This is a genomic window from Polyangium mundeleinium (assembly GCF_028369105.1).
Classification (GTDB): domain Bacteria; phylum Myxococcota_A; class Polyangia; order Polyangiales; family Polyangiaceae; genus Polyangium; species Polyangium mundeleinium.
This window is the reverse complement of record NZ_JAQNDO010000001.1, coordinates 6,290,172-6,405,514: the sequence shown is the minus strand read 5'-3', so window position 1 is coordinate 6,405,514 and position 115,343 is coordinate 6,290,172. Positions and strand designations below refer to the sequence as shown.

The following is a 115,343-nucleotide window of genomic DNA, read 5'->3' as shown; positions in this document are numbered from 1 at the left end:
TCGGGCCGCGACAAAGTGCCCTCGATGTACACCTTGTCCCCCGCACGCAGCCGCGCCTCGAAGGTGCAGAGATGCTCGGTGTGCTCGACGCAGACATCCATCTTGCCGCGAAACTTCACGTCCGGCGGCGGCTCGACCCGGACACGCTCGCCATCGGCACGCCGCACGAAAAAGGGACGCGCCACGACCTCCTCGCCCGCCGTCTCCCAGTTCATGTAGTGCACGCGCCGGACATCCCGCACGTCCTCCCGCGGCGAGTAGAAGATCGTCTTGGGCGCCCCCGTCTGCGTGATCTTCACGTCGAGCGGGATCGGCTCGTCGGGCGCGAGCTCGACCTCGCCGCCGATGCTGGCGGCTCCTCGCCGAAGGGGGCCGCGGCCCGCGAGGATCTCCTCGATGCGCCGCACGGGCCTCCGCGCGAGGATCCATGCGACGAGGAGCACGAGGCAAAGCACGAGCGCGAGCGCCCCGACGCCGAGCGTCGACAAGGGCAGAGCGAGAAGGCCATCCACGATGCCAGGCTACACGAGCGGCAAGCCCGTGGGGCGTGGATCGAGGTCACTTTCGCAAGGCGATCCACGACCCGCGCAGCCCGCCGATCGACACCTCGAACGTGCCCGGCTCCACGACCCGCTCTCTCTGTCGATCGAGCACCGCGAGCGACGCGAACGGGATCCGAAACTGCACGACCCGGCGCTCCCCCGGGGCGAGGTGCACCCGCTGAAAGCCGCGCAGCGCGCGCACCGGCCGGGTCACGCTGGCGACGACGTCGCGCACGAACAGCAGCACCACCTCGTCGGCCGCGCGCGCGCCCGCGTTGCGCACGACGACGGAGATCAGGACGTCCTCCCCTCGCCTCGTTCGCTCGGGCACCCGGAGGTCCGCATACACGAACCGGGTGAAGCTCAGCCCGTGGCCGAATCCGTACAGCGGCTCGAAGCTCTCGTCCACGTAAGGGCTCTCGGCCGAGCGCGGGTGATCGTAATGGACGGGCAGCTGCCCCACGCTCCGCGGAATCGAGATCGGCAGCCGTCCGCTCGGGCTCACGTCGCCGAAGAGCACCTCCGCGACGGCCTGGCCTCCGACGAGGCCCGGCTCGAAGGCTTCGAGCACGGCGGGGACGTTCGCGGCAATCCAGGGGATCGCCAGGGGTCGCCCGTTGACGAGCACCACGACCGTCGGCGTGCCCGTCTCGACGATCGCGCGGACGAGATCCATCTGCCGCCCCACGAGCGTGAGATCCGCGCGATCGGCGCCCTCGCCGCCGGTGCGCTCGCGCCGCCGCCGATCCAAGGCGCCGCGGTCGTCGTACCGTGTCTCGTTCTCCCCCAGCACCACGATGGCCACGTCGGCGTCGCGGGCCTCTTCCGCCGTGCGCTGGATCGTTTCGTTCGTCTCCTCGAACACCCGGCCCGGATCCACGAAGTGCACCACCGTCGCCGGGGAGACCGCCGCGCGAATGCCTTCCAGCACGGTGATCACGTTCTCCGCGGGCTGAGGCGCGGTCCAGTCGCCGAGCAAGGCCGTGTTGTCGGCATTGGGCCCCGTCACGAGGATCTTCTTCAGGTTCTTGCGCAAGGGCAGGAGATCCTGCTCGTTCCGCAGGAGCACGATCGATTTCCGCGCCGCTTCCAGGGCCACCTTTCGATGCCCCGGCGACGCGAGGACGGAGGCGGCGCGCGCCGCGTCGACGTACCGATGCTCGAACAAGCCGAGCGCGCGCTTGACGCGCAGAATCCGCCCCGCGGCCTCGTCGATCCTCCAGGCGCCGACCGCGCCCTCGCGCACGAGCTCGACGAGCGGCTTCGAAAATCCCTCGCCGTGCATGTGCATGTCCACGCCTGCGAGCACCGCCTGCCGGATCGCGTCCTTCTGCGACTCCGCCACGTGGTGCGTGGTGTGGAGCATCTCGATGCCCTCCCAGTCGCTCACGACGAACCCCCGAAACCCCCATTCGCGCCGGAGGACGTTCGTGAGCAGCTCCTCGGAGACATGGCTCGGCACCCCATTGACGTCGTTGTACGCGGCCATCACGGAGAGCGCCCCCGCGTCCACGCCGGCCTGGAAGGGCGGGAGAAACGTCGTGCGCAAGGCGCGCTCCGAGACGTCGATGGGCCCCATGTTCCGGCCGCCGAGGGGCAAGCCGGGCCCGAGGAAATGCTTGAGGCAAGCGAGGACCCGGAGATGCGCCTGATCCGGGCCTTGCAAGCCGCGGACGAGGGCGCTGCCCAGCGACGCGACGACGAACGGATCCTCGCCGAACGTCTCCGCCGTCCGGCCCCACCGCGGATCCCGCGCCAGGTCGAGGACCGGGGAAAACGCCCAATGCATGCCCGTCACCCGCATCTCGTGCGCCGTGACCTCGCCGCTACGCTCCACGAGGTCGACGTCGAACGTCGCGGCCATGCCGATCGGCGTCGGGAAAATCGTCGCGCCGCGCACGGGGGCAAGTCCATGCACCGCGTCGATGCCGAAAATCAGCGGAATCCCGAGCCGCGCGCGTGCCGCCTTCTCCTGGAGCGCGTTCGCCTCGCCGGCATCCGTGACGAACAGGAACGAGCCCACGAGCCCCTGCGCGAGCAGCGTGTCGACCTTTCCGGCGAGATCGGGGGAATCGAGGCTCTGCGCGTAGATCGGCGCGATGTACTGGTTCATCTGGCCGATCTTTTCTTCGAGCGTCATGCGATCGAGCAGCGCGCGTGTTTTCCGCTCCTCGACGGAGCCCGACGGGAACACCCCGTTCTGCGCGCCGTCGCCGCACCCGAGCAGGGAGGCGAGGAGCACGAGCCCGATTCCCCCGAACTTCCGCCGCTGCATGTCGCCCCCCTTGCCCGTTCTCCGGCGCCGGGCCTCGATACTCCACCACGCATGGTCATGGCTCGCGCCCGGTCGGACGTAAATGCCTCGCGCCGGAGGGGCCTCACGAGCGCATTGACGAAACTTCGTGGATCGTCGACCTTCCTTCTTTGCCCATGGCCAATCCCTTTGGTCCGACGCCCCCGGCGCGCGCCCTCGCCCCTTCCCTCCTGGTCTCGCTCTTCGCGTGCAGCGGCCCGCCCCTCCCTGCCCCGGTGGAGCGTGCCGCGCCCAAGCCCGAACCCAAAGCCGAAGCGCCAAACGCCGCGCCCAAAGGCGCGAGCCTCCTCGACGACGACGAGCTCCCTGCCCTCCCCCGCGACCTGTCCGCGGGCGTGATCTCCGCGTTCGCGGGCCGATTCGAGCCCGTGGCGCTGCCGCCCAAAACCCCCACGATCGTCGACGCGGCCGGGCGTGACGAGCGCGACGTGTGGATGCTCGCGGGCGACGGCCGCGTCTTTCGATGGGACGGCGCGCGCCTCGCCGATCGGGGCGCGCCCCGATGTTTCACCGATAGCTGCTGCGGCACGCTCGTCGACTGCGCGAAGCAACCCGCGATGTGCACCAAGCAGGCGGTCGAGCGCTGCCAGCCCTTCGGCCCGAGCTGCGCGCTCCCGGTCACGTGGTCCTCGATCCGGGTCACGCCTGCCGACGTGATCGTCCGCGCCCTCATCGAGACCGGCGGCATGCGCGCGAGCATGGTGGAGTCGCGGCTCGGCAAGAACGGGCGCTGGTCGTGCGAGCAAGGGTCCGAGGACCTCGTGTACCCCGGCTCGGCCGGGCGAGGCGACGGCCCGGGCGCCCGCGAGCTCACCGTCGACGGCGCCTCGCTTCGCCTCGAAGGCCCCGCCGTGCTCGTCAATCGGTACGGCGGGACCCTGCTCCTCGTCGACGGCCGCCGCTTGCCCCTGCCCGAGGACGTGCACCAAGGGTATTCGGCCGGCGCGGAGATCGCGGCGCGTTCGCCCGGGGATCTCTGGCTCTGGACGTACGACGGCATCGTGTGGCGGGGCAATGGCCTTGCCTGGGCGCCGTGGCCCTCGGGGCTCACGTCCATGAACGAGCTCTGGCTCGACCCGAACGACGCGGTGTGGGCCCTCGGCGCGGTCGAAGAGAACCACGAGGAGCTCCTCCGCTGGGACCTCGGCAAGGGCGGCGGGCAGCGCTTCGAGACGCCCGGCGCCACGTCCGTGCGGGGCGACGGACGCGATTTTTGGTTATGGGGCCCGAAGGCGCTCTACCACTGGGATGGCGCCGCGCTCCGCCGCGCCGCGCCGCCGCTCGCCATCCAGAACGTGTGGCGTGGCCCCTCGGGCGAGCTCTGGGCCGTGGGCTCCGACCAATCGGTCGTGCTGAAAAAAGCCAAGGACAGCGACGAAGAGGACGTGTACGCGGGCGCCGTGTTCCGCGTGTCGGGAGGGAAAAACCTGTGAGACGCGTGCTCGTCCCCCTTCTCCTCGCGAGCGCGTGCAGCGCCGCGCCGCCGCCTCCCCCGCCTGCGCCCGCGCCGGTGCCCGCGCCCGTGGCCGCCCCCGTGGCCGCCCCACGCTTGCCGTGGATCGAGCTCACGGGCACCGATCGAAAAACGGTGCTCCTCGGGTACGGCCCCGACGGCGGCAAGCTGTACGAGGTGCCGCTCGACGAGGTCACCGCGGTGCTGGGCGCGCCGGACGGCGGTGCCTTCGCCGTCGTGAGGGTGCCCGGGCCGAATTTCTCCGCCAAGGCCGTCGCCGTCCGCATCGACGCGCAAGGCCACGAGGCCTGGAGGACGCCGCTCGAAAGCAGCAGCTTCACCTGGCGCCTCTTCCTCCACGACCCCGCGGGGACGAAACCCACGGCGTCCGGGAAGGGCGCCCCTCGCCTGTTCGTGTTCGACCTCTCGCAGGCCAAGGGAAAACAGCGCCTGCGCGAGCTCGATCCGGCCGATGGAACCCCCCTGAACGAGCGCCCGCTGCCCGACCTCTCCGGGGCCGACGCGCGCGGCGGCGTCGTGGCTGTCGTGGGCGAGGACCACGTGGCCCGGATCGGAGCGGAAGGCGAGCCCGCGTGGAGCGTGCGCGTTCGCCGCTTCCCTTCGCTTTCGCCGTCGTCGGACGCGTACCGCAAGGTCGCGGTCGCGATCGACGGCACGGTGCTCACCGGCGCCTCCGACGGCTCACTCGTCGCGCTCTCCGCCGAGGGCAAACCCCTCTACCAGCTCGGCGTGCGCGGCGCCGTCGACCGCATCGACGCGCAAGCGGGCGGTGGTTTCCTCGTGCGCACGAGCGAAGGGGCCGTGGCCGTGGACCGCGGCGTCGTGCGGGAGGGCGTGAAAGCGGAGCCTCCCCCGGGCGTGCGGGTCCTCGAAAAACGGAAAGGCAAAGGGGCCGGTGACGCAGACCCGAGCGCGCCGCTGCCCTGGAAGCCAACGTTGGCCCATCGAGCGGCGCGCGAGGGCCTCGACGCCACCGAACCTTTTCACCACGTACAATCCCTCGTCGTGAGAGGGCCCCGGGACGTATGGCTGCTCGGCCGTGCCGAGAAGGGCCCGGCCAGCGAGGACGGCCGGCTCTTTCACTATGACGGCAAGGCCTGGTCCGACCTCGGCGTGCCGTCGATGTCGTTCCCCAAGGAAGTCTTCGCCGAAGGCGCGCCGGCGCGCCCGAGCAAGTTCATCGCCCTCGGCCTCTCGCGCAGCCCGGCGGGCGCGCTGCTCGTGCTCGGCGTGCGCGTGGGCGGCGCGGTGCGCCCGTGCGTGCTCGAGCGTGATGGCGCGGGCTACCGCGAGCGACGCGAGCTCCGCGCGACGTTCGCGGGGATCGAGATCGAATACGGGACGAAGTTGTTTCATGGGGCCGGCGCGGGCGGTCGCGAGGTCCTCTGCACCAGCGAACCCGAGGTCTGCGTCGAGTTCGGCCGCGGCGTCACGCCCAGGGTCGTCCCGGAGGACGCGCTCCTCGAGGCCTCCGCGCTCGCGCACGGTGAAGGCGCCGACGTCGAGCCGCCCGAGAGCCCCCTCCCGGCCTTGTCCACGTGGGCCAGCGGCCGCGACGACGTCTGGACGACGGGTTTCCTCGGCGGCGTCGCGCACTTCGACGGCGCGCGCTGGTGGCGTATCCTCGGGATCGACCCGACGGAGAAGCTCACCGTCACCGGGAGCGGCCGCGGCGACGTGTGGGTGTTCGGCGAGGCCGGCCTCTGGCACGTCACGCCCGAGCCGGGGGCCGCGGCCGATCTCGAAGGCACGGCCGCGCCCCCTCCGCCGGCCGCCGCGCCGAGCGTCGTGCTCCCCGTCGCGGGCGTCGATCCATCGTACCGCCTGGAGCGCGTGGTGCTGGACCTCGACGGCCAGCGGCCGCTCCGCACGGCCATCGGCGTCGTCGAGGGCCCGGGCGGGGTCGTCTGGCTGCACGAAGGCGCGCGGATCGTCGAATACGACGGCGCCCGCGCGCGCCTGCTCTACCAGGCGCCCAAACCCGAGCCCTTCTACTGCTGGTACGCGCCCGAGCCGGACTGCAACCTCTGCGCGCAATGCACCGAGCGCACGCCGAAGACGTTCGGCTGCCAGCACTGCCTCGCGCCGGTCGCCGCGGGCGAGGGCGCGGCGCTCGCGGCGGAGGGCTTTCTGCGGCTCCAGGGCGGCCGCGCGGCTCCCGAGCCCATGCCCCTGCCGGACCTGCTCGCCGTCGCCGCCGCGCCGTCCGGCGCGATCTGGACCGTCTCCGCGGCCGACGGCGACCTCCCGCACGCGATGACCTGGGGCCCGCGCGGCGTCCGCCTCGTGACGGGCCTCCCGCCGGCGGCCTACGCCGACGTGGCGGCCCGCGCCGCCGACGACGTATGGTTCGCCGGCGGCCTCACGACCGTCATGGTCGCGGGCCGCGTGTCGCCCGAGGGTGAGGGCACGCTCGTCCGGTTCGACGGCCGCGCCTTCACGCGCCACCGCGGGCCCGACGGGGCGCTGCTCTCCGTGGCGGCCGTCGGGCCTGGCGAGGCGTGGGCGGTGGGCCTCGGCGGCTCGGTGCTGCATGCAAAAGCGAGCACGGTGGAGGCGTTCCACCTCGGGCATGAGGGCGGCGCGCGGCACCCGGTGCTCCTGCGCGGCGTGGCGGCGACCGGGCCGAACGACGTTTGGATCGTGGGCGACGGCTCGACGCTCCTGCACTGGGACGGCAAGGCGCTGCGCCGCGTGGACACGGGCGCTGTCGGGTCAGAGGCGGCGCTCGCGGCGGTAATCGCGCCGGGGGCGAAGCCTGGATGGGTGGTGGGTCCCGGTGGGATCTTTCGGATCGTGGCGGCGCGGTAATCGCGCCGCCCTACCCTCGCCGCTCAGCCGTCCTGCGCCGGCGCCTCGACCTTCTTCTTCGCCCGCCGCTTGTAAAGCCCCGACAGCTCGAACGCGGTCGCAATCGCCGGCTCCCCGAGCTCCCGCGCCGCCACGTCTGCGGCTTCCCGCGCCGTGCGTGCGAGGCTCACGATCAGCCCATCCAGCAAGCCGAAGGCCAGGAGCTTCGAGCCGTGGGCCTGTTGTGACCAGACAGGAGGCGCGTGGTGGAGAACACGACCTTCGGGAGCGCCCTCCAGATCGTGGCGAATTCGAGCGTCGAGTCGTCGAGCGACGGGCTCTGGTCGACGGTCTCCCAGTACCGCATGGCTTCGTACAGCCGTCGTCCAAGCAGATGGACTCCGACCTTGCGTACCTCGTCGGTGGCCAGGTGAAAGACCTCCTCGTCCGGTGCCATCCAGTTGAAGGACCCGTCCGGCCCGACGACGTAGCCGTCCAGCGACACGGCCATCGAGTAGGTCACGCTGCGCATCTGGAGTTCTCCTCCGTACAGATTCGGCTCATCGTGCGTCGATCCTCTCACAACCGGTCGCGTCACGACACCGGCGGCACCGGCGAGTCCGTGATCGGAATCCCCCCTCTTTGACATCGGGGTCGGCGAGTCCGTGATCGGAGTCCCCCCTCTTTGACATCGGGGTCGGCGAGTCCGTGATCGGAGTCCCCCCTCTTTGACATCGGGGTCGGCGAGTCTGTGATCGGAGTCCCCCCTCTTTGATATCGGGGTCGGCGAGTCTGTGATCGGAGTCCCCCCTCTTCGACATCGGGGTCGGCGAGTCTGTGATCGGAGTGCTCCCTCTTCGACATCGGGGTCGGCGAGTCTGTGATCGGAGTCCCCCCTCTTCGACATCGGGGTCGGCGAGTCTGTGATCGGAGTCCCCCCTCTTCGACATCGGGGTCGGCGAGCCCGTGATCGGAGTCCAGAGGAACGGCGACAAGTGAGGGCACGCCATGGAGCAGAAAGCTTTGCACCCAAGCCCAAGACGACCGCGCCCGAGGTGGTCAAGGCCCCGAGCCCGTCGCTTCCGAAGGGAGGCGGCGCGGTTCGAGGGCGGACGGACACGCACTACGCCATCATGTTCGACGTCGACCTGAGGGCGGATGGTCGGGTCGACAAGGCCAGGGTCCGGGAGTCGATGATCGGCGAGCGGGAGATCGTTTCGTGCATGGAGGATGCGCTCCGCGGCATGTCGTTGCCTGGGGTCGTCACGCCGCTGCGAACCTCGGGGACGGTTTACGGCAGCAGCGTCGCCCCACCTCAACGTACCCCTCCTCGACGTGCTCGACGCCGACAGCGGCGAGCTCGAGGCGCTCCACGACATCTTCTTCGAGAACGACTGGCCCAAGGACGAATACCTGGAGGGCGGCGGCAACGACGCCCTCTACATCAGCGAGCTCGTCATCGACCCCGCGTACGAGGGCCGCAACATCGACCTCGCCCTCGTGGGCCGGCTCTGCGACACGCTGGCGCAAGGCTGCACCGTCGCCATCCTCCCGTATGCCTCCCAGCGCGACATCGACCACTGGACGCCGCTCGGGTTCGAGGTCAGCCCGCCCGGCGGAGCCGAGGGCTACCTGCATCTCCTGCTGGAGACCCGTACGGCGCGCGTGGACGATCCGGATCAGCCGGGGGTGTTCAAGGTGCTGCCGAACTTGCTGGAAGCCGGCCTTCGCGGGACAGGTGGCGGCAGGGCGTAGCCGGCTTATAGGGATAAGTGGTCGCTATCCCCCTTGGGATGGCCCCTTCCCGCAACCGACCACCGTCAGGCCGAGGCCTTCCGCGTCACTTACTTCTTACCAACGTTCGATTCTCGGGCAAGCTCAGCCGATACGGCCTTGAGTATGAGGTCCACAGTCTGCGCACCGGACGAGGTAAGTGTCCAAGTGAGCCCCGGCACAGCTTCGTCGGCGTACGGAATCGGCATGGCTAGCTTCCACGTGATAGTGTCGCTTCCTGGCACTGACTGCTCGACACCGGGCAGCTTGGTCTTGAAGTCTGCCGAGAGCTGAGTCAGCTTCGCGCCATCAAGCCGCTCACGCTTTCCAAAGCCGCCGAAAAGCTCCACGAGCCCCAGAGCCTCCAATTGAGCCAGCGCTTTGAGAAAACGCTCTGATGGGAAGTGGACCTCCGCCCATTTTGATGAGTCTGGCGACAGCGTGAATGATACCAGACTTCGCTCAGCCCGGGGCGCTCGCAGGAGGAATTCTATTGCATCACCAGACAACTGGGGGAGCTTGTCGGCCAGCGGGCCAACTCCCTGCGTTATCGCGACACTTTTGATTGTAGACTTCAGCGAGACGCCAGCAAGATGAATTTCGTCGGCGGTTCGGACCTTTTCGGGAATGGACGTCAATGCGGCTTGCAGAGGAGTATAAAACAGCAGAAGAAATAGGAAACCGAGAGCTGGCCACCCGCCGAAGACCACCTTGAGATATTCCAATAGTAGCGAAGCGCCAGACTTAGTGTCTGGAGCGACCTTTTTGGTGAGCGCATCTTCAATGGCGGCAACTCGTCTTGTGACATCCCGAAGGACCGCAGTCAGGTGCAGACTTTCTATGGATCCCATCGAGACCTCGTGTGATGTCTGTTTGGGGCCCGAGGGCGGCACCGGCGACGGAGCCTCTGGGATGACTTCGCGCTTTTCAGAAGTCGAAGGGACTGTGGGTGCACTCGGTGTAACCTCCACGTGTCGCTGGCCGTTGGCATCACCGGTCGGCACGGGTGAATCGGTTAAAGGAGCAGGACTGTTTTCTGCGACGGGAGGGGGGGTCGGCATGGCTCCACCATACCGGAACGCACACAAGAAGGGTAGACCCTACCCGAGCTGCCGCGCAGGAGGTTTCTCTCAAGGGAACGCTGAAGCGCTGCTAGCCGGCCCTTCCCCTCGCCATCCTCCTCCCCGCCTCCTCCAAGTCCTCCTTCAGATGATGCACATACCGCTGCGTCGTCGCCAAATTCTTATGCCCCGCCATCCTCTGCACCACATGCATCGGCACCCCAGCCCTCAGCCACGACGTAATCGCATAATGCCGGAGGCAATACACCGACCACCCCTCCAGCCCCACCCGGCCCCTCACCCTCTCGAACGCCTGCACCAGCCCCGACTGCCCCCACGGCTTCCCACGCGCCGTCATCGCCACGAGCTCCTCCCGCGCCCCCGCCTCCACCGGCGCGAGCAACCTCCCGAGCTCCGGCGTCACCGGCACCTCCCGCTGCCCCGTCTTTGGCGTATGCGTCTCCCCGAACGACCGCCCCTCCCGCACGCTCACGAACCCGCCGCCGACCGCCCCTCCCTCCCACCGGAGCCGCACATCCCGCCGCCGTAGCCCCCGCACCTCATTCGGCCGCAGCCCGGCATACGCCATCAACCCGAACGCCAACCCCTGCGACGCGCTCGCCGCCGCGAGGATCCGGTCGACCTCCTCGTCGGTCGGAATCTCCAGAATGCACTGCCCGATCGGCTTGAGCCGCGGCAACCCCTCCGGCACCCGCGCGATGTACCCGCGCTGCCCTTGCCGTAGCCCTGAAGGTTTGTCCCTTCCCCCGCGGGGTTTGCCCGCGCATCGTCAACGACACGGAATCCGCGCCGTAGACCTTGCCGCGCCACGCTCGGATGGCGTACCCTTGCGCCATGGTTCGTCTCGCACGTGCAGCGTTCGTGCTCGCAGTCAGCGCTGGCCTTGCCGCGCTCGCCGTCCCGGCCTGCGTCGTCTCCAGTATAACGGTCGGTGCCGACTGCCCCATCGACGACGACGGAAACCTCCTCATCCCGCGGGAGTGTTGCATTTGCCCGTCCCCCGAAGCGTGCCCGGCCGGGTTTCCGAAGGATGTGACCGTCCCCGACTACTGCCGACCTGATTGTCCCGAAGGCATCCCCTATGAGTGCTGCCCGTGCCCGAGCCCCGTATGGTGTTCCCGCGGCGTGCCCCCGGATCAGTGGGACTTCCCGGACTACTGCGACCAGTTCGATGGCGGAACGGACGCGGGCAGCGACGGCTCGATGTCCTCCCTCTGCACGGGCGGAACGTGCGTGACCCCGGGACCCGCGAGCTGGAAAGGGCCGATGAGCTTCTGGCAGGGATGGGACATCGAGGCCCCCTCGTGCCCGGAGGACACGCCGATCCTCGCGTTCGAGGGGTGGACCGCACCGCCACCGCCCTCGTGTGGCACGTGCAAGTGCGATGCGCCCGAGGGGACGTGCAAGCTCCCAGAGACGTGGACCGTGGACTCGCAAGCATGCCCGGGTGGTGGTGTCAAGACAAACTTCGACCCGCCGACAAACTGGGATGGGACCTGCAACGGCGACAAGTCGATCCTCGGTGACAAACTCTGCGGCGGTGTTCCGTGCGTCCGCTCGATCACGATCTCGCCCCCGGTGATCGAGGAACTGCCGTGCCAAGCGCACCACATCGGAGATCCGGAGCCCAAGGTTCCAAAGGCCCGGAATGGCGGACCGGAGATCACGCTCGGACGAGTCTGCACGAGCGAAAGCGCCCTGCCAAACTGCATCGAGGCCGAGGGGAAGGTCTGTGTCCCGAAGCCACCCAGCTTCTCCGCTTGTTTGTACCGCGAGGGGGACCACGCGTGTCCGGAGGGTTGGGGCGAGAAGACGCTCCTCTACGGGTACGTGGATGACAAACGTACCTGCGCCGAATGCGAGTGCGGCGAGCCGGGCGGCGGCACTTGCAGCGTGAAATTTCGTCTGTTCAGCGACGCCGCGTGCACGGTCGTCGAGGAGGACTCCAACATCTCCACCGGCATGACCGCTCCCTGCAAGGACCTCATGCCGGGCACGCAGCTCTCCAGCAAATCGGCCGCAATCCTGGAGTACACGAAGGGCACGTGCACGCCGAGCGGCGGAAACGCGGAAGGAGAGCTCGTGCTGCTCGAGCCCGTCACGGTTTGCTGCTCCGCTCCCGTGACTTAGAACGCGTACACGAGCGATCCACCGCCAGTCGTGAAGGAGCGCAGCGTCTCCCATAGGGAAGGAGCGATCGTGTCGAGACCCGTAGCGAACAGCGGGATCGCGACCTCGACGTCCAGGCGCACCGCGAACCGTTGCGTGAACGGGAGCTCGACCCCGCTGCGCGCCCCGATGCCGAACATGCCTCGCACGCCGTGACCGACATACCTCCTGTTCAAGGCCGTGGCCCCAACGGTCCCGCCCATGACGAACAAGCAACCGACGAACGGCGCGCGCTTCAGGCATCCCGCACCCGTCATTGTGAACGTGTGCGCCTCGACCTTGGTTGAGCTCGCAGGACGCGTATTCCAGAGCGGCATCCACCGCGCGTCGAGCTCGAGCGAGAGCTGCGGGAGCTGCACGCCCCCTGCAACCCGGAGCCCGGGTGCCCAATCCGGCATGAGACCAGAAGACACGACCCCTCCGACCGCCACGAAACCTCGCTTCTTCGGAGCCGGGGCTGCCGTGGGCGGCTTCGAGGACGGTGGACACGCCGGGCACTTCGGGCTCGGGCACGGGGCCGCCTTGGGAGATGGCGGAGGCTCCACCGGAGGCGTTGGAGCCTGCTCCTCCTTCTTCGGCGCCGCAGCGCGGATCCGCGTCGCCGCATCAAATGCCGTCCAATAAAGCACCTTGAAACAGTCGGTCCGGGGTGAGTAGTCGCGGTGATCGGTGGATACGGCGACGCCGTTCTCGTCCGTGATCGTCGTATCGACCGACTTGCCTCCATCGGGGAGTCGCCGGATCCGCACGATAAGCGCGCGCGCCCCCGTCGGATCGATCGTGCTCACGGGCACCCAGTTCGTCAGGATCGCCGTGAACTCGAACGCATCCGAGCAACCGGGGAGCGTCCGATCTGTCGTGAGCTCGACGCGATGGTGCGGCAGCTCGTCCGCCGCGAGGGCCGACGACGACCAGGCCACGCCCAAGGCCGCCGCGCCAACCGCACTCCAGAAGCGCCAGAAATCTGCGCGCGACCTCACTCCGTGGCCCCCTCGACGAAAAATGTGGAGGGGTCGGTCGATTTTTCCCGTGATGGAGGGCGACCTCTGCCCTTTGTATCCATGGGACTCGTGAACGCGAGCAGAGGGTCTGGGGCATGACACGCGTCCTCGACGACTGCTCGAACGAACTCGGTATCTCCAGAGAGGCCACGCTCCGGTATCTGGATGTTATGGCCGCGGTGGTTCGTTCGGTCGGAGTCGATTCGGCGCATGGGATGGATATCGACCATCATGCATTCCTGCTCGCCTGTCGCAAGCCCAAAGCAGAGCGACCCGATCCATACGACGAAGAAGCGTTCGGCGCATGGCTGAACGCGGTCGCGAAATACGCGGCCCTGACGAACCGCGCGTGGGCGACGATGCGGGAGCGAATGGATAACGTCACCCATCGGGCGCGCATTGTGGTGAACGAGCCTGCGGCGCGGGCGAAACGTCGCCGTCGGCGCCGGATCGGTGCCATTCCGCTGGCCCTGTTTGGCCTGGTCGCCCGCGAGGCGCGCGCGCAGGTGGGCTCGTTCTGGACACGGTTGGTCGTGTCTCTCCACCGCACCCCTGCTCGTTTCATCGGAAGCCTTGGCGATCACGGGCAGAAGGCTCCCATTGTTGCTGGAGCCCGTGGGCGAGGAAGGCGCGTATCGGTCTGAGGGTCATCTCGTGGCCGTCACGGCGCATGTCGCGGAGGAGGTGGTCGAGGCGGTCGAGGCGGCCGGTCGGCGGCGCGCGGTGCAGCTTGGCCCGAGGAGAGGTGTCCCCGCCCGAACTGAGCCCCATTCAGGAGTGAATCGCCATGCAGGCTCCCAGTGAAAAACCTCAACCTTGCTGGTCCTGCCGGAAGCGGGAGGCGACGGGTACGTACACACATGCGGGACGCACCGTCATGGTGTGCGCGACCTGCCTCGACCGGCTGGAGGTACAAGAGGCATTCGAATACAAGGGCCTCGCCATCGACAAGCTGGTGAGTCGCGACCAATACGACGAAGCGCTTGCGCGCTGGGATGCGTTCGAAGACGCCAATCGCCATCGCGATCATGATGGATGGCTGGCTCGAAGCGTCGCCCGTCAGCGCGAGTTCATCCTCTACGAAGCGGGCAGGTACGAGGAAGCGCTGCAAGCCTGCGAAGCCGTGGCGCAACTCGGCTTCGAGAACGTCACGGATCGATGGTCCAACGGCAGCTCAAAGGCGCTCAACTTGCAAGCGCTCGGAAGGCACCGGGAAGCCCTGGCGGTGTACGAGGAGGCGTTCAGCCATCAGGATCCGAGATACGCATCGGCCATTCCGTATTACTTGCCCACGCTGGTCGAGCTTTCGGACAACGTAGGACAGCCGGTCGACGAGAAGTGGCGGCGCGTCGCGGAGGCGGGGGCGGAGGACTTTGCCGTCGAGCTGCCCGTCCGGGACTCCCTCGGAGAGAGCATGCGCGCGCTCGCGGAGATGACCCAAGGGATGCCGTCGAAGAGGGAGAGGGAGTGGAAAGCAAAACAGGGCGGCGGAGCCGACAGGGACGAACCGTGAATCGAGCGCCGGGAGGCTTCGGCGCTCTCTCCGCCGACGGGCGCTCACCCGAAGACGGGCGGCGCGGGGGCGGGTGTTGACGGGACGTGATGGCAACTGCTACGGAGCCCGTGAGGTGTGATCGTGGCGGAAGCGGAAGGCGAGCAGCAGCCCTTCGAGTTGCCGGATTTCTACGTCCCCTGGCCCGCGCGCTTGAACCCCAACCTCGAGGGCGCCCGAGCCCACTCGAAGGAATGGGCGCGGAAGGTGGGGATCTTGGACCCGCCGCCCGGCGAGGCCGATCCCAACATCTGGAGCGAGGCGAAGCTCGACGCGATGGACTACGCGTTGCTCTGCGCCTACACCCACCCCGAGGCACCCGGCCCCGAGCTCGACCTCGTCACCGACTGGTACGTCTGGGTCTTCTATTTCGACGACCACTTCCTCGAGACCTACAAGCGCCCCCAGGATCAGGTGGGCGCCAAGAAATACCTCGACCGGCTCCCCTTGTTCATGCCGGTCGACCTCGCCACCACCCCGCCCGAGCCGACCAACCCCGTCGAGCGTGGCCTCGCCGACCTCTGGTATCGCACGGTCCCTTCCAAATCCGTCGCCTGGCGCCGGCGCTTCTTCGAGAGCACCAAGAACCTCCTCGACGAGTCCACGTGGGAGCTGTCCAACATCAGCGGGCAGCGCGTCGCCAACCCCATCGAATACATCGAGATGCGACGAAAGGTCGGCGGTGCCCCCTGGTCCGCCGACCTTGTCGAGCACGCCGTCTTCGTCGAGGTCCCTGACCGCATCGCCGCCTCTCGCCCGATGCGCGTGCTCAAGGACACCTTCTCCGACAGCGTCCACCTGCGTAATGACATCTTCTCTTACCAGCGGGAGATCCAGGAGGAGGGCGAGCTCTCCAACGCGATCCTCGTGATGGAGCGCTTCCTCGACGTCGATACCCAGCGCGCCGCCGATCTCGTCAACGATCTGCTCACCTCCCGCCTCCAGCAGTTCGAGAACACCGCCTGCACCGAGCTGCCCTCCCTCTTCGAAGAGCACGCCCTCGACCCGATCGAGCGCGCCCACGTCCTCACCTACATCCGAGGGCTCCAGGACTGGCAGTCCGGCGGTCACGAGTGGCACATGCGCTCCAGCCGCTACATGAACAAGGGCTCCTCGAGCAGCTTGCTCCTCCCCAAGGGCCCGACGGGCCTCGGGACCTCGGCCGCGCGCTTCGCCTTCGGGCTCAAGAGGTGGAAGAATTTCTCCCACGTCCCCTACCAGCGCGTCGGCCCGACGACGCTGCCCGATTTCTACATGCCCTTCTCCACGGGGACGAACCCCCACCTCGATGGTGCCAGGCAGCGCCTCAAGGAATGGGCGCGCCGCATGGGCTTCACCGGGCCCGTGCCCCACGTCGTCGGCCACAGCGGCTGGACCGAGCGTGAGCTCGAGGCCTTCGATATCGCCTCCTTCTCGGCGAGGTGCTCCCCGGACGCCTCGGCCGATGCTCTCGACCTGAGCGCGGGCTGGATCACCTGGGGGACGTACGGCGACGATTACTTCCCGGTGGTCTACGGAAGCACCCGCGACATGGCGGGTGCCAAGGTGTTCGTCAAACGGCTGTCTTCGTTCATGCCGATCGAGCTCGGCGCCACCCCACCCCCGACCACGTCGTTCGAGCTCGGCCTCGCGGACCTCTGGGAGCGCACGGCCGCGCCGCTCTCCGTGGACGATCGGCAAAAGCTCCGCAGGGTGATCGAGGGCACCGTGGAGAGCTGGTTATGGCAGCTCCAGAACCGGATCCAGCACCGGATCCCGGATCCGATCGATTACGTCGAGATGCGCAGGTGGACGTGCGGCGCCGAGCTCACGACGGTCTTCTGCCGGCTCGGGCAGCAGGGCGCTGCGATCCCCCCCGAGGTCCTCCGCGCCCGACCGATGCGCTCGCTGGAGAACGCGTACTCGGATTACGTCGGCCTGCTCAACGACCTCTACTCCTACCAGAGAGAGATGGAAATCGAGGGCGAGATCCACAACTTCGTGCTGGTCGTGGAGCGGTTCCTCGACTGTGGGAAGGACAAGGCCGTCCAGGTGGTGAATGACCTGATGACCGCCCGGGCGCAGCAGTTCGAGCACGTCGTCGTCACCGAGTTGCCGGCGCTCTCGGACGACCTCGGGCTCTCGGTACACGCGCGCGAGGGGCTCGAGCGGTACGTCGAACAGCTCCAGAAGATGATGAGCGGCACCCTTCACTGGTGTCGGGAGACGGGTCGCTTCAAGGAGCCCGAGCGCCGGGAGATCTCGCCGCCGGTGCACTTCGCGGGCCCTCGAGGGCTCGGCACCTCGGCGGCACGGATTATGTCATTGCTTACGAATGATCGGACCAGGTGATTCCATCAGCTCCCCTCCACGAGCCCGTCGCCGATCACCGTCGTCTCCGCGGGTAGGAAACCTGAGAGCGGATTGACTGGTTGCGGTAGGGACGGCCCTTCATCGATGTCACCACCGACTCGGGCCGCCCCCCGCGCAGATCCGAGCTGCGCTCGTGTCGCGAGAGGCTAACGCGACGAGGATCCAGCGGGCAGCAGCACGCGGAACAGGGCGCCGCCCTCGGGCGCGTCGCCAATCTCGACGCGACCGCCGAGGTCCCGAACGACGTCGGCCACGATGGGGAGCCCGAGCCCCGTGCCTCCGCTCTCGACCTTCGTCGAGTAGAAGAGCTCGAAGACCTGCGACCGCTTTTCCTCGGGGATCCCGGGCCCCGCGTCGGCGACCTCGAGCCGGAGGAGCGGCTCGCGCTCGGGCCCCGCGTCCTCGAGCGCGAGCGAGATCCGGAGCGTCCCACCGCGCGGCTGCGCCTGAATCGCGTTGATGCAGAGGTTCATCACGACCTGGAGCAGGCGATCGCGCACGGCGGCGATTGGCGGCAACCGATCGGCGACGAGGAGACGCAGCTCGATACGACGCACGCGCAGGTCCGGCGCGAGGAACGCGCTCACGTCACGCACGACGTCGGCGAGCTGCACGGGGACGACGTGATCCGTGGGGGGACGGCTCACATCGAGCATGCGCTGCACGATCCGCGTGATGCGCTCGCACTGGCCGGCGATGGTCTCGGACTGCCGGCGCACGGGCTCGGGCAGGTCGTCGTCGGCGGCCGAGAGGCGGGACCAGCCGAGGATGGTGTTGAGCGGCGAGCCGATCTCGTGCGCGAACGAGCCGGCCACCTGCCCCACGACCGCGAGGGCCTGCGCGTGTCGCATGCGCGTCGCGAGCTCGGTCCGCTCCGCCTCGGCCGCGAGCAGTTTTTCGCGCGCCTCGGCGAGCGAGCGGGTCATGTCGTTCACGGCGCGCGCGACACGATCGAGCTCGAGATGCGGGGAGGCCTCGACGCGCACGTCGAGGTCCCCCGCGGCCACGCGATCGACGGCGTGCACGAGGTTGCCCCACGCGCGCCCGAGCACACGCGAGATCCAGATCGCGACGAGCGAAACGCAGAGCGCCGCCGCGCCGCCCGTGAGCGCGAGCCGGACCAGGGTCAGGTCGATCATGCGATCGATCGGCCCGAGTTCGCGGGTCATGACGACCGCGCCCAGGCCGGGCGAGTCGCGCACGGGCTCGACCCGGACGAGCACCTCCTCGTCGCCGATCTGCAACGTTCCCTGGCTCGCGTCGCCGGTCGCAACGGCGCGCGCCGCCATGACGTCGAGGGCAAAGGGCGCGCTTTGGAGCGCGGACGAGCGCACGAAGGGCGCGCCCCGTTCGTCGTAGAAGGCGACGCCGTGCACGGTCTCCTCGGCGGCGACGCGCTCGACGAGCGCCACGGCCTCCTCCGTTCGCCCCGTCGCTGCGATGGGCAGCGAGGCCGTTCGCAGCGTCGCGATGTTGTCCGCGAGCGCACGCTCGCTGCTCTCGACGAGCGAGGCGCGGGTCGTCCGGATGGACACGACCCCCGTCACCACGAACCCGAGGATGACGGGCGTGGCGAAGACGGCGAGGAGCTTGCGGGTGAGCCGCTTGCGCGCGAGGTTCATGGCAGAGTTCGTTATGGCACGCCTCGAGCGCCGAACCGGATCGGCGCTCTGAGATCGCGAAGCGAGATTGCCTCGGGGACAGTTCGGATCTCCTGACCCGGGATCGCCAACCCCGTGGATCTTGGCTGAATTCTATAGGCAGAGGGGTCCCGCGCCGCGAGCGTGGTGCCCTTTCCGCTGCCCTTTCCTTGTGGGGGGCCCGCTCGGTGCTCGTCACGTCGATCGGACGTGGGCTCATCCGGGGGGCCAGCTCGGGGATCATCTCATGGAGCGGACGGCACTCCTCAAGCCCGAGGCTCGGGCAGAAATACAACACACAGCTAAAGCAAGCACTTGAGAAACATGGGGCTTGAGTAGCATTCGGCCCGGTTGGTCCCCCCCGATCGCGCGCCCTCGCACCTCAAGCCCGGAGGCGATGCCGCGGGCGAACCAGCGCCGGGCGAATGGTGCCCTCATAGGGAAGATGGGGCAGCTTCTCGCGTAGCCGGGCCGTTGCGATTCGACCGTCCCTGTCAGGACGCAGGCGAGAGAGAGCCAAATGCACAACGAAACGTGTGTAGGCATTCTCCCCCTCACGCCCGAGCTGTGGGTCGGCGAGGCGCGGACGAGCGGGGGGCTGAGGCTGAGGGAGGCGTGGGGGATGGCGAGGGGGTCAAGGAGGATTTGGGGGCGGGCAAGGCACACGGTGAGGAACTCTGCGCGACCGGAGCCCGGGGAAGGTATCCTGGGAGCATGCCCATCAAGGCTTCCTCTCGGCCGCTTTTCACCTGGCTACACCTCTCGGATCTGCACATCGGTCACGGGGGGCCGACGCACCGCTCGAACCAGCGGCTTGTGCTCGAGGAGCTTCGCGCGGATGCCTCGAAGCTCGGCGACCTCAGTGTACCGCGGCCGGATGCGATCCTCTTGACAGGCGACGTGGCCTTCTCAGGTGCCGCCACGCAGTACGCAGACGCGCGAGCATGGCTTCAGGAAGTCGCGGCCGCTGTGGGGCTCGGGCTGGATCGGGTGTTCGCGGTGCCGGGCAATCACGACGTTGATCGTGCGGCGGACAAGGACAGCGCCACCGGGCAGCTCGTGGAGGCCTTGCGAGATGGCACCAAGGAGCTAGACACTGCGCTGGCGACTCCGGAGGCTCAAGCGCGGCTCGAATGGCGGACGCGAGCGTACCTCGACTTCGCGTCGGGGCTCGGGAAGGTGGAGGTCGGGCCTTCCGCGTCTTTCTGGACAGCGCGGCTCGAAGGGCGCGAGGGGCTCCGAGTTCGATTGGTGGGTTTCCACACCGCGCTGCTCTCGGCGGACGACCGCGACCAAGGGAATCTGCGGCTGGGTCAAGGAGCTATCGTCGGGGCTCTGCCGCGCGCGCCGGAGGCGGGCGAGCTGGTCCTCGTCTTGACGCATCACCCGTTGGATCAGGGCTGGTTGAAGGACGAAGCGGAGGTACTGGGCTGGGTGCGGCGGAGGGCGCACGTACATCTCTGCGGGCATGTCCATGAGGCGGAGTCGAGAGCGGTCTGGGCGGGCTCGGGGGTGGGATTGCTGCACGTGGTGGCGGGGCCCGCGCACGGGGAGCGAATGCCCCAGGGAGTGCCCGCGGGGCACGGGTACAATGTGGCGTCCGTGGTGGTGGGCGCGGATGGAGCGACGCGGCTTCGAATTTGGCCGAGGCGGTGGTCGGACGCGAACAAGGATTTCCGGATGCACGTGGACCACGTGGACGAGGCGCGGGGGTATGCGGAGCACGGGATCGCGGTGGGCATCTCTGGCGCGAAGGCAGCGAGGGTAGGAGAGACGCCGCAAATGGGTTTGCCGAGGGCGCCGCGGCTCCGCCCAGGGCTCACGATGCCGTTGCGGCGGGCGCTGGAGGAGGCGTTGTTGAGTGGATTCCGGCGCGAGGACGAACTTGCGATGATGGTACGGCACGGGCTCGGCAAGAACCTAGCGGAGATGGTAGGGATGGGGCGACCGCTGCGTTTGATCGTGTTCGATCTGGTGGAGGCGGCGGAGGCGGGAGGGTTCACGCGAGAGTTAGTGCAAGCTGCATGGGAGGCGAACCAGGATAATGAAGAGCTTGGGGCGGTGGCAACGCGCATCTTATGTTAGTATCGGCGCGTGACCGTGTAGCGGCCCCGCCCCTGCTCCAGCCTCCCCCGTCGCATTGGAGCTAGGCGTCGAGCCACAAATTCGAGTTAAGTATCTGCGCCAGAGTTACTTTACGCCGAGCTTTTTCGCAACCTCGGCGAGGCGCTCGTTACCCGGTTTCTCTGCTCGGGCAGCGTGTATGAGTTCTCCCATGCGGCCCTGTGCTTCCGCGTAGTCAAGCAACTTGTGAACAACGACGTCAAGCGCCTTTTCGCTGCTTGCTACCTCCTCGAGGTTCTTGTCAAGCTCATGCCGGACCATAATCGCTAGCTGATCATACCCACGAAAAGCATCGAGCAGCGCCGCATGCAACTCCTTGCGCCGGCTCCCCGACAGTCGAAGATGGCGCAGCTCGATCGGTTTTCCCTTGTTCACAGACCTTTTCCGCCGTGCGAGTGCCGCGAGCACTACGAGCAAGAGTACAGCCCCGCCGATCGCGGAGACATGCGTCCACGGCACAGGCTCCGCGCGAGGCAGAGAAAGGAAGGATAGCTTGCGCGTGGGAAAACGCACCTGCAAGACAGGCGAAGGCGCCACCTCATTCGTCACCCGCGCGACGAGCCACGGCCCGCGGACCTTTACCCATTCAAGCAGCAGGCTCCGCGCAGGCCCCGAGGAAAACACCCAGTCGCCCTCCAGCGGGATTTCCTCATCTCCACAGCGCAGCGACCCGCTCACCGTGGAGAGCACGAGCCGCTCGACCCCCACCTGCAAAGGCGCTTCTCCGGCCTGCGCCGTGCATGGTTCTGCCTCGCGGCCGATCGGAATCGGCCCCGCAAGCTGCACAGCCTGATTGCTTCGTCGACTGATCTCGAGCGACATCTCACCCTTCCGCTCGACGCGGCACCGGGCGCTGCAATCACGCGCACGGAAGTATAAGGTTTTCCCTATAAACCAGCCCGGCTCCCCCCCCTGTGCAACGGTTACGATCGCGCCCGCACCTGCCGTAGCTTTGTACGTGACATCGAACTGCTTGCACTTTGGGTTGGGCTGGATCGGGTCCAACCCCGCGATGGAACGAGAGTCCCCGATCCAGGCATCGTCCAGCGCGCCGGTGAGATTGACCCTGTCCGTGTGCCCATCCCGAAAGACCGCCGGATCGAGAACCACCGCGCGTCCCACGCCGAAGACGTGGATCTTCCCCACCTCCCCCTCGAACGTGCAGTTCGCGCCGCTCTCCACCATCTTTGCCGCCGCGCTAGGCCATGCTGCGGGGCGGGCGGATGTCTGTCAAGAGCCCTCACCCCGCACTCCATCCTCCACGAACTCACCGATCCCCACCTCCCGCGCCATCCTCGCCGCCCGCTTGTACCTCGCGATCATCACACTCGACTTGTGCCCCGTCCGATCCTGCACCCACGCCCTGGCTCTTCCCCGTCGCCAGCGCCACCGTCACGAACGCCGCCCTCGTATCGTGCAACCTGATCTGCTGCCTCTCCTTGCGCCTCTCGAACAGCACCGCCCGCGTGATCCCTGCCGCCCGCAGGTGCTCCCGATACCGCTCTGCTACCCGCCCCCCGATCGCCTTCCCGGCCACGAACACCCGCGCATCCTCCCCGACGTCCGCCCCCTCTCGCGCCCGCAGCTCCCGCCCCGCCCGCAGCGCTTCCGCCACCCCGGGCGACAGCGCCCCATGCCCGCGGCTCGTCCGTCTTGTTCTCGTCGAGCACCACGACCCCCCGCTCAAGATCGAAATCTGACGTGAGCGCCGCCGCCTCGCTACGCCAAGATGCGCAGCCAAGAGGTACGACCGTGATGATGGCGCGGCAGCCGCGGCATCGGTATTGGCGCGGCCATTGTCCGGCGCGAACCAAGGCAGGATGCGCGAACCGCTTTGAATGTGCTTTTAGATCGCAGTTTACCAGGAGCCCCTCGGATGCGGAGACGATCTTCTGTTCCCCTCCCGCGCATCCGGCCTTGTTCTGGTCATGGGAAGATCTTCGAAGCCGACGGACTGCCCGCCCGAGTGGTCGCCGAGATCCTTGACCTCCGTCCTGAGGTCACGCTCCTGGGATTCCTTGGCATCGTCGCAGCGCTCCTCCTTGCCTCCCCACCCCGCGGGCAACGAAGGCCACGAGGCCGACGGTGTTCGCGAGGAGCCAACGTCAGGATGGAGTCGAACACGGAACCCGTCCGCTCTCACGCTCGCTCGCGGAGCTGTCGAGGCGACTCGCCTGCGTAGCGACGGAATACGCGGCGAAACGCCGCCGCGTCGGCGTACCCCACACGCTCCGCGATGTCGTCGACCGAGTCGCGGGTCGTCTCCAAGAGGTGCACCGCGCTGCGTATGCGCACCCGCTGCACGAAGGCCTGCGGGCTCGAGCCCACACTCGCCCGGACGCGCCGCGCGAGCGTCCGCGAGGAGACGCCCGCCGCCCTGGCCAGCTCCTCGAGCGAGATCTGACGACTCAGGTTCCGCACGACGAACGCCTCGAGCGCAAGAACCGCAGGATCGTTCGCGCGCAGATGGTCGAGGAGCATGTAGCGAGCTTGGGTGGGCCGCTCGTCCAGGACCAGGTAGCGGCTGACCAGATGCGGCAACGACGGCCCGACCGTCCGCGCGACGATCGCGAGGGTGAGATCGGCGTGCGCGAGCGCGGCGCCGGCCGTGATCACATCCCCTTCGTCGACCACCATGCGGTCGGCCGAAACCGAGACCTCGGGGAAGCGCCGCGCGAGCTCGGAGGCGAGCCACCATGACGTGGTCGCGGACCTCCCGTCGAGCAGTCCCGACGCCGCAAGCACGAACACGGCCGAGCACGAAGCTGCCACCACCACCCCCTTTGCGCTGGCCTTTGCCAGCAGCACGGCGGCGCGCCGGAGCTCCTCGCGACCGAGCAGATCGTCCAGGGTACGTCCGCTCGCCGAGAACATGCCCGGGACCAGGACCACGTCCTGCGGGCGTAGCGCGCGAAGATGGAGGGCGCCATCCACGGGAGCCGTGCGCCCCACCGAAGAACGAACCGGCGCGCCGTCGATCGACACCACCCGCTGCACGAGATCCCGCTTGCCGAGCCGCACCGACACACGACCTGACCGACTGAAATGTGCAGCGGTACCGAGGATGTCGAGCGCGACGCCGAGCGATCCATCGGAGAAGCCGTCGAGGAGGAGGTGGACGAACATGTGGCTATTCTGGACCGAACGTTGTCAATCGCGCCACTGGCGCAGAGCGCCCGCGATTGCGATGGTGGTGCTGCGCCGCGCGGACCGCTGAGCGCGCACCCTCCGTTGGACCGGATCGGAAATTAAGCAGTGAGGACCCCATGACACGAGAACGAGAGCCCGAAGTGAAGGTAGAAGTAGAAGCCCACGGCGCCACCTTGGTGGCCCGCATCGACGCGGGGCCGCTCCAGGTGTTCGGTGCCAATCTGGCGCGGCAGCTGGAGGCCCTGGTGGAGCGCGCGGACACCGATCCCGACGTGCGCGCCGTGGTCCTCACCAGCACGCACCCCACGCGTTTCATCAGCCACGCGGACGTGAAGTGGCTTCAGGAAGGGGGTGCGCAGTACGTGGCAAGGTTGCGATCGAACGCCGACGCCGATGCTCCGCCGCCACCGCCAGAATACGTCGGACTCGACCGATTGCATGGCCTGTTTCTTCGCATGAACGGTGCCGCGGCGGTGTTCGTGGCCGCGCTGGAAGGCGCCGCGCTCGGCCTGGGCGCCGAGCTCGCCTGGGCGTGCGATCTGCGTGTCATGTCCGACCGTGATGCGTTCATCGGTCAACCCGAAGTCTTGCTCGGGATCATGCCGGGTGGCGGCGGCAGCCAGCGACTGACCCGTCTGGTGGGCGTGCACCGTTCGCTGGTTGCCATCCTCGACGGCAAACCCTTCACGCCGGCGCAGGCGCTCGAGATCGGCGCGGTCGACGCGGTGGTGCCCAAGGACAGCGTGGTCGCCAAGGCAACCGCGCTCGCCGACGAGCTCGGCAAGCGCCACAAGCCGAGCATCGGCGCGATCAAGCGTTCGGTGTACTTCGGCGGCTCCCTCCCCCTCCCCGACGGCATCAAGCTCGAAGCCAAGGAGTTCCTCGGCCTCGATGTCGCGGAGGAAGGCCAGCGACGCATGCTCGCCTATCAGGCAGAGACGCTCGAAAAGGGCGAGCTGCCGCTCTACGTGCAAGGCGGCTACGAAGAGGCGCTGCGGGCGGGGCGAACCAAGGGCTGAGCAGGTTTTTGGAGGAACCAGCCAGCTGGCCCAACCGATTTTCGCGGCCGCGCGCAGCTCCAAGCCGAAGCGCCCCAGCGCGGACGGCGCGCGCGCTTCGCCGGGCATAGCGCTGCTCGAAGAGTCGCCGCCCCCGCACTGGCATTTGCAGATCGATTGAGGCAGGTGGGTCGTAAGGGTGCGGGCGGGACGGGCCCGCAGCGCCCCGGGCCTATTCGTCGACGACGCGGATCGGGAGCCAGTCGAAGCCGGTGACGCCTGCGTCCCGGAAGATGCGGCGGACCTTGGGTGTGACGAGGAACCTGGGATATGCGAACAGGGCATCGCCCACGTCGCCTTCGTAGTGAGTATCGCCGAACCATTCCCAGGTCACGTTGATATCGCGGATCTCTGCGAAATCCGCGGCGCGGTAGACGAGGCGGGTGGGGATCTCCGTGGGCGTGTCGAAGCCGCTCCTGCTGCAACAGCAGAGGTCGTCGGGTACGATCCCGGTTGAACGTGGAGACATCGGCGGCATCGTGTGCGTGGCGCAGAGCTGACGCCACGGAAGCTGAATGTGCCCCCGCTTCTCGAACGCCGTGAACACGCCCCGGAACGAGAGCCCCGTCGCGCCGCTCTCCGCGAGCACGGCAGCCAGGTTCTCGTCGACGAGTACGTCGTCGTAGGGGGTCGTGGCCGCGCGCCGGCCTTCGAGTTTGTGGAGGTCTTCGACGTCGATGATCATCGCGGACGTCTGCCGGGCCCCGGCACCGCAGCGCTTGCATGCGTCGGACATGTCGTACGTCGTGCCCATCCGCGGCCCGCCGAAGACTCGGGCATTGACGTCGTACGACATGATGAGCAGCGGCGCCGCTTCGAGCTCCTCATCGGTGAAGCAGTCATAGCGCCGTTCCAACCAGGAAACGCCACGTTCGTTCAAAATGAGCAGGAGGCGCCGCAACCGTTCGTCCCCTTCGTTCAGGGTGACGATGGTGAAGATCGCGTCATCGTTGATCTCTACCACGTCGGGACCGCATCCCAGGGAGCCGAGCAGCGCATGCGGCCCCTCCGGGATGCGGTCGCTTCTGACCAGGATTCGAACCTCTGTTCTCATCTTACGCCTCAATCGCTTGGCTACTTGAAGAAGTATGGCTTGATCGCATCGAGCCAGCGGGGGTAAGGGGCGTACACCTCCTCATACATCTTCCACAGCGTACGCGGACGCAACGCGATTCCCTCCGCGATCATGCGCTTCCTGGCCTCGTCGAGCGCATCCGTGATCTTCTTGTGATGCTCCTTCGTCAAGATCACGGACGGGATGTTGTCAAGCTCTTTCGTGATACGCAAGTCCCGCCCTATCGCCTTTTCCAGGATGTGATGCGCCTGGAAGTCCCCCTCCAGGCCCCGCGTGAACTCGCGCATCGTCTTGTAGGGACCGATTGCGCCGTTTTGCTCCAGGGCCTCCGCGATTGCCCTCCCGTACTGCTTCGCCAGGATCTCGGCCGTCTCCTTCGATAACTCCTCGGCCCCCTGGAGGAGGATCGGCGCCTTCTTCGCGCAGGCCTCCTCCAGCTTCTTCGCGAACTTTTCCGCCTGCCCGACCAGCACCGCCGACGCGACCTGCGTGATCGCCGCCGCGGCCTGGACGATGGCGTTATCGACGCCGTCCTCGTCGTCGCCCCCGATGACACCGAACCGCTTGCCGTCCTTGCGGGCGAGGTCGTGGTTGAACTCGCCGTTCAGCATCGCCGACGCTATCGCCAGCTCGCGGACCATCCGTTCGAGCGGCGTCAGGGCCTTGCCTTTGCCCGTCCCGTCACCCTTCCCGGCGCACCCCTGCTTCGTGTCCTGACAGCGCCCTGCGCTCATCACCGGCGCCCCCGACCGAAATGCGTGCTCCGGCAGCGCCCCACCCCGATCCACCAGCGTACAGGATTCGTCGACGCACTTCGGCGGATGCACCTCGTCGCGTGAGGGCAGGACCCTCTCCTTGCTCAGGGCCCCCGACTCCTTCGGCAAAACCATGTCCTTCGAGCGCGGGTCCTGGGGCGCCGATTCCTTGTCCGGCGGGCCCTCGCGGCGGATGCGATGCTTCTCGACGCGCTTCTCGATGCTGTCGGAATCGCCGCCGCCGCCGCTCCCGTCTCCCTTTGCACTGCCGCCTTTGCCGCCGCCGCCCTCGTCGCCGCGCGCCTTCTCCTTCGGTGGTGGATCCTCCTTCTTTGCGGGCGCGGGCGGAGGCACGGGCTTCGGCTTGGGCGGAGGCGACGGCTCGCAAGCCCCCGCCTTGTCGTGGAACTGGAGGGGAATCAATCCACGATTCTTCAGATCGGCGCGCGGATCGAAGACGAAGAGCGGCAAGACGTCGTGGCAGGCGACGAGCTGTCGGGCCGCGGGGCCGAACACAGGGTTGCCCGAGAAATCGTAGGTCCACTCGTTGTGCGCCGGCCCGTGCGGGTGCATGCACATGCCGATGTAATGGATCGGCGTCTTGCGCTTGCATTCTTGCGCGAGCACGGGCGGCGCCGACAAGACGAGCCCGAAGGCGAGGAGCAGGACCAGGCAGACCCGGGACGGACGCCACGACGACGACCACGCGCCACGCAGAAAGAATGCCCTGCGCAACAACGAAAGGAGGATATTGTAGAGTAGCCCCGGGGGATCACTCCCCCGGGGCCCTCGCCGGAACCGGACAAGGAGATTTCCACCATCCGGCTCTTCCGTTGATGTGGCTTGCGGCTACGTCCCCCAGATTCGGACTATCACGCGGGGACGGGGCAGAGGCAGGCTCTTCAGCATCTCGCCGAACCCCTCCCAATTCAGGCGCACCCGATTGCTCCGACGGCAGAGCCACTTGTACCAGGCCCTCTTGGCTTCTTCGACGAGCAACAGCAGACTGCGAACATTGCCGTTGACGCCGAAGTAGTTGAAGTGCCCTTGGATGCGCCTCTTGAGCGCGGCATGCTGCACCTTGACCGGCAGGTGCCGATAGCGGCGGCACCAGTCGGCGACGGACTGGACTGCCCGTCGAAGGCGAGCAGACCGAGTCTTGCACGCCATTTGCCATTGACCTCTCAAGGTCCGCCGCCAGTACAGCGTGAACCCGAGGAAGTCGAACGTCGCCAGACCTTTGCCGCCCGTCTGCGCGGCCGGTGGCCGCTGGAAGGGTAACAGGCGAGTCTTGTCCGGGTGAAGGGTCAGTCCGAATCGCCCCATCCGCTTGTGGAGCACCTCCATCACGCGCTCCGCGTCGTCCTGGCGCTCGAACACCATCACAAAATCATCCGCATAGCGGATGAGGTGCGCCTCACCCCGCGTACGCGGCTTGACCTCGCGATCGAACCACAGGTCGAGCACGTAATGCAGATAGATGTTCCCCAGGAGCGGGGAGAGCACCGACCCCTGGGCCGTGCCGATCTCCGGCTCGGAGTACTCCGCGCCGTCGAGCACACCCACGTGCAAGCATTTGCCGATGAGCCGCAGGAGCGACCCATCGGCCACCCGAGTCTGGAGCATCTCCAGCAGCTTGGTGCGATCCACGCTGTCGAAGAAGGACACGATGTCAGCCTCCAGAATCCACCCCACCTTGCCCTTGTACACGAGCCGGTCGAGGGCACGGATGGCGTCATGGGCACTGCGTCCGGGCCTGAAGCCGTACGAGCAGTCCAGAAAGTCCTGCTCGTAGATCGCTTCGAGCACCTCGCGCACGGCGTCCTGGACCAGTTTGTCCTCGAACGCCGATATCCCAATCGGCCTCGTCTTGCCCTTGTCCTTGGGGATGTGGACACGCCGGATCGGCTGGTGCCGATATCGCTTCGACCTCAGCCGTTCGTGCAGGCCCTGGAGGTTGCGCTCCAGGTCCAGCCCATACTGCTCCTTCGTGACTCCATCCACCCCCACCGCTGCATCCTTCCGCATGCGGCGATACGCGCGTGCCAGGGCTGGCCCGTCGATGAGATGGGCCAGCGCGTGGAACCGTCCTTCGGGCTCCCTTCTCGCTCTTTCCGCTACCTTCAACAGTCCCGGTGACATGTTCTCCGACATCAATGCGTCGGGCATGGTTCCCTCCTGAAGTTCACACCAACACGGGCTGCCTTTGCTCGGCCGGGTCCGGGCGCTACCCCGTTCCCCGACGTCATCGCTCGTATTCAGCCCTCCGACTCCCGCGTTCCCGTCGGCATCGGCTCCGGTTGTCCCTTGCCTGCTGCCTACCTCGGTGCGAATACTTCTTCTGTGCAGAGCCACGAGCATGGCTTCGGCCGGCCGCGCGCGTATCCGCAAGCGCGCGGCGCGTCGGAGATTGATCACCGGGTCTCCGTGGCACCGGTTGTTCCCGAAGAGGAACGCGGGTCTCCCAGGTCTCTGGACCGTCCCCTTCCTACGTGCCGTGGTCGTACACCCCGCCGGGAGTGCCCTTCCCTTGCCCACTTCTGGGAAGTTCACCGTCGCCTTCGGGTGCAATGACGCCCTCGGCCCCCGGAATGATTATAATTTTCGTGGCTGCATTCCCCACGGCCCGCACGCTCGCGCACCTACGCATCGCCGGCCGCGTTACCGTGACCGTCGCAAGGCTCGCTACCGGCCTGGGCGGGCCACCCTTGGCCGGGCGGGGATCGCACCCGCCGGACGGCAAACCGAATTTCATGAGTTTATCGCATCTCATTCCTTTCGGACCAGACTTGCCTGGTCGCACCATTGCCCTGATCCCTACGTACAGGCGCCCCGAAGCGTCGGAGAGCCTGTATTCGCGGCAGGTTGTCCGACCGACATACAGGCCGTCAAGACAAGAAGCACGCAGCAAGGCGCGCATCGGACCTTGTTTCCGGTTACCGATCTCGGGCTGCGGGCAAGAAGCGCGTGTGGGGAAGAAGTTGAACCAACCCGATCCTCTCACCGACCAGCGCCCCGGCCGCTCCCGTCGTCGCCTCTCCACGGCCGCACGTCACGCCAGCACCACACTGCCGCCACGTGCAGCCGACGGCGCCACGAGGATTCACCGCGACGAACGCCGATCCCTTCATCCTACCCTGTAGAACGGGCTTGGATCTCCGCCCGCGGTCGTGAGGTTCGTCCCGTACACTCCTCTCGCCTTCGACCGGGCGCCGCGGTATCGTGCGCCGCACATGCGATCTTTAGGTGTCGCGCTCGTCGTCCTTCTCGGCCTCACGACTCCCGCGCTCGCCGACGAACCTCGCGAGGCGTCACCCGTCCCGCCGGATGCGCTTGAAGACGCGGCGAAAAAGGCGCGCTTCACCTCGTACGTGATCGACGGCGATCGTGCGCGCGCCGCGGGACGAGCGACGGCCGCCGCGAGGGCGTACGCTGCCGCGCTCGACGTCCGCCACGATCCGCTGATCGCCGGCCGCCTCGGCGTGATTCTCGTGCAGCTCGGGAGGCCCGTGGATGCCGCGGATCTGCTGCTCGACGCGATCCAACGGCGTCGAGAGTCATCAGATCACCGCCATGACCGCGGGCGGGATCGCGAGTGTGTGCGGGCACTACAGGTGGTTCTACGGCTGCGCGCTCGGGCACCTCGGCGAGCTGGCAGTCGGTCTCCTCGGCTCGATCACGCCGCGCCGTGAGCAGCGCTTGACAAGCCACCACGCGGTACTATCTAGTGAACTAGATGATAGGTAGCTAGATGCTTGCGAGCTACACACTGGGGAGCTAGAAGAAGATGGCATCGGAACGGCAACGCGTCGGCACACAGCTTTCCTTTGCGCTTTATGCGGCGGCAAACCGGATGGTGCGTTTGCACAAGCCGTTTCTCGAGCCGTTGGGCCTGACCTTCCCCCAGTATCTCGTGATCCTGGAGTTGCTGGATGGCGCGCCGCTTTCCGTCGGCACACTCGGTGCCCGCCTCGACATGGACACGGGCACGATCACTCCGCTGCTCAAGCGGCTTGACGTCGCCGGCATGGTGACGCGGACACGCGACCCCGCCGACGAACGCCGCGTCTTGGTCGACCTGACACCCCGTGGCCGCGCCCTCGAAGCCGAGGTCCGGGGCATCACCGACAAGATCAAGACCGCATGCCAGCTTTCCGACCGGGACTTGGACGACCTTCGGCGCACGCTCGAAGCGCTCGCGCACCCGGCGGCCGAATGAAACCCGCGAGAACTACAAGGAGATTCTAATCATGAAGATCGGCATTTTGGGTACTGGCCACATCGGAAAGACCCTGGTCCGAAAGCTGAGTGCAGCCGGACATGACGTGAAGGCGGCCAACTCCCGCGGCCCGGACACGATCGAGGCCGATGTGCTGGCCTTCGGCGGACGCGCGGTCTCGGCGGCGGAAGCCGTGGCGGACGTTGACGTCGTGATCATCTCGATTCCCCTGAACCGTCTTCCGGGGATTGCGCCGCTGCTCGCCAACGTACCAGCCGAAGCGGTCGTCATCGACACGTCGAACTACTATCCGCAGCGCGACGGCAGGATCGACGCCATCGAAGCCGGTCAGGTGGAAAGCCTCTGGGTAGCCGAACTGCTGGGCCGCCCTATCGTCAAGGCGTGGAACGCGATCGGTTCCGACTCTTTCGCGAAGAAGGGAAAGCCTGCGGGGAGCCCGGACCGCATCGCCATCCCCGTTGCGGCCGATCGCGAAGCGGATCGCAAGATTGGAATGGCGCTCGTCGAGGACACCGGGTTCGACGCATTCGACGCAGGGACGCTTGCGGAATCGTGGCGGCAGCAGCCTGGCGCTCCGTGCTACTGCACGGACCTCACCCGCGAGGAGATGCCCGCCGCGATTGCTGCGGCAGATCGGGCACGATTGCCGAAGCGGCGCGACCTGTCGATCGCGGTGATAAGGGAGCGGGTCGGAGACGCCACAACGAACCCGGACGCGGAATACGCCGTCCGCCTGACTCGTGCGTTGTACATGTGAGTCCTTGCCGGTCCGCGCCCGAAGCCGGGCGGTAGCCAACCCTCACTCTCATCAAATTCACCAGGTCTGGCCTCCGGTGGCAGGCCCGCACACGTAGGCCACGCCATCGCCGGCAAGGCGATCACGGACCTCGCCCAAGCACGGTGCATCCCGAGCCGGTGCGGGACACGTTCGTGGATCCGCCCTCTGCGTGGAGCCGCGCTTACGTCGCAGGCGCGTGCGTCGCGCGCGCTTCGAGTTCCTTCCGGAGCTTCCGGCGCTCGCCCTTCGGCACCTTGCGAGCGAGATCCGCGATACGATTCACCTCGTCGTCCGTCGGGAAGGTCATGACGCAAAAGGGGGGTACGTCGAGCGCGCGTGCGATGCGCTCGATCGTCTCGATGGTGATCGCCGCGAGGCCCTGCTCGATGCTCGACAGGTGGCCTTTCGAGATCGCGCTCGCATCGGCGACATCCTGCAAGGACATGCCGCGCTCTTTTCGTAGCTCGCGGATACGAGCGCCAACCTTCAGGCAGAATGGTTTTGCTTCGCTTCGTCGAGGCACAGTTTCCTCCCTACGGGCGCATGAGGGGTGTTCCGACATCCCTACCACAGACCCAGCGTCAAGACAAACCTCGGACAAACGTTCCCGCGAGCCCCCTCGGAAGCGAGGGAGCCCGCGGGTTGGATGACGCACTGTCGCTTCATGGCCCGGAGAAACTCGGCGACGGCGGTGTGAGCCGCCCGCGCGGCGGCCATGTCGTCGCTTCCGGTGCTCCCTGGCGACGCCCGGTCATGGAGTACGCGCCGCGCGAACGCGCTTCGCTCTCTACCTACACGTCGGATCCGGGCGATTCCACTCGCCCCACATGTTGATCCCCATGACGTTCTTGCAGCGGGTCGGAGGACCCCAGTCGAGGTGAGGGGTCACAGCGCAGGTCGCTTCCCAGTTCGAGCCATGGGGAATCCCCCACAGGATCGCCGAGAACTGCCGATAGCCCGGGCCTTTGCAGCCGTCGTCCTTCAACGCACCCCAGTGCGCAGCGTGGGCAAGCGACGACAACATGAAGATCAGACCGAATACAGGCACGAGGATCCATCGAGACATATTTCCTCCTCAGGGCGCATTCATCGCGCAGCTCCGCTCGAACATTCGACACGACGAACCGGTTGGCAATCCCCAGCAATTTCAATGTTTTCGTGCGCATTCACGAAACTCTGGCAAACCCGAGCACACAATGGCATGCCAACGACCCGGTTGCCCCGCCGCCACTTGTCAATCCGTACCTGCGGTCACAGGCTGTTTTCGGAGAACCCTATGCGCAAGCCGCTCGAGGCATGGCGCGATAGGTTCCAAGAGGAGACATACCGATGAACAGCGTGCATGCGCATTGCGCAGAAGCTGGGAGCGCTCGAAACGCGCGCCGCGCGTCTCATGAGAAGGACCACGCCTCCGCCGACCGACGCCGCGCGGCGAGCGGGACGAGGCGGCGGATACAGAGGGTTCTGTTGGCACTGCCTCTGATCTCCCTCCTCTTCTTGGCGCCGCTTACCGCGGGAGCCGCACGCCAGGACTGGAGAATAGACGGTTCGAGATGGACGCCGACGGAATCCTGGACATACTACGCTCATCCTGGATTCCCTGACATGCACTTCTCGGCGGACGAGAACACGCGTGATAGGAGCCATATGACGTACCGACGCGACAACGTGACATATCGGTACTATGGATGGACCAATACGTTCAATGGAAACCCGGACGACAACATGAAGAATCGCCTCGTGAGCGCGTGGAACAATTTTCACTCCTGAAGCGACCGCGTACGGCGGGTCCAAAATATAGGAAACAGCCACGCGGGCCCTCCCCGACAGGCGACGCGCCTGCGGAGCTCGTCGCGGCCGTCGCGCCCCCTCCGTCTGCGTCAGAGAACCGGTCACGTGCGATGTTGGGGCAAGAATGACTTGGGCCGTGCCAGACTCCGACGGCACGAGGACCGGATGGAACCACCGAAGCGCACCCCGATGAACCTGCTCGTGGTGGAGGACGATGCGCCCCTCGCGGAGCTCCTCGTCGGCATCGCCGAGAAGCGCGGCCTGCGCGCGTCGCGGGCGGCCACGATCGCCGAGGGCCGCGCGCGGATCGAGGCGGGCGACGTGGAAATCCTCCTGACGGACATGCGCCTGCCGGACGGCAGCGGCATCGACCTCATCGAGTGGACCCGCAAGGCCGATCCGCGCATCGTGATCCTCGCGATCACGGCCTTCGGGAGCATCGAGATCGCGGTCCGCGCGGTGCGCCAAGGGGCTTACGATTTCCTCACGAAGCCCGTCGAGCCGGCGGTGCTCGCCGTCGCGCTCGATCGGGCCATGGAGGCCCGGCGGCTCCGGGGTGAGGTCGAGGCGCTGCGCGGGGCGCTCGAGGCAGTGCACCGCGCAGCGTTCAACATCACGGTGGAGGTGTTCGCGCGGAAGCGCGCGGCGTAGTCCGGTGCGCAGCATCACGGGGCACGGGCGTCGGTGAATCTGCGCCCCCTGCCACCAGCAGCGGGCCCTCTGTCAATACCACCGAAGTAGTATCCGCGGCCGCGCGCCTCCCCCGCGGTCAGCGCTCGCGGTCCCTTTGGCGAGGAGCGTCCACAAGGCAGCGGCATATCAAGGCGACGCACGAGGACGCGAAGCGCGTTGGGTTGGCGAGCGAGCGCATCAACAGATGAAAGAGGAGTTCGGGATCGACCACGCCGAATGCCGCTCCTGCCACGCGCTGTACCATCACGCGCTCCTGATGATGCTGACCTTCGCCTTCCTTCAGCCAGCAGGGACCGCCGAGTTTCCGTCGCGCGGGTTTGTGCTGGACGCATATTCACGCCGACGCGCACAGGCTCACGATTCAACATATTTTCTTAGTTCTACTGCGGAACCTTCAACCTGAACGAGCGCGCGCGGGCCCAGGTGGGCATGTGTCGTTTGTTTCTCACTTTGTCCTCCGAATCGTCCGCACGGTTTGACCAGGTACTTGAAGGTTGTCTGCGGAGTGCATGATGTGCTCCGCATGTCGTACGGCGCTGACTTCTCGACGAACCATCGTGCCCAGGAGTTTTTCCAGGGCATCGTCGGCAAACATCTGCGGCGGCCCGAGCAACGCGAGTCGTTCGCGACCTATGCGTTCGGGATCCTCGGCGATGGCGAGCGGAAGAGCGTCGAGCCCATTGCTGCTCGTGCGTTCAGCGACCCCGAAGACGTGCAGCGTTGCCACGACCGGCTCCTCTACTTCATCCGGGATTCGCCCTGGAGCGATCGCGATGTCAGGCGCGCCGCTGCGCGCTATGTCGTCGACGCCATGCAGGAACATGAACCTGTAACCGTCTGGATCATCGACGACACGGGGTTCCTCAAGCAGGGCAAAAACTCCGTCGGTGTCAAGCGACAGTATACGGGCTCCGCCGGCAAGATCACGAATTGCCAGATAGGGGTGAGCCTTTGCGTGTCGAACAGGAAGGAGCAGGTGCCCATCGATTTCGAGCTCTACCTGCCGGACGACTGGACCGACGACCCGCAACGGAGGAAAGCGGCGCGCATTCCTGAAGAACGCGCGTTCAAGACGAAGCCCGAGCTCGCTCTCGACATGATCGGACGAGCGAAGGCCGACGGCATCCCGGGGGATATCGTGCTCGCAGACGCGGGATATGGCGACTCCTCTTCCTTCCGAGCGGCGCTGCGCGGGCATGGGCTCGATTACGCGGTTGCGATCAAGTCGCCGACGCGTTTCTGGCTGCTCGGCATGAACGACGAGGTCGAACGTGTCGTCTCCGCAGAGGAGTTCGGCCTCGACCATTTCGAGGGCCGCTCGTTCCCGGGGTGGAATCATCACGTCTCCGTCGTCCTGTGCTGCTACGCCTTCGTCGTCGTCGAGCGTATGCGGCATTTTTTCCCCTCGGCCCGAAGGCAAGCGTAAAGCGACGCGAACCCCCTCGCGCCCGGCACGCCACTTCGCCGATTCCTTCGCCACCATCCGTCTCGCCATCGCTCGCACGCTCATCGCGTGGCTGCCCCGGTGCCCATTCTGTCATCGCACCGGGCATATCGTACCCCCGTCGTCCAGCGGGGAGCCGCCATCCCACACCCACACGCGCCTGCCCCTCGCGCCTGAACCTGAGATCCCGCAGTAGAATTAGGAACGAATAAACCAGGAGCTCGGGGGCGATTTCACCATTGCGCGCGCGAATGGCTCCTGCTCGGCGGCGCTGTTGCGCCCGACGTGCCGGTGCTCGACCCGCAGCTCGATACAGTGGTTCGTTGATTCCCCCGATTTGGGACCCGCTTGCAGCGCAGGGTAATAGCCTACGCTGCAAGCATGACTTCCATTCCACGTCACGGCGAGCGGGCTGGCACGAGCTCGAAGAGCTGGCTATCACCGCCATGGCAGGGGAACTGGTTGATCGGTGTGCGGGCCCCCGGATGGTACCCAGAAATGTTGAGGCAAAGCCCGGATTGCTTCGACACGATCGAGTACAAGTTCGCGCCCTGGCTCTCCAGGGTGAAGACCTGCTCGTCCCCCGATCGACAACGCTGCTGAACGATGTTCACGCGAGGCTCGACGCTGGCACCCTCGGGCTGGAGGCACTGCGCGGCGAAATGGGCGATGAGGTTGTACCCGCCGGAAGGTGCACGCGCGACCCTGAAGAGCTGATACTCGGTGCCGTCGCACGCGTCCTGAATGACCTGGGCGCCCTGGCGATCGGTCCGCGGAGAGATATCGAGGCAAAGGTCGCTCTGCCGTTGGATGATGTTGTATGTCCCGAGCCGCACTTGCGCGCTCGCGCTCGCTGGAATCATGGCCACGGACGCGAAGGCCATCGCTGTCCATCCAATCTGCCATTTTCGCTGCATGGGTCCCTACACCTTTCGTCGATGCCGATGCTGGACGAGTCGTCCACTTCGGACATAGAGCCCGTCCGTCCGCCGTCAACGACCCGCCGCAGGTGCAGCGCGCCATGATTTTCAAGTCTTCGATTTTCATTTTTCTGCGATACGTCAACCACTGACGGGGATGAGGCGCTTGGGGAGCTGCGCGAGGAAGCAGCTGTCGAGGGTTCGCTCGATGAGCGTGAGAAACCGAAGGCTTCGACCGTTGCCTTGATAGGTGGGATTCGGTCCGCGTTGGTCGCTCAGTGCGACGGAGATACGTGCGCGGAACTGGCGGCGACATACAAGAAACTCCGCGCCCTCCGCCGCCCTCCCAATGTGGCTGAACCGACTTGATCGGTTTATGAGATGAGTTCTACAGCCCTGAGCACGATGTGTATCAGCTCCGATACCCCACTTTGTAGGATCAGTTTGGCGCCGTGCCGATCGCCGCGGCAGGCCGTGGAAGGATGCGCGCGCGGCACTCAACGGGATCCTCTTCTGTTACCCTCTCGCGCATCCGGCCTTGTTCAGGTCATGGGAAGATCTTCGAAGCCGACCGACGACCCGCCCGAACTGGTCGCCGAGATCCTTGACCTCCGCCCATAGGTCACGCGCCTCGCAGGCGATAGTCAGGCGTACACACGGGACCCCGTAGACGACAGGGGGCAGCGCGTGTTCGTGAACGCGCTGCGCAACCTCGGGAGGTACACGCCGCATCCAGACGGCGCCAAGCCGTGGCTCACTGTCATCACACGCAACGTCGTCCGCGAAGCGCACCGCGCCACGCGGCGCTACGAAGCGGTGTTCGAGCCGGACGAAGGCCACGCCGAGACGGCGGTGGCCCCGGGGCCTTCACCGGAACGCACGGCGGAGTTGCGAGAGGCCATCGAGCTGGTGACGGAAGTCTTGCAAAACATGCCGCGCTCGCAAATCGCGGTGCTCTACCTCGTATGCGTCGAGGAGCGGTCCCACGAGGAGGCCGGGGCGGTGCTCGGCATCTCGGAGGACGCCGCGAAGATGGCGCTGTCCCGCGCGCGGAAGTATCTGCGCTTGCGGCTGGGCAACGACCCCTTCGTCATCGTCCCGCCCGTGCCGCTCCCGGCGCTCGAACGCCGGGCGCTCCTCCAAAGGCCGTTCGATTACGTATATCCATTCGGGCACGCGTGGGCCGCGCTCATGGCCGTGGTGTTCGACTCGTTCATGTCGCGCGAACCGGCGCCCACGCCGGCCGAGCTGCACGCCGTGGCCATAGGCCCGGCGCGCGTTATCGCTGCATCGGCCGCGGATATCGTTCGCGCCGCGCCCCGAACTCGTCGCCTGGGGACAGCGTCCCGGCCGCTCACGTCGAGCCTCCGCTGCCGCACGTCACGCCAGCACCACACAGCCGCCATGTGCAGCCGACGGCGCCGCGAGGATCCACCGCGACGAACCCCGATCCCTTCGTCCTCCCCCGTAGAAAGGGCTTGGATCTCCGCCCGCGGTCGTGAGGTTCGTCCCGTACACCCCTCTCGCCTTCCACCGGCCGCCGCTGTATCGTGCGCCGCATGCGATCCCTAGGTGTCGCGCTCGTCGTCCTTCTCGGCCTCACGACTCCCGCGCTCGCCGACGAACCTCGCGAGGCATCACCCGTCCCGCCGGATGCGCTTGACGACGCGGCGAAGAAGGCGCGCTTCACCTCGTACGTAATCGACGGCGATCGTGCGCGCGCCGCGGGACGAGCGACGGCCGCCGCGAGGGCGTACGCCGCCGCGCTCGACGTGCGCCACGATCCGCTGATCGCCGGCCGCCTCGGCGTCATCCTCGTGCAGCTCGGGAGGCCCGTGGATGCCGCGGATCTGCTGCTCGACGCGATCCAACGTGCGACGAACGCGACGCCAGAGGAACGTCAGGGCTTCCTGAAGGCGTACGACGCGGCCCGCGCGGAGATGACCTGGGTCGACGTCACGATCTCGCACGCGGGAACCAAGCTCACGCTCGACGGGGAACCGAGGAACCGCGACGGGTTCTCGGCCTTGTCCATGTTCGTGGCGCCCGGCGAGCACGAGCTGCGGGCGCGTCTCGATGGTTACGAGGACGCGGTGGAGACGTTCACGGCGCGGAAGGGGCAGGAGATGCGCGTCACGTTGACGCTCCGCGCGTTGCCGGAACCGCTCCCCCCTCCGTTGAAGCTGCGGCGTGAGAGCCCGCGGAGGCCCGACTTGTCGTCGCTCGACGAGCCGCCGGAGGATGAGCCGCCGCCGCGGGAGCCGATCGTCGGGGGCGTCATGGGCGAGCAGAAAAAGGCAGGCTTGCGCGGCTCTGTGAGCGGCGGGCCGATCGTCGTGTTCGGTGTCGCGTCGTGGATGCCTGCGGTGGGCGCGATGCTCGGCGGCAGTTTGCGGTTGAACGACTCCGTGTCGATCGGGCTCGAAGGCCGCGCTGCATGGCTCACGTCGGGCATCGAGGGCGGCCACATCAACGCGATGACGGCGGGCGGGATCGCAAGCGTGTGCGCCCACTACAAGTGGTTATTCGGCTGTGCGCTCGGGCATCTCGGGGTGATCAACGTCGAGTTCACATCGCAGGGCTACAAGCCCGCAAGTTATACGTTTGTCAAGCCCGGCTTCGGTGGACGGGCCGGTGTGAAGGTTCGAGTTACGGAGTCCTTCGCGCTCCAGGCCGCGGCCGATGTCCTCGGCCTGTCGAGCGGCGTGAAGGTAGCTGTCGGTCCAAGGGTTCTCTCCGACCAACCGCCAGTGATGCTCGGCGTGCAGGTTGGCGGAGGATGGGAGTTTTGAATATGCGCGCGGCTCTTGTTTTTTCGCTCGTTTTCAGCTTCGGGTTCGCTGTTGCCTCATGCACGGCGGCCCCGTCTTTTGCGCCGGGTGAATGCGATCCCGACTCGTACTTCCCCGATCCATGGTGCGTTGACGCCGGCACGGACGCGGGAGACGCCGGGACGGATGCAGAGGCGGGACCCGACGACGCGGGGCCATCTGCATGCACGGGGCGTTGCGTTCCCGTGCCGAGCGGCAACGCGGGCTACTGGACGGAGATGGCGATCTCGTTGTTCGTCGCGGCGCCCGGCGCGCTTCCGGCCGAGTGCCCCGCGGGCACTTCGAGCGAGAAGTTCCGCCTCTTCGCCGACCTCGACGCACCAGCCGCGGCGTGCGATCCGTGCGAATGCGGGGCGTCGGGCGCGTGTACCGGGTTGCCCGAGAAGATGGAGATCCGCGCCGGGGCGTGCGGAGAAAGCGGAGTCGTCTCCCTCCCTTTTGATGAACCGGCCGGTTGGGATGGCTCGTGTACGAGCAACAACGCCCTTCCGGCCGGTGCGCAGTGCGGGGGCGAGCTGTGCGCCCAATCCGTGTGGGTGTCCCCGCTCCCGGGGCCGACAAGCGAGTCATGCACCCCCAAGAGCGAGACGCCCGCGTTCACGAAGAAAACGGAGTGGAAGCTCGCCGGCCTCGCATGCATGTCCAACACGAATGACGATGCGTGCGATTCGGACGGGGGGACGGAGTATTGTGTGAGCGATCCCGGACCAGGGGCGCTCCAGTGCGTCGTTCGTGAAGGCGTGGATATTCCCTGTCCAGACAATTACAATTACGCGCGTTACGAGATGTTTCCCGAGGACGGGGTCATCGATGATCGTGGCTGCGCGAAGTGCGAATGCGGCGAGCCCTCGGGAGGCGGATGCACGGCCTCCCTGCGTCTCTACGACGGGCCGGCATGCTCCTCGCAATCCGAGCAGGTCGGCCTCCAGTCTCCCCACGACCAGTGCGTGACCATCTTCCCCATAGGCCACGCCCTCGCCGGCAAGGCGATCACGGACCTCGCCTACATGCCCGGGAGCTGCGCGGCGACTGGCGGGACGCCTACGGGCAGCGCCGTGCGTGACGTGACGAGGGCGGTCACGTTCTGTTGCCTGCATCCCTTCTACGAGATCAAGTAGAGGACGAACCGGGCTCGACCCCTCCGCCGGAAAATCGACACCGCGCGCGTTACCCCGCTTCGAGCGCCAGCCTTGTTTGTGTCCGAGGGGCGAACCGTTCGTCCTTCCCGTGGGTGGTTGTTCGCCGCTCGGGGACACGTTCGTGGATCCGCCCTCTGCGTGGCGCCGCGCTTACGTCGCAGGCTCGTGCGTCGCGCGCGCTTCGAGTTCCTTCCGAAGCTTCCGGCGCTCGCCCTTCGGCACCTTGCGAGCGAGATCCGCGATACGATTCACCTCGTCGTCCGCCGGGAAGGTCATGATGCAAAAGGGGGGGACGTCGAGCGCGCGTGCCATGCGCTCGACCGTCTCGATGGTGATCGCCGCGAGGCCCTGCTCGATGCTCGACAGGTGGCCTTTGGATGTCGCGGAAGCGACGGCGAGGTCCTGCAAGGACATGCCGCGCTCTTTTCGTAGCTCGTGGATACGAGCGCCAACCTTCCGGCAGAATGGCTTCGCTTCGGTTCGTCGGGGCACAGCTTCCTCCCTTACTCGCGCATGAGGGATGTTCCAACGTCCCTACCACAGGCCCAGTGTCAAGACAAACCCCCGGACAAACGTTCCCGCGAGCCCCCTCGGATGCGAGGGGGCCCCCAAGGGCGGCCACGCGGTCTGAAGTGGCACCAACCCGCGCCAACGGCGCCGCGCCGTCGCCAGCCGGACGCGGATCCAGCGGGTTGCGCCGGGTCAGGTGTGCCAGAACCGTTCTCGGGGGGTGAATCGGCGGTGTCGTGCCACACTCGAACGCCACGAGGACCGGATGGAACCAGCGAAGCGCACCCCGATGAACCTGCTCGTGGTGGAGGACGACGCACCCCTCGCCGAGCTCTTCGTCGGCATCGCCGAGAAACGCGGCCTGCGCGCGTCGCGGGCGGCCACGATCGCCGAGGGCCGCGCGCGGATCGAGGCGGGCGACGTGGAAATCCTCCTGACGGACATGCGCCTGCCGGACGGCAGCGGCATCGACCTCATCGAGTGGACCCGCAAGGCCGATCCGCGCATCGTGATCCTCGCGATCACGGCCTTCGGGAGCATCGAGATCGCGGTCCGCGCGGTGCGCCAAGGGGCTTACGATTTCCTCACGAAGCCCGTCGAGCCGGCGGTCCTCGCCGTCGCGCTCGATCGGGCCATGGAGGCCCGGCGGCTCCGGGGCGAGGTCGAGGCGCTGCGCGGGGCGCTCGCGACCGAGAGCGCGCTGCGCGGCATCATCGGCAAGAGCCGCGCGCTCGCAGACATCACGAGCGTCGTGCGGCGCGTCGCCGACGCCCCTGCGACGGTGCTCGTGACGGGGCCGAGCGGCAGCGGCAAGGAGCTCGTCGCGCGCGCGCTCCACGAGGCGAGCCGGCGCAAGGAGGCCCCCTTCATCGCGGTGAACGCGGCGGCGATCCCCGAGACGCTGCTGGAGAGCGAGCTCTTCGGGTACAAGAAGGGCGCCTTCACGGACGCGCGGCAGGACAAGAAGGGCATCTTCGTCGAGGCGGACGGGGGCACGCTCTTCCTCGACGAGATCGGGGATCTTCCGCTCGTGCTCCAGGCGAAGATCCTGCGGGTGCTCGAGGAGCGCGAGGTGCGGCCGCTCGGCGCGACGCGCAGCGTGCCCGTCGACGCGCGCGTGGTGGCCGCGACGAACCACGACCTGCGCAAGGCCGTGAAGGAGGGCCGGTTCCGCGAGGACCTCTTCTATCGCCTCGCCGTCATCGAGATCGCGATCCCGCCCTTGCGCGACCGGCCCGAGGACATCCTGCCGCTCGCCGAGCACTTCCTCGGGCGCGCGAAGGCGCGCGCGGGGCGCTCGCTCCAGGGTTTTTCGGGCGCGGCGGCGCGCGTGCTCATGGCCTACGACTGGCCGGGCAACGTGCGCGAGCTGGAGAACGCGGTCGAGCGCGCGGTCGCCCTCGCCCAGGACGAGTGGATCAGCCCCGACGATCTGCCGCCCACGGTCCAGAAGCCGAGCACGCCCGACCTCTTCGCGAGCGCCGCCGAACGCATGATGACCCTCGAAGAGGTGGACCGCGCCTATGTGAAGCACGTGCTCGAGCGCTTCGGCGGCAACAAGGTCCGCGCCGCGGCCGCGCTCGGGATCAACCGCCGCACGATCCAGCGTTGGCTCGGCGAGGAGGAGTGACCTTCCCCGTGCGACACAAGGTCGCACCTGGGATCGGGCGTCGCACGGTGTTTGGGGCGAAGCGCCGCAGAACGGCCGGCGGGAGGCTCGTCCGCGGCTGGCACGGGAGGTGAAAAGGGCGGGGCACCCGTGACCTACCCGGACATCGTCCCGCCCCCTCCCCGTCCCTCGCAGCCCCCGCCGTCGGAGACACTGGAAGCGACCCCGCCTCTGTCCTCGGACGAGCGCTCGGCCGCGGTGAAGGCCGCCTGCGACGCCGACCTCACGGAGCCCCTGCTCCAAGCGCTCGAGTTCCTGGGCACGAACACCAGCGTCGAGGTCGACCGCTCCACGGCGCGCCGAGCGCTCGACGAGGCCCGGCAGGAGAAGGCGTTCGTGGGACCGGACGCCTGGTTCGACGAGCTCGCGCGCGCGGGCGTCATGGTCGGCCTGCGCATCCGCACCCTCCGCCGATCGAGCGTGGACGCCGTGGCCGGCGCGCGCGCGCTCGTGCCGGCGGTGTCGCTGGCGGCCGGCGCGAACGGACCCGTGTACGCCGTGGGCATCGTCGCGCAGCGCCCCGGCGCGGTGTTCGTGGTGCCCGCGGGCGGCGCGGACAAGCCCACGTGGGCCGGGCCCGAGAGGCTCGCGGCGATCGTGGGCGCGGCGAGCCAGGCCGAGGCCGTGACGTGGGCCATCGCCGATCCCCTCGAACCCTTGAGGACGCTCGGCGGCGGCGGGGGTCACGGCCCCGGCGCGCCCTCGCCATGGAAAAGGCTCGTCTCCTTGCTGCGCCTCGAGCGCGACGACATCGGCGTCGCCCTCGTCTACGCGATCGGCGTGGGCATCGTGTCGCTCGCCGCGCCCATTGGCGTGCAGGCGCTGGTAAACACGGTCGCGTTCGGCGGGATGCTCCAACCCCTCGTCGTCCTGACCTTGCTGGTCTTCGTCGCGCTCGCGTTTGCCGGCATTCTGCGCGCGCTCTGGGCGTGGGTCGTCGAGCGTATCCAGCAGCGCATCTTCGTGCGTGTCGCGGTGGACCTCGCCCACCGGCTGCCGCGCGTCCGATCGGACGCGCTCGGGGGGACGTACGGGCCGGAGCTCGTGAATCGCTTCTTCGACGTGCTCACGGTGCAGAAGGGCGCCGCGACGCTCCTCGTCGACGGCGTCTCCATCGTCTTGCAGACGGCCGTGGGCATGCTCGTGCTCGCGTTTTACCACCCGCTCCTGCTCGCGTTCGACGTCGCGCTCGTGCTCGCCGTGTCGTTCGTCGTGTTCGGGCTCGGGCGCGGCGCGGTGCACACCGCCGTGAAGGAGTCGAAGGCGAAGTACGCGGTCGCGGCGTGGCTGGAGGAGATGGCACGCCACCCGGCCGCGTTCCGCTCAGGGGGCGCCGCGGGCTTCGCGCGCGCCCGCGCCGAGGACCTGCTCCACACGTGGCTCGGCGCGCGCCAGAAGCACTGGAAGGTGCTGTTTCGGCAGATCGCGGGATCCCTCGTGGTGCAGGCGACCGCCAGCGCTGCGCTGCTCGGGGTCGGCGGCTGGCTCGTCATGGGTGGCAAACTGACGCTCGGCCAGCTCGTCGCGGCGGAGCTGATCGTGACCACGGTCGTGGCCGGCATCGCGAAGTTCGGCAAAACGCTGGAGAGTTTTTACGACCTGCTCGCAGGCGTGGACAAACTCGGTCAGCTCGTCGATTTGCCCCTGGAGGTGCCCGGCGGCGCGCAGGTCCCGCCGAGCGAGAAGGGCGCGCGCGTGCAGCTCGTCGACGTCGGGTTCGCGTACCCTGGCAAGGAGCCGCTCCTCGAGAACGTCTCGCTCAGCCTGGAGCCCGGCGCGCGGGTGGCCGTCGTGGGCCCGAGCGGCGCCGGGAAAAGCACGCTCGTCCAGATTTTGTACGGGCTGCGCGCGCCCACGCGCGGGCGCATCGACGTCGACGGCATGGATATGCGCGACATCGATCTCGGTTTGCTGCGGGAGTTCATCGCGCCCATCCGCGACGTCGAGATTTTCGACGGCACGATCGCGGAGAACGTGCGCGTGGGCCGGCCCGGGGTGCAGACACGGGACGTACGCGCGGCGCTCGAAGCGGTGGGGCTCTGGGCGTACGTCGCGGCGCTGCCCGAGGGGCTGGAGACGCACCTGCCGACGGGCGGGCCCCTCCTCTCGCGCGGGCAGGCCATGCGCCTCTGCGTGGCCCGCGTCATCGCCGGCCGGCCCCGCTTCGTCGTGCTCGACACGGCGCTCGCGGAGCTCGATCCCGCGTCGCGCAAGGTGATCCAGGCCGCGCTGCTCGACCGCAAGGCGCCCTGGACAGCGCTCGTCGTCACGCACGACCGCGACGTCCTCCGGAGCTGCGACGAGATCTTCATGCTCGACGCGGGCAGGGTGCGCCCCCTGCGCGCGGGAGACCTCCCTTGAACGGGCGCATGCAAGAGAACGAGATCCCCATGCCCGAACGCTCGAAGCCCTACCCGACGATGGCCCTCGAAGGCGAGAGCGACGTGCTGCGCCTCGTCCGGGCGCCGCGGCTGACGCGCACGATCGCGCGGATGCTGATCGCGCTCCTCGCGCTCGTCGCCGTCGCCCTCGTGGGGGTGCCCTGGCAGCAGAACTCGCCCGCGCACGGGCGGGTGATCGCCTTCGCCCCGCTCGACCGCCAGCAGACGATCGAGGCGCCCGTCGAGGGCCGCGTCGTCCGCTGGTACGTGAACGAAGGCGACCACGTCGAGGAGGGCGCGCCGATCGCCGACATCTCCGACAACGATCCCGAGATCGTCCCGCGCCTCGAACGCGAGAAGGCCGCGGTCGACGCGCGCATCGAGGCGGCCCGCGCGCGCACCGGCGCCGTCGAGAGCCGCATCGAGTCGCTCGCGTCCTCCCGCGACAGCGCGCTCGCCGCGGCCTCGTCCCGCGTGAAGATGGCCAAGGACCGCACGCGCGCCGCCGAGCAGGCGATCGTCGCGGCGAAGGCCACGCACAAGACGGCCGAGCTCAACTTGAACCGGCAGCGCTCGCTCTTCGAGGAGGGGCTCTCGTCGAAGCGGCAGGTCGAGCTCGCCGAGCTCGAGGAGGCGCGCGCGCGCACCGACAAGGATCGCGCCGACGCCGCGCTCTCGGCGGCCCGCGCGGAGGAGGCTGCGCTCGCCGCGGACCTCTCCAAGATCAAGAACGACGCGAGCGCGTCCATCAACGACGCCGCGGCGTCGCGCGCCACCGCCGAGGCCGAGATCGCGGTGGCGACCGCGGAGCTCGCGCGCATGGAGGTGCGGCTCGCCCGGCAGCTCACCCAGAGCGTGAAGGCGCCGCGCGCGGGCACGGTCCTGCGGGTCGTCGCCAAACAAGGCGGGGAGATGATCAAGTCGGGCGAGGTCCTGGCGGTGCTCGTCCCCGACACCGACGACGCGGCCGTCGAGCTCTGGGTCGACGGCAACGACGTCAACCTCGTCACGCCGGGGCGCAAGGTGCGCCTGCAGTTCGAGGGGTGGCCCGCGATTCAGTTCTCCGGCTGGCCCTCGGCCGCCGTCGGGACCTACGGCGGCGAGGTCGCGTTCGTCGACGCCACGGACGACGGCGCCGGCAAGTTCCGCGTGGTCGTCGTGTCCAGCGGCGACGAGCCCTGGCCCGGCAAGCAATACCTGCGGCAGGGCACGCGCGCGAACGGCTGGATCCTGCTCGACCGCGTCTCGCTCGGCTACGAGCTCTGGCGCCAGTTCAACGGGTTCCCCCCCCAGTGGCCCGCGCCGCCCGCGGACGGGTCCAAGGACGACACGAAGAAGGGAGGCGGCAAGTGACGAACCCCGTACGAACCCTCGCCCACGGCCTCGCGCTCGCGCTCGCGCTCACGTGGCCGGGCGTCGCGAGGGGGCAGACGCCCTCGGCGGCCACGGACGCGACCACGTCCGCGCGGGCGCCCGAGGGCCCCGCGACGACGGCCTCGACGAGCGCCGGAGAGCTCCGCCTGGAGGAGCTCATCCGTTCGGTCGAGCAGCGCTTCCCGCTCATCCTGGCGGCAGCGCAGGAGCGCGCCGCGGCCGAGGCCGAGCGGATGGCGGCATCGGGCGGGTTTGATCCTTCCTGGCGAACGACCGCGGCCGTGATCCCGATCGGGGGGTATCCCTCCCAGCGGCTCGACACGTTCGTCGAGCAGCCGCTCCCGTGGTGGGGGTCCAGCGTCTTCGCCGGCTACCGCATCGGCCGCGGCGACTACCCGGTCTACGACGGCAAGCTCGCGACGAACGAGTACGGCGAGGTGCGCGCCGGGGCGCGCGTCAACATCTGGCGCGACGGCCCGATCGATCGGCGCCGCGCGAACATCCAGCGCGCCGAGCTCGGCGTCGACGCGGCGACCCAGGGCGCCGATCAGCAGCGCATCGAGGCCACGCGTGTCGCCTCGTTCCGTTACTGGGACTGGGTCGCCGCGGGCCAGCGGCTCGCCGTCGCGCGCACGTGGCTCGACCTCGCGCTCGTCCGCGACGAGGCGCTCGCGCGCCGCGTGGAGGCGGGCGACGTCCCCGCGTTCGAGCGGCAGGAAAACCAGCGCGTGATCCTCCAGCGCAGGGCGCAGATCGTCTCCACGCAGCGCGCGCTCGAACAGGCGGCCATCGAGCTCTCGCTCTTTTTGCGTGCCCAGGATGGTTCGGCCCTCCTGCCCGAGCCCTCGCGGCTCCCGAGGAGCCTGCCCGAGCCCACGCCGCTCGACCTCGCGCGCGTCCGCGCGGACGAGCGGGAGGCGATCGAGCGCAGGCCGGAGCTCAAGCGCCTCGACGCGCAGAAAGAGCAAGCCGAGGTCGAGCGTCGCTGGGCCGAGAACCAGAAGCGCCCCGCGATCGACCTCGTGATCGTGGGCTCGCAGGACCTCGGCCCGGGGGATCCCAAGCAAGCGAAGCCCGTGCTCGAAGCCGCCGTCGTGGTCGACATCCCGCTGCTCAACCGCGTCGCCAGCGGACGCGAGCAAGCGGCGGCGGCGCAGGTCTCGCGTATCGAGGCCCAGGCGCGGCTGCAGCGGGATCGCATCGTGGCCGACGTGCGCGACGCCGCCTCGGCGCTCGCAGCGGCCGAGCAGCGCGCGACGGTGGCGCGCACCGAGCTCGACGTCGCGCGCAAGCTCGCCGAGCAGGAGCTCCGGCGCTTCGAGCTCGGCGAAGGCACGCTCCTGCTCGTGAACCTGCGCGAGCAAGCCGCGCTCGAAGCCGCGCTCCGGCAGGTGGACGCCGTCGCCGACTGGCAGAAGGGCGTCGCGGCCTACCGCGCCGCGACGGCGGGCACGGCGAGTGCTGTGCGGTGACGAGACGTCATCTCGTGAACCGTCCAGGAGCCTCCTGAGGAACAGGACGAAGTCCCCCCTATTTTTTCGCTCGGGGGTGAGACCGTACACTGCCCAACATGGGCTTGGTAGCAACGAGGCTTACGGCGTCCTTGGGGCTCACGCTCGGGTTGGGCTTTGTCTTCCTGCCGCTCGGCTGCGGCAGCGGCCCCCTGGGGAACCCGCGGCCCCGCGCGCATGGTTCGGGCGACGGCCCGTCGGTCCCTGCGGCGACGGTCGCTGCGCTCAGCGCGTGCGCGGAACATGGCGCGGCTCGGCTGACGGACACGCACTACGCCATCATGTTCGACGTCGACGTGAGGGCGGATGGTCGGGTCGACAAGGCCAAGGTCCGGGAGTCGATGATCGACGATCGGGAGATCGTGTCGTGCATGGAGGATGCGCTCCGTGGCATGTCGTTGCCTGGGGTCGTCACGCCGCTGCGGGCCGCGGGGCCGGTCTACGGCGGCAGCGTCTCTCCGGAGGGACGGACTCCCCTGGGGCACCCCGCGGCCGCGGTGGCTGGTGCCGCCGTGAACCTGATCCCGATCGTGCTCGTCGCAGCAGGGGTAACGATCGTCGTGGCTGTCACGGCGCATGTGGTGGAGGAGGCGGTCGAAGCGATCGAAAAGTGGCCGAAGGAGGTGGAAGATAAGTGTTATCCGCGGTTGTACGAATGTCTCAACAATACATCGCAACCGTGGTGGAACAGGCGGAGGTTCGGCGACCGCAAGGAATGTAATGCATGTTTTCGCGAGTGTCTAAAGGATAGCGGGGAGTGGCCCATGTATAAGTGTCCACCGCCTGGCTATTTCCCGAACTGATCCCTATCCAGGAGTAAATGCTCATGCAGCCGCCCTCCGAGATCACTCCACTGTGCACGCTCTGCCACAAACATCGGGCCATTCAGAGATACACGCGTGGCGGCTTCGACGAGATGCTCTGTGCCAGCTGCCTCGACCGCATGGCCGTGCAAGACGCGAGCGAGGATCAACTCCTGCACAGGCTCGATTTGGCGAGACGTGGACAGTATGATGAGGCCTTGGCTTGTCTGGATGCTATATGGGAAGCAAATCGCCATCGCGATCACACGGGATGGCTGGCTCGAAGCGTCGCCTCGGAGCGCGCCCACATCCTTTATGAAGCCGGCAGGTACGAGGAAGCACTGCAAGCCTGCGAAGCGTGGGCCCTGCTTGGCTTCGAGAACGTCACGGATCGATGGTTCGTCGGCAGCACGAAAGCGAGCATCTTGCAAGCGATCGGGAGGCATCGGGAAGCCCTGGAGGCTTTCGAAGAGGCGTTCAGCCATCAGGATTCGAGATACGCATCCGGCATTCCCTATTACTTGCCTCGGCTGGTCGAGCTTTCGGAGAAGGTGGGACAGCCGGTCGACGAGAAGTGGCGGCGCGTCGCGGAGGCGGGGGCGGAGGACTTTGCCGTCGAGCTGCCCGTCCGGGACTCGCTGGGAGAGAGCATGCGCGCGCTCGCGGCGATGACCCAAGGGATGCCGTCGAAGAGGGAGAGGGAGTGGAAAGCAAGACAGAGCGGCGGAGACGGCGGAGACGCACCGTGAGTCGACCGCCGGGAGGCTCCCTGCTGGGAGCGGGCGTACGCGTGCTCAGGTGAGAGGCGCATGGACCCGAGCCAAGGGCGCGTGGAGGTGACCCGGGACCGCGTGTGGTGGATGCGGAACGTTGTGGGGTTCACCGCCGCCCGCGTGGACCTGACCGGGGAACGCGTGGACCTGACCGGGGAGCGCGTGGACCTGACCGGGGAGCGCGTGGACCTGGCCCGGGATCGTGCGAGGGGTGTGCACGTAGCGCCTGGACCCGAGGGGCGAGCGGTTGGGGGTCGGCGAAGCCATGCGTGGGGTTGCGCCGGGAGCGCGTGCGGCTCTCCGCCGAACGCGTGGACTTCCCAAGGCGGCCGCACGGAGCCGAGGACGGCGCGCGTGAAGTCGACGGAGCCGCGCGTGGACCCGGGACGGGGCGCGCCTGGACCTTTTGCGGAATCACCTGGACCGCTCGGCGGAGCGCCTGAGGTATCCTTCCCCCCATGAGCCGCCCCACAGACCACGCATCCCGCATGGAACGCGCCCTCCTCGCCCTCGACGGCCTCTCCACGGGGGACGCCTTTGGAGAGCGTTTTTTCGTGCACCCCGACCACGTCGAGCGCCTGAACGGCGAGCGCGCCGTTCCCGCCGCTCCGTGGGCGTACACCGACGACACCGTGATGGCCCTGGGCATCGTCGAGGTGCTCGAGCGCCACGGGACGATCGATCAAGACGTGCTGGCCCGCGTGTTCGCGCGACGGTACGGCGCCGAGCCGCATCGTGGGTACGGCGGCGCGGCCCACGAGATCCTGCGGAACATCCTCACCGAAATCCCGTGGCAGTTCACGGCGAAGGCCGTCTTCGGCGGAACGGGATCGATGGGCAATGGCGGGGCCATGCGCGTCGCGCCCCTCGGGGCGTATTTCGCCGACGATCTCGACGAGGTCGTGCGGCAGGCCAAAGCCTCGGCCGAGGTCACGCATGCGCACCCGGATGGCCAGGCCGGCGCGGTCGCGGTGGCCGTCGCGGCCGCGGTCGCGTGGCACATGGGCACGGGAAAAGAGGCCCGATCGGGCGAGGCCCTGCTGCGCGCGGCCTTCCGCCATACGCCCGACGGCGAGACGAAGGACGGTCTGGCGAATGCATTGACGATCCCGCTCGACATCAATCCCCAGGCCGCGGCGAGCGCGCTCGGATCGGGGTACCGTGTGCTCTCCTGGGACACGGTTCCGTTCGCGCTCTGGTGCGCGGCGCGGCACCTCGACAGCTACGAGGAGGCGCTCTGGACGACGGTCAGCGGCCTCGGGGATCGGGACACGACGTGCGCGATGGCGGGCGGCGTGGTGGCGCTGTCGGCCGGGCGCGCGTCGATTCCCTCCGAATGGATCGCAGCCCGCGAGCCGCTCGCGCTCGGCGAGAACGGATAGTCGTCGTCACGCAGAGAGCCCCTTCAAAGCGGATTTGAGCGCCCCCGCGAGGTTTCCCCGTTTCACCACCTCGACGCGCTCCATGCCGAGCCACGCGGCCATATGGGAAAGCTCCGCCGCCAGGACGTCGGGCGTGTCCGGGCCCGCGCCGGGCTCGGTGTGGGAGGCCTGCACCCGCAGCACCTTCTCTTTGCGGTCGGCTTTCAGGTCCACCCGCGCCGTGATGGTGTCGCCTTCGAGGAAGGGCAAAACGTAATACCCGTGGGTGCGCTTCTCGGCCGGGGTATAGATCTCCAGCCGGATCTTCACCCCGAAGAGCCGCTCCGTGCGGTCGCGAAACCAGATGAGGTTGTCGAACGGCGAGAGCAATGCGCGGGCGGCGATCCGGCGCGGCGTCTGCGCCTCGGGATGCAGGTAGGCCGGCTTGGAAAAACCCTCGACCTTGACGGGCAGGAGCTCGCCGGCCTCGACGAGCTCTTGCACGCGGGTGCGAGCACCCTGCAAAGGAAGGCGAAAATAATCGCGCAGGTCGGCCTCGGTCGCGACGCCCATGGCCCGCGCCGCGATGCGGACGAGCGCACGCTGGGCGTCGGCCTCGGGCGGCGTGGGCATGCCGTGGATCTCGGCAGGCAGGACCCGCTCGGTCAGATCGTAGACCCGCTCGAAGCCACGCCGCGTGGCGGTCGTGACGTAGCCGGCCCAAAACAACCATTCGAGCGCGCGCTTGCCGTCGGACCACGACCACCAGCCCGCCGCGCCGCGCGGGCCGGTGGCGAAGTCGCCGCCCGTCACCGGACCCCGTTTCTCGATTTCGGCGAGCACGCTCTTGATGTACGCGCGCCGCTCCTTGCCGAAACGCGCGAGGTTGCCCCATTGCTCGCCCGCCTCCGCGCGTGCCATGCGCCATCGGAGCAAGGGCTGGAGCGCGAGCGGCAGGAGCGAGGCCTCGTGCCCCCAGTATTCGAAGAGCGAGCGCTTCTTCCCCCAGGCCTCCTTCTCCAGGAGCGCCTGCGGATACACGCCGAGCCGCGAGAAGGCGGGCAGGTAGTGGGTCCGAACGACGACATTGACGCTGTCGAGCTGGATCACGCCCAGCCGCTCCGCCGTCTTCGCGAAGTGACGCCGGTTCACGCTCGCCGGCCGCGCTTCGGCAAACCCTTGTGCTGCCAGAGCAATACGCCGCGCTTGGTGGGCCGAGAGATCGAAGGTCGCCTTCATGGGGGACGCGCATGGTAGCCGTGGCGCGCCCGAGGGCCAACCAGGGCGCGAGCGTCGCAGCACGCAGGCGACCGCGGCAGCGCTTGACAACACGCCCTTCCCGCCTGCAAACTCCCGCCGCCGCCATGCTCTTCTTCTTCGTGTAAGCGCGGGTCGTCCCTCCTCATCGTCGCCCCTGGTGTCTCTCGTACCCAGGGCGGACGGGGACGTTTGCGCGCTGCACGTGAGCTGCTGGCCATTCGACGCCGCGTCACGCGTGCGCGCCATGCGTCCGCCTCCGCCCCGAAGGAGGAGCGCATGGACTCCGTCTATGGCGCGTCGAACCCGTTTGCGACGGGCTCGATGGCGCGTGGGATCGTTTTTGTCCGTCGAATGGTATCCGTGTCCGCAGAGCTCCGTCGGCCCGCCGTGCGCGCCGTCGTTTTGATTCACCTCGCCGCCGCTGCGCGCGCGCTGGAGCGGCGATATCTGGGCGCCCCGACCCGCGAAGGCGAGCTCTCCGGGGGGATCCTCGCGGCGCTCCGCACGCTCCTCGGCGCGCGCGAGGGTTGTGAGGCGGGCCCGGCGGGAGCGCTGCTCGTGACGTATCTGGAGGAGCGGCTCGCCGCCGAGGAAAACCTCACGCCGCGGGGGCTCGCGCGCATCGCCGCGCGCGCGGAAGGGCTTTTTGGTAGCGTCGAAGCCGCGCGGCTCCATCGGTTCAGCGTCGAGCTTGCGAGCGGCCGGCGGCAAGAGGCGCTCGAACGCGCGAAGGCCTTGCCCGAGGGCACGGTGCGCGCGCGTGCCCTCGCGCGGATCGAGGATGGACTCGAGCATCATACGGGGCGCGAGCGCGCGTGTTCGTTCGTGGGAAACCTCGATTCGCTGGAGGAGGCGCGGCTGTATCGACCGTCGTTGCCGCTCGTGCGGGAGCTGCTCGTCATGGGCGGGGACGCGCTCCCCCTCGTCGAGGCCCTGGTCCCGCGGATCGAGGGAAGCGCAGGGCAAGAGGCGCGCGCTTTATGGGCGATGGCAAGGTATCCGGAGCGCGGGCCCGCGGGGGTCCTCGCGCTCCTGCGCGCCGTGCGCCATCGCAACGCGTGGAGCCATGGATGGCTCGGCGCGATCGGCGCGGCGCTTCATGCAAAACGCGTGGACCACGCCGAGGCGCTGCTCGTGCACGCGCCGGGGCGATACTTGCGAGGCCGCGCCGAGCTCGCGATTGCGGCCTTCCACGCCGATCAGGGCGAGCGGCTTTCGGCGCGGCGCAGGCTCCAGCGTGTGGACGATCCCGCGCTCGGGCCTGCGATCCAGCTCTTGCTCGCGCGCCTCGACCTCGATGCGGGCTTCGCGCGCCGCGCCGAAAAACGCGTCTGTGCCCTGCCGACGACGTTGCTCGTCCCGCCGCGGCGCGCGGCGGCGCACGCACCTTTCCTCGCAGGCGAGCCCGAGCCGATGGAGACCACGCTGGCCCGCGAAGCATGGCTCCTGCGGATCGCGCTCTATTGCGGGCGCACGGACGACGATCGCGACGAGCTGCTCCCGCGCGAGCTCGTGGATCGCGCCTTCGAGGATGCTTCGCTGCGGCGCGCGTTGCTTCCTACCGAACACTGGAACGACCTGCTTTTTCCCGACAAAGGAGAGCCGCACGTGGTGCGCTGGTGGAAGGAGCAAAAGATCAACGCCACGTGGATCACGGAGCAATGCCTTGCTCTCCTCCGGAACGCTCCCACGCAGAGGGACACGCTCGCCGATCTCGACGGCGACGGGCCCGTCACGCCCGAGGCGGCCTTCGCGCTCGGCGTGCTCGGCCCTGCGTCGAGCTGGGATCGTTGTCGTCGTGATCCCCGTTTCCGCGACGCCCTCGGCGCCGCGCGCGCCCATTACGACGAGGGGATCTCGCTCACGAGCAGCCGCAAACGGCGCCGCGTGGCGCTGATCGACGCGGCCCGCGCCCACCTGCGCCGCGTGCTCGACATGGATCCCGTGCGCGGCGAGGAGGCGCATGTCGCCACGATGTCGCGCATTCGGTGCCTCCAGAACCTCGGCGGAGAGCAGGCCACCACCATCCAGCACCGCGCGCTCGTGCGATCCATGGAACGTGGCGGGCATTCGCAGCTTCGAAAAGCCCTGTTCCACGCGCTCGCCGCGCTCGCTCCGCAGCGCGCGACGGAGGTCTTCGTCGAGCGGTACGAGGTCTTCGCGCGGGATCGGCAGGCGCCCTGGGCCGCGGAGCAGATCGAGGAGCAGGGCCTCTTCCCGCCCGGCACCGGGAGCGCGCACGACCGCGCCTTCACGCACCTCACCGAGCGCCTCGGCGATCAGGCTTCCGCGTGGCTCGCCGACTTCGTGCGGACGTTCACGCGCGACGTCGGCACGCCCCCCGGCCCTGAGGTGCTGGCGCTCGTGGACACGCCCGATCTGCCGGCAACCGGCGAAGCACGGGTGCGACAGATCCTCGAACATCGGGAGACGTTGCTCCGAGGGGATGTCGAGGACTTCGTGCGTGGTCTCGTCGAGGCGCCGGAGCGGATGCGGCTGCTCTCCGCTGTTTGCCCCGTATCGCCGGGACGCCACGCGGAGGTCTGGAGTCCCAGCGATTGGGCGGACCTCGTGGATCAACTCCAAAAGGACGTCGGCGTCGTCGCCGGCGGCCCGATCCTGCGCCTTCGTCGGCATTTGCCCGGCGCCGAGCACGCCGTGCAGGCGCTCGTCCAGGGCGCGCCGCCCGTGCCCGCGCTCGCGCGCCCGCTGCCCCTTGGATCGAGCGGCATCCTCACGCTGCGGTACCTGGACAAACGGCGCGATTTCCTGGCGTTCTTGCGTTTCGCCGACTGCGTGCCCTGCTGCTTCAACAGCACGAGCTGGATGTACAGGTGCGGAGACGAAAAGAGCACCAAGCACATGGTGCTCTCGCTCTGGAAGGACCCGCTCTCCTTCTGCTTTCAGCTCGTGCGCGCGCCTCACGCGGGCGTGGCCGAGGCGCAAGGGTTCGTGTTTGGGGGCTTCGGGCTCTGCGAGGATCGCCCCGCGCTGCTCTTGAACGGCCTCTATTTGCGCCGCCAGCTCCCATGGCTGCGTTTTGCAATCGTCGAGGCCATCGAGCAAGCGCTCTGCCGGCCGCTCGGCATCCGCCTCGTCGCGATCGCCGCGCGGTACGGCGGCGCGGGCCCGCTGCCGCCGGAGTACACGACGCAGCGAGGGCGCACCGTGCATCGGCTGCGGGCGCTCTGCGCGCCGAGCGGCGTCCTCGTGACGCGCGTGTACGACGACCTTTCGTCGCGGATCAATGGCGACGTCTCCTCGTCGTACGACATGTACTGGAAGGAGATTGCGTGATCTGCGGAGATCCCAATCTCTCAGGCAGGCAGCGTATACACGCCGACGTCGCCGTGCTCGGTGCCGACGACGAGCGTATTGCCGCGGAAGGCGCAGAAGGCGCGCTCGGCGTGGACGCTCCGGCGGCCGAAGATCGGGCCGGTCCACCCGACGATCGTGCCCTCGTGATCGCAGAGGACGACGCCGAGCGCGTGGCTCTTCGTCTTCGCGGTCACGGCGAGCCAGCGGCCGTCGTGGCTCACGGCCACGCTGCGCAGCGGGCCGTCGGAGAACTTCGGATCCGTCTTCGCGCCCCCGACGCCGTTTTCGAGTGCATTGAGGCGCTCGCAGTTGCCGGCCGCATCCCAGCGGAAGATGCGGCACCTCGCGAGCGCGTAGACTTCGCTCCCGTGGACGACGAGCTCCGAGGGCCACGTGTAGCCCTTGAGCTTCTTCGGGACCGTGAGCGTGCGCAGGACCGCGCCGCTGGCGTCGCGCTCGACGAGCGTGGTGTCGGTGCCGACGAAAAACCGGCCCGCGCCGTCGCTGCCGAGGCAGGCGGATCCAGGGAGATCGCCGAGGGCCGTGATAACGCCGGTCGTCACGTCGAGCACGCGCAGACCGGTGGATCCGTGGACGGCGAGCCGATCCTCGTCGATCCACGCGACGAACGCGGCGGGCTCGATCCGCCGCACCTCGCGAGCCTCGGCGAGATCGAGGATCACCACCGGGAAGCCGGCATTGCCGCAGCGCACCGCTGCATAGCGGCCGCGGGGCGAGATCCGGAGCCCATCGAGGGCGGGTTCGACGGCCGGCGTGACCGGGATGGGCGCGCCGCCGTCGACGCGGACGCCGTCTTCATGAAGCGTGACGACACGCTCGCCGGCGAGCGCGAGGCCGAGCAACGCGACCGGCCCATCGCCGATCGGCCGCCCCGTGCGCAGGTCGACGAGAAAGAGGCCAAAGCGCGACGCGATCGCCAGGTGCTCGTCGAGGAGCGCCCAGATCCCGGGGCCGATGAGGGTGTGCTGGGGCGGCACCACGGGCAGCGCTTCCGGCGTGAGGTGCTCCGCGTCGAAGATCGTGTTCTTGCCGGTAGAACGGCCGAGGATCCAGCGGCCGTCGACGCTCGCGAGCATCGGGTTCCGCGCGCGCCAGACGTCCGCGCGTCGCCAGGCCTGGAATGCCTCGGGCACCGGGAGCTCCCCGCCGTCGCGGCCGCGGCGTTGCGTGGCGTCAGGTTGCTCGACGTCCCGGCCGAGGTAGAGCGTGCCACCGCCGACGCGGAGCACATCGCCGGGGCCGTCGCCCCCACGGCTCGGGACGAAGGCGCCGCCGTCACGCGCGTACCAGCCGTCGTAGAGCAGGACATCGCCGGTCGCCGGATCGACCTGGGGCGGGAGGTTTCCGCTGTTGCCGATGCGGAGCGTGTCGACGAGGGTCTTCGTGTTCGTGTCGTGTGTCTCGATGACCTCACCACCGTCGCGGCGCACGACGAGGCGCAGCCGCTCGGGCGCGAGGGGATCAAAGAAGGGCCACGCGCCGGGCGCCTCGATCTGCGACGCGCCTCCGCCGGGGCGGACGACATGGATCCGGTCGCCCACGGCGAAGGCCACGACGCCGGCATCCGAGACCGCCGCCTTTCCGAGCCGCGCGTCGCCGAAGCGATACCCGGTGCGCGCCGGCGTGTGCACGAGGACCTCGGTGAAGCTGCGCTTATCGTGGGAGAAGACGCGGACCCGGAGCGCGTCCTTGTCGTCGCGTTCGTTCTCGTCGGCGGGAGGGAGGGCGTCGAAGACCGCGACGTACAGGCCGCGGGGCGCGACCACGAGGGTCGCGTCGACCGCCGCCGGCCTACCGGAGAGCGGCTGGGCCAGATCCGAACCACGAGACAACCGGGGCCAACGCGTCGACTTTGCCATGACTTCTCCCGTAGGGCGCGGTCTCATACAGCACCACTGTCATTTTGCCCCAGCCGCGAGCATGATTTCGACGCGCGCTCGTGGTCTCGGCCACGCATTGGAGCGAGACGGGAGAAGGCTGCTACAAAGCAGACATGAGCGCCGCCCCGCTCCACTTCCTCGTCGCCGAGCTTTGCGCGGCGAAATCGGTCGAGGAGCTCGAACGCGTGTACGACGCCATCCGGGCGCGAGGAACCGCCGCCCTTCGTACGACGGCCACCGAGTTCTCCCTCCGTGTCGCCGGGTTTCCCGTGCGCTTGCAGCGCGCGGCCGTTCGTCTCGGCGTGGAAGCGGGGGGCGAGGAGGGAAAACACCTGCTCCTCGTGATGATCGACGAGGGAAACGTCGAGGTCGAGCTGCGGAACGCTGCCGTGCGTGCGCTCGACGTCGACACGTCGAGCGGAACGTTGTCCACGCTCCTTTCGGTGCTCTCGAATGAAGGCCCGTCCGACACCGAGCTTTCGCAGGCCATCCTGGCGTATCTCGCGCGACTCCCGGGCGATTGTGATTGGCGCAGCGCCGTCCGCGCATTGCATGGCTCCTGCCTGAATCCACTCGCGGGGGTCGTGCACGGCGAGGATCGTTCGAGGTTCGCGGCGCTCTTCGAGGCCGTGGACTCCGAGCGGCGCACGCGCCGCGGTCCATCGATCGTCTACCAGCGTCATTCGGTGCACCACGTTCCGCCCGCGCCGAGCCGCGATGGAACCCTTCACAACCCCTACCTCGACGAATTCCAACGGTGGGAGGACCGCCCTGGGATCGACGACGACGACCGATTCTGGGAGCTACGGGACGAGATGTTCGACCTCAAAGCCGCGTACGCCTACGCGATCCCGACGCGGGCTGCATTAGAGCTTCTGGCCGCGCACGCGCCGATCGTCGAGATCGGCGCGGGGGCGGGCTACTGGGCTTATCTGCTGCGGCAAATGGGCGTGGACGTCGTGGCGTACGATCACGAGCCGCCCGACGGTACGTATCGAAACATGTATTTCGAGGGCGGTCGCGCGTGGACCGACGTGCTGGAAGGCGGCCCCGAGATGGTACAAAAGCACGGCGATCGTGCCTTGTTCCTCTGCTGGCCGCCCTTCGGGGATCCGATGGCCGAGGCGTGCCTCGAAGCGTTTGTCGGGGACGTCGTGGTATGGGCGGGAGAGTGGCGCCGCGCGTGTGCAACCCAGGCATTTTTTGATGCCCTGGACCAGAGCTTCGAGGAGATCGCCGCGGAGCCCCTCCCCGCGTGGCTCACCGAGGACGCCTTACGCGTGTTCCGTCGTCGGACGCGGTGACGTGAACATCCCGAGGATGCCGGCCCCGTCCCCCGACACGGTGACGCACGTGGCCTCGTCCCCGAGCAAGCCCCGCTCCCGCGCGAGCGCTTTCACGGCCCTGTCGGCATTCTGGAGCTGGAGCCCCACCGCGCCGCCGCCGATCCGCACGGGCATCCCTCGTTTCAGCTCGATCACGTACGCCCGCCGTCGCGCCCGCCGCGGGTTCGACATGTCGACGGCCAGAAAATCGCCGCAGAAGGCGCGCTGGTTCGCGCGGAAGAGCCAGAGCTCGGTGCGGCGGCAAAGGAGCTCGCAGGCGAATGCGTGTTCGTCGGCCTTGAACGCGAATGCATGAAAGACGAAGGCCGCCTCGGCCTGGGAAGGTTTGGTGATTCTCTGGACGAGCTCGCAGAAAAGGTCGCGCCGCGCGACGGCGCGGCGGGTGAGCTTGATCGTAAGCGGAAGACGGGGCGCCATGAGGTCCTCGGGGCGAAGGTCGAACGCAAGGCTCGCTCGCTCGCGCCATGGGAGCGCGGGACGAACGGCGATGGAGCGCGCCGGGGAAAGCAACGCGGGCGGCGGAGGGACCCGCCCGGCGAGAGGACCGCGTTGCTACCGAAAGACCTTCATGGCGCCACCCGAACGCGCCGAGCCTACACCCGGCGCGGGATCCGGTCAACGGCGCGTCGCCAGGACCAGGCGACCGTCGACCGTGATCGGCTCGCCTTCCGGATCCGGCACGACCGCCGTGGCGCTGCCAGGGCGCACGACGAGCGGCGCGGCGTCGCGCTGCAGGCAGCGGAGCGAGACGTCGCCGTCGTGCCACGGACAACGAATCGTGCCCGCGTTCGTGTCGAGCCGCCCGAGGTGCAGCGGCCCGCCGCGGTGCGGGCACGCCGCCCGCAGCAGGTGAAAGACGCGCCCGTCCGTCGTGCTCAGAAAAAAGCGCAGGCTCCCCGCGATCACGAAGCACTCGTGACCCGGATCGAACGTCACGACAGCCATCGTTGAACCTCGCCGATCGAGTGGATGTCGTACGTGCATTCGTCGGACTCGATGATCGCGCCGTGCAGCCGATGGCGCCGGATCACCGTGCCCTCCCCCGCGTGCAGCAATACGGACCGCTCGTGCCCGGTCACGAACCGCATGGTGCCGGACTGGATGAAGCAGAGCTCGTCGCCGTCGTGCACGTGCGTCACCGAGAGCTCGCCGCGTGGCTCGACGAACCGCTGCACCTTCGGTTTGTCGTGGCTCTGCTCGATGTTCCGGTGAATCGCCGGGGCCAGGGATTTCCAGTGGGCGCTGCCGTCGGACCAGGCGACCTGATCGATGAAGTCCTGCGTCGCGATCTCGGTGATGAGCTTGCCCTCCTCGAAGCCTCGTACGATGTCCGGGATGATCCCCTCGCCGAACATCTCCACGGCCGGCAGGATCATCTTGTCGTAGACCATCCGGCTGTGGTGCCCATCGATATGGGCGTGCTCCTGGAAGTAGCGGACGTCGACGCGCGAGCCGAAGACCTGGCGGAGCGTGTCCGCCATGCGCCGGCAGAGCGCGATGAAGGCGGTCTCGGCCTGGAAGAGCGCGCCGACGTACCGGAAAAACCGGCCGTGGTTGCGGCAGACGTAATTGTAGTAGTTGTTCAGGAGGAGCGACGAGCCGAGGTAAAACTGCCAGTACGTGTGCGGTGTCGAGGCGAGGCCGACGCTCTCCAGGGCGCCCTCGTAGAGCGAGCTGTGCCGGGTCTGATGAACGCCGTAGCCGAGCTCGTCGATGAGGATCTTGAACATCTCCGACTGGAGCGGCCCATAATGGCCGCCCACGTTCCGACCCATCGCCGACGATTCGAGGAGGAAATCCCCGGCGAGCTGGAGGAGGCACGTCCGGGCCGCGTGCTCTGGGTCCGCGGAGGCGAGGATGGTGGTCGCCATCGAACACGCGGTGCGCTGCCGCTCCTCGGCGAGGAAGCTCTCGAAATACTCTTTCATCGAGGCGAGCGTCCAGCGCCCCGATACCGAGATCGTGTCGTCCAGGAAGCCGAACAGGTACGACTCGAGCCACGGCCGCACGACGGCGCCGAGGACCTGCGCGCGCCGCCCGTAAAACTCGTCGAGATCGGCGCGCTTCGAGGCGAGATCGCGGCGCGGGAGCAGGACGAAATCGCTCTCGTACAGGGTGAGCAGCGTGCGGCTGGCCGTGAGGCTCGTGTAGGTGAGCAGCTCGTCACGGGTGAGCGGCTTCCGGAAGTCGAGGTATTTGAACACGTGCGGCCGCAGCGGGCGGCGGTAGGGGTTGTCCTCGACGAGCCAGGTCTCGATGTCGGCGTAGAGGTCGCTCTCGCCGTACGCCTGCAGGCATCGAGCGAAAATGTCGTAATCGTCGACGACCGGGGATTTCGTGCGCTCGTCCAGGGGGATGTGTTTCTTGTGCTGCATCGTCACTCCGTGGGAATCGGCCTTGGGTATCAAGAGAGCGAGAAGCGAAGGCTCGTGTCGTCGTGCCTGCACGTGACGGTCACGACCTCGGCGCGCTCGACGTCGATCGGCACCTCGAAACACTGGACGGCCTGCATCCAGTGGCTCTGGGGGTTCGTCGGGGCGTTCGTCAGGACGACCCCGCCGCCGAGATCGAGCTCGAACCAGAAGGCGATGCCGTGGACGCGGCCGCGCCGGGTCGTCGTGAGCGGGACCTCGCGGGTGCGCGGATCCAGGGGACCCCGCGCGAAGTCGAATTCGAAGGCCTCGGCGGCGGGGCTCAGGAAGACGTGCGGGTGCGCGCGCAGGCGCACCGGAAAGTACGTCTTCGTCGAGACCTGGTTGAACAGACTCACGTCGAAGCCGCTTGCCTCGAAGGCGAAGTTGTTGCGGTGGACGGCGTCGCTCTCGAGGAGCTGGAAGCGGACCTTCGCCCGCCCCGGGATGATCGTCGCCTCGGGCCGCAAGAGTTTTTCCCGCGCGTGGCGGACGATCGGGAGAATCCCTTCGCCGAGCAGCCCACAATCGACGGTCTCGGTCACCAGCAAATCGGCGCGCCTCGGCATGTCCCGGCCGACGACGAGGTCGGTCGATACCTTGGGGATGACCGAGATGTGATGGTCGAGTTTGTTCTCCGTGATGATCCGCCGCGCGAGCCGCGCGATCGCCGCGACCGACTCGCAGGTGAACACGGCCCCTGCCCCCGCGCGGGCCGCCATCATGGAAAGGAGCCCCGTCCCGGAGCCCACGTCGAGCACCGTGCAATGCGAGTCTCCGATGGCGGTCCCGAGCGCTCGCTCGAAGGCCCGGTTGCGCTCGTGATCGTTCAGCATCGCGAAATGCCAGCGCGGAATGAGCTTGCGCTGAAGCCCGTTCATCGTCAGGAGGATGGCCTCGTTGCCTTCGTCGAGCGTCGAGGCCTCCTCGAATCGTTCGAGGGCCCGCTCCAGTTGAGAGCCCGCGGCGAGGCGGCGGCCCTCTTCGACGAGGGCGCTCGCGCGCGCTCGATCGGCCACGACGCGTAGCTTCGCGCGGGGCGTTCGCCGTTGCTCCCCGCTCGACTGCGGGCCGACATTGGACGCGGTCGGTTTTTTCTGCGCGCCCATTCCATTGTACAACTTCACGTGGTGTCCTCCTTGGGGCGGTGTGCCGCGAGCCTCCCCACAGCATTCCGCGTGCCAGACACAATTCGCGGCGTTCCGGGCCGTGCGCCGCGCCGCCGCCCGCGCCGCCACGACGCGCGCCTGCCGAACCCGAGCATGCCGCGGCATTGCGTTCCCCTGCAGGGTTTTGCGTGACCGTGCAAAGAAGCCCCGTTCGTCCGGCCGACGAACCCGCGACAAATGCGCTGGATCCCGCGCCGCGAGGGGAGCGGGGCTCGATGGCACGACGCTTGAGGGAGCCGGCGCCGAGGGGCTCGACCCCCACGACGAGAAACCAGGAGACCACGATGCCCACGACCCACCCGAACGCAGACCCGAACGGCCGCCCCACCATCCTGCTCGTGAGCAGCGGGTATCACCTTTACCGCGAATATCTCTTGCGCATGATCTCCGCGTCCGCGCGGGTCTTTCTCTTCCTCGACCGGGAGCCCACGTGGGAACGGTCGTACATCGCGGATCACCAGATCGTCGACACGCTCGACGCGGAGGCCATGATCGCCGCCGCCCGCGAGGTCGCGGCGCGCGTCGCGATCAACGGCGTGATCTGCTGGGACGAGATTCGCATGGTCCACGCGGCCCGCGTCGCGGAGGCCCTCGGCCTGCCGGGCACCGCGCCGGTCGCGGTCGGCCGGTGCCGCGACAAACACCAGACGCGCTTTGCCCTGGCCGCGGCCGGCGTGCCGCAGGCGATCTCCAAGCTGGTGTCTTCCGTCGAGGAAGCGGCGGAGACGGCGTGGAAGATCGGTTATCCGGTCGTCGTCAAGCCACGAGCGCTCGGCGCGAGCATCGGCGTGAGCCGCGTCGAGAGCCCCGACGATCTCGCCGCCGCCTATCACCACGCCAGGACGTCCACGGAGGACGGCGTCCCCCATTACGACGCGAGCGTCCTCGTCGAGGAATACCTCGAAGGGCCGGAGATCAGCGTCGACGCCGCGTGGGTGAACGGCCGCCCGATCCCGCTCTTCGTCGCGCGCAAGATCCTCGGCTTCCCCCCGCATTTCGAGGAAATCGGGCACGTCGTGGACGCGCGGGATCCGCTGCTGCTCGACCCGGCGCTGCTCCGCGTGCTCGACGCGGCGCACCGCGCGGTCGGCTTCCGGACCGGGATCACGCATACCGAGCTGCGCCTCACCGAGGCCGGTCCCAAGGTGATCGAAATCAACGCCCGCCTGGGCGGCGACCTCATCCCCTACGTCGGCTGGGTCGCCTCCGGCATCGATCCGGGGCAGGTCGCCGTGGACGTCGCGTGTGGACGCCCGCTGCGCGTCACGCCGAGCCGGCTGCGGGTCGCCTCAGTGCATTTCCTCTATCCGGTCGAGGACACGACGGTCTCTGCCGTCGAGGTGGACAAGACTGCGCTTCCGGTTTCCGTGGACGTCGCGGCTGCCCTCGCAGCGCCCGGGCAATACCTCGAACTGCCGCCGGCCGGCCATGTCACGAGCCGGTATGCGTACGTGGTCGTGTCCGGAAAAACCGCGGTGGAGTGCGCCGTCGGCGCCCAGGTGGCCGCGCACGCGATCAAGCTGCACGCCAAGATGACACCCAAGGCCGCGGGAGGCGGACAATAACATGACGACACAGACGAGCGACGCCGCCGCTTCGGCCCGGCGTGATTTCCGTGTGTTGTGGGCCGGCCAGTCGCTGAACCTGCTCGGTGATCACTTCATGGTGCTCACGCTGCCTCTCTTGGCCGTCACGGTGATCGGCGCCTCGGCCTCGGAGGCGGCGCTGCTCCCCTTTGCCCTCTTCGTCCCCTTTTTGCTGTTCGGCCTGCCGGCGGGGGCCGTCGTCGACCGATTGCCGCGGCGCCTCACGATGATCCTCTGCGACGCCTCGCAAGCCGCGATCTTCTTGACGATCGCGGCGCTCGCCTTCACCTCCGTGCTCTCGCTGCCCTGGCTCCTCGTGCTCGTCGCCCTCGCCGGCACGGCGACGCTCTTTTTCCAGGTCGCTTACACGTCCTATCTGCCCGAGCTCTTCCCGGACGCGCGCGATTTGCAGCGGGGCAACGCGCGCCTGTTTTTCTCCGAATCCGTGTCGCGGACGCTCGGGCCCGTGCTGGCGGGGCCCGTCATCGCCGTCCTCGGGCCCGTCGTCGCGGTGGCCGCCAATGCGGGCTCGTTCGTGCTCTCCGTGCTCTCGGTCGCCGCGATCCGGCACCGCGAGCCAGCGCGCGCGCCGAGGGCCCGCAAGCCCGGCTGGATGCTCGACGACATTCGCGAAGGCCTCCGTTTCGTGTTTGGCCATTCCGAGCTCGAGCCCGTGATTCTGTGCGGCGCCGTCTACGTGCTCTTCCTCAGCATGATCGAGGCGAGCCTCGTGCTGTATTGCCGCCACGTGCTGGGCCTCGGCCCGACCGGCTGCGGCGTGGTCGTCGGCGCGGCGGCGCTCGGCTTCCCGATTGGAAACCTGCTCTCGTCCCGCCTCGTCGACCGGCTCGGCGTCGCCACCACGCTCGTCGCCAGCGCTTGCGTGTCGGTCACGGGCCTCGTGCTCATTCCGGTCGCCGGGAGCGCGGGCTCGGCCGTCGCCCTCGTCGCGGCCAGCGTGCTGCACGGCGCCGGCGAAGGGGCGTTCGGCCCGACCTCGCTCACCTTGCGCCAGACGGCCACGCCCCCGCACCTGCTCGGCCGGATCAACGCGGTCCAGCGGTTCTTGTTATGGGGAACGATCCCGCTCGGCAGCCTGATCGCGTCCCTCACCATCGAGCTCATGGGCCTCCGCGGCGCCGTGTGGATCGGCGGCCTCGGGACCTGCCTCTGCCTGCCGGTGCTGCTCCGCCGCGGCATCCGCGACGGCCTGGCCCAGCGCTGGGCTGTCGCGCGTGGCCGCGCCCTTTCGCCCTGCCCTTCGACCCCGACCGGCGCCCCGAGCGCCCCCGAGGAGGATTGAATGCGCCTCGCCGACGGCCTCCAGACATTCATCGACCGATGCAACCGGGCCATGCCGCCCGATTTCTACACGCGCCCCCTCGCGGAGCAGCGCGCCCTCTATCTCGGGCTCACCCGGGAGTTCCCGTATGAAATTCCGCCGGACGTGACCCTCACCGACGACGTGGTCGCCCACGGGCGGCGGCGCTTGCGGGTGCGCGTCTATCGCCCGCGCGCCCCGGTGGGCCGCGGCCTGCTCGTCTACATTCGCGGCGGCGGATTCGTGGTCGGCTCGCTGGAGACGCATAACACCGTCGTCGCCGAGCTTGCCAGCCGCTCGGGGCTCGTCACCGTCGCGCCCGACTTCCGGATGGCGCCCGAGCACCCGTTTCCGGCGGCCCTGGAGGATTGCTACGGCGCGCTCTCGGGCATCGTCGTCGAGGCCGCGCGGCTCGGCGTCGACCCGGACCGCATCGTCCTCGCCGGCGACAGCTCCGGCGCGAACATGGCCGTCGCCGTCGCCATGATGGCCCGGGACCGCGGCGGCCCCTCGCTCCGCGGCCAGGCCCTCATCAGCCCGGTCCTCGACTTCACCCGCTGGCGCCGCGGCGGCGCCGACGCGCCGCTGCTCACAGGTGGCGAAATGGAATACTACACAGCCTGTTACACCCCCGATCCCACGCAGGTCGAGCATCCGTACGTCTCTCCGCTCGTCCGCGGGGCCTTTGATGGCCTGCCGCCTGCGTACCTGATGGGCGCGGAGCTCGATTCACTCCGCGTCGACGCGGAAAGCTACGCCAGCCGCCTCCGCGCGCATGGCATCCCCGTCGACCTCGTGATCGAGCCCGGGCTCGTGCACTCGGCCGTCCGCGCGCGAGGGCTCAGCCCTGCGGTCGAGGACGCGTGGGCGAGGTTCTGCAGCCGGGCCGCCCGGCTCGCCTGCGCGGAGGGCGACCATGCCTCGCAGTGACCCGAACGGGCCGGTCGTGATCGTCGACCCCTACTCCTCGGGCGCCCTCTTCGCGCCCGCGTTCAAGGCGGCCGGCGTCCCGGTGGTGGCGGTCGCCTCCAGCCCTGCGCCGCCGGCCGTCTACGCCGCCTCCTACCGGCCGGAGCACTTCCAGACGATCCTCACCGCGACCGAGGACCTCGAACCCCTCGTGGAGCGCCTGCGGGCCCTCGGCCCTCGGTGCGTGCTGCCCGGCTGCGAGTCCGGCGTGGAGCTCGCGGACGCGCTTGCGCCCCTCGTCGTCCCGGACGTCGCCAACGACCCCGAGAAGGCGAGCGCGCGCCGGCACAAGGGCGACATGGCGGCGGCCGTGGCCCGGGCCGGCCTCCCCATCCTCCGGCAGCTCTGCACGAGCGACGCCGACGAGGTCGACGCGTGGCTCCGCCGTTCGAGCCTCGCCGGCCGGGACCTCGTGATCAAGCCGCCGAAGAGCGCCAGCACCGACGGCGTCACCCGCGTGCCCCGCGGCGAAGGGTGGCGGGAGGTCTTCGATTCGATGCTGGGTCGCCCGAACCGCCTCGGCATCGTCAACGATCGGCTCCTCGTGCAGGAATACGTGACCGGCACCGAATACGTGGTGGATACGTTCAGCTACGAGGGAAAACACACCGTCACCGACGTGTGCCGCTACCACAAGGTGGACAACGGCCCGTACATGGCGGTCTACGAGCGCATGGAATGGTTGTCCCCGAAAACACCGGGGATCGAACGCTTGATCGGCTACACGCGTGGCGTGCTCGACGCGGTCGGGCTCCGGTTCGGCGCGGCGCACGTGGAGCTGATGCTCACCCGGGAGGGCCCGCGGCTCATCGAAATCGGCGCGCGCCCGCACGGCGGTGGACAGCCGAGGTTCTGCCGCATCGCGACCGGCGACAGCCAGGTGGACCGGACCGTGCGTTATTTCGCCCGGCTCGGGCACGTCCGGGAAGGGTTTGGCCTGCAAACCCACGTCCTCGTGGTCTTCCTGATCGTCCGAAGGCCGGGCATCGTGCGGAACGTCGAGATCTTCGGCGAGGTCGAGGCGCTCGTGAGCCACCATTTCTCGGCCATCCGCTTCCGGAACGGAGATTGTCTCGAGCCCACGAGGGATCTCTTCGGCAGCCTGGACCTCGGCTTCGTGGTCCTCGCGCACGCGGACCGCTCCCAGGTGCACGCCGATTACCACAAGATCCGTGACATCGAGCGGCGGCTCTGGCTCGACGATTCCAAGGGAGCGCAAGCATGAGCACGGACAAACCTGCCGCGCCCGTGGAGCCTCGATCGTTCGTTCACCCGGACGGGCGGCTCCACGACGTCGGCGGGCATCGCCTCTGGGTGGAGCAGGCCGGCGCGGGCGAGACCGTGGTCTTGCTCTCCGGCCTCGGCCCCGCCGGCTCGCACGTGATCTTTCACCCGCATTTCGACGCGCTCGCCGCCGACCATCGGGTCGTGTACGTCGACCTCCATGGGCGTGGCCGTTCGGACGTCCCCGCCGATTTGCGGTCGATCACGTTCGAGAGCGACGTCGCCGACGTGGCCGCGCTGCTCCGGTCCCTCGGCGTCGGTCCCGTACATTTGTACGGATTCTCGTACGGCGGGCTCCTCGCGCAGGCGTTAGCCCTCGACCACCCTGCCCTCGTGCGCACGCTGGTCCTCGCCAACAGCGTGCACAGCCCGGAGATGTGGCAGCAAAACCATGCCAACATCAACCGGGAGCTCGCGAACCAGTGTCCGGAGGTATGGGCGCGGATCGAGGCGATGCGCGCCGAGGGCATTCCCTCGACCGATCCGCGCATGCAGCGGGAGTTTTCCGTGGCCGCGCCGCTCGTGCGGTTTTTCAACCCCGACAACGCCCGCCGGCTCGCCACGGAGCCGGGCGCTCGCAACGTCGAGCTGTATCCGCTGTTTTGCGGGGCCGACGTCGATTTCATCATCGGCGGCGAGGTCGCCCGCATTCCGGACTTCCGGCCGCGGCTCAAAGACGTGGCCGTCCCGATGCTCGTGCTCGCCGGCCGCTTCGACCGGGCGCTCTACCCTGCCCTGCAGCGCCAGTTCCTGACCTTCGCGCCCTCGGCCGAATTTCATGTCCTCGAGCGCAGCGGCTCGTTCGCGCACGTCGAGGAGCCCGACGAGGTGCTCCGGATCCTGCGCGCCTTCTGGGCGCGCGCCGAAGCTCCGCGCCTTGCCTGATCACGCAAGGCCCTGCCACCGCTGCCCGCCTCCCCTGCCCGCCTCCCTCCCGCGAACACCGGCCGAACCGAACGCCACGAGATCGACGCGGCAGGCGTTTTTCTCGTGACGTTCGAGCAAGCCGCGGCCGCCGGGGCGCTCGGCGGCGCGCGTGGCCTCACGGTTGCACCTGCGGCGTGAGGCGTGGGGAAAGCGGTATGAACGATCGAACAAGCAGCGATTGCAATGAGATCTACCGACGCGTACCGGACGACGACGACGCGCGGTGCGACCTCGTCATGAAGGGCGGCGTCACGAGCGGCGTCGTGTATCCGTCGGCCGTCCTCCGGCTCGCCAAGCAGCGCCGCTTCCGTTGCATTGGCGGCGCCTCGGCCGGGGCCATCGCGGCCGCGGCCGCTGCGGCGGCCGAGTATGGCCGCGCCGACGGAGGTGGCTTCGCCCGGTTCGAGCGCATGCAAGAGGACCTCGACCGGGAGGGTTTTTTGATGGGGCTCTTCCAGCCGACCGCGCAGGCTCGCCCGATCTTCGAAGTGCTCCTCCTCGCGAAGCGCCTGCGTGACCGGCAGCGGCCAGACGGAGCGCAAAAACGCATGCGCCCTCCCGCTCGGCGCCTCCTTGCTGAAATGCGAAAGGCAGATATCGATTCCATCTGCGCGGCTTGCCCCGGTGAAGGCTACACGCGGGGGCGGCGGTGGGGCGCGTGCGTCGGCGCGCTCGTCTCCCTCGTCGTCGTGGTCCCGGCCGCGGCGCTCTTCCTGTCCATCCTGCACCATCTCCCGACGCCACGCGCGGGCGAGCTCTCGTGGCTCCCCCTGCTCCTTGGTTTGTCCCTTTGCGGGGTTTTCCTCGTGTCCGGCGCCTATCTCGGTGGAATCGCGGGCTCGCTCCTCGCGAGCGTCCGGCACGTCCACGACGACGAGGGCAAGAGCCTATTCGGCCTGTGCACGGGATCCACCGAGGGGGACGTGATCTCCGGCCACGTCCCGCTCACCGCATGGATGCACGCGGGCCTCCAGGAGATGGCCGGCCTGCCCACCGATCGGCCCCTCACCGTGGGAATGCTTCATGCGAGAGGCATTCACTTCAAGGTGGTCACGTCCGACCTCAACGTCCGGCAGCCTCGCGCTGTCCCCGAGGAGGAGCTCGACGGGACGATCAAAAAAGACAGGTCGTTCGTCTTCGAGGAACACGAAATGAGGCGCCTCTTCCCCGAGAGCGTCGTGCGCTTCATGGTGGACACCGCGCCCGCGCCCGAGGGCGCCGCGCTCCCGCCCGGCTACCACGTCTTTCCGATGGACGAGCATTTGCCCGTGGTCGTGGCGATGCGCATGAGCCTCAGCTTCCCCGTGCTCCTCTGCGCGGTGCCGCTCTACACCGTCGAGGCGTCGGGAGAGCTCCGGCGCCATTGGTTCAGCGACGGCGGCATCGGCATCAACTTCCCGATCCACTTCTTCGATAGCTGGTTCCCCCGCTTTCCGACCTTCGGGATCAACCTGCGGGAGAAGGCGCCGCATTCGAAGGAGAGCCGCCCTGCGGAGGGCGACGACGTGTCCTTGCCCGAGCCGCGGGACGGCCACACGTCGAGCCCATCGTTTCGCGAGATCACCGACATGAAGGATTTTTTATGGGCGGTCTTCGAGCTGGCGCAGAGCTTCCGGGACGACAGCCAGGCGGCGCTGCCCGGCTACCGCGAGCGTGTCGCCCACGTCTACCTCGAAAAAAACGAGGGCGGGCTCAACCTGGACATGAACCTCGCGACCATCGCGCGGCTCGTCGAGAAGGGCGACACCGCGGGGCGCCTTTTTCTCGAACGATTCGATTTCCCGCAGCATCGATGGGTGCGCACGCTGCTCCTGATGTCGCGCATGGAGGTCGAGCTCGGGCACCTCTGCCAGCGTTTTACCCCGCGTGGCCTCCGGCAGGAGCTCCACGAGCTCCTCGAAAAGGAGCAAGAAGCGTATCGCAGCGACAAGCCGTGGTACGGCGCCGTGAGCCCATCCGAGGAGGAATGGTTCCGCCAGGCCCGGGCGCGGATGGATGCGCTCGTCGATCTGATGACCCGGTGGTCCGAGCTCCAGGAGACCTGGCGACAGCGCCACCCGACCGAGGCGTTTTTCTTCGCCGAGCGAAGGCTCAGCCCGGCGGGGAAGCTGCGCTTCACGCCCGAAGTATGAGTTTTGCGGGGGGCATTGTCGCCCGGACGAATGAACAAGGAGACGTCATGCGTGAAAAGGAACCCATCGTCGCCCCGCCCTCGCGCGTGCGATCGCTCGTGCTCGTCACGCCGATCTTGCAGGGCTTCGTCCCCTCGCTCCCCGCGCTCCGGTACGTCGAGCGCCTCCAGGGGGTCCTGCATGGGCCCTCGGATGGCAAAGCGACGGGGCCGACCGTGCTCGACATCATCGATACCGTGCATTTCGCCCAGTGGTCCATCCTCGACAGCGGCCGGCGGCTCCTGTTCGTCTCGATGTTCGTGGGTGAGCTCGAGCCGTACCTGAAGGATTTTTCGGTTCGTATGGCCTGGGGCCTCGATCTCATCTGGATGCATTGCGAGGGGTACCCGGGGGCCGCGCAGTTCGAGCGGTTCGTCGCCTGGGTGAAGCGGCACATGGTGCAGGCCGACCGATTCCACGCGGCGAACCCGGAGGTGACGGTCGTCGACGTCCGGTGGTGGAAGGCGCAGCATGCGCAATTCGAAGCCTTCCGGCGCAAGGTCCGCTGCGGCGGCGACATCGAACCGCTGTTCGCGGAGCTCGAGCGGGGGCTTGCGCGGGTCTCCGCCGCCGACGAGGAGGCCGAGCGCCGCTTCCTCCTGTCGATCAGAGACAACGTTCGCGCGAGCATCCGGGATCTCCGGGAGAAGCGCCTCTTCTCGCCGGCCGAGATCGAGCCCATCGAGCGCAATTTCGAGCAGGTGATGGCGACCCTGTCAGGGGAACAATCATGAGAACGAAAGACGATTCCAGGATCGAGCTCGACGACGTGCAGGGCCACCTCCTGCTCTCCTACGGCAAGACGTTCGGCATGCGCCACGCGCGCTTCGTGTTCCTGCATTTCGAGGATGTCGCCGCCGGGCGGCGGTGGATCGCCGCGAAGATCCCCGACATCACGACGGCCCGCGCCGCGCCGCCGGGGCCTGCCTCCACGCTGAACCTCGCGTTCACGTTCGAGGGGCTCGAAGCGCTGGGGCTCGCCGCCGAGGAGCTCGACAGCTTCCCGGAGGAGTTTCGCCAGGGAATGGCGAAGCGCGCGGTGCTCCTCGGCGACATCGGCGAAGACGCGCCCGAGCGCTGGGACCTCTTGCCCCATGGCGCGCCGCCCCTGCACGCGATGGCCATCGTTTACGCGCGCAGCCAGGCCGAGGCGGACGCACGGGCAAACGAGCTCTGCGCCGAGGTCGAGGCCACGCGGACGCGTATTCTCCACGTGCAGACGGCGGCGGGGCTCGAGGGCGGGCGGGAGCATTTCGGGTTTGCCGACGGCGGCAGCAACCCGAGCGTGGCCGGCGACGGGAGCGGCGCGCCCCCGGGGCGTGTGCTCGAACCCGGCGCGTTCCTGCTCGATCACCCCGACGATTTCGGCGCTGTCGCCTCCCGACCGAGCCCGAAGGAGCTGCGCCGCAATGGCACGTACCTCGCCTTGCGCAAGTTGCGCCAGGACGTCCCCGGGTTCCGCCGGTTCGTCGCGGAAAACGCGGCGATGCTGGGCATGGACGCGGAGCTCGTCGCCGCGAAGCTCATGGGGCGCTGGCGGAGCGGCGTGCCGCTGGTGCTCGCCCCCGAAAAGGACGAACCGAACACGCCACCCGAGCGGCGTGACGATTTCGCCTACCGGACCGAGGATCCGCAGGGCCTCCGCTGCCCGTTCGGCGCGCACATCCGGCGCGCCAACCCGCGCGACGCCAGGCCCATTGCGAGGCGCACCGCGGTCGGCACGCACCGGCTCCTCCGACGCGGGATGGCGTATGGCCCGCCGCTGCCGGAGGGCCAGGACGAGGACCACGTGGATCGAGGGCTCATCTTCATCGCCTATTGCGCATCGCTCTCGCTCCAGTTCGAGATCGTGCAGCAATGGCTGAACAACGGCAACGTCAGCGGCGAGCCGAGCACGGTCCACGACCCCGTCGTCGGCTCCTCGTTCTCCCAAGGGACCTTTACCGTGCCCGTGGCCGGCCCGAACGGCGAGCTTGCCTCCGTTCATACGCTCTGCGGGCTGCCGAGCTTCGTGCGGGCGCGGGGCGGCGCGTATTTCTTCGTGCCCGGCATCAACGCGCTCCGCTACCTCGTGAACGTGGTCCAACCTGAGACCCAGCCCATCGAAAAATTCCTCCCCAAATATGCGCTCGCGCAAAACGACGAGGACAAAAAGGATTGCGTCGAGGCCTGCCTCCTGGACCCGGTGACCGCGCGGCGGCCGTTCTGCGACACCGCGAACAACTGGCGCGCGCTGCGCAAGCAAGCGCCGATCTTCGAGACGCCGCATGGCGTGCTCGTGTCGCGGTGGCGGGACGTGCAGGAGGTCCTCGCCAAACCCGAGATCTTCTCGGTCCAGGAATACGACGCCCGCATGGCGGCCACCGTCGGGCCGTTTTTCCTGGGCTTCGACGGCGAACGCCACAAGCGCGAGGCGTCGATCGCGCGCCTCGTCATCCGGCCGCGGGATCTGCCCCGCGTGCTCGAGCGCGCCCGCTTCGTCACGCACGTGCTGCTCGACCTCGCAAAAAAACGCGCGCATGGCGAGCCGGACTTCGTTCCCCAGATCGTCATCGCCTCGGTGGTGCGGACGGCGGGCGAATACTTCGGCGTCCCCGGTCCGTCCGACGAGGACCTGTTCCTATGGCTCAGCGTGGCGTCGGCCTACATCTTTTTCCCGCTCCCGAGCGACGAGCGCGCGGCCGCCGGCGCCGCGGCCGGCATTGCGTTCCAGCAGTACCTCGACGAGCTCCTGCGCGCGCGGGAGATGGCGATCGCTACCGGAACCTCCGCGGGCGACGACGTGCTCGGCCGGCTCCTCGCGCTGCCCGCGGCGCATGGGCTCGACCGCGCTGGCATTCGTCGAACCCTGGGCGGGCTCGTCTCCGGGACGATCGTGCCGACGGCGATGACCCTCCTTCATGCCCTGGCGTACCTCCAAGGGGCGCGAGAGGCCGCCGAGCAAGCGCGCGAGGCCGCGGCGAAGCGGGACATGGAGCGGCTGAAAGACATCCTGCTCGAAGCCGCGCGGTTCGACCCCTATCCGTCGTTGCTCTACAGGACCGCCATGACCGATTGCGAGCTCGCCGCGGGGACGCCCCGCGCGACCCGGATCGGAAAAGGCAGCCGGGTCATCGTCTCGCTCGCCTCGGCCATGGCCGACGAGGAGGCCCTCGAACACCCCGAGGCCTTCCAGCCGGGCCGCCCGGACGAGCATTCCCTCCTCTTCGGCCACGGATCCCACGCTTGTATTGGGCGATTCCTGGCCGGCCCGCTGATGGCAGAAATCGCGGCCCCGCTGCTCGCCCTGGGGGCCTGAACCTCATGCCGCGCGCGTGCTCCCCGAAAGGGCGACCGAGCCGAGGAGCGCGCGCGCCTCTTCGGCGAACCCGGCCATTCCCATGGCCTCGAACGCGGCGAGCGCCGCGGCCGCTTCCTCGTGCGCCGTGGCGGGCGTCCCCGCGTCGTGAAACACCCTCGCCGCGCAGAGGTGGGCGAGCGCCTCCTCGCGTGGTGATTTCTTCTGGCGCGCCGTTTTGAGGGCCGCATCGAGGTGCTCGCGCGCCGCGTCCCCGCGCGTCGCGAGCGCGAGCGCCCGGTGCGCCGTCGAGAGCCCGATGCGATCCCCCGCCTCGGCCCGCGCGAGCGCCGCGCGCGCATACGTCGTCGCCTCCTCGGCCCGCCCCGAAAGCGCGAGCGCCTCGGCCAGCGCGCCATAACTCCACGAGACATTGAGCCGGGTCCCCGTGGCCTCGATCCATTGCACCGCTTCCTGCAGGAGCGCGAGCCCGTCTTCCCGCTTGCCCAGCGAAAAGAGAGAAAGGCCCTCGGCGGTCTTGCTCATGGCCGCGACGTACGGAGCGCCCAGGCTCTCGGCGAGCGTCCGCGCGCGCGTCGCCGTCGCCGCGCACGCCTCGAAGGCGCCTTGCCACCCCTCGACCATCGCGCGCTGCACGAGCACCGAATCCTCGAGCGAGCGGCGCCCGAGCTCGGCGGTGATGACGAGCGCCGTGTCGAGGTAGGCGTGCGCCTCCGCGAATTCGCCTCGATCGCCGTGAATCATGCCCAGGTATCCGTAGCCGTACGCGCACCCCGCGGTCCGCCCGCCCCAGGGCGATTGCTCCTTCATCGAAATGCCTTGGCGGATCGAAGCGAGGGCCTCGTCGTACGCGCCGGCCGCGGCATAGTTTTGCCCCAGGTTGAGCACGAGCTGGTAGAGGTGCTTGTGATCGCCGAGCGCGCGGGCCTCGTCGATCGCTCGCTCCGAGATCCGGATGGCCCCCGCGTGATCGCCGATCGCATACGCGATCCAGCTCGCCCAGTAATCGCAACGCACCACCCCGCCGGCGTCCCCGATCCGAGCCGCGATCTCCCGCGCGTCCGCGAGCACCTCGATCTGTCGGAGCGACGGCTCGTACAAGCACGCCTCGGCCCAGCGTACCGTGGCGTTCACGCGCCGCCGCGACACGTCCTCCGTCTGCGGGAGTTGTTCGAGGAGCGCGAGCGCGTCGCCGTACCGCCGTCGTGCGTCGTCGAGCGCATACGCGCGCGCCGCCTTCGCCGCGGCCTCCTCGGCATAATACGCCGCTCGCTCGATCTGCCCGCTCTGGCCATAATGGTACGCGAGCGCCTCGACGTGATCCACCCGCTGATCGTCCGGAAACACCTCCTCCAGGGCCTGCCCCACGCGCGCGTGTGCGTCCCTCCGCTCGTCCTCGGGGATCTCGGCGTAGGCGCGCTCGCGGAGTTTTTCATGAAGGAACCGGAGCCGCCCGCCGCCGCCGTCTTCGAGCACATAGGCGTGGCGCAGACTGCCGAGCGCGTCCATCAGCGTGGCCTCGGGCAGGCCCGCGGCGCGACGGAGCACCTCCTCGTCCACCTCGCGCCCGATCGTCGCGGAGAGCCGGGCGAGCCTGCGGCTCGGCGCGTCGAGCCCGGCGAGGTGCCGCTCGATGAGGCCCGCGAGCGACCGCGGCAAACGGAGCGCGGCGCGCACGGCGCTCGGATCCTGGCCCCGCGCGGCGATACGGAACACGCCGCCAGCGTCCCGGTACACGAGCCCCTCGGACAGGGCGGTGCGCAAATATTCAGCCAGGAAAAACGGATTTCCGTCGGACGCGTCGGCCAAGAAATCGAGGAAGGCCTGAGGCATCTCGGGGAGCGCGAGCATGTCGCGGGCGACCTGCCGCGTGCTCGCCGGATCGAGCGCGCCGAGCTCGACACGGCTCACGCCGGGCGCCGCGAGCAGGCCCGCGAGCGCCTCGCCCACCTCGTCCGTGCGGTACGTCCCCACCACGAGCATGCGCCGGCCCACGAGCGGCGTGAACACGAGGTCCCGCAAGAATCGCAGAGAGAGCTCGTCCGCCCATTGCAGGTCATCGATCGCCAGAAGCAGCGGTTCGGTCTCGGCATAGGCGAGCAGCGTCTCGGTCAGGCCGGCGACGACCCGCTGGCGGGCCGCCCGCGAGGGCAAGATCGACAGCGGCTCGGCCGCGGTCTTCGCGGGCGCGAGCGCGGCGAGCGTGGGCTCGTAGGCGGCGAGCATGGTCGCGCGCTCGCCCAGGATACGCGCCGTCTCGGCGGTGCCCGCGTGCCGGCAATGGTCGGCGATGGCGAGCAAGAGCGGGCGAAATGGATGGAGCGGCGCCGCGCCGGCCCCGTGCGCGCCGAACGCGACGCATTCGCCGCTCACGACGGAAAAGCCCGCCCGCAGGGCGAGGCTCGCGATCTGGGCGACGAGGCGTGTCTTGCCGATGCCGCTCTCGCCGCCGATGAACACGCTCCGCCCCTCCCCGCCCCGCGCGGCGCCGAGGTGCGCTTGCAGCTTCCAGACGACGTCGTGCCGGCCGATGAAGCTCGGCCGGTAGAGATAAGGCTCGGCCCAGCACCGGCGCGTGGCCTCGGCGGGCGCGAAGGCCGCGAGCGCGGCCGCCACGTCCTCGGCATACCCCATTCGATCCTGCGGTCGTTTGGCGAGGAGCGCGAGGACCAGGCGATCGAGCGCCGCGGGAATGCCGGGCACGCTCGCCGAGGGCGGAGCCGGAACCTCGCCGAGGTGCTTTCCGATCACGTCGCGGGGCGTGGGCCCCTCGAACGGCGGATGGCCGGTCAGGCATTCGTGCAGGATGCAGCCGAGCGCATACAGATCACTCCGCGCGTCCACCAGGTCGCCGCGGATCTGCTCGGGCGACATATAAGGCGGGCTGCCCGTCACGACGCCCGTTTCGAGCGCGTCGCGCCCGCTCGCTCCGGAGAACCTGGCGGCGATCCCGAAATCGACGAGCACCGGGGCGCCGTCGTCGCGAAGAAAAATGTTCTCCGGCTTGAGGTCGCGGTGGACGAACTCGGCGCCGTGCAGGCACGACAGCGCCTCGCAGAGGCGGCGCATGACGCCGCAGATCGTCGCGAGCTCCTCGTGCGACAGGGGCTCGTCGGGGCGCCGCGCCTCGATGAGCGCGCGCAAGGTGCGTCCGCGGAGCAGCTCCATGGCATACCACGGCCGCCCGTCGTCCACGCCCTGGGCGAGGATCTGCACGATGCCAGGGTGGCGGACGCGGCCGAGGGCGTGAATTTCGCGGCGAATGCTGGCGATCACCTGCCCAAAGGCCGCCTCGACGGTCTTGATGGCGACCTCTTGCCCCGTGTCCCGGTGCTCGCCCCAGTAGACGATCCCCATTCCCCCGCGCCCGAGGGTGCCTCGGACACGGTAGGGTCCGAACGTCGCGGGCTCGTCCTGCCCTTTGGACATATCCGCAGTATAATCCGCGCCTCGGGGGGGTATAACCCGCGCCGGTCCGGAGACCCGCACGGCATCCGGCCGCTCGAAGACGGAGCAGCCGATCGGCCGGCCTCAACGCCTCAACGGAATCCCCACGAGGATGCCGGCGCTGAACGTGCCGGCATCCACGCGCCCGGTCGCTGGCGTGTAGAACTGCGGCCCGCTGACGTAGGGCAAGACGAAAAAACGCCTGGCCCTGTACCGCAATGCAATGCCGAGCGGCACGGCCGCCGCCGATTCTCCGAGCTGGTTCACTTCGAGCCCGCTGTCGAGCCGCACCTCGACGCGGCGGGACAGCGGCACGTGGGCGCGGATCGGGAGGGACAGTCCGAGGCGCGGCGCGGGGCCCGTGGAAATGGGCAGGTGGATGCCCGCGTCGAACCAGAGGCGTTCCTCGGCGCCGGCCGCGGCCACGAGGCCGGGCTGGACCGTGGAAACCACGGGGATTCGGGGGCTCGTGTCGAGCGACATCGAGAGGCTGCCGCCGAGCTCGAACCGCCTCGTGTGCAGGAACCCGCGCGTGAGGACGAGGCGATGCGGACCCTGGCCCTGCGCCGGGCCGAGATGAATCGGCCCGAGGTGCGCCTCGATTTGAAGGTCGTCCGCGGCGCCCCACACGACGCCGAGCCCGAGGTCGATCTGGCGCTCGCCCGAGGGGGCGCCGTCGATCGAGGTGGAGGCATAAGGAACGACCACCCCGGGGGGAAAAAGCAGAAAACTCCCCGCAGGGGGCTTCTTGGAGGGCGCCGCGCGCTCGGTCTTGGAAGCCCTGCCCCGGTCCGCTTCGGCGGACGCTGCATGCGCGTGTGTGGCGAGGGCGAGCACGGCGCTGAGCCGTGCCCCGGTCCGGCATGAAAAACGCACGAAGGCTCCCTTCGCGTGACGGCCCGCTCGGGCGCGAATCACGCGTTCTGGTCGGGAGGCGCCCGAGCAAGGCGCGATCCACGCCCCGCGCGCTCGAAGATCGACGCGCTTCGCTGGGAATTCGAGGCCCCCTGCGGCACGCGCCGAGGCGAACGGGCGGCGGTGCCCCCCGGTTCTTGCCTGACCACGCAAGGGCCCAAGCGGCCGAGCAGGCACGTTTGAATGCGCGTCACGCGTGGATCCGGCCAAAGGAAAGGGCGCGGGCCATGGCACGGTCGATGCTCATGGGAAAACCGTCGAGGAGTCCAACCATGTGTGCTCGGCATCCCTCCCCAGCCCTCGCTGCCCGATCGGCCTCCCCCATCGAGGCACGACAACCACCGCCCTGCATGCGGGCGCCGTGTGACGAGTTCATCTCGCTCGCCTCCCATGAGCTCTTGACCCCGGTCACCGCGCTCCGGCTTCAGGCGCAGCACATTCGCCGCCTCCTCTCGCAACACCCGGAAGAGGTGCCCGCGCGCATTCCGAGCATGGTGGAGACCTTCGACCGCCAGCTCGGGCGGCTGGCCCTCCTTTGCGACGAGCTCCTGCACGCCACGCAAATCGTGGCGAGCGACCTCCCGCTCGCGTGCGAGGACGTCGACCTCGCCGCGCTCGTCGGCGAGACCGTCGACCGCGTGGAGCCGCGCCCGGACGTCCGCGCGCTCATCACGATCCAGGTCTCCGGCGCGCCGCGGGGGCAATGGGACCGCATGCTCGTCGAGCAGCTCGTCCTGCACCTCGTCCGCAATGCGCTCGTGTACGGCGAGGGCAGGCCCGTGGCCATCGACGTCGCGCAGGTGGAAGGCGGAGCCCGGCTCCTCGTGAAGGATCACGGCATTGGAATCGCCGAGGAGGACCAGGCCCGCATCTTCGAGCGATTCGAACGAGCGGTCCCCCCGTCGCGGTTCGGCGGCCTCGGCCTCGGCCTCTACATCGCACGCGCGGCGGCGGAGGCGCACGCCGGCTCGATTCGCGTCGAGAGCGCGCCGGGCGAGGGCGCCACGTTCGTCGTCGAGCTCCCGAGCGATCCTGGCGTGGCGCGGCGGGCGCGGGATCACGCCCCCCACGCCGCGCGCTCGCTCGGATTCACACGGGAAGGTCGTCGTCGCTCCCGCCCTCGTCGGACGGGTGCGGTGGCGAGGGCGGCTCAGGCGTCCCGAACCCGAGCTTTTTGATGCCGAGCACCTTCATGCGGTGGACCAGCGTCCGGAGCGGCATTTCGAGACGGCGTGCCGCCTCCGTCTGGTTCCACTGCGACGTTCGGAGCGCCTCCACGATGACCTGCGCCTCGTAATTCTGCATGCGCGTGCGGAGCCCGCCTGCGTCGTTCGCCGGGGTGGGCTCCGCGGACGCGACGAGGACCTCGTTTGCATGGTGCGCGTTGATCCGCCCCGCCGCGCGGACGCGCTCGGGCAGGTCGTGCACCGAGATCGAATCCCCCTCCGCGATGACCACGGCCCGCTCGATCGCATTGCGCAGCTCCCTCACGTTGCCCGACCACGGATAACTCCGCAGGAGGGCGAGCGCGTCGGGCTGGATGCGCTGGATCCGGCGCTCGTTCGCCTGGTTGGCGATCTGTAGGAAGCACATCGCGAGCGGCTCGATTTCCTCCACGCGCTCCCGGAGCGGCGGGATGTCCAGCGTCATCGTGTTCAGGCGGAACAGGAGATCCAATCGAAAGCTGCCGGACGCCGCCATGGCTTCGAGGTCCCGGTGGGTCGCCGCGATGAGCCGCACGTCGACGTCGATTTCCTTCGTCGAGCCCACCCGCGCCACGCGCCGCGTCTCGAGCACGCGCAGGAGCGCCGCCTGCGCCGCGAGCGGCAGCTCTCCGACCTCGTCGAGGAACACCGTCCCGCCCTCCGCGGCCTCGAAGATGCCTTTTTGCTGCTGCAGGGCCCCGGTGAACGCGCCGCGCTCGTACCCGAACAGCGTGCTCTCGACGAGCTGCTGCGGGATCGCGCCGCAGTTCACGCATATCATCGGCCGGGCGTGCCGCGGGCTCTGCTCGTGCAGCGCCCGCGCGATCACCTCCTTGCCCGTCCCCGTCTCGCCCTGCAAAAGGACCGGGATCGAGGAGCGAGCGAGCCGCGCGACCGTCATGAAGACCTGGCGCATGGCCGCGCTCTCCACCACGGGCTGCTCGCCTGCATTGGCTTGTCCCGACGGACCTCCCCCCGTCCACGGGCCGCCCGGCATCGCATGCACGGGCCGCCCGGGCGCTGCGCGTTGCAGGGCCGCGCGGCAGCCTTCGAGGAGCTTTTCGGCCGACGTCGCGGTCTCGGGCGAGGCGGCCACGCCGACGAGCAACGTGGGGCCTCCCTCCTTCGGCTCGCTGATCCTCTGCGCGATGTCGCAGGCGGCGCTGAGCGTCGCTTCCGGCAGGAGGACGGTCACGGCGTCGAGGCTGTACAGGCCCACCTTGTCGATGGGGCGCAGCTCCGCTTCCACGCGCGCGAGCCATCGACTCACGTGCGCGCTCTCGCGGCCGCCCGCCCGTACCATCAGGATCGCGGCGCTGCGCCCGAAGAACCGCGCCCGGACGACCTCTTCTTCGAGCGTGCTCCGCAGCCGCTCGTAGCTCGAAAGACCGGGCAAGAGGCTCGCCTCCGGCGCGCGCTCCTCGATCGTGATGATCACGCGTCCGAGCATCACCTCGTCGCCGATCCGCGCCACGCCGTCCGTGACCCGCTCGCCCTGCACCCACGTGCCGTTCAGCGAGCCGAGATCCTCGACGCGCACCCCCCCGTTTTCGAGGAGCGTGAAACAAGCGTGCTGACGCGACAAACTATCGTCGTCGATTTGCACATCGGACGGGGACGTCCGCCCGATGACCTGCCGGGCGCCGGGCCGGAGCTCGACGAGCTCCGTTCCATCACGATGATAGACGAGCAAGGTCGGCCAAGTGCGCGCCTGCCTCATGGACGCGCCCACCTCGCGTCCGCCCGGCGGGAGAGGGATGGTTTCCGTAATTTGCGCTGCGCGTGAGCCCATGTTGTTATCCAACAATCTTGTCGATCGCCGCGCGAGGGTCGATGGGCGAAGTTCGGGCGCCGGGCCGGCCGACGTGGCCGCGTGAATTCGCGGGTCCTGCCGGATGCGGAACGACCTCCCCGGCTCCATGAGGCCGCGGCGTTCCATCGCAGACATCATGGCCGTTCCACGCAAAGAGAACGAATCGAGCGAACGATTCTCGATCCTGCGCCGCCTCGGCGCCGGCGGGTTCGGCGTCGTGTACGAGGCGATCGACCTCCGGTACGGCGCGCGCATCGCGCTCAAGGTCCTTTACCAGGACGACGCGGCGGCGCTGCTCCGCTTCAAGCAGGAGTTCCGCGTGCTCGCGGACATCACGCACCCGAACCTCGTGATGCTCCACGAGCTCATCTACGACGAGGGCCGCTGGCTGCTCTCGATGGAGTTCGTCGAAGGCGAACATTTGCTGAGCAGCTTCGTCCCGGGCCGCACGGGCGACCTCTCCGCGTCGTTCGTGCGGCGCAAGCCGGCCCGCGACGTCGAGGAGCGGGCCGCCCTGCGCGCGGCGATGCGCCCGCTCGACGTGGGGCGGCTCCGGTTCGTGTTCTCCCGCCTCGTGCGAGGCGTGCGCGCGCTCCACGCCGCCGACGTATTGCACCTGGATCTGAAGCCGTCGAATGTGCTCCTCACGAAGGCGGGCCGGGTCGTGATCCTCGATTTCGGGCTCGCGCGGGACCTCTCGCCTTTGCCGTCCGGTGCTCTCTCGACCCTGCACGAGAGCATCGTCGGCACGCCCGCGTACATGGCGCCCGAGCAGATCCTGGGAGAGCCGGGGAGCCGCGCCAGCGATTGGTACAGCGTCGGCGTGATGCTTTACGAGGCGCTCTCCGGGCAGCTCCCGTTCGAGGGCAGCGTGGAGGACGTCCTCTATGGGAAGCTCACGACCCGCCCGTTGCCCCCCTCGCTCGTCGCCGAGCACGTGCCCGAGGACCTCGAAGCGCTCTGCCTCGCGCTCTTGCGCAGCGATCCCCGGATGCGGCCGTCGGACGAGGAGATCTCCGCGCGGCTCCAGGTGGCGGAGGTGCCTGCCGAGGTCGCGTTTCCTCGGCTCGTCGAGAGCCGGCAAAGGCACGCGCTCGTCGGGCGTGAGCGCGAAATGGCGGCGCTCTTCGAGGCATTCCGGGAGAGCACGGCAGGCCGCGCCGTGCTCGTCCGCCTCTCGGGCGCGTCTGGCGTGGGCAAAAGCGCGCTCGTGTCGTCGTTCCTCGCGGCCCTCCGTCGCTGGGAGGGCGTCCTCGTCCTCCGGGGTCGCTGTCACGACCGCGAATCGGTGCCGTACAAGGCGCTCGATAGCCTCGTGGACGCGCTCGCGCGTCACATAAAAAGTCTTCCGCCGGAGGAAGCGGGGGCGCTCGTCCCCCCGAATCTGCACGACCTCGAGCGAATCTTCCCCGTGCTCGGGCTCATCGACCCCGCCCCGCTGGAGGATCGAGCAGAGGCCCTCGATCCGCCGAGGGCGCGTCTTCGAGCTTTTCAGGCGCTCAAGGACCTCCTCCGGCGCCTCGCCGCGCGTGGCCCGCTCGTGCTCTGCATCGACGACCTGCAATGGGGCGACGTCGACAGCGCCGAGCTCCTCTTCGAGCTCCTCGCGCCCCCCGACGCGCCGCCGATGCTCTTGCTCGCCTGCCAACGCAGTGACGACGAGGCCTTTCGGAGCGTCTTCGTGGCGCGCTTCGGGCAACTCGTCGCCGCGGCGGGAGGCAGGATCCGCCTCCACGACGTCGACCTCGGCCCCTTGACGCAGGAGCTCTCGCTCGCGCTCGCGCGGGATCACCTCGGGCCCTCGGCGGACGAGGCGACGGCGGGCGCGATCGTGCGTGAATCCGAGGGCAATCCCTTCTCGATCGAGGAGCTCGCGCGGCACGTCCGCGCGGCGGGCCCACGCGCCGCGCCGCGGGTGGATTTGCGCGAGGCGATGCGCGAGCGGCTCAACGCGGCCCCGGCGCCGTCGAGGCGGCTTCTCGAAATCGTGGCGGTCGCCGGTCGCCCGCTCGAACAAGACATCGCATTCGCGGCGGCCGAGCTCGCCGACGAAGCGCTTGCTTCTCTGACGCCGTTACGGTCGGCGGGATTGCTCAGGGTATGCAGCGTGCATGAGCGCCCTGGCTGCGAGGTCTCCCATGAACGTCTTCGCGATGCGATCCTCGCCGCGCTCGACGTCGAGGCGCTCGCCGCGCGGCATGAGCGCCTGGCTTCCGTGCTGGAGATGTCGCCCGAGGTCGAACCGGAGGAGCTCGCGATGCATTTCCAGAGTGCCGGAGAGAGATACAAGGCGGCGCATTACGCGATCGCTGCGGCCGACCGGGCGAGCGACGCGCTGGCCTTCGCCCACGCGGCCGAGCTCTACGCGCTCGCGATCGACTGGGGGCGCGGCGGGCCCGCAGATACCCCGGAGACGACCCACGAGCTCAAGGTCCGTCGGGCCCACGCCCTGGCGAATGCGGGCCGGTGCCGGGAAGCGGCGGAGCTCTACCTGGAATGCGCCGACGGCGCCTCGCCCGCGGAGGCTCTCGACCTACGACGTCGCGCGATCGAGCAGCTCTTCGTCGGCGGGCACCTGGACGAGGGCAACCGTGTCCTCGCGACGTTCCTCTCCGGGCTCGGCCTGCGTCCGCCCAGGACGACGGCCAGCGTTGCCATGATGGCCCTCAAAGGCATCCTTCGAATCAGGCGCCGCGGAACGCATTTCCAGCCTCGCGCCGCCGCCGACATCGCTCCGGCCGCGCTCGCTCGGATCGACGTTTGCATGGCGGTGAGCATGGCCCTGACGGACGTCGATCCGCTGCGATCGTGCGCGTTTTTGATACGCGGACTCGGTCTCGCGCTCGACGCCGGCGAACCTTCACGGATCGCCCAGGCGCTCGGCACGTATGCGCAATTGTCGCTCTTGCAGGGAGGGCCGACCGCGGTGGCCGAGGGGGCGCGCCTCCTCGCTCGGGCGGCGGAAATCGCGAATGACGCAGGTGATCCGGACGTCATGGAGACCGTCTCCATGTACGGCGCCGCGACCACCATGATCGAGGGGCGCTGGCGAGAGGCCTTGGAGCGTTACGACGCCATCGGCCGCCATCTCCGCAGCCGAAGGCTCGACCTCGCGAAATACCAGAACATGGCGCACGTCGTCGCCGTCATCGCCCTCGACGCCATGGGACGCCTGCAGGAGCTCGCGGATCGCACCGCGGCCTGGCACCACGAGGCCACGTCGCTCGGCAATCTTTTCGCCGCCATCAGCGCTTCCAGCGCGTCCGCGGTGACGAGAATCGCCGCCGACGACGTCGAGGAGGCGCGCCGCCGTGTGCGCGAGGGCGTCGCGTCCTGGACCCGCGGCGGCATGCACGTGCAGCACATGTACGCGCTCCGCATCGAGGCCTACGCGGATCTCTACGAAGGCCACGCCGCAATGGCGCGGACGCGCGTCCTCCACGCGTGGGGCGCGATTGTCCGATCGCAACAGCTCCGCGTGCAACCTTCCCGGATCGACATGCTGTTCCTCCGCGCGCGCACCGCGATCGCCACCGCGGCGGAGGCTCCCCCGCGCCTTCGCGCGCGGCTCGCGCGTGAAGCCGAGCGCATCGCGTCGCGGCTCGAACGTGAGATTCGCGCCGACGCCCCTCCCTCCGCGGCCTTGCTCCGGGCCGCCGTGGCGCGGCTCCGCGGGCAGGAAGTCGAGGCCCTCGCCTACCTCGACGCCGCCATTCGTGGCTTCGACGGGGCCGAGATGGTGCTCCACGCGGCCTGCGCGCGTCGCCGCAAGGGCGAGCTCTCCGGCGGCGAATCCGGGGGCGCGCTCGTGGCCGTCGCCGACACGGTCATGGAGCAACGAGGTGTACGGCGGCCCGAACGCTGGGCCGCGATCTTCGCGCCCGGCCTTGGGTTCGAACCACCGCAATGAGGGAGCGAAAGCGATGGGATGGGGCACCGCGACCAGGATCGGGGTAGGATTGGTGTGCTTCTCGCTCGTCGGAGCGCTCTTCGTGACGGCTCCTTCCGGGCCACCGCCTGGCGGCGACGTCACGCAGAGACCTCCGCGGGCCGCGCCTCCTTATCCAGCGGAGCCGGGGTATCGCTCCGCCGACACGAACATGCACTCCCTCGGGGCCGCCCTCGCGGACATCGACGGCGACGGGTTCAAGGATCTCGTCGTCGCCAATGGAAACGACCTGGCGCGGCGCCCCGTGACCGTGTATCGGAACGACGGCCGGGGCGGCTTCCCGAGCGAGCCGAGCTGGTCCTCTGACGACGAGGATTTTCATGCGGGCGTCGCCGTGGGCGACATCGATCTCGACGGATTCGTCGACGTCGCGGTCACGGTGGGCCCCTGGATCGACGCGGATACGCGGGGGTACGCGAAGGTCTACTTCAATCGCGGCGGCACCCTCGAACGGACGCCCAGCTTTCGCACGGAGGATACGTTTTCGAGCTTCGGCGCCGCGCTCGGCGATTACGACGGCGACGGCGACCTCGATCTCGCCGTCGGCGTGGCCTTCGAGCCCAGCACCGAGCCCGACCTCGAGCCCAAACCCGAGCCTGGGCGCGTGCGGATCTATGCAAACGACGGAGGCAAGCTGTCGCGTAGGCCCGCATGGACATCCCGCGCGCGCATGCACGCGCTCACCCCGAAATTCGCGGACATCGACGGCGACGGATTCCTCGATCTCCTCGTCGCCGCGCGGGGGCTCCCGGTGTATCGGGGGGCGCGGGGCGAGGACGGCAAGGTCAACCTCGGCACGGTCGCCTCCTGGACCGCTCGCGTCGAGCGCGGCCTTCCGCTCTTCGTCGACGTGGGGACGATCGGCGGTCGCCAGGGGATCGTCACGTTCTACAACGACCATTACAAGGACATCGTTCCGCCCGACGACCTCGCGCCGGCGCGCCCGCCGGAGACGCCCCGTGCCTACGTGGGCAACCTCTACCCGAGTCTGCCCCCGCCCGAGAGCTGCGCGAGCGGCATGGGCAGCGATTCGCGCCTGATGGCCTACTGGCCTTTTTCCAGCGCCGATCCCATCTGGACCTCGGACACCTCGGGCTGGGGCGCGGGCGTCCGCCTCGCGGACGTGAACGGCGACGGCGCGCTCGATCTCCTCGCGAGCCGGTGGGGTCCGCAGTTTTACGGGTATGGCGCGCCGCTCTTGCTGTTCCTGGGGACGTCGCGTGCCTTCGAAACGAGCCCCGCGTGGTCGTCCAGCACATGCGGCGTCGGCGAGGCGATTGCCGTGGCGGATCTCGATCGGAGCGGGTTCACCGAGGCTGTCGAGTCCTTCGCCATCGAAAAGCCGCAGGCGGGCTTGACGCTCTCGGCGCAGCACGTCGAGGAGATCCTCGACGTACGCCGCGACGGCGCTCTCCTCGGTCGCGGCGCGTATGTCGTGGTCCCCGGCGACAACTGGATCTCCTTCGCGCGGCGCCTCTCGCCCGGGGAGCGGATCCGCGTCCGCTACACGCATTCGCCGGCGCCGGACATCGCCCTCGCGAGCACCATGGATTCCAATTACGTCTTTTACCATCACGCGCGCTGACGGTTCGCTTCTTCGAAGCGGAGGGGGAGGCACACATGCTGCTCGCGTTCATCATGAGCCTGGCGCAGGATCCGGACATCCAGGAGGCTTACCGGCGGGATCCGGTCGCGGTCGTATCCCAGCGGCAGGATCTCTCGTCGGAGGAGAAGGCGCTTTTGCTGTCGAAGGATCCGCGTCGTATCCTCGAAGCATTATCGGACGAGACGGGGCGAGGGAGACCCCGCACGATGATGCTCGCGCCGACGCCATTGCCCTGGGTCTACGGCCGACAAACGGTGACCGGCTTCTTCTGGGAGCCCGGGGACGGCGAGCTTCTCCTCACCATTTTCGGAACCAAGCTCGAGGGCGCGTTCACGCAATGCGAGCTGCGGCACGGAGCGACCCACATTCGAGGGGAGATCGGGCAAGTGGAGATCACGCCCGGCGGGGAAAAGGTCACCCTGCGTTTCGCCCTCCCTCCAAACGCGCCCCAGGGCGTCTACTGGGCCTTCTCCAATCCCCGGCGGGACCTCGTCGCGCCGCGGGACCTGGAGAACCTCCAGCTCGGCTTCGAGCTCCGGGGTGTGTCGAAGGGAGGCAAGCCGTGATCGTCGCGCCCGACGCGACACTCGACCTCGTCGCGCCCCTCGTCCCCGAGGCGCTCTTCGTCTCCTCCGCCCGGAGCGCGGTCCAGGCCGTCACGCGAGGGCTGCCGAAGGCCGCCTCCGGCATCGCCCTCGAATGCCGTCTCGACGAAACCACGCGCGTCGATTTCCTCATGTATCTGCTCGCGCGCGCGGATGGGCATCGGGCCCTCTTGCGCGACGCGCCCGCCCGGGGCACGCCGGCCTGGCGCGGCGTGCTCGATTTCTGCCAGGAATGGGCCGAGCCCGCATCCCTGCTCCACGCCGAGGTCCCTGCCCTGTGGCTCGAATTCGACGTGAAAGGCGAGCCCGGCGCCGCGCCGCGGCCCCTCCCATTCCCCTGCATCGAGCGGCACATCAGCGAGGAGCAGCCGCCGGAGGAGCAGGACGAACGAGGGCGCGCCGTCTGTCTCGACCTCCTCGACCGCGCAACCTCCCTCCTCCTCGAGCATCCGCTCCCATGCGCCACATACGACACGGCAGTTCGTGTCGTCAAACGATTGCCCCGTCGAGGCCGCGTGCTCCACGTCGCGCCCCTCGATTCCCGTGGCCTCGACGCGCTCCGTCTCGTCGCGACGATCCCCCGGGACGAGCTCCCAGCCTATCTCGACCAGATCGAATGGCCCAGCGAGCACACGCAGCTCGATTCGCTCCTCGCCACCCTGGTCCCCGAGGACACGCGGCTCGGCTTTCACCTGGACGTCAACGCCAGCGTCCTGCCGACCCTCGGCCTCGAGCTGCATCATGTCCCCGGCGACCCCCGCTGGCGTCCCCTCCTCGACGACCTCGTCGCCCGAGGCGCATGTACACCGGGCAAACGCGACGCACTCCTCGAATTCCCACCCTTCGCGCGTCTCGCCCTCCCCAGCCACCGCGTGGCAAGCCCCGTGTCGACCACGCTCGGGATCAAGCTCATCCTCGCGCCAGGCGAACCCGTGGCAGCCAAGGCCTATCTCGGGTTCGTTCCGCTTCATCCCCTCTTCGGCTGAGCTGAGGAGGGGTCTCGAGTTGGGGGCGCGGAGCTGGGGCTTTGCCCCAGGCCCCAGCAGGGGCTATCCGCCCCTGCACCCGGACCAGGCACGGCCTGGACCGGGGATCGATGAACTGCGCAATGCGCAGTTCATCGAACAGCCAGGGTCAAGACCGGCGGCGACCCTGCCAGTCAAGAGCGCGGTGCTGCGGGGTCAACGGGCAACGTGCGCCTGCCAGCGCTGCAGGATGGAGGGCGCAGCGCGCGCTCGGGGACCTGCGGCGCCATCGAAGAGGAGACGGCTGAACGGAGGGAGGTTTGCCGCGCCGCAGGTCAGTGACGCCAGGGCAGGGTTTTCGAGCCGCGGCGCCGCCTTTCGGGTGCGGGTGAGCGCGGATCGCCTCCTGCGGCACCGCAGGGCGGAGGGCGCGCCCGGGGAGCGGCGGGTCACGGCGCCCAAGGTCGACGGGCACGCGGACGGGGACCGGGTTGCGGCGCGGCAGGAGGCCCTCCGCGGGGAGGGATAGCGATCTTGCGTGGATGCAGGGCCTTCGGCGGGGACCCGGACGCGCCGCGCTGGGGCGTTGCCCCAGGCCCCACCCGGGGCTGTCCGCCCCGGGACCCGGACCAGCGAGGCGCTGGACCCAAGACGATGAACTGCGCTCCGCGCAGTTCATCGAACGGCCGCTGGCAAGACCGCCGACGACCCTGCCAACAGAAACCGCGGCGCTGCAGGTCCAACCGGCGGCGCACCCGTCGCCAGGTTGAGACCCCCCTCCAGGGTCTTGCCACCGGCCCGTTGGAAGAACTGCGCGGAGCGCAGTTCTTCCATCCCCGGTCCAGGCCGTGCCCTGAGCATTGGTCTCACCGCAAGCCGCCGTGGAGAAGGGAGCTTGCGACGGACACAATCACGGCGATTGCTGGGCCGAGCGAGGACCATGTATGGGCCATGGGGGCGAAGGGGCTGGTGCTGATCGACCGTGATGAGAGCGGGCGAACGGGGGCTCGCTACGGCGCCGACTCGTTCACAAGCTCACGATTGTGGCGCCTGGGCCATTGCCTACGTGCCCTGTCGAGTATGCACGCGATGACCGCGGACCTGTACCACGGGCGTGGTCTTCGCCTTGCCTTTGGCCGGGTCCTTGACGGGCGTCTCTGCGCGAACGACCACTCCAACGCGTGAGCCGGGGGCGATGGCGGAAATCACGAGCTCTCCGGGCTCGAGTTTCGCCGCCTCGGACCTGGGGACGAGCACCGAAGGGATCTTCTCGACGTTGGTTTTGGTCCCGACGATCGCGCAATGGGTCTCGAATTCGAGGCGCGCGTGATTGCGCGCGTCCCAGCGAATCCCGGTCACCCGATTGGTCTCGTAGCAGCTCGTGATGTCCACCTTCGTCACGTTGTCCTTGAACGAGAGCTCGACGAGCGGCTCGTCCGCGCCGCGCGGTTTGTTGGCGACATCCTTCTTCGCGCGCAGGATGCCACTCTCGATCTCGAAGGTGCCCTCGCCGGGAGCGACGGACGACAGGCGCGGCGGCACCTCCGGCGCCATGTAGTCGGTGTCCGGGTCGACCGGGATTGGCGGCGGGTCTCCGAAGCGCGCCTTCAGCGTGGCCGCGTCCATGCCTGCGCGCTTGCTCCGCTGGTATTCCTCGGCGGCCTTGCGCTCCTCCTGCATGGCCTGGTAGACGGCAAAACCGACCTCCACGCCGAACCTCCTCCGTCCGGCCGCGGGGCTGCGGATGATGTCTTCCTCGGCATAGGCCCGGATGTCGTCCTTCATGACGACGTGGAGGAGCACGAGGGCGCGGGTCACCTCGTATACGAACGGGTCGAATCGGCACGCCTCGCCGCTCTCGCAGCGTTCGAAGTATTTCTCGCGGAGCGTGACCAGGCCACGCTCGATTTCGGCCGCCTCCGCGCTCGATGCCGGCACCTTGCGGGCGCGCGCAGCGTACTCGTCGAGCCCGCGGTACAGATCGGCGTGTCGCTCGAAAGATGCGCGTCGCGCGGCGATGACCTCGCCGGGGACCTCCACGTACATGTGCCGGCGGCGCGAATCGAGGCCTTGCACACGCTCGTCGACGTCGGCCTTCGACGCCATCGCGAGCGTGACGAATGCGTCGCGCCCCTGCTCCGTCACATCGATTGACGAAAGCTCGGCGTGCAACTTGGTTTCGTCGAGGATACCGGCATAATAACTCGCCATCCCCAGCGCGAGGGGGCTCCTCTCGCACGCGCGGCTGCAATCGATCGTCTGCAACGCCGCGACGAGCATGCTGGGCACACGGTCGTCGAACGTCTGATGGCGCTTGCCGATGTTCAAGATGGTCTTCGTAGCGTTGGATCGCCAGCCCGGATCGCAGATCCTGCTCACCACCTGGCTTCGGTCGGAGTCGTCCCGCGAGCGCTCCGCGCACTCCGGGCCGTCGTACGAGAAGTCTCGTGAACGGCTCTTCTCGGCCTCGCCGGGTGACGAGATTTTGATGATGCCGCAGCCCGCCACGCTCGTGGCGAGTGCGGCCCACGCGACAGCGGCCCCGACGAACGTCATCACCCGAGACGACGTGTCATTCACCCCTGCCTGATTCGATGTACGCACGAGCAACTCCCTCTGGCGTCGGCCGACGCCAACGTCGAGGGAACCCATCCAACGAGTACGCCGGCTAGGCAATTCGCAGGTTCGCGAGCGCGTCTCGCAAACTTGCGTCGGCCCTGGCGGGCTGTGGCTTCGGGGCGCGGGCGTCCAGGACCAGACGGTGAAGCCCCTCGTCGATGGTGCGGGGCGACCTCCGGCTTCGGATGGAGGAGAAAGCCGTGGCGTCGATGCCCGCGAGCCCGGCGCCCGCGGGTGGGGGAGCGCCGCTCGTCCGGATCGAGGCCCAGTTCGCCGGCGGCGACTACGAGATCGTCATCCTCTTGAGATGAGACCAGTGCTCAGGGCCGTGCCTGGTCCGGGCCTTTGGGCGGACAGCCCCCGCGGGGTCCGGGGCAGAGCCCCGGCGCGACGCCTACGCGGAGACAATCCCTCAATCGAGGCCGCGCGCGAGCCGCCGCGCTCGTTCGGCGAGCCCCTGCACGACGGAGTGAAAACTCCGCAGCTTGCGGAGCTTTCCGCTCCCGAACCGCTCTTCGAGTGCGCGTGCGAGCCGTGGGACGCGCGCTGTCCCGCCGGTGCAACAGACCACGTCGATGGCTTCGAAGCCGAGCCCTGCTGATTCGAGGGTTCGATCGAGTGACCGCAGGATGGCGTCTACCGATCGCTCGGCGCCTGCTTCGAATTCGTCGCGGGTGATCCATTCGTGGATGTTCATCGTCGGGTAGTCGAAGGCGAACTGGGTCTTCGTTGCCTCCGAGAGTGCGCATTTGCTGTGCTCGATGGCCTCGAATACCTGGAATGCGAGCGAATCTTCGACCAGACAGAGGAGCTGGTCCATTCGCTTCTGGTCGTCGTCTCCGAGCGACCAGGCTTGCACGTCTCGCAGGAATGCGAGCATGTCCCGGTGCTGCAGCACGGCCATGTCTGCCGGCGAGCAGAGCTTCTCCATGATCCCGCGGGGCATTGTGAGCAGGTTCTTGCCGAGGGGCACCTGGTAGGTCACCTCTGCGCCGAAATGGCGCGCGATCTTGTGGCGCATCAGGCTCCCGTCGAGCGCGTCGCCGGCCACGGACACGCCTCCGAGGGAGAGGACGTCGGAGGCGGCGAATCCCTCCGGCCGCATCCGCACGACCGTGTAGTCCGAGGTTCCGCCGCCGAAATCGGCGACGAGCACGGTCATGGGACGATCGAGCCCGAGCTCGAAATCGTGGGCGGCGGCGACAGGCTCGGGGCAAAAGGTGACCTCGGAGAACCCTGCGCTCTGCGCTGCGCGTTCGAGCCGGTCCTGGGCGAGCCGGTCTTCCACGGGATCGAGCGAGAACATGGCTGGCCTCCCCAGCACCACGCGATCGACCTCGGCGTTGAAATGGCGGTTCGCGTGATCTCGCATGATTCGCAGGAAGCGGCCGATCAGGTCCTCGATGGTGACGACGCGGTGGCCGATCTGCGTGCCTGAGAAGCCGCGGTCGGGGAGAAACTTCTTGATCGAGCGGATGAGCCGCCCTTGCATTCCGCTCGCGACGAAGTCGCGGATGGCCACTGCGCCGCAGGAGAACTGGTTCTGCCCGAAAAAGAGCAGGCTGCGCAGGATGGTCGGGTCGGATGCGGCGTCGTCGAGGGGGATTGGGGGGCATGTCGACGTCGCGTTCGCCGCGGCGAGCAGTGAATTGGTGGTGCCGAAATCGATGGCATAAACCTCGGGCCTGAATTGTGACGACATGAACTGACCTTCCGGGTGGATGCCTGACGGCCCCGGGATATGGCCCCTCGCGCGCCTCTTTACAAGCTAGAAAATCCATGAGAAAATCCGTGGAGGCTCTCCGGATGCGCGGAAATTCTCGTGAGCTCGACGGCGACGTGGCCCTCTGCACGCCGGAGGGGCGGCTGAACCCCGATGCGAAGGGCTGGTCGCGGAGGCCCCTGCATCGATGCGACCTGCGCGGCCCCTGGGGGCGCCGGAAGCGCTGGGAGTACTGGTGCGTCACCTGGAACGGCGGCGTCCTCGCGCTGACGTATGCCGACTTCGACTACCTCGGCATGGCGAGCGCGCTGCTGCTCGATCGGGAGACCGGCCGCGAGCTCGAAAAGGTCGTCCCGGTTCCGCTCGCGCTCGGGTTTTCCCTGCCCGATACGGTCGGCGGTGGCGATATCGTGTTCGAAAGGCTCGGGCTCCGGCTCGCGTTTCGCGAGGAGCGCGGCGGCACGCGCCTCGTCACGTGGTTCCAGAGCCGCGGGCGCGTGGTCGAGGCCGACGTGCTCGTGGCCCGGCCGTCCGGACACGAGACGCTCAACGTCGTGGTGCCGTGGAGCGAGGTGTTGTTCCAGTTCACCTCGAAGCAAAACACGCTCCCCGCGACCGGGACCGTCCGCGTGGACGGCGTCGAGCAGGGGCTCGGCCCGGAGGAGCAGGCCTTTGGCTGCCTCGATTTTGGTCGCGGCGTCTGGCCCTCGCACACGGTCTGGAACTGGGCTTCGGCGTCGGGGGTCGTCGAGGGGCGGGTCGTCGGCCTGCAATTCGGCGGGAAGTGGACCGACGGGACGGGGGCGACCGAAAACGGCGTCTGCCTCGACGGCCGGCTCCACAAGATCCACGAGGATGTCCGGTTCGAGTACGACCGCCGCGATTATCGCGAGCCCTGGCGGCTCACCTCGAGAGGCTCTGATCGGGTGCGGCTCGACTTCCAGCCGACGCACGAGAAACAGACGAAGGTGCCGCTCGTCGTGGCCGGCGCGGAGATCCACCAGTGCTTCGGTCGTTTCTCTGGCGAAGTGCGTGACGACGGGGGCGAGCGCGTGATCATCGACGGCCTCTTCGGCTGGGCCGAGGAACTGCGCGCTCGCTGGTAGTTCACCCGCCCATCGCCGTCTGGTACGACACGACCGGGAGTTCGCGCGTCTCGCCGACCTTCGGCACCTCGAACGGCACGAACCGGGTCTTTTCCCAGACGACCCACACCATCGACGGATCGTCCAGCGATCGATCGAAATGAAAATCGATCCGCGAAGGCAATTGGCCGTCCGGGGTCAGCGTCACGACCTCCGCCACCATGCTCCCGACATCGACCCGATCCCCGACGCGCAGCGGCGCCCTCTCCGGATCACGAAACACGGTCGCCGTCGGCTCCATGAAATGGCCGTCCGAGAGCGTCACCGACACCGTGCGCGCGTCCACGCGGCCGACCTTCAGCGTCCCGCGTTGCACCGTCGAGAGCACCCGCAGCGGCGAAGGCATCGCCTCATTCGCGTTGAGCCGCGCCGCGATGGCGGTGTTCGCGATGATGCTGTCGGGCGCGCTCACCACCACGAGCGTCTGCGGCGCGGCCGCATCGAACTTCGGCATGCTCGTGATCGCCCGCTCCGTGTACCCGTGCAACATCTCGCCCGTCGACCACGCCCGCAGCGGCAGCAAGAGGGGCGCGATCACGAGGTGGAAGAGCACGAGGACCGCGGCCACCGCGCCCACGTACACGCGCGCCGCCCGCCCGAGGTGCTCGCGCGAGGCCACGAGCATCGACGCGACGAGCCCCGAGCCCCCGATCCCCGCGAAGAGCAAGAGCCTGTCGCCCGGCCAAACCGCGCAGGTCGGGAGCAGGGAGAGCGTCATGCCGACGGCGAAGAATGCGGCATTCCGATCCCGGCGCAGCACGGCGAAGATCCCGCCCCCCAGGACGAGGAGCACGAGGAGGCAAATCGAGACGAGGCTCCGGGTCTCGCTTTGCGGCCAGAGCATCCACACGTCGGCGGGCGGCGCGGCCATCTGCCCGGCGAGGAGCACGGGCAGCCGCGTCGCCACGGCGCGGAGGAATTCGCCTGCTTGCGTCAGCGGGTCGATGTAAAACGCGCCGCCCCCCGCGCCATACTTGCCGAGCTTGTACGCGGCGAACCAGAGGAGCGCGACGCCGGCGTGCGGGACGAGCGCGGCCGCGCGGGATCGCAGCGGCGCGCGATCGAGGAAGAGGGCGTAGGCGAAGAGATACGCGAGCGCGCCGAGCCCGCTCTCGCCGGAGAACATGGCCCCGAACAGCGCCAGCGGCGCGAGGAAGATGCCCGGCTTCCAGCCGTCCCGGCGGGCGCGATCGTGCGCGAGGAGCGTGAGCACGGCGAAGAGGGTCGAGAGGATCGCGTGCCTGTTGGCGATCCACGCGACGACCATTGCATGCGTGTCGTCGACCGCGAAGATCAGCGCGGCGAGGCCCGCGGCGACCGTGGCGCCGAAGAGCCTTCGATAGAGGTGCGCCGCGAAAAAGGCCGTCGCCGCGAAGACGAGGACGCTCTCGGCGTGCATGAGCCAGTACGCGTTCGGCCAAACGCGGTAATCGAGCGCGTGCCAGAGCGACGGGAGGGGGCGGAGGAACGCGAGCTTCGAGCCGTCGACGGTCCACCAGGGAAATATCCCGCTCTCCCGGACGGCGTGGAGCGCGGCGGGATCGTCGTCGAGGAAGCGGAAGAGATCCCAGTCCCCGCGGGGCCCCCCGGGCCGCGTGAACGTCGGATGATACGCCATCCGGTGCGCGTGATCGTCCATGATCGCCCCGGCCCCGAGCGTGGGCAGGAGCAGGACGATCGCGAGGAGCGCGACGAGCAGCGGGGCACGCCTATCAGCGAGCCATCCCTTGACACGGGCCAGCATGGCGACCCTCTATAGGGGATCACGTGCGCGCGGACCAGAGGCGCCATGGCGCCGGACGATTTCGCGCGTGCGGCTGTCCAGGGAATCTTGGCGCCTCCCGTTTCCGCCCTGAAGGTCCCGGCTAACGCCGCCCCGGTTTCTTGCGGGGCGGCGGCGGGGGCTCGAAGTACCACTCCGCGAGCACGTCGCGCAATCGACCGTCCTCGGGCAGATCCGTCGCGCCACCGCTGTCGAGGGCGCGGAGCAAGACCTCCACGAGCGGCCGGCGAAGGATCGTCACCTCTTCGAACGGCTGGCTCGATCGTCGTTGCCGCGGAAGCGTCTCGATGGATTCGGGGTCATACGCGTCTTTTTTCGCCTTGGCCGGAGGCGGCGGCTCGACAGCGTCGAGCCGGCCACGGACCAGGACCGAATTTCGACCGCCCGTCATCGCGAGGAACGTGCCGTCGGGCAGGTCGAGGAAACGATGAACGTCCGTCGTGCGCTCGTACGGCAAGGAAAAGACGACACGTTGGTGTTCTTCGGGCCGGAGGAGCCGCCAGGGATTCGTCTCGGCGAACAAGGTCGCCTCCTCGAACGCATGGTACATGGCCATGAAATCGGCGGGACCGGCGAGGCTGAACCAGGCGCGGTCGTCGCGCCCCCCAGCGGGGACGAATGGATGCCCCGCGCGGATGCGCTCGAGGACCTCGCCGATGGCGGGGCTGCTGCGACGCAAGGCCCAGCCGGAGATGGGGGCGAGGCGGCCCTCCGCATCCTGCGAGACCGCGGTGACGCCGCCGTCGAGGGCGACGACGTGGCGCTCGTTCTGGACGAAGTCGACCACGTGAATCCGCACGGTCGACGGGCTGCCGAGCACCTCGTGGGTCCGGATGCCTGGGCCCTGGTACCATTCGTCGTCGCTGCCGCCCCGTGGTTCGTCGAGGGGGAGATCCAGGAGGGGATTGCGCTGCGCCGCGCTGCCCTGTTGCACGATGTACGGGTAAAGCCGCGCGATCCAGCCGGTGATCACGTCCCCTCCGTACGCATCTTCGGGTTTGTAAATGCGGCGCCAGAAGTCGAAATCCGGCTGCCCCGAGGCCGCGCGCACGAGCTCGTCGCAGATGGGCGCGAGGGAGCGGGTCCAGAAATCGAGATCGAGTTCCGCGATCACGTCGATACGCTCGCGAATTCGCTTCCAGTCGGCGGGCGTGCCGAGCAGCGTGATCTCCGGAATGCCGCAGATGCAGGCGAGGTAATAATCGAAATAGGGCGCGTAGGCGTCGAGGAGGACGACCTGGCTCGCGATGCGATCGACCTCGGTGCTCGTGGAAAAGTCGCATTCGAAGAGCCGCGCGCGCCCAGCGCCGACCTGGTCCGCGACGCGGTCCCGGAAGGAGCCGACGATCGAGGCCCAGGACGCCGCGTCGGTCGGCATCGGGCCCTCCAGCGGGACCTCGATCCGCGCCGTGCCCGCGTGCCGGACGAGCCGCGACCGGAGCTGTTCAGCGTGGAGGCGGACGTGCTGCGCGACGCCCTGCGCAATCGTCAACCACACGGCGTCGGGCGAGAGCACGAGCGGCCGGTGCTCCGCGAACGCGAGGTGGACGGCGCCGAGCAGCGCGTGCGTCGAGCCATGGTCGACCACGGGCAGGTCCGCGTCCCCGCCGAACGTCAGCGCGTCGCCGTGGGTCTCGGCGAGCCGTCGCGTGGGGAGAGGCTCGGTCGCGCGGGGGACGTCGTCGACGAGGAAGGTCACGCTCATGGCAGGCATTCTGCCACGAAATGGCCCATGCGTTACGAGATGCCGCAGCCCCGGCCCGAAAGAAAGGTCTCCCCGCCGAACCCCACCGCGGCTACCTTCGCCGCATGGCCCTCGGTCCCCTCTCGGCGCGTGTCGGCCCTCCCGCAGCCGCGCTGCTCGCGTGTTTCCTGGCCGCCTGCACCCCCCCGCCGCCCCCGCCGTCCATGACCACCGCCCCGCCCGTCCCCACGGCGCCCCCGACCCCCGCGGCACCGTCAGCCTCCACGAGCGCCGTAGCGACGGCCGCGCCTTCCCCGTCGTCGCCTCCGTCCCCCGAGGCGTCCATGCCCTCCGCGTGGACCGCGCAGCTCCCGGCAGGGTTCACCGATATCGACATGGACGGCGAGACCCTCTGCGGCGCCTTTCGGGTCGCGAACCTACACGTCGCGGGCCTGGGGAGCCTCGGGTTCGTCCGGATCCACGGTCCGAACGGCAAGGTCGTCTACGAGGCCCACGGGCGCACCGACAAGGTGGGTCCCGACACCTTCCAGCAGACCCTCGGCGCCGACTATTGCGGCGATCTCACGGGCGACGGCATCCCCGAGGTCGTGATGACCGAGAGCTCGATGGGCGCGCATTGCTGCTACACCCATTACGTCATCAGCCTCGTCTCCCCGCCGCGGCGCATCCTCATGTGGGAAAAAGGCGACGCCGCCACCACCTTCGTCCCGGTGAAATACCGCCCCGGTCCGGACTGGCAACTCCAGGGCTATTCCGTCTTCTGGCCACCCTTCGACCCCGACGCGGGAGATCCGGCCCTCTCGTACCCGGCCGCGCCCGTCATCCCCGCCGTACTCTCGCTGGTCAACGGCGCCTATGCCCTCACCTCACTCTCCTTCCCGGAGGCCTATCGCAGAGACCGCGACGAAATGCATGCACGGTGCAGCAACCCGAGCGAAGAGATGCCGCAGGATCTATGTGACATCTTCACCTGGGTGGACGCCGTGGCCCTCGGAGACTGGGACGCCGAGCGCGGCAAGGTGAAGGACCCCGAGCTGCGAAAAGCACTCGATCGGCGCGCAGCGGCGACACACAAGAAGCTGCTGAAGGAGCTAGGGTCCCTCGAAAGTCCACGGTAAGGCGCGTCGGGGCCGTTGCGCCGGGGCGCTGCCCCGGACCCCGCGGGGGCTATCCGCCCCTCGACCCGGACCAGGCACAGCCTGGACCGAGGGTTGAAAAACTGCGCTCCGCGCAGTTTTTCAAACAGGCCGACGAAGAAGCCGGGTTGCCAGCAGAACCAGCCGCGCGGCTGTCTTCGTTGGCAGGGTCGTTGCCGGTCTTGACCGGGCCTGTTCGATGAGCTGCGCGGAGCGCAGTTCATCGAGCTTGGGTCCAGCCCCTGGCTGGTCCGGGTCCAGGGGCGGATAGCCCCGGTGGGGTCTGGGGCAAAGCCCCAGCTCGGCGGTGCTCGGGGGCTTGAAGCGCGGCGCGGGCACCCCCATCATCGCGACCGTGCGCCGCATGCAACTCGTCGAGCTCGAAGACCTCCCCTGGGTGCCAGCTGCCATTCGCGATGGCGGCACGGATCTCCTCGACTTTGGGTTTGATCGCCTCGGGTTTTACCGTGGGGTCGTGCCGAAGCTCGGGGCGCTCCTCGATCGGACTGGCTGCACGCAGGTGATCGACGTGTGCTCGGGTGGCGGCGGCGGTGCTCTCTACGCGATTCGGGCGCTGCGGGACGAGGGACGCGGGGATGTGCGGTTCGTCTTGACGGATCGGTACCCGAACGAGGCGGGCCGGGCGCGTGTCGCGGAGCGGAACGATCCTGGGCTCGTGTACCGCGAAGAACCTGTGGATGCCCTTGCGGTCCCGCCTGAGCTCGACGGCGTGCGTACGATGTGGAGCGCGCTGCACCACTTCCCGCCCGAGGCTGTCGCGGCGCTTGTGGCGTCGACGGTCCGCGATGGCAAACCGCTTGCGTTTTTTGACGTCGCGGCTTCGCCTGCGCTGCGGCGGCTGCCGGGCGTGGTCGCGCCGCTGGCGCTGGGCGTGAACATGACGATGCTCTTCGTTGGCTCGCTCGTCCTGGTCCCTTTCGTGCGCCCGCTGCGGGCGTCGCGCTGGGCGCTGACGTACCTCGTCCCGCTGATTCCGACGCTCGTGGCGTGGGATGGCATGGTCTCCGCGCTCCGCGCCTACACGCCTGACGAGCTGCTCGCCATCGCGCGCGCCGTGCCTGGCGGCGACGCCTACGCGTGGGACGCGGGCGTCGCGGGGTCGGCGCTTTATCTCACGGGATGCCCGCGCGCGTCGTGACGCGGCGGCGCCCCGGGGCGCGCTTCACTTCTTGGCCTTGATCTCGATGACCCGGGGGACCCTCGGGGCGTAACAGATGAGCTCGGGGTGCTCGTCTTTCATGTTCGCCTTCACGTGGGCGATGACGGCCTCGCCTTGCTCCTTGCTCTTCACCGTGATGCCGAGGCGCCGCCCGTCGTCGTAATACTCGACGAGCCCGAGGTCGCCGACCTCCGGGAACGTGGAGAGCGCCTTTGTGGTCGTGGGGAAGGTGTATTTCGCGTCGTTCCTCCACGACACCTCGTAGAGGTAGACGAACGGCGTCTTGCAGCCTTCCTCCTCCACGGCGGCGTCTGTCGTTTCGCGCAGCCGGGAGACGCCGCTGTGCGAGACCCAGATCGTCTCCTTTTCATCCATGACGATCGTGCTGAAGTGCATCGGGCGGGGGAACTGCGCGATGACGGACCACGTGCCCTCGTCGTAGCGGACGATCGACCGGCCCGAGATGCCGTGGAGCTTGCCGCTCGGCGAGACGAAGAGGTTTCGGATCGGTTTGTCGAGGGTCGGCAAGAGCTCGAACTTCCCGCCGTTGTAATGCAGCACCGGCGAGGTCTCGACCCAGAGGTCGTCGCCCTTGCCCCGGAACATCTTGGGGAAGTAGCCGAACTCCTTCACCAGGGCGCCGAGCTCGACGATGCGTGATTTGCCGGGCTGGTCCCATACCTCCGCGGCTGGGCTCTTCGCCCGTTCGCAGAGGTTTCCGATCGTCACGAGCGTGCCGGATTCGGTCGCGGCCATGGCGCTGGGCGGGAGCGCGATTCCCGCCGTGCTGCCCCAGGCCTTCTGCACCTCGTCCGCCTTGCAGCCGCCCTTCTCGGCCTCGATGGGCTTCAGCACGAGCGTCGGCCCCCGGACGGTGTCGAACCGGTGGCCATCTTGCCCGTCGTACCCCACCACGAGCGTCGTCTTGCCGAGCCGGGTCGTGCCATTGATCCAGCCGAGGATGCCCCCCGGGCCGAAGGTGCGCGTCACGCCCTTGCCCGTGAGCGGGAACAACGTGGGCATCGGCGCGCGGCCCAGGTTCATGGCAACGACGTCGACGCCGTCCGGCCAGAAGCCGTGGACGGAGGAGATCCGGGTGGGGCCGAGGCCCGGGTTGTTCTCGGGGATGCTGCCGATCCACTCGACGCGCTCCTCGACGATCCGGCCGACACGCAGGCCCTCGGCCACCAGGAGCGCGCCCTCGATGCCGAAGAGCTCCACGGAGAGCCCCTTCGTGCCCTCGAACGGCTCGGGCACGAGCGTGGGGATCGTCTTCTTCGGCGGCTCGCGCTCGGCCGACGCGGCGCTCGCGCTCGGGGCGAGGGGCGCGGCGCTCGGCGCGACGGTCGCCTCTTTTTCGGGCGTCGGGGTCGACCTGGAGCAGGAGAGGGCGAGGGCGCAAAGGGCGGCGAACGAAAGATGCTTCATAGGAGCTTCAGGGGTCCTGGCAGAACGTGTTGATCGCGTCGACGAGCGGGTCCTCTTGCTTGACCGCCTTGTCGAGGTCGACTTGCGCGGCGTGGATCGCGTCGACGTCCTTCGCGTCCGCGGCCTTCGCCATGGCGCGCGCGGCCTTCGCGACGGCGACGGCCATCCCGCGATACTCAGCGCTGAACTGGACGAGCTCGGGCACCGTCAGGCGGACGCCCGCCGCCTGATGCTCCACGCGGTCCATCACGTCGGCCATCCCGCGGAGGGCGCGCGCGCCCGTCGGATCGGCGCTGGGGTCCGGGCCCGACGCCTTGTTGAGGTCCTCCACGCCCGTGTTGATGACCTCGATGAGCGCATTGCACTCGTCGGTCTTCAAGCGGTGTTTCGCGCGCAGCGCGACGCGGTCGGCGGGCTTCGCCGCGAGGAGCGTGCAGCCGAGCTTGTTCTCGCCGTCGCATGCCTTTCGGAGGAGCTCGGTCGACGCGGCCTCGTCGCGTGGCCCGCCGCGCCCCTCGGCGCGGAACATGCCGAGCTCGAGGCACGCGTCTTCCTGCCGCCCCTCGCACGCGCGGCGGAAGAGCTCGGCGGCGCGCACATCGTCCTGCGCCGTGCCCTTCCCCTCGGCGTAGGCGATCGCCGCCTGCCCGCAGCCAATCACCGCGCCCGCGTCACAGCTCTCCAGGAAAAGCGCGAGCGCGCGCGCCGGATCCGGTGCGGCCGTCGTTCCCTTGCTGAGGAGCCTGCCGAGCACCGCGCAGGCGGCAGGCAGGCGCGCGTCACACGCCGTGGAGACGAGCGCGAAGCCGCCCCGCTTGTCCTGGGCCACGCTGTCGCCCCGCACCATGAGGAGCCCGAGCGCCGTGCAGGACGTCACGTCGCCCGCGCCGCACGCGCGCCGGAAGAGCGAGGCTGCTTTCTGCTTGTCCTTGGGCACGCCCGCGCCCTTGTCGTACGCCGCGCCGAGGTGGACGCAGGCCGCGGGCTCGGCCTCGCAGCCGCGTCGCGCGGCCGAGGCCCCTTCGACGGGATCCTTCGCGCCGCCCACGCCCTCGGCGAGGAGCGAGCCGAGGGTGGCGCAGCCGTGGGGGCTGCCTTCCTCGCAGCTCTGCTCGGCGAGGGCGCGCGCGCGCGGCCCGTCGCGCGTGACGCCGAGGCCGTAGGCGTAGGCCCCGCTCAGCCATTCGCACCCGTCGGCGAGGCCCGCCATGCAGGCGCGCTGGAAGATCGCCGCGGCGCGCACCTGGTCCCGTCGCACGCCACGCCCGAGGGCGAGCGCCTTGCCAAGCGCGAGACAGGCGCGCGGATCCTCGGCGGCGCAGCCCTTCTCGCTCACCTTCGCGGCCTTGACGAAGAGCGCCTGCGCGCGCTCGGGATCCGGCGTGACCGCGAGGCCGAAGAGGAGCGCGACGCCGAGCACGTCACAGCTCGTGCCGTCGCCCGCGTCGCAGGCGTTCGCGAGCAGCGGCGCGCCGCGCTGATCGTCGAGGTCGGCGCCGACGCCGTGGAGGAACATCCGCCCGAGATCGCCGCATCCGGCGGGATCCCCGCCGTCGCAGGCGCGGCGCGCGAGGGTGACGGCCTGCGTCGGGTCGGCGGCGAGCGCCCCGGGAAACCCGTGCAGCATGAGCCGCGAGAGCTTCTGGCAGCCGCGCGCGTGGCCGCCGCTGCACGCCTTGCCGAGCGCCTCCGCCGCTGCGAGCGCCCGCGAGGGTCCGCGGTCGCGATCCCGCAACACGAGGTCGCCCAGGCGCTCGCAGCAGGCCACGTTCCCGCCGTCACACGCCGTCCGGCAAGTGACCTCGGTGGTGCCCTCGCATGCGCCTACGGCGGTGGTGCTCGTGGCCACCTTGGGCGCCGGCTCGTGCGGGGCCGCCCCTCCGCACGCGGCATGCGCGAAGAGCGCGAGGCCCAGGAGCAGGCGCGGAGCGGTCGAGCGATCCATGCGCTTCATCGGACCGTCGAGCGCGCCAGGCTGTCAAGTCTCTCGAAGGCGCAGAGCTGGGGCTTTGCCCCAGGCCCCACCGGGGCTGTCCGCCCCTGGACCCGGACCAGCGCAAGCGCTGGACTCGGGGTCGATGAACTGCGCGATGCGCAGTCCATCGAACAGCCGCAGGGAAGACCGAGAGCGACCCTGCCGACCAAGGCCGCGGCGCTGCAGGTTCAACGGGCAACGTGCGCCCTCCAGCACTGCAGGATGGAGGGCGCAGAGCGCGCTCGGGGACCTGCGGCGCCGTCGAAGGGAAGACGGCCTCGCAGAGGGAGGTTTGCCACGCCGCAGGTCGGCGACTCCGGGGCAGGGTTTTCGAGCTGCAGCGCCGCCTTTCGGGTACGCATGAGCGCCAATTGCCTCCTGCGGCGCCGCAGCGCAGAGGACACGCCCAGGAGCAGCGGCTCACGACGCCGAACGTCGGCGGGCGCGCGGACGGGGGCCGCGTTGCGGCGCCGCAGGCGGTCATCCACGGGAAGTCATCGCGATCTTGCGTGGATGCAGGGGATTCTGCGGGGACCCGGACGCGCCGCGCTGGGGCGTTGCCCCAGGCCCCACCCGGGGCTGTCCGCCCCGGGACCCGGACCAGGGCCAGCCCTGGACCTTGGGTCGATGAACTGCGCTCCGCGCAGTTCATCGAACAGCCGCGGTCAAGACCGGCGACGACCCTGCCAACCAAGACGGCAGCGCTGCAGGTTCAGCCGGCAGCGTGCCCGTCGCCAGCTTGAAACCCACCTCCATGGTCTTGCCACCGGCCCGTTGGAAGAACTGCGCACCGCGCAGTTCTTCCACCCCCGGTCCAGGCCGTGCCTGGTTCGGGTCGAGGGGCGAACAGCCCCCGCGGGGTCCGGGGCAGCGCCCCGGCGCGACGGCATGCACGACGAGGTCACGTGTCGGGGCGCTCCTCGTCTCCCGCGCCCGGCTTTGAAGGCGTCGCCTCCTCGATCCGCTGACGAACGAACGCGGTGTACGCCATTCCCAGCGGCAACTCGAACTCTACGTGGAGCCTGCGCCGCGTTGTTACGACGGCGCTTCCATCCCGCCCATCCCTGCCGACGTGCTCGACATCGCGGTAATGGAAGCCCACGCCGCGTTTTTGCCAGGCCGGCAGGTCGTTGAACTGGATCCCGTGCTGGAAGAGCAGCTCGTTCCGATCCGCCACCGACTGCCCTTCGAGCTGCCGCGTGGCCGCGCGATCCGTGAGCCCCTGGGATCGAAGGAGCCAGTAACAATGCCCGCCCAGCGCATTGCGGTGGGCATCCTCGTGCCGCCAGCGGAAATAATCGATCACGTCCTTCTCGGTGGGGAGCTGCGAGATCCGGGCGTCGAAGGCCGCGTGATCGTCGAGGAGACGCGCAAACTTGGCGCTCGCCTCCCCGGCCAGGATCGACTCGTACTTGCGCAGCTTGCGGCCGAACACGTCCGTGTCGCGGCGAAACAGGAGCGAGATCTCGTCGCTCTGCGTGTAGCCGTAGACCACGGGGAATCCGCAGTCCATGAGGTGCTTCGTCGTCTCCACCATCATGTCGCGGATGCGGACGTCGAAGGGCGCCTCGAACGGCTTGCGCTCGCGCACGAGCTTGGTGAAGCTGCGCCCGTCGAGCCGCGCGACCATGTAGATCCCCGGCAGGACGTGGTGATCATGCGCCGTCTCGAAGACCCGCATCTTCGTTTCGAGATCATCGAACTTCATGGCGCGGCCAAGATAGCAGCCCCGGAGGGACCTCGCGACGATCCTGCATGCGACCCCGTCGACACCGTGATAGGCGACAGGTCGGCCATGTGGGATCCGAAGCAATACAACCTCTTCCGCGAAGCACGCCGTCGCCCCTTTTTTGATTTGCTCGCCCAGGTCAAGACCGCGGCTCCGGCGCGGGTCGTCGACCTTGGCTGCGGCACGGGCGACCTGACCCTGGCCCTTGGCGAGCGCTGGCCCGCGGCTGAGATCCTCGGCGTCGACAGCTCCGCGGCCATGCTTGCCGAGGCCCGGGCGAACCACGCGTCTGCGCGCGTTGGCTTCCTCCAGGCCGACCTCGCCCGCGTCGAGCTGCCTGGCCCCGCCGACGTGCTCTTCTCGAATGCGGCCCTGCACTGGCTCGACGACCACGCTGGCCTGCTCACGCACCTCGCTGGCCTCGTCGCCTCCGGCGGGACCCTGGCCTTCCAGATTCCTGCGAATTTCGATGCGCCTTCGCATCGGCGCGTGGAAGAGGTCCGCGCCCTGCCCCGCTTTGCAGCGGCGCTCCGTGACGTGCGCCGCGGACATGCCGAGCCCCTGGCCTTTTATTTGGACCACCTCGTCGGGCTCGGGTTCGTGGTCGAGGCGTGGGAGACGACGTACCTGCACGTGTTGCCCGGCGACGACGCGGTGTTGCAATGGCTGCTCGGCACCACGCTGCGGCCCCTTGTGACCACGCTCGGACCCGAGGAAGCTACGGCCTTTCTGGATACGCTCCGGCCGCTCCTGCAATCGGACTACCCTGCCCGGCCTTACGGCACGCCGTTTCCGTTCACGCGCCGGTTCGTCGTGGCGACGCGTGTACCGCCTTCTTGACGGGGCGGCGTGGCTCGCCTCTACTCGCCGGGATGAGACGCAAGAAAGCTCCGCGGCTCGCGGCTGCGTTTGTGGTCACGATCTCCGCGGGGTGCGGCGGTGCGGCGCAGGAGCCGCCCAAGCCGGAGAACCCGGACTGGGTGCCGAATCTCGGGAGCGTGCAGGAAGGCTTCCGGCGGAACGAAGACGGGACGTGCTCCATCACGCATGCTGCGAATCCGCCGTGGGTCGAGCCCGTGGATTGCGAGACGCGAGAGCCGCTGAAGAAACCCGAGGAGACGTCGCCCTAGACCATCATGCGCCTGCGCATCGACCGCATCGCGGTCGATGCATAGAGGTCCAGGGCTGGCCCTGGTCCGGGTCGAGGGGTGGAGAACCCCTCGTCGGGTCCGGGGTGAAACCCCGGCGCTACGCTGGTCGAGTAGCCCCCGGGGGCCCTCACCAGATCCGGACAAGGAGATTTCCACCATCCGGCTCTTCCGCCAGCGGCGGCTCACGGAGCGCTCCAGATCTGTACGCGGATGCGAGGGGCCGGCAGCGGAAACCTCCGCAGCAGCTCCAGAAACCGCGCCCAGTTCAGGTGACCTCGTTGGCTCCTTCGGCTCAACCAGGCGTGCCAGTTCCACTGCACGTTGTCGAGCAGCAGAGCCAGACTGCGCAGGTTTCCGTTGACGCCGAAGTAGTTGTAATGCCCGACGAGCTTCCTCTTGAGCGTAGCGTATTGCTCTTTGACCGACTCATGCCGATGGCGTCGACACCAGTCGTCGGCAGCCTGGATGGCGTGCCTGAGCCTCGCCTTGCGCGTCTTGAACGCCGGCATCCACCGACCTGCTCGTGTCCGACGCCAGTGCAGCGTGAACCCGAGAAAGTCGAACGTCGCCGGACCCTTGCCGCCATCGTTCCCTGACCTTGGGCGATGGAACGGCAGGAGGCGGGTCTTCTCAGGATGCAGCTTCAGGCCGAACCGCTCGAAACGCCGGCCCAGCACCTCCATCACCCTCTTCGCATCGTCTTCTCGCTCGAAGCCGATCACGAAGTCGTCCGCGTAGCGCGCGAGCGTGGTCTTGCCGCGCATCCGCGGTTTGACCTCCCGCTCGAACCATACGTCGAGCACGTGATGGAGATACACGTTGCCGAGCAGCGGCGACAGCACCGAACCCTGCACCGTCCCCGTATCTGGCTCGGATATCTCCGCGCCTTCGAGGACACCCACGTGCAAGCATTTGCCGACGAGTCGCAAGAGCTTCCCATCGGCTACCCGCGCCTGGAGCATCTCCATCAGCATCGTGCGGTCGATGCTTTGGTGGGTAGGGACGGGCCCTTGGTTTCCCTTGGGCTCGTCCCCCCTCGCAGAACCCGCCGTGCGGTTTTCCCGCAACGGGCTCCCCAGAGCACGATCGCGGCGAAGCTCCATCAGACCGCCGGGTGAAGCAGCTTGGGATGTTCTGCCTCCCTGCTCTCCTTCAGCCGCAAGCTCTGGTCGTCCCTTGCCTTCGGCCTACCGCGAGACGGACGCGGCTTTTCGCTGCGGGGCCCAAGGGCCCGGCTTGCCTCGCGGGTGCGTCCGTGTACCCGCGTTGCGCGTGGGGATGGGTCACCGGCTCCCCGTTTGGCCGGATAAAACTCGTGGACGGAGACAGGGTCTCCCAGGTGCCTGGGTCGTCCTCTTCACGCGCGCCGCGGCCAACACTACCCCGCCGGGTGCATGTCACTCTCGCCCATCTCATCGAGTGCATGCCGGGGCCTTCAGGAATTCCAAACCCCTGGGCACCCGGAATCTGAGGATTTCGTGGCTGGCACGCCGCGGCTCACGACGTCGCGCGCCTAACGCATCGTCGAGCATGTTGCCACGCCCTACGCAAGGCTCGCTTCCGATCTGGCCGGGCTCGGCCCTGATCAGGCAGGATTCGCACCCGCTGGACGACGAACTCGATTTCCGAAGGACCGCATCCTCCTTCCCTCAAGACCAGCCTTGCCTGGTCGCACTGGAACACCCTCTCAGGGGATCTCGATGCCGAGCTTCTCCTCGAGGAAGGCGGAGAGTGCGGCCTGATCGGGCTCCGAGAGCGACGAGAACGTCGCGGTGTGGTTGCCGCTCGTGACGTTGAAGCGGACGTTGCCGCTCTCCATCGCCGGGGTGACGGCGCCGGCGGCCCACGGGTCCTGGTCCGAGTAGACGAAGGCGACGCCGTCCCCGAGACGGGCGAACTCCTCGAGCGCGCTGTTCTCGGCGGCGTTGAACGCCGGCGGGGTCACGCCTTCGGGCACGAGCCCGCGCTCCATGTCGACGAGGCCCTCGGGGATGAGGCCCTCCGCGACGAGCTCGGCGCGCGGCAGGGCGGGCCAGCCGCTGCTCTGCTGCACCTCGTAGAAGTAGGCGTCGAAAAACGACAGGTACCCGTCGGACATCGGGTAGGTGCCGAAGATGCTGGTGACGGTGAAGAACGCCGTCGTCAGATCCTCCGCCGTTGCCGTCGCCGGATCGGGCAGCCCGGTGCAGTCGTCGGGGGTGCCGAAGTATTGCCAGAACAGCCACGGGTAGGAGAGCGCGGCGGCCTCGAAGGCGCGCGCGGGCTCGACGCGGACGAAGGTGTCGCCGAGATCGGCAGCGGCGGACGCCAGCACGGCGGGCTCGACGGCCGCGCGCTGGGGGCCGAGGACCGCGCGCTGGATGGCTTCGAGGCGGTCCTGGCACGTGGCGTCGACGGTATCGAAGAACGCGAGGAAACGCGTGTCCTCCGGCCCCATGAAAGGGGAGCCGAAGGCGACGACGGCGTCCACGTCGCCCGGGTAATGCTGGCGGAAGCTCACCATGTCGACGCCGCCATTGCTGAAGCCCGAGCCGATCCACGCACTCTTGTACAGGTCGTGCAGGCGCACCACGACGTCGTGGGCGTCGTCGGCGACCTGCTTGCGCGTGAAGTGGGAGAAATCGTCGCCGTTGCCGTTGTGGAAGCGCTTGTCCAGAACGAGCTGATTTCCCTTGAGGAGCGTCGTCAGCTCATCCTCGTCGAACCCGAGATAATTGCTGTATCCCGTGGAGATCAAGTTCACGGGCAGGTCGAAGCCGCGGTGGATGAGCGTGAGGTACTGCTCGTGCGTGCCCGACGTCGCGTCCTCATGATCGTTTACCTGCAGGAGCGTGAGGTCGTAGAGCTCGGCGCCGTCGTCGCTCTTGCCGGCGGGGCTGACGAGGAAGCCGGCCGCCTCGAGGGTCGCGGTCACGCTGATGCACGATTGCGCTTTGCCGTCGACGCCGAAGCAGGCGTCGCAGGCGGCGTTGTCGACGCCGGTGCCCGGCTCGGCCGAGCCGGCGCCCTTGCAGTCCGGATCGGGCGCGCCGCAGCCGCAGTCACAGCCGTCGGAGCCGTTCCAGCGCAGGGCGTTGCAGGTCCACTCCGGCGGCGGCGGCACGGGGGTCTCGCCGAGGTAGCAGGCGAAGCCGCCGAGCGAGAGCTGGGCGACGTCGGCCTCGATCTCGGCCGCGCACACCGGCGGATGGGCCACCTGCGTGGCGGTGTTGAACGTCTCGCAGTCCTCGACCTTCGCCAGGCAACCGTACATGGCGATGTCGGCTTCGATGAGGGCATCACAGACCTCATGCTCGACGCCGAGCGCGGCTTTGATGCCGGCCATGCCTTCGGCCTCGCAGGCCTGCTGCTCCATGCCCTGGCAGATCACGAGGCGCTCGCACAGGGCGACAAGCTCCGCGGGGACTTCGCTCTTGCCTTCGCCCTCTCCTTGGGCGCCGCCGTCAGGACAGCCGGTGGTGAGGGGGAGAAGAAGCAGCGGTACCAGCCGTAGAATCGATTTCATGTGCATGTGTCCTTCGAAAGACAAGCGTTCCACCCCGCGCACGGTTCACTCCATGGCGAACGTTGGTGGCTGAATACGGCGAACCGTACCCGCGCGCGCATCATGCGCGAGTAGCGTTCCCGCTATTGGGGCTCGCAAATCTGCGAAAGCTCCGACGCGCCGGGATGTACCTGTCGCCGGGGCCCTCGCCTGCGCTAGGATCTCCCCACGCCATGTCCCCTCTTCCGCTTCGGGCCCGCCTCGTCGGTGGGCTCCTCTGCGCTGCGGCGCTTGCGCTCACCGTGGTTTGGGTCGTGACCGGGACGGGACCTTATGCGTGGTTCCTCGCGGCGGAGCTTGGCGAGGATCCTGCCACGCATCCGCTCGCCGCTGCCGGCCTCACGTTCATCGTGCTCGAGGTCCCGGCGCTCGCCGTGACGATCGCCCTCGGCGTGTTCCTTTTGCGCCGCGAGGGGCGTGATCCGCGCGAGATCACCGATGCCGCGCGCGCGCAGATCCGCGGCGCCATCGACGGCGAAGGCACGGACCCCGAAAGCATGCGCGCGGCCAGGAATTTTGGCATTGCCGCCGGCGGTGGCGTGGCCGGCGCTGCGATTCGCGCAGGCTGGTTCGAGATGTGGTTTGGCGATCCCGGCGCGCTCGCCCCGGCTGTCGTCGTGGCGGCTTTGTTCGGGCTCGCCGCCGGGCTCTTGCAGGGCCGAACGGCGCTCGCGCGCCTCGGCTTTTGCGTGGCGCTCGTGACCGTCGCGCTTGGCTCGCTCCCGGCGGTCGCGTGGTACCTCGAACGCAGGCCCGAGCCCTTCACGTTCGAGTTTTTGCTTCCGGTCTGCGTGGGAGGTCTGCCGGGCACGCTCCTGTTCTGGGGCATGACGGTCTGGCTGCGGCGTGCGCGCGGGTGAATCGACGCCGCCGAGGGCCGCGCGGCGCGTTCGTCATGTTCCAGGTGCTGGCACGATGGGCACGTCGAATGCACCGGCATCGACGTCGAGGACGCTGGATCCGTCTTCGGCAATGGTCCTGCCCTTGAAGGTGCCCTGGATACGGTTCCACGAAAGGCTGTTCACCGTCACCTCGAAGGTTTCGTCGCCGCAGTGTCTGTCCTCCGGCGCGACGCTGGCGTTGAAGCAGGCGTCATACACATAGTGCGGGACGGTGTTCCGCGTGATCGTCAAGGGAGGATCGATAGCCGCCTCGAGGTGGAGAAGCAAGGTTACACTCCAACCCACGTCGTCGGCGTCGATCCACAGCAGCTCCTCGCCCTGCTCCGCGGAGAGCTGGTTGTCGTACGGGATCCCGTACTTCCCCGAGACCATCGTCTTCGTGCCGGAGCTCGTGCTCGTGCGCACGCCGTGGAACGAGAGCATTCCTGGGGAGGAATCACAAGGGGCGCCGCCTCCGCCGCCGCTGCTCGAACTCGAGGCACTCGAAGCGGAGCCACCCCCGTCGCCGTTGCCGCCCCACTGGTTGCCGCCGCGGGAGAAGATATCGTCGCGCTCGCTGGAGCAGGCAGGGAGCGCAAGGAAACAGAGAAGAGCCATGCGGAGAATGTTTATGGCGCGCCTCGACACCGAGGATCAGGCATGGTTCCAGAAAATGCGGCGGAGACCTACGTTCGAGACTGACGGCAAGATTTCACGAGCCCGCCGCCATCGACCGCTGTCAGCGATACGCCTCCACGATCCACGTCCCCTCCACCCCGCGCACGAAAGAGAGCTCGTCGAACCCCTCCTCGCGGGAGGGGAGCTCCATCCTCGATCGCATCCCGAGCACCGCTGCGTCCGGCACGCGCTCGTGCGGCGGGCGCTTCGCGTTGCGATCGAGACAGAGGTCCTTGCGGCTCTCGAAGAAATACCCGTGCACCAAAAAGCCCGCTTCGTGTGCGGCGTCGATGTACCTCGCTCGCTCCGCGCGCGACACGTTCGTCTTGTCGACGACGAAGCTCGTCCCGCCTTGCAGGCATGCTTCGACGAGCAGCCGCTCCCGAGCCGCCGTCCGTAGCATGTCGCCGTTGATGCGGATGTGCGTGTCGACGAACCGCGCGCGAAAATAGGTCGACTTTCCGGCCGCGGGCAGCCCGATGAAGACCACGCATACAGGCACGCGGTCGCCCCATCGCTTGCGTCGTTCGGTCCGCTCGGCCTCGTTCCGCATGCGTGAGTCTGACCTCGTCAGGGCGCGATGACGACCTTCGTCTCGGCCGTCGCGGCGTCGCCGGTCGGGTCCGTCAGGGTGAAGGTCACGTCGAGCGGGAGACCGCGGACGGCGTCGACCGCGATGCCTCGGTCCACCTGAAAACGAATCCCGTAAAGCTCGCAATGGCCGTCAGCTTTGCGGAGCGTGACCTGCGAGGAGAACGGAGACAGCTTGTAATCGAGGTCCGGGTAGAACCCGTTCACCTTGAGCGTCGAGCCCATCTGCCGCAGGCCCGTCACCCGCAGCGCGAGCCATACGTGGTGGCCGCCCTGCGGGCCCGGCTCGATGGGCACCACCTCGCCCTCCGTGAGCGAGGCGAATGCCATTTGCCCTTTCCCGACCACGAGGGCCGGAGCCCCCGACGACGCCGTCTTGCATGCATCCTCGACCGATTCGATCCACGTCGGATCGTAGGCCGGGAGGGACGACGGGTCGATGAAGGGATCGACACACGCGCCTTTCATGCACGTCGCATTCGCCGCGCACGCCACCCCGACGCACGCCTCCTCCAGGGAGACGGGCAGGAGCAGCGATCGCCCCTCCAGCACACGTGTCGTCGCCGTTCGTGTCACCATGGGCACGTGCTCGCCAATGCGGAGCGCCGCGAGGGACAGCTCGATCGTGGCGCCATCCTCGGCGGCCTGCGCCGGAAGCTCCGCCGGCAGGCGCAGGTTGCCCGCGCCATACGAGACGAGCTCGCTCTGCGTGACGACGCCGTCGACCTTCAGCGTCCGCTCGAGCTCATAAAAGTCGAATCCAACGGCCATGTCGGTCGTGAGGCCGACCACCACATCCGTGCTCGTATCTTCATTGTCATTGCTGCAACCAGCGAGGACGAGCCCGAGCCACACGAGACACGAAAGGGAGGTCGGCCGTACGATCATGGGATCACCGCTCCGCGCGCGAATCGCGCTTGCGCCGGCGTGCGAGCCAGCCGGCCGTGGCTGCGGCGAACAGGGCGAAGGGCCCGACGACGGCAACCCTGTCGCCCGGGCTGTAGGAGCAGATGCCCGCGGCGAGGTTGCCGTTGATGCCGTCGGGCCCGATGGTCACGCTCCCCTCGGCCTTCACCTCGATGCCCTGCGCGGCGAGCGCCTTCAGGCAGGTCGGGACCTGCGAGCCGGAGATGATGTACTTGCCGTCGCAGAAGAGCGCGCCGTCGCCGGTGCACGAGGCCTCACAGGTCGCGCGGAACTCCTGCTCGCACTCCTCGAATTCGACGTCCTGGCACGAGTACTGGCAGTCCATGTTGGCGTCGGCCGAGCACGAGCCGCCGCAGCACTCCACGCAGTGCTGATAACAGCCGCCGTCCACGGTCACGCATTTGGCGTCGCATTCGTTGTCGCAGTTCGCGTCCCAGGTCGCCGCGCACTGCGCCGGGTCGGCCTTGGCTGCGCACTCCGTGTCGCGCCTCGCCGTGCATTCCTCGAAGCAGTTGTGGGAGCAGATGACGTTGACGCCGTTGTCGCAGTCCGACTTGCACTGCACCGTGCAGTTGTCCGTGCACGTCGGCATCGCCGAGAGCGTGCATTGGTCGCCGCAGACCTGCGTGAGCTTCGTCGCGCACGCCGTCTTGTAGATGCCGAGCTCGCTGCAGCCGGCCGTGCACTGGGCCGTGACGCGGACCTCGCAGTTCGAGAGCCCCTGGAACCGGATGTTGCCGCACTCGTCGACACCCGCGCTCGCCGGGAGCGCCATCGTGAGCCCAATGGCAAGGCCCAAGAGCCCGAGAATACCGCTTTTACGCATGAGGAGTCTCCTTTGCCTAGGAAGGCAAGCCGAGCAGCCTAAGCAAAGCGCCTGCCACGGGGAAGTTTTCTCTGCATGCGCGGCGCTCCGGGGCCACGCCTCCGCTCCCGGCCCGCGTCGCTCGTTCGCTGTGTGAACGACGTCCGGTGTGGTTCGCGTGAACGCGCGGCGACAGCCCGCCCCACGTGGGCAATGGGCTTACCAGCCAAGCCATGGCGGGGCGCGTCAATATGTCGTTTCGTCGCAGCGCACGTCCTCGTCGAGGCCCTCGTAGGGGACGTCCAAATATTCAACGGAATCGACGCCACGCCCTTCGAGCACGTAGGCGTGTTCGGTCGGCATGAAGGTGGGCTCGGGGTGGGGCATCCGATTGCACGTGCCCGGGATACGCACGACGCGCCGCTCGACGACCTCGCGCCGCGGTCGGAGCACGAGGAGTTTTCCGGCGGCGGTGGTGGCGAGCGCGAAGAGCTCGTCCCTCCCCGCGCGGATCACGAGCACGCGTTTTCCGTCCTCCGTCGTGGCCTCGGCGGCGCCGACGGCGAACCCGTCGGCGAAGGCCTGGCAGGGCGCGACGAGCTTGCGGCCGCGGACGCGCTGGATCTCGAACGTCTCCGGCGGCGTGGGCGTGAGGCCACCATACGCGGAGAGACATCGCTCGAGGTCGTGCACCACGAGGGTCTCGGGCTCGGCGGGCAGGACGGTCGCGCCGCGCGCCTGGAGCGTCGCCGTGAGGGCGCGGCCGCGGTTCTCCTGGTTCGTCTTCGTGATCTCGTCGAAGATCTCCGCGCGCCGCGCCTCGGACGTGTAGCCGGCGCAGGCCGGGAGGAGGACGGCGAGCGAAATCAGGAGGGGGGTGGCGGCAAGAGCGCGCATGGCGCTGCGCAAGATGGCCCAACGGCCCGCCGGAACCAAGTTCCGATGCGCTTGTCGCAGCCCGGGAGTTGTCGTACGACGCCGCCGATGGCTGCCTCCAAGAAATCCGACCGTCCTCAGCGCGCCACCGCGGCGGCGCGGCGCGTCTCGGCCTGGCTCCAGAAGCACGCATCCGAGGAAGTCACGCAGCTCCGCCCGCCGGCCCGGGAGGCCTCTTTGCAGGCGCTCGCGAAGGCCCTCGGCAAGCCGCTCCCGCCCGAGCTCGTGGCGATGTGGAAGGTCCATGATGGCCTGCCGATCTTCGAGTATGCGGGCCTCGGCGCGGCCGCATCGAGGAAGAGCCGCGCCGGGCTCGAATCCCTGCGCAAGAAGGGGACGTTCGACGACCACGAGGTCTTCGAGCAAAGCACCCCGCGCGTAAAACCCGTGAAGTGGCACGAGGCCTGGATTCCCATTGCCCAGGATGGCTGCGGCAATCTCTATTGCATCGACCTCGCGCCGGGCCGCGCGGGCCGCGTCGGGCAGGTCATCAAGTGGGAGGTCGCGGGCGGGCCCTTCACGACCGGCAGCGCCGACCTCGCCACGGTGCTCGAGCGGTACGCGGACGCGCTCGAGAGCGGCCGCTTCACGTATCTCGCCGATTCGGGCATCTACGACGGTCCTTACCTCGATCTCCTCGGCGATCGATGAGCCGCGCGGCGCAGGCCGAAGCCCCTCCGCGCCCTTCTCCCCTCCGCGCCGGCCCCGCGCTCGATCCCGCGGCCTTTCACGAGATCCGTCGCACGATGGAGCTCTCTTGCTTCAAATGGGACGTGCAGGTCGGCGATACCACGGCCCTCGCCCCCTTCCCGCTGCTCCTCGACGCGGCCACGTGGACCCACCTCGCCGACCTCGCCGAGCGCCTGACACAG

At 68.7% G+C, this 115,343-nt stretch carries 88 protein-coding genes and 1 pseudogene (2 of these 89 cut by a window edge); 47 read left to right on the top strand and 42 right to left on the bottom strand.

Translation table 11 applies throughout. From position 1 onward, the window contains the following. Both POL67_RS25490 and POL67_RS25485 read right to left on the bottom strand, forming a co-directional pair. Window positions 1–512, bottom strand: partial view of a hypothetical protein gene (locus POL67_RS25490; protein WP_271921535.1) — the beginning only. 574 nt of this gene lie to the left of the window's left edge; only the first 512 of its 1,086 coding nucleotides appear in the window; its start codon is at window positions 510–512; the stop codon falls past the left edge of the window. A gap of 46 nt (window positions 513–558) precedes the next feature. Then, entirely contained in the window at window positions 559–2,817 is a 2,259-nt protein-coding gene (locus POL67_RS25485; protein WP_271921533.1) for a glycoside hydrolase family 3 N-terminal domain-containing protein, read from the bottom strand. A gap of 155 nt (window positions 2,818–2,972) precedes the next feature. Here POL67_RS25485 and POL67_RS25480 point away from each other — a divergent pair, with 155 nt between their 5' ends. Together POL67_RS25480 and POL67_RS25475 are read left to right on the top strand one after the other, a co-directional pair. Then, window positions 2,973–4,289, top strand: a complete 1,317-nt coding sequence (locus tag POL67_RS25480; RefSeq protein WP_271921531.1) for a hypothetical protein — start codon at window positions 2,973–2,975, stop codon at window positions 4,287–4,289. Between the two features lie 5 nt (window positions 4,290–4,294). Continuing rightward, window positions 4,295–7,141 (top strand): PQQ-binding-like beta-propeller repeat protein, encoded by a 2,847-nt coding sequence (locus POL67_RS25475; RefSeq protein WP_271921529.1) that lies wholly within the window; start codon window positions 4,295–4,297, stop codon window positions 7,139–7,141. Between the two features lie 23 nt (window positions 7,142–7,164). Here POL67_RS25475 and POL67_RS25470 read toward each other — a convergent pair whose 3' ends face one another. Both POL67_RS25470 and POL67_RS25465 read right to left on the bottom strand, forming a co-directional pair. Continuing rightward, window positions 7,165–7,311: a hypothetical protein gene (locus POL67_RS25470; RefSeq protein WP_271921527.1), complete on the bottom strand. Its 147-nt coding sequence runs from the start codon at window positions 7,309–7,311 to the stop codon at window positions 7,165–7,167. 2 nt (window positions 7,312–7,313) lie between these two features. Next, window positions 7,314–7,652 carry a dihydrofolate reductase family protein gene (locus tag POL67_RS25465; protein WP_271921525.1) on the bottom strand — a complete coding sequence of 113 codons (339 nt, stop codon included), beginning with the start codon at window positions 7,650–7,652 and terminating at the stop codon, window positions 7,314–7,316. An 803-nt stretch (window positions 7,653–8,455) separates the two neighbouring features. On the opposite strand from POL67_RS25465, the gene POL67_RS25460 reads away from it, so the two are divergent. Next, window positions 8,456–8,875 carry a GNAT family protein gene (locus tag POL67_RS25460; protein ID WP_271921523.1) on the top strand — a complete coding sequence of 140 codons (420 nt, stop codon included), beginning with the start codon at window positions 8,456–8,458 and terminating at the stop codon, window positions 8,873–8,875. 89 nt (window positions 8,876–8,964) lie between these two features. Here POL67_RS25460 and POL67_RS25455 read toward each other — a convergent pair whose 3' ends face one another. Together POL67_RS25455 and POL67_RS25450 are read right to left on the bottom strand one after the other, a co-directional pair. Beyond that, window positions 8,965–9,744: a hypothetical protein gene (locus tag POL67_RS25455; protein ID WP_271921521.1), complete on the bottom strand. Its 780-nt coding sequence runs from the start codon at window positions 9,742–9,744 to the stop codon at window positions 8,965–8,967. 301 nt (window positions 9,745–10,045) lie between these two features. Continuing rightward, window positions 10,046–10,666: a tyrosine-type recombinase/integrase gene (locus POL67_RS25450; RefSeq protein WP_271921519.1), complete on the bottom strand. Its 621-nt coding sequence runs from the start codon at window positions 10,664–10,666 to the stop codon at window positions 10,046–10,048. Window positions 10,667–10,809: 143 nt separating this feature from the next. On the opposite strand from POL67_RS25450, the gene POL67_RS25445 reads away from it, so the two are divergent. Beyond that, complete coding sequence (locus POL67_RS25445) at window positions 10,810–12,105, top strand: hypothetical protein (RefSeq protein ID WP_271921517.1); 1,296 nt, start codon at window positions 10,810–10,812, stop codon at window positions 12,103–12,105. Here the strand turns inward: POL67_RS25445 and POL67_RS25440 are convergent. Beyond that, entirely contained in the window at window positions 12,102–13,124 is a 1,023-nt protein-coding gene (locus POL67_RS25440; protein WP_271921515.1) for a hypothetical protein, read from the bottom strand. The genes POL67_RS25445 and POL67_RS25440 overlap by 4 nt on opposite strands. 116 nt (window positions 13,125–13,240) lie before the next feature. Between POL67_RS25440 and POL67_RS25435 the strand changes: the two genes are divergently transcribed. The 3 genes from POL67_RS25435 to POL67_RS25425 all read left to right on the top strand — a co-directional run bounded on the left by POL67_RS25435 (window position 13,241) and on the right by POL67_RS25425 (window position 17,028). Then, window positions 13,241–13,789 (top strand): hypothetical protein, encoded by a 549-nt coding sequence (locus POL67_RS25435; RefSeq protein WP_271921513.1) that lies wholly within the window; start codon window positions 13,241–13,243, stop codon window positions 13,787–13,789. Window positions 13,790–14,022: 233 nt separating this feature from the next. Then, window positions 14,023–14,658, top strand: a complete 636-nt coding sequence (locus POL67_RS25430) for a hypothetical protein (protein ID WP_271921511.1) — start codon at window positions 14,023–14,025, stop codon at window positions 14,656–14,658. Window positions 14,659–14,781: 123 nt separating this feature from the next. Continuing rightward, the gene (locus POL67_RS25425) at window positions 14,782–17,028 is read left to right on the top strand and encodes a terpene synthase family protein (RefSeq protein ID WP_271921509.1); all 2,247 of its coding nucleotides are present in this window, start codon (window positions 14,782–14,784) and stop codon (window positions 17,026–17,028) included. 167 nt (window positions 17,029–17,195) lie between these two features. Here POL67_RS25425 and POL67_RS25420 read toward each other — a convergent pair whose 3' ends face one another. Further along, window positions 17,196–18,671, bottom strand: coding sequence for a sensor histidine kinase (locus tag POL67_RS25420; RefSeq protein WP_271921507.1), 1,476 nt, complete (start codon window positions 18,669–18,671; stop codon window positions 17,196–17,198). Between the two features lie 732 nt (window positions 18,672–19,403). Here POL67_RS25420 and POL67_RS25415 point away from each other — a divergent pair. After that, a complete protein-coding gene (locus POL67_RS25415) occupies window positions 19,404–20,774 on the top strand; it encodes an effector-associated domain EAD1-containing protein (RefSeq protein WP_271921505.1) in 1,371 nt (456 codons plus the stop codon). Window positions 20,775–20,879: 105 nt separating this feature from the next. Here POL67_RS25415 and POL67_RS25410 read toward each other — a convergent pair whose 3' ends face one another. The 3 genes from POL67_RS25410 to POL67_RS25400 all read right to left on the bottom strand — a co-directional run bounded on the left by POL67_RS25410 (window position 20,880) and on the right by POL67_RS25400 (window position 23,939). Then, window positions 20,880–21,998 carry an effector-associated domain EAD1-containing protein gene (locus POL67_RS25410; protein WP_271921503.1) on the bottom strand — a complete coding sequence of 373 codons (1,119 nt, stop codon included), beginning with the start codon at window positions 21,996–21,998 and terminating at the stop codon, window positions 20,880–20,882. A gap of 82 nt (window positions 21,999–22,080) precedes the next feature. Next, window positions 22,081–22,350 carry a hypothetical protein gene (locus POL67_RS25405; protein WP_271921501.1) on the bottom strand — a complete coding sequence of 90 codons (270 nt, stop codon included), beginning with the start codon at window positions 22,348–22,350 and terminating at the stop codon, window positions 22,081–22,083. A gap of 602 nt (window positions 22,351–22,952) precedes the next feature. Then, a complete protein-coding gene (locus POL67_RS25400) occupies window positions 22,953–23,939 on the bottom strand; it encodes a GlxA family transcriptional regulator (RefSeq protein WP_271921499.1) in 987 nt (328 codons plus the stop codon). 140 nt (window positions 23,940–24,079) lie between these two features. Between POL67_RS25400 and POL67_RS25395 the strand changes: the two genes are divergently transcribed. Then, window positions 24,080–24,982, top strand: a complete 903-nt coding sequence (locus tag POL67_RS25395; RefSeq protein ID WP_271921497.1) for an enoyl-CoA hydratase/isomerase family protein — start codon at window positions 24,080–24,082, stop codon at window positions 24,980–24,982. 211 nt (window positions 24,983–25,193) lie between these two features. On the opposite strand, the gene POL67_RS25390 is transcribed toward POL67_RS25395, so the two are convergent. The 4 genes from POL67_RS25390 to POL67_RS25375 all read right to left on the bottom strand — a co-directional run bounded on the left by POL67_RS25390 (window position 25,194) and on the right by POL67_RS25375 (window position 30,396). After that, window positions 25,194–25,985, bottom strand: coding sequence for a hypothetical protein (locus POL67_RS25390; RefSeq protein WP_271921495.1), 792 nt, complete (start codon window positions 25,983–25,985; stop codon window positions 25,194–25,196). Window positions 25,986–26,095: 110 nt separating this feature from the next. Continuing rightward, complete coding sequence (locus POL67_RS25385) at window positions 26,096–27,589, bottom strand: hypothetical protein (RefSeq protein WP_271921493.1); 1,494 nt, start codon at window positions 27,587–27,589, stop codon at window positions 26,096–26,098. 111 nt (window positions 27,590–27,700) lie between these two features. Further along, window positions 27,701–29,020, bottom strand: a complete 1,320-nt coding sequence (gene ltrA, locus POL67_RS25380; RefSeq protein ID WP_271916075.1) for a group II intron reverse transcriptase/maturase — start codon at window positions 29,018–29,020, stop codon at window positions 27,701–27,703. 1,142 nt (window positions 29,021–30,162) lie between these two features. Next, on the bottom strand, window positions 30,163–30,396 hold the full coding sequence (locus tag POL67_RS25375; RefSeq protein ID WP_271921491.1) for a hypothetical protein: 234 nt from the start codon (window positions 30,394–30,396) through the stop codon (window positions 30,163–30,165). 242 nt (window positions 30,397–30,638) lie between these two features. Here POL67_RS25375 and POL67_RS25370 point away from each other — a divergent pair, with 242 nt between their 5' ends. Together POL67_RS25370 and POL67_RS25365 are read left to right on the top strand one after the other, a co-directional pair. After that, window positions 30,639–31,070, top strand: coding sequence for a MarR family winged helix-turn-helix transcriptional regulator (locus tag POL67_RS25370; RefSeq protein WP_271921489.1), 432 nt, complete (start codon window positions 30,639–30,641; stop codon window positions 31,068–31,070). Window positions 31,071–31,101: 31 nt separating this feature from the next. Next, the gene (locus tag POL67_RS25365) at window positions 31,102–31,848 is read left to right on the top strand and encodes an NADPH-dependent F420 reductase (protein ID WP_271921487.1); all 747 of its coding nucleotides are present in this window, start codon (window positions 31,102–31,104) and stop codon (window positions 31,846–31,848) included. Window positions 31,849–32,050: 202 nt separating this feature from the next. On the opposite strand, the gene POL67_RS25360 is transcribed toward POL67_RS25365, so the two are convergent. Together POL67_RS25360 and POL67_RS25355 are read right to left on the bottom strand one after the other, a co-directional pair. Continuing rightward, on the bottom strand, window positions 32,051–32,431 hold the full coding sequence (locus tag POL67_RS25360; RefSeq protein WP_271921485.1) for a helix-turn-helix domain-containing protein: 381 nt from the start codon (window positions 32,429–32,431) through the stop codon (window positions 32,051–32,053). A 225-nt stretch (window positions 32,432–32,656) separates the two neighbouring features. After that, entirely contained in the window at window positions 32,657–32,935 is a 279-nt protein-coding gene (locus POL67_RS25355; RefSeq protein WP_271921483.1) for a hypothetical protein, read from the bottom strand. A gap of 581 nt (window positions 32,936–33,516) precedes the next feature. Here POL67_RS25355 and POL67_RS25350 point away from each other — a divergent pair. The 3 genes from POL67_RS25350 (at window position 33,517) to POL67_RS25335 (ending at window position 35,779) form a co-directional block, all read left to right on the top strand. Next, window positions 33,517–33,639 carry a hypothetical protein gene (locus POL67_RS25350; RefSeq protein ID WP_271921480.1) on the top strand — a complete coding sequence of 41 codons (123 nt, stop codon included), beginning with the start codon at window positions 33,517–33,519 and terminating at the stop codon, window positions 33,637–33,639. A 186-nt stretch (window positions 33,640–33,825) separates the two neighbouring features. Beyond that, entirely contained in the window at window positions 33,826–34,311 is a 486-nt protein-coding gene (locus POL67_RS25345) for a response regulator (RefSeq protein WP_271921478.1), read from the top strand. 565 nt (window positions 34,312–34,876) lie between these two features. Next, window positions 34,877–35,779: an IS701 family transposase gene (locus POL67_RS25335; protein ID WP_271921476.1), complete on the top strand. Its 903-nt coding sequence runs from the start codon at window positions 34,877–34,879 to the stop codon at window positions 35,777–35,779. A 416-nt stretch (window positions 35,780–36,195) separates the two neighbouring features. On the opposite strand, the gene POL67_RS25330 is transcribed toward POL67_RS25335, so the two are convergent. Continuing rightward, window positions 36,196–36,714 (bottom strand): RICIN domain-containing protein, encoded by a 519-nt coding sequence (locus POL67_RS25330; RefSeq protein ID WP_271921474.1) that lies wholly within the window; start codon window positions 36,712–36,714, stop codon window positions 36,196–36,198. A 666-nt stretch (window positions 36,715–37,380) separates the two neighbouring features. Between POL67_RS25330 and POL67_RS25325 the strand changes: the two are divergent. The 3 genes and pseudogenes from POL67_RS25325 to POL67_RS25315 all read left to right on the top strand — a co-directional run. Continuing rightward, window positions 37,381–38,289, top strand: a pseudogene (locus POL67_RS25325) (RNA polymerase sigma factor); the annotation flags it as partial. Continuing rightward, entirely contained in the window at window positions 38,277–39,509 is a 1,233-nt protein-coding gene (locus POL67_RS25320) for a PEGA domain-containing protein (protein ID WP_271921472.1), read from the top strand. The pseudogene POL67_RS25325 and the gene POL67_RS25320, both read left to right, overlap by 13 nt. A 224-nt stretch (window positions 39,510–39,733) precedes the next feature. Further along, complete coding sequence (locus tag POL67_RS25315) at window positions 39,734–40,666, top strand: hypothetical protein (RefSeq protein ID WP_271921470.1); 933 nt, start codon at window positions 39,734–39,736, stop codon at window positions 40,664–40,666. A gap of 171 nt (window positions 40,667–40,837) precedes the next feature. On the opposite strand, the gene POL67_RS25310 is transcribed toward POL67_RS25315, so the two are convergent. Further along, entirely contained in the window at window positions 40,838–41,179 is a 342-nt protein-coding gene (locus POL67_RS25310; RefSeq protein ID WP_271921469.1) for a helix-turn-helix domain-containing protein, read from the bottom strand. 283 nt (window positions 41,180–41,462) lie between these two features. Here POL67_RS25310 and POL67_RS25305 point away from each other — a divergent pair, with 283 nt between their 5' ends. The 7 genes from POL67_RS25305 to POL67_RS25275 all read left to right on the top strand — a co-directional run bounded on the left by POL67_RS25305 (window position 41,463) and on the right by POL67_RS25275 (window position 51,090). Further along, window positions 41,463–42,827 (top strand): sigma-54-dependent transcriptional regulator, encoded by a 1,365-nt coding sequence (locus POL67_RS25305; protein WP_271921467.1) that lies wholly within the window; start codon window positions 41,463–41,465, stop codon window positions 42,825–42,827. A gap of 129 nt (window positions 42,828–42,956) precedes the next feature. Next, window positions 42,957–45,227: a peptidase domain-containing ABC transporter gene (locus tag POL67_RS53705; protein WP_271921465.1), complete on the top strand. Its 2,271-nt coding sequence runs from the start codon at window positions 42,957–42,959 to the stop codon at window positions 45,225–45,227. A gap of 29 nt (window positions 45,228–45,256) precedes the next feature. Then, window positions 45,257–46,600 (top strand): HlyD family secretion protein, encoded by a 1,344-nt coding sequence (locus POL67_RS25295; protein ID WP_271921463.1) that lies wholly within the window; start codon window positions 45,257–45,259, stop codon window positions 46,598–46,600. Further along, complete coding sequence (locus POL67_RS25290) at window positions 46,597–48,093, top strand: TolC family protein (protein ID WP_271921461.1); 1,497 nt, start codon at window positions 46,597–46,599, stop codon at window positions 48,091–48,093. Before POL67_RS25295 ends, POL67_RS25290 begins: the two co-directional genes overlap by 4 nt. 98 nt (window positions 48,094–48,191) lie before the next feature. After that, on the top strand, window positions 48,192–48,935 hold the full coding sequence (locus tag POL67_RS25285; protein ID WP_271921459.1) for a hypothetical protein: 744 nt from the start codon (window positions 48,192–48,194) through the stop codon (window positions 48,933–48,935). Between the two features lie 23 nt (window positions 48,936–48,958). Then, window positions 48,959–49,684, top strand: a complete 726-nt coding sequence (locus tag POL67_RS25280; RefSeq protein WP_271921457.1) for a hypothetical protein — start codon at window positions 48,959–48,961, stop codon at window positions 49,682–49,684. Window positions 49,685–50,166: 482 nt separating this feature from the next. Then, the gene (locus tag POL67_RS25275; RefSeq protein WP_271921455.1) at window positions 50,167–51,090 is read left to right on the top strand and encodes an ADP-ribosylglycohydrolase family protein; all 924 of its coding nucleotides are present in this window, start codon (window positions 50,167–50,169) and stop codon (window positions 51,088–51,090) included. A gap of 6 nt (window positions 51,091–51,096) precedes the next feature. Here POL67_RS25275 and POL67_RS25270 read toward each other — a convergent pair whose 3' ends face one another. After that, window positions 51,097–52,308 (bottom strand): winged helix-turn-helix domain-containing protein, encoded by a 1,212-nt coding sequence (locus POL67_RS25270; RefSeq protein ID WP_271921453.1) that lies wholly within the window; start codon window positions 52,306–52,308, stop codon window positions 51,097–51,099. A gap of 297 nt (window positions 52,309–52,605) precedes the next feature. Between POL67_RS25270 and POL67_RS25265 the strand changes: the two genes are divergently transcribed. After that, the gene (locus tag POL67_RS25265; protein ID WP_271921452.1) at window positions 52,606–55,626 is read left to right on the top strand and encodes a hypothetical protein; all 3,021 of its coding nucleotides are present in this window, start codon (window positions 52,606–52,608) and stop codon (window positions 55,624–55,626) included. Window positions 55,627–55,646: 20 nt separating this feature from the next. Here POL67_RS25265 and POL67_RS25260 read toward each other — a convergent pair whose 3' ends face one another. Next, the gene (locus POL67_RS25260; RefSeq protein WP_271921450.1) at window positions 55,647–57,527 is read right to left on the bottom strand and encodes a hypothetical protein; all 1,881 of its coding nucleotides are present in this window, start codon (window positions 57,525–57,527) and stop codon (window positions 55,647–55,649) included. Window positions 57,528–57,661: 134 nt separating this feature from the next. Between POL67_RS25260 and POL67_RS25255 the strand changes: the two genes are divergently transcribed. Next, the gene (locus tag POL67_RS25255) at window positions 57,662–58,852 is read left to right on the top strand and encodes a hypothetical protein (RefSeq protein ID WP_271921448.1); all 1,191 of its coding nucleotides are present in this window, start codon (window positions 57,662–57,664) and stop codon (window positions 58,850–58,852) included. Here the strand turns inward: POL67_RS25255 and POL67_RS25250 are convergent. The 4 genes from POL67_RS25250 to POL67_RS25235 form a co-directional block, all read right to left on the bottom strand. Then, window positions 58,823–59,311 carry a hypothetical protein gene (locus tag POL67_RS25250; protein ID WP_271921446.1) on the bottom strand — a complete coding sequence of 163 codons (489 nt, stop codon included), beginning with the start codon at window positions 59,309–59,311 and terminating at the stop codon, window positions 58,823–58,825. The genes POL67_RS25255 and POL67_RS25250 overlap by 30 nt on opposite strands. A 198-nt stretch (window positions 59,312–59,509) precedes the next feature. Then, window positions 59,510–59,839 (bottom strand): Rieske 2Fe-2S domain-containing protein, encoded by a 330-nt coding sequence (locus tag POL67_RS25245; RefSeq protein ID WP_271921443.1) that lies wholly within the window; start codon window positions 59,837–59,839, stop codon window positions 59,510–59,512. Next, a complete protein-coding gene (locus POL67_RS25240) occupies window positions 59,827–61,269 on the bottom strand; it encodes an iron-containing redox enzyme family protein (protein ID WP_271921440.1) in 1,443 nt (480 codons plus the stop codon). Before POL67_RS25240 ends, POL67_RS25245 begins: the two co-directional genes overlap by 13 nt. A gap of 29 nt (window positions 61,270–61,298) precedes the next feature. Further along, window positions 61,299–62,432 (bottom strand): 50S ribosomal protein L11 methyltransferase, encoded by a 1,134-nt coding sequence (locus POL67_RS25235; protein WP_271921437.1) that lies wholly within the window; start codon window positions 62,430–62,432, stop codon window positions 61,299–61,301. 326 nt (window positions 62,433–62,758) lie between these two features. Here POL67_RS25235 and POL67_RS25230 point away from each other — a divergent pair, with 326 nt between their 5' ends. The 8 genes from POL67_RS25230 to POL67_RS25195 all read left to right on the top strand — a co-directional run bounded on the left by POL67_RS25230 (window position 62,759) and on the right by POL67_RS25195 (window position 74,030). After that, entirely contained in the window at window positions 62,759–64,039 is a 1,281-nt protein-coding gene (locus tag POL67_RS25230; RefSeq protein WP_271921435.1) for an ATP-grasp domain-containing protein, read from the top strand. A gap of 1 nt (window position 64,040) precedes the next feature. After that, complete coding sequence (locus POL67_RS25225) at window positions 64,041–65,363, top strand: MFS transporter (protein ID WP_271921431.1); 1,323 nt, start codon at window positions 64,041–64,043, stop codon at window positions 65,361–65,363. Further along, on the top strand, window positions 65,364–66,311 hold the full coding sequence (locus POL67_RS25220) for an alpha/beta hydrolase (RefSeq protein ID WP_271921428.1): 948 nt from the start codon (window positions 65,364–65,366) through the stop codon (window positions 66,309–66,311). It begins immediately after the preceding gene. Continuing rightward, on the top strand, window positions 66,298–67,575 hold the full coding sequence (locus POL67_RS25215; RefSeq protein WP_271921425.1) for an ATP-grasp domain-containing protein: 1,278 nt from the start codon (window positions 66,298–66,300) through the stop codon (window positions 67,573–67,575). The genes POL67_RS25220 and POL67_RS25215 overlap by 14 nt, the downstream gene beginning before the upstream one ends. Further along, a complete protein-coding gene (locus tag POL67_RS25210; protein WP_271921423.1) occupies window positions 67,572–68,519 on the top strand; it encodes an alpha/beta fold hydrolase in 948 nt (315 codons plus the stop codon). The genes POL67_RS25215 and POL67_RS25210 overlap by 4 nt, the downstream gene beginning before the upstream one ends. Before the next feature lie 197 nt (window positions 68,520–68,716). Further along, entirely contained in the window at window positions 68,717–70,693 is a 1,977-nt protein-coding gene (locus tag POL67_RS25205; protein ID WP_271921420.1) for a patatin-like phospholipase family protein, read from the top strand. A gap of 47 nt (window positions 70,694–70,740) precedes the next feature. Further along, window positions 70,741–71,466, top strand: a complete 726-nt coding sequence (locus tag POL67_RS25200; protein WP_271921418.1) for a hypothetical protein — start codon at window positions 70,741–70,743, stop codon at window positions 71,464–71,466. Next, window positions 71,463–74,030, top strand: a complete 2,568-nt coding sequence (locus POL67_RS25195; RefSeq protein ID WP_271921416.1) for a cytochrome P450 — start codon at window positions 71,463–71,465, stop codon at window positions 74,028–74,030. The genes POL67_RS25200 and POL67_RS25195 overlap by 4 nt, the downstream gene beginning before the upstream one ends. Before the next feature lie 3 nt (window positions 74,031–74,033). Here the strand turns inward: POL67_RS25195 and POL67_RS25190 are convergent, their stop codons facing one another. Both POL67_RS25190 and POL67_RS25185 read right to left on the bottom strand, forming a co-directional pair. Beyond that, on the bottom strand, window positions 74,034–77,459 hold the full coding sequence (locus POL67_RS25190) for a serine/threonine-protein kinase (RefSeq protein WP_271921414.1): 3,426 nt from the start codon (window positions 77,457–77,459) through the stop codon (window positions 74,034–74,036). A 102-nt stretch (window positions 77,460–77,561) separates the two neighbouring features. Then, a complete protein-coding gene (locus POL67_RS25185) occupies window positions 77,562–78,353 on the bottom strand; it encodes a hypothetical protein (protein WP_271921412.1) in 792 nt (263 codons plus the stop codon). A gap of 389 nt (window positions 78,354–78,742) precedes the next feature. Between POL67_RS25185 and POL67_RS25180 the strand changes: the two genes are divergently transcribed. After that, on the top strand, window positions 78,743–79,570 hold the full coding sequence (locus tag POL67_RS25180) for a sensor histidine kinase (RefSeq protein ID WP_271921409.1): 828 nt from the start codon (window positions 78,743–78,745) through the stop codon (window positions 79,568–79,570). On the opposite strand, the gene POL67_RS25175 is transcribed toward POL67_RS25180, so the two are convergent. Continuing rightward, on the bottom strand, window positions 79,482–81,317 hold the full coding sequence (locus POL67_RS25175; RefSeq protein ID WP_271921406.1) for a sigma 54-interacting transcriptional regulator: 1,836 nt from the start codon (window positions 81,315–81,317) through the stop codon (window positions 79,482–79,484). The genes POL67_RS25180 and POL67_RS25175 overlap by 89 nt on opposite strands. Window positions 81,318–81,546: 229 nt before the next feature. On the opposite strand from POL67_RS25175, the gene POL67_RS25170 reads away from it, so the two are divergent. From POL67_RS25170 to POL67_RS25155, 4 genes are all read left to right on the top strand, one after another. Beyond that, window positions 81,547–85,320 (top strand): serine/threonine-protein kinase, encoded by a 3,774-nt coding sequence (locus POL67_RS25170; protein WP_271921403.1) that lies wholly within the window; start codon window positions 81,547–81,549, stop codon window positions 85,318–85,320. Window positions 85,321–85,402: 82 nt separating this feature from the next. Then, on the top strand, window positions 85,403–86,944 hold the full coding sequence (locus tag POL67_RS25165) for an FG-GAP repeat domain-containing protein (protein ID WP_271921401.1): 1,542 nt from the start codon (window positions 85,403–85,405) through the stop codon (window positions 86,942–86,944). Window positions 86,945–86,979: 35 nt separating this feature from the next. Then, window positions 86,980–87,531, top strand: a complete 552-nt coding sequence (locus POL67_RS25160) for a hypothetical protein (protein ID WP_271921399.1) — start codon at window positions 86,980–86,982, stop codon at window positions 87,529–87,531. Continuing rightward, on the top strand, window positions 87,528–88,556 hold the full coding sequence (locus POL67_RS25155; RefSeq protein ID WP_271921397.1) for a hypothetical protein: 1,029 nt from the start codon (window positions 87,528–87,530) through the stop codon (window positions 88,554–88,556). The genes POL67_RS25160 and POL67_RS25155 overlap by 4 nt, the downstream gene beginning before the upstream one ends. Window positions 88,557–89,597: 1,041 nt before the next feature. Here the strand turns inward: POL67_RS25155 and POL67_RS25150 are convergent. After that, window positions 89,598–91,139, bottom strand: a complete 1,542-nt coding sequence (locus POL67_RS25150) for a hypothetical protein (protein WP_271921395.1) — start codon at window positions 91,137–91,139, stop codon at window positions 89,598–89,600. 427 nt (window positions 91,140–91,566) lie between these two features. Continuing rightward, the gene (locus POL67_RS25145; protein WP_271921392.1) at window positions 91,567–92,856 is read right to left on the bottom strand and encodes an Hsp70 family protein; all 1,290 of its coding nucleotides are present in this window, start codon (window positions 92,854–92,856) and stop codon (window positions 91,567–91,569) included. Between the two features lie 104 nt (window positions 92,857–92,960). Between POL67_RS25145 and POL67_RS25140 the strand changes: the two genes are divergently transcribed. Beyond that, window positions 92,961–93,983 carry a DUF2804 domain-containing protein gene (locus tag POL67_RS25140; protein WP_271921389.1) on the top strand — a complete coding sequence of 341 codons (1,023 nt, stop codon included), beginning with the start codon at window positions 92,961–92,963 and terminating at the stop codon, window positions 93,981–93,983. 1 nt (window position 93,984) lies between these two features. On the opposite strand, the gene POL67_RS25135 is transcribed toward POL67_RS25140, so the two are convergent. Further along, entirely contained in the window at window positions 93,985–95,766 is a 1,782-nt protein-coding gene (locus POL67_RS25135) for a hypothetical protein (RefSeq protein ID WP_271921386.1), read from the bottom strand. A gap of 121 nt (window positions 95,767–95,887) precedes the next feature. Continuing rightward, window positions 95,888–97,510, bottom strand: coding sequence for a DUF4419 domain-containing protein (locus tag POL67_RS25130; protein ID WP_271921383.1), 1,623 nt, complete (start codon window positions 97,508–97,510; stop codon window positions 95,888–95,890). Window positions 97,511–97,614: 104 nt separating this feature from the next. Between POL67_RS25130 and POL67_RS25125 the strand changes: the two genes are divergently transcribed. Continuing rightward, window positions 97,615–98,628 (top strand): hypothetical protein, encoded by a 1,014-nt coding sequence (locus POL67_RS25125; protein WP_271921380.1) that lies wholly within the window; start codon window positions 97,615–97,617, stop codon window positions 98,626–98,628. 373 nt (window positions 98,629–99,001) lie between these two features. Further along, complete coding sequence (locus POL67_RS25120) at window positions 99,002–99,805, top strand: hypothetical protein (protein ID WP_271921378.1); 804 nt, start codon at window positions 99,002–99,004, stop codon at window positions 99,803–99,805. Between the two features lie 24 nt (window positions 99,806–99,829). Here the strand turns inward: POL67_RS25120 and POL67_RS25115 are convergent, their stop codons facing one another. The 3 genes from POL67_RS25115 to POL67_RS25105 all read right to left on the bottom strand — a co-directional run bounded on the left by POL67_RS25115 (window position 99,830) and on the right by POL67_RS25105 (window position 104,937). Then, window positions 99,830–101,254, bottom strand: coding sequence for a hypothetical protein (locus POL67_RS25115; protein WP_271921375.1), 1,425 nt, complete (start codon window positions 101,252–101,254; stop codon window positions 99,830–99,832). Between the two features lie 7 nt (window positions 101,255–101,261). Continuing rightward, entirely contained in the window at window positions 101,262–103,199 is a 1,938-nt protein-coding gene (locus POL67_RS25110) for a tetratricopeptide repeat protein (protein ID WP_271921373.1), read from the bottom strand. A 931-nt stretch (window positions 103,200–104,130) separates the two neighbouring features. Further along, window positions 104,131–104,937: a tRNA(His) guanylyltransferase Thg1 family protein gene (locus tag POL67_RS25105; RefSeq protein ID WP_271921370.1), complete on the bottom strand. Its 807-nt coding sequence runs from the start codon at window positions 104,935–104,937 to the stop codon at window positions 104,131–104,133. A gap of 87 nt (window positions 104,938–105,024) precedes the next feature. Between POL67_RS25105 and POL67_RS25100 the strand changes: the two genes are divergently transcribed. Together POL67_RS25100 and POL67_RS25095 are read left to right on the top strand one after the other, a co-directional pair. Then, window positions 105,025–105,798: a methyltransferase domain-containing protein gene (locus tag POL67_RS25100; RefSeq protein WP_271921366.1), complete on the top strand. Its 774-nt coding sequence runs from the start codon at window positions 105,025–105,027 to the stop codon at window positions 105,796–105,798. A 32-nt stretch (window positions 105,799–105,830) separates the two neighbouring features. Beyond that, the gene (locus POL67_RS25095; protein ID WP_271921364.1) at window positions 105,831–106,088 is read left to right on the top strand and encodes a hypothetical protein; all 258 of its coding nucleotides are present in this window, start codon (window positions 105,831–105,833) and stop codon (window positions 106,086–106,088) included. Between the two features lie 203 nt (window positions 106,089–106,291). Here the strand turns inward: POL67_RS25095 and POL67_RS25090 are convergent, their stop codons facing one another. Beyond that, window positions 106,292–107,071: a reverse transcriptase domain-containing protein gene (locus POL67_RS25090; protein ID WP_506333373.1), complete on the bottom strand. Its 780-nt coding sequence runs from the start codon at window positions 107,069–107,071 to the stop codon at window positions 106,292–106,294. 725 nt (window positions 107,072–107,796) lie between these two features. Beyond that, window positions 107,797–109,614: a serine protease gene (locus POL67_RS25085; RefSeq protein ID WP_271921359.1), complete on the bottom strand. Its 1,818-nt coding sequence runs from the start codon at window positions 109,612–109,614 to the stop codon at window positions 107,797–107,799. 212 nt (window positions 109,615–109,826) lie between these two features. Here POL67_RS25085 and POL67_RS25080 point away from each other — a divergent pair, with 212 nt between their 5' ends. Next, the gene (locus POL67_RS25080; protein ID WP_271921356.1) at window positions 109,827–110,513 is read left to right on the top strand and encodes a hypothetical protein; all 687 of its coding nucleotides are present in this window, start codon (window positions 109,827–109,829) and stop codon (window positions 110,511–110,513) included. 33 nt (window positions 110,514–110,546) lie between these two features. Here POL67_RS25080 and POL67_RS25075 read toward each other — a convergent pair whose 3' ends face one another. The 5 genes from POL67_RS25075 to POL67_RS25055 all read right to left on the bottom strand — a co-directional run bounded on the left by POL67_RS25075 (window position 110,547) and on the right by POL67_RS25055 (window position 114,432). After that, window positions 110,547–111,152, bottom strand: coding sequence for a hypothetical protein (locus POL67_RS25075; protein ID WP_271921354.1), 606 nt, complete (start codon window positions 111,150–111,152; stop codon window positions 110,547–110,549). Window positions 111,153–111,273: 121 nt separating this feature from the next. Then, on the bottom strand, window positions 111,274–111,765 hold the full coding sequence (locus POL67_RS25070; RefSeq protein ID WP_271921352.1) for an ATP-binding protein: 492 nt from the start codon (window positions 111,763–111,765) through the stop codon (window positions 111,274–111,276). A 17-nt stretch (window positions 111,766–111,782) separates the two neighbouring features. Beyond that, the gene (locus POL67_RS25065) at window positions 111,783–112,691 is read right to left on the bottom strand and encodes a hypothetical protein (protein WP_271921349.1); all 909 of its coding nucleotides are present in this window, start codon (window positions 112,689–112,691) and stop codon (window positions 111,783–111,785) included. 4 nt (window positions 112,692–112,695) lie between these two features. Beyond that, window positions 112,696–113,556: a hypothetical protein gene (locus POL67_RS25060; protein WP_271921345.1), complete on the bottom strand. Its 861-nt coding sequence runs from the start codon at window positions 113,554–113,556 to the stop codon at window positions 112,696–112,698. A gap of 225 nt (window positions 113,557–113,781) precedes the next feature. Next, on the bottom strand, window positions 113,782–114,432 hold the full coding sequence (locus POL67_RS25055; RefSeq protein ID WP_271921343.1) for a hypothetical protein: 651 nt from the start codon (window positions 114,430–114,432) through the stop codon (window positions 113,782–113,784). 87 nt (window positions 114,433–114,519) lie between these two features. On the opposite strand from POL67_RS25055, the gene POL67_RS25050 reads away from it, so the two are divergent. Then, the gene (locus POL67_RS25050; RefSeq protein WP_271921340.1) at window positions 114,520–115,122 is read left to right on the top strand and encodes an SMI1/KNR4 family protein; all 603 of its coding nucleotides are present in this window, start codon (window positions 114,520–114,522) and stop codon (window positions 115,120–115,122) included. After that, window positions 115,119–115,343, top strand: the beginning of a protein-coding gene (locus tag POL67_RS25045) for a glutathionylspermidine synthase family protein (protein ID WP_271921337.1). 1,029 nt of this gene lie beyond the right edge of the window; 225 of the gene's 1,254 nt are visible here — the first part of the coding sequence; its start codon is at window positions 115,119–115,121; the stop codon falls past the right edge of the window. The genes POL67_RS25050 and POL67_RS25045 overlap by 4 nt, the downstream gene beginning before the upstream one ends.

What these genes read in the sequence shown, in the direction of transcription:
- POL67_RS25485 (WP_271921533.1), bottom strand. Translation starts at nt 2,817, where the DNA reads ATGCAGCGGCGGAAGTTCGGGGGAATCGGGCTCGTGCTCCTCGCCTCC.
- POL67_RS25480 (WP_271921531.1), top strand. Translation starts at nt 2,973, where the DNA reads ATGGCCAATCCCTTTGGTCCGACGCCCCCGGCGCGCGCCCTCGCCCCT.
- POL67_RS25465 (WP_271921525.1), bottom strand. Translation starts at nt 7,652, where the DNA reads ATGCGCAGCGTGACCTACTCGATGGCCGTGTCGCTGGACGGCTACGTC.
- POL67_RS25455 (WP_271921521.1), bottom strand. Translation starts at nt 9,744, where the DNA reads ATGGGATCCATAGAAAGTCTGCACCTGACTGCGGTCCTTCGGGATGTC.
- POL67_RS25445 (WP_271921517.1), top strand. Translation starts at nt 10,810, where the DNA reads ATGGTTCGTCTCGCACGTGCAGCGTTCGTGCTCGCAGTCAGCGCTGGC.
- POL67_RS25435 (WP_271921513.1), top strand. Translation starts at nt 13,241, where the DNA reads ATGACACGCGTCCTCGACGACTGCTCGAACGAACTCGGTATCTCCAGA.
- POL67_RS25430 (WP_271921511.1), top strand. Translation starts at nt 14,023, where the DNA reads ATGGTGTGCGCGACCTGCCTCGACCGGCTGGAGGTACAAGAGGCATTC.
- POL67_RS25420 (WP_271921507.1), bottom strand. Translation starts at nt 18,671, where the DNA reads ATGAACCTCGCGCGCAAGCGGCTCACCCGCAAGCTCCTCGCCGTCTTC.
- POL67_RS25415 (WP_271921505.1), top strand. Translation starts at nt 19,404, where the DNA reads ATGCCCATCAAGGCTTCCTCTCGGCCGCTTTTCACCTGGCTACACCTC.
- POL67_RS25410 (WP_271921503.1), bottom strand. Translation starts at nt 21,998, where the DNA reads ATGGTGGAGAGCGGCGCGAACTGCACGTTCGAGGGGGAGGTGGGGAAG.
- POL67_RS25400 (WP_271921499.1), bottom strand. Translation starts at nt 23,939, where the DNA reads ATGTTCGTCCACCTCCTCCTCGACGGCTTCTCCGATGGATCGCTCGGC.
- POL67_RS25395 (WP_271921497.1), top strand. Translation starts at nt 24,080, where the DNA reads ATGACACGAGAACGAGAGCCCGAAGTGAAGGTAGAAGTAGAAGCCCAC.
- ltrA (WP_271916075.1), bottom strand. Translation starts at nt 29,020, where the DNA reads ATGCCCGACGCATTGATGTCGGAGAACATGTCACCGGGACTGTTGAAG.
- POL67_RS25370 (WP_271921489.1), top strand. Translation starts at nt 30,639, where the DNA reads ATGGCATCGGAACGGCAACGCGTCGGCACACAGCTTTCCTTTGCGCTT.
- POL67_RS25365 (WP_271921487.1), top strand. Translation starts at nt 31,102, where the DNA reads ATGAAGATCGGCATTTTGGGTACTGGCCACATCGGAAAGACCCTGGTC.
- POL67_RS25360 (WP_271921485.1), bottom strand. Translation starts at nt 32,431, where the DNA reads ATGTCGGAACACCCCTCATGCGCCCGTAGGGAGGAAACTGTGCCTCGA.
- POL67_RS25355 (WP_271921483.1), bottom strand. Translation starts at nt 32,935, where the DNA reads ATGTCTCGATGGATCCTCGTGCCTGTATTCGGTCTGATCTTCATGTTG.
- POL67_RS25350 (WP_271921480.1), top strand. Translation starts at nt 33,517, where the DNA reads ATGACGTACCGACGCGACAACGTGACATATCGGTACTATGGATGGACC.
- POL67_RS25345 (WP_271921478.1), top strand. Translation starts at nt 33,826, where the DNA reads ATGGAACCACCGAAGCGCACCCCGATGAACCTGCTCGTGGTGGAGGAC.
- POL67_RS25335 (WP_271921476.1), top strand. Translation starts at nt 34,877, where the DNA reads ATGTCGTACGGCGCTGACTTCTCGACGAACCATCGTGCCCAGGAGTTT.
- POL67_RS25330 (WP_271921474.1), bottom strand. Translation starts at nt 36,714, where the DNA reads ATGCAGCGAAAATGGCAGATTGGATGGACAGCGATGGCCTTCGCGTCC.
- POL67_RS25320 (WP_271921472.1), top strand. Translation starts at nt 38,277, where the DNA reads ATGCGATCCCTAGGTGTCGCGCTCGTCGTCCTTCTCGGCCTCACGACT.
- POL67_RS25305 (WP_271921467.1), top strand. Translation starts at nt 41,463, where the DNA reads ATGGAACCAGCGAAGCGCACCCCGATGAACCTGCTCGTGGTGGAGGAC.
- POL67_RS25295 (WP_271921463.1), top strand. Translation starts at nt 45,257, where the DNA reads ATGCCCGAACGCTCGAAGCCCTACCCGACGATGGCCCTCGAAGGCGAG.
- POL67_RS25285 (WP_271921459.1), top strand. Translation starts at nt 48,192, where the DNA reads ATGGGCTTGGTAGCAACGAGGCTTACGGCGTCCTTGGGGCTCACGCTC.
- POL67_RS25280 (WP_271921457.1), top strand. Translation starts at nt 48,959, where the DNA reads ATGCAGCCGCCCTCCGAGATCACTCCACTGTGCACGCTCTGCCACAAA.
- POL67_RS25275 (WP_271921455.1), top strand. Translation starts at nt 50,167, where the DNA reads ATGAGCCGCCCCACAGACCACGCATCCCGCATGGAACGCGCCCTCCTC.
- POL67_RS25270 (WP_271921453.1), bottom strand. Translation starts at nt 52,308, where the DNA reads ATGAAGGCGACCTTCGATCTCTCGGCCCACCAAGCGCGGCGTATTGCT.
- POL67_RS25265 (WP_271921452.1), top strand. Translation starts at nt 52,606, where the DNA reads ATGGACTCCGTCTATGGCGCGTCGAACCCGTTTGCGACGGGCTCGATG.
- POL67_RS25260 (WP_271921450.1), bottom strand. Translation starts at nt 57,527, where the DNA reads ATGGCAAAGTCGACGCGTTGGCCCCGGTTGTCTCGTGGTTCGGATCTG.
- POL67_RS25255 (WP_271921448.1), top strand. Translation starts at nt 57,662, where the DNA reads ATGAGCGCCGCCCCGCTCCACTTCCTCGTCGCCGAGCTTTGCGCGGCG.
- POL67_RS25250 (WP_271921446.1), bottom strand. Translation starts at nt 59,311, where the DNA reads ATGGCGCCCCGTCTTCCGCTTACGATCAAGCTCACCCGCCGCGCCGTC.
- POL67_RS25245 (WP_271921443.1), bottom strand. Translation starts at nt 59,839, where the DNA reads ATGGCTGTCGTGACGTTCGATCCGGGTCACGAGTGCTTCGTGATCGCG.
- POL67_RS25240 (WP_271921440.1), bottom strand. Translation starts at nt 61,269, where the DNA reads ATGCAGCACAAGAAACACATCCCCCTGGACGAGCGCACGAAATCCCCG.
- POL67_RS25230 (WP_271921435.1), top strand. Translation starts at nt 62,759, where the DNA reads ATGCCCACGACCCACCCGAACGCAGACCCGAACGGCCGCCCCACCATC.
- POL67_RS25225 (WP_271921431.1), top strand. Translation starts at nt 64,041, where the DNA reads ATGACGACACAGACGAGCGACGCCGCCGCTTCGGCCCGGCGTGATTTC.
- POL67_RS25220 (WP_271921428.1), top strand. Translation starts at nt 65,364, where the DNA reads ATGCGCCTCGCCGACGGCCTCCAGACATTCATCGACCGATGCAACCGG.
- POL67_RS25215 (WP_271921425.1), top strand. Translation starts at nt 66,298, where the DNA reads ATGCCTCGCAGTGACCCGAACGGGCCGGTCGTGATCGTCGACCCCTAC.
- POL67_RS25210 (WP_271921423.1), top strand. Translation starts at nt 67,572, where the DNA reads ATGAGCACGGACAAACCTGCCGCGCCCGTGGAGCCTCGATCGTTCGTT.
- POL67_RS25205 (WP_271921420.1), top strand. Translation starts at nt 68,717, where the DNA reads ATGAACGATCGAACAAGCAGCGATTGCAATGAGATCTACCGACGCGTA.
- POL67_RS25200 (WP_271921418.1), top strand. Translation starts at nt 70,741, where the DNA reads ATGCGTGAAAAGGAACCCATCGTCGCCCCGCCCTCGCGCGTGCGATCG.
- POL67_RS25195 (WP_271921416.1), top strand. Translation starts at nt 71,463, where the DNA reads ATGAGAACGAAAGACGATTCCAGGATCGAGCTCGACGACGTGCAGGGC.
- POL67_RS25190 (WP_271921414.1), bottom strand. Translation starts at nt 77,459, where the DNA reads ATGTCCAAAGGGCAGGACGAGCCCGCGACGTTCGGACCCTACCGTGTC.
- POL67_RS25180 (WP_271921409.1), top strand. Translation starts at nt 78,743, where the DNA reads ATGCGGGCGCCGTGTGACGAGTTCATCTCGCTCGCCTCCCATGAGCTC.
- POL67_RS25175 (WP_271921406.1), bottom strand. Translation starts at nt 81,317, where the DNA reads ATGAGGCAGGCGCGCACTTGGCCGACCTTGCTCGTCTATCATCGTGAT.
- POL67_RS25170 (WP_271921403.1), top strand. Translation starts at nt 81,547, where the DNA reads ATGGCCGTTCCACGCAAAGAGAACGAATCGAGCGAACGATTCTCGATC.
- POL67_RS25160 (WP_271921399.1), top strand. Translation starts at nt 86,980, where the DNA reads ATGCTGCTCGCGTTCATCATGAGCCTGGCGCAGGATCCGGACATCCAG.
- POL67_RS25145 (WP_271921392.1), bottom strand. Translation starts at nt 92,856, where the DNA reads ATGTCGTCACAATTCAGGCCCGAGGTTTATGCCATCGATTTCGGCACC.
- POL67_RS25140 (WP_271921389.1), top strand. Translation starts at nt 92,961, where the DNA reads ATGCGCGGAAATTCTCGTGAGCTCGACGGCGACGTGGCCCTCTGCACG.
- POL67_RS25135 (WP_271921386.1), bottom strand. Translation starts at nt 95,766, where the DNA reads ATGCTGGCCCGTGTCAAGGGATGGCTCGCTGATAGGCGTGCCCCGCTG.
- POL67_RS25130 (WP_271921383.1), bottom strand. Translation starts at nt 97,510, where the DNA reads ATGAGCGTGACCTTCCTCGTCGACGACGTCCCCCGCGCGACCGAGCCT.
- POL67_RS25125 (WP_271921380.1), top strand. Translation starts at nt 97,615, where the DNA reads ATGGCCCTCGGTCCCCTCTCGGCGCGTGTCGGCCCTCCCGCAGCCGCG.
- POL67_RS25115 (WP_271921375.1), bottom strand. Translation starts at nt 101,254, where the DNA reads ATGAAGCATCTTTCGTTCGCCGCCCTTTGCGCCCTCGCCCTCTCCTGC.
- POL67_RS25110 (WP_271921373.1), bottom strand. Translation starts at nt 103,199, where the DNA reads ATGGATCGCTCGACCGCTCCGCGCCTGCTCCTGGGCCTCGCGCTCTTC.
- POL67_RS25105 (WP_271921370.1), bottom strand. Translation starts at nt 104,937, where the DNA reads ATGAAGTTCGATGATCTCGAAACGAAGATGCGGGTCTTCGAGACGGCG.
- POL67_RS25100 (WP_271921366.1), top strand. Translation starts at nt 105,025, where the DNA reads ATGTGGGATCCGAAGCAATACAACCTCTTCCGCGAAGCACGCCGTCGC.
- POL67_RS25095 (WP_271921364.1), top strand. Translation starts at nt 105,831, where the DNA reads ATGAGACGCAAGAAAGCTCCGCGGCTCGCGGCTGCGTTTGTGGTCACG.
- POL67_RS25090 (WP_506333373.1), bottom strand. Translation starts at nt 107,071, where the DNA reads ATGCTCCAGGCGCGGGTAGCCGATGGGAAGCTCTTGCGACTCGTCGGC.
- POL67_RS25085 (WP_271921359.1), bottom strand. Translation starts at nt 109,614, where the DNA reads ATGAAATCGATTCTACGGCTGGTACCGCTGCTTCTTCTCCCCCTCACC.
- POL67_RS25080 (WP_271921356.1), top strand. Translation starts at nt 109,827, where the DNA reads ATGTCCCCTCTTCCGCTTCGGGCCCGCCTCGTCGGTGGGCTCCTCTGC.
- POL67_RS25075 (WP_271921354.1), bottom strand. Translation starts at nt 111,152, where the DNA reads ATGGCTCTTCTCTGTTTCCTTGCGCTCCCTGCCTGCTCCAGCGAGCGC.
- POL67_RS25070 (WP_271921352.1), bottom strand. Translation starts at nt 111,765, where the DNA reads ATGCGGAACGAGGCCGAGCGGACCGAACGACGCAAGCGATGGGGCGAC.
- POL67_RS25065 (WP_271921349.1), bottom strand. Translation starts at nt 112,691, where the DNA reads ATGATCGTACGGCCGACCTCCCTTTCGTGTCTCGTGTGGCTCGGGCTC.
- POL67_RS25060 (WP_271921345.1), bottom strand. Translation starts at nt 113,556, where the DNA reads ATGCGTAAAAGCGGTATTCTCGGGCTCTTGGGCCTTGCCATTGGGCTC.
- POL67_RS25055 (WP_271921343.1), bottom strand. Translation starts at nt 114,432, where the DNA reads ATGCGCGCTCTTGCCGCCACCCCCCTCCTGATTTCGCTCGCCGTCCTC.
- POL67_RS25050 (WP_271921340.1), top strand. Translation starts at nt 114,520, where the DNA reads ATGGCTGCCTCCAAGAAATCCGACCGTCCTCAGCGCGCCACCGCGGCG.